At 67.2% G+C, this 113,387-nt stretch carries 103 protein-coding genes and 2 riboswitches (1 of these 105 running past the window's edge); of the genes, 49 read left to right on the top strand and 54 right to left on the bottom strand.

Annotated elements, in window-relative coordinates:
• From metK to M9978_RS05220, 3 genes are all read left to right on the top strand, one after another.
• Positions 1–907 carry the 3' portion of a methionine adenosyltransferase gene (gene metK, locus M9978_RS05230; protein WP_254291924.1) on the top strand. The gene continues 311 nt to the left of window position 1, outside the view, so 907 of the gene's 1,218 nt are visible here — the last part of the coding sequence; the start codon falls outside the window, past its left edge; it ends in the stop codon at positions 905–907.
• Positions 908–1,114: 207 nt separating this feature from the next.
• Complete coding sequence (locus tag M9978_RS05225; protein ID WP_254291923.1) at positions 1,115–2,368, top strand: threonine synthase; 1,254 nt, start codon at positions 1,115–1,117, stop codon at positions 2,366–2,368.
• Positions 2,369–2,435: 67 nt separating this feature from the next.
• The gene (locus M9978_RS05220) at positions 2,436–2,708 is read left to right on the top strand and encodes a DUF4242 domain-containing protein (RefSeq protein ID WP_254291922.1); all 273 of its coding nucleotides are present in this window, start codon (positions 2,436–2,438) and stop codon (positions 2,706–2,708) included.
• 9 nt (positions 2,709–2,717) lie between these two features.
• On the opposite strand, the gene M9978_RS05215 is transcribed toward M9978_RS05220, so the two are convergent.
• Entirely contained in the window at positions 2,718–4,310 is a 1,593-nt protein-coding gene (locus tag M9978_RS05215; RefSeq protein ID WP_254291921.1) for an amidase, read from the bottom strand.
• Between the two features lie 84 nt (positions 4,311–4,394).
• Here M9978_RS05215 and M9978_RS05210 point away from each other — a divergent pair, with 84 nt between their 5' ends.
• Entirely contained in the window at positions 4,395–5,780 is a 1,386-nt protein-coding gene (locus M9978_RS05210) for an RNB domain-containing ribonuclease (RefSeq protein ID WP_254291920.1), read from the top strand.
• Positions 5,781–5,809: 29 nt separating this feature from the next.
• Positions 5,810–6,490 (top strand): tRNA (guanine(46)-N(7))-methyltransferase TrmB, encoded by a 681-nt coding sequence (trmB, locus tag M9978_RS05205; protein WP_254291919.1) that lies wholly within the window; start codon positions 5,810–5,812, stop codon positions 6,488–6,490.
• Positions 6,491–6,537: 47 nt separating this feature from the next.
• Here the strand turns inward: trmB and cobU are convergent, their stop codons facing one another.
• The 18 genes from cobU to M9978_RS05115 all read right to left on the bottom strand — a co-directional run bounded on the left by cobU (position 6,538) and on the right by M9978_RS05115 (position 25,395).
• A complete protein-coding gene (gene cobU / locus M9978_RS05200; RefSeq protein WP_254291918.1) occupies positions 6,538–7,071 on the bottom strand; it encodes a bifunctional adenosylcobinamide kinase/adenosylcobinamide-phosphate guanylyltransferase in 534 nt (177 codons plus the stop codon).
• Positions 7,068–8,537 (bottom strand): cobyric acid synthase, encoded by a 1,470-nt coding sequence (locus M9978_RS05195; protein WP_254291917.1) that lies wholly within the window; start codon positions 8,535–8,537, stop codon positions 7,068–7,070. The genes cobU and M9978_RS05195 overlap by 4 nt, the downstream gene beginning before the upstream one ends.
• A complete protein-coding gene (gene cbiB / locus M9978_RS05190) occupies positions 8,525–9,472 on the bottom strand; it encodes an adenosylcobinamide-phosphate synthase CbiB (protein ID WP_254291916.1) in 948 nt (315 codons plus the stop codon). The genes M9978_RS05195 and cbiB overlap by 13 nt, the downstream gene beginning before the upstream one ends.
• Positions 9,465–10,445, bottom strand: coding sequence for a threonine-phosphate decarboxylase (locus M9978_RS05185; RefSeq protein WP_254291915.1), 981 nt, complete (start codon positions 10,443–10,445; stop codon positions 9,465–9,467). The genes cbiB and M9978_RS05185 overlap by 8 nt, the downstream gene beginning before the upstream one ends.
• Complete coding sequence (locus tag M9978_RS05180) at positions 10,442–11,161, bottom strand: adenosylcobinamide-GDP ribazoletransferase (RefSeq protein WP_254291914.1); 720 nt, start codon at positions 11,159–11,161, stop codon at positions 10,442–10,444. Before M9978_RS05180 ends, M9978_RS05185 begins: the two co-directional genes overlap by 4 nt.
• Entirely contained in the window at positions 11,158–11,727 is a 570-nt protein-coding gene (locus tag M9978_RS05175; RefSeq protein ID WP_254291913.1) for a histidine phosphatase family protein, read from the bottom strand. The genes M9978_RS05180 and M9978_RS05175 overlap by 4 nt, the downstream gene beginning before the upstream one ends.
• Entirely contained in the window at positions 11,724–12,740 is a 1,017-nt protein-coding gene (cobT, locus tag M9978_RS05170; protein ID WP_254291912.1) for a nicotinate-nucleotide--dimethylbenzimidazole phosphoribosyltransferase, read from the bottom strand. Before cobT ends, M9978_RS05175 begins: the two co-directional genes overlap by 4 nt.
• Entirely contained in the window at positions 12,737–13,144 is a 408-nt protein-coding gene (locus tag M9978_RS05165; protein WP_254291911.1) for a DUF1636 domain-containing protein, read from the bottom strand. The genes cobT and M9978_RS05165 overlap by 4 nt, the downstream gene beginning before the upstream one ends.
• Positions 13,144–13,683 carry a hypothetical protein gene (locus M9978_RS05160; protein WP_254291910.1) on the bottom strand — a complete coding sequence of 180 codons (540 nt, stop codon included), beginning with the start codon at positions 13,681–13,683 and terminating at the stop codon, positions 13,144–13,146. The genes M9978_RS05165 and M9978_RS05160 overlap by 1 nt, the downstream gene beginning before the upstream one ends.
• 14 nt (positions 13,684–13,697) lie before the next feature.
• Complete coding sequence (locus M9978_RS05155) at positions 13,698–15,677, bottom strand: TonB-dependent receptor plug domain-containing protein (protein WP_254291909.1); 1,980 nt, start codon at positions 15,675–15,677, stop codon at positions 13,698–13,700.
• A 133-nt stretch (positions 15,678–15,810) separates the two neighbouring features.
• A riboswitch (cobalamin riboswitch) is annotated at positions 15,811–16,000 on the bottom strand.
• A gap of 124 nt (positions 16,001–16,124) precedes the next feature.
• Entirely contained in the window at positions 16,125–16,901 is a 777-nt protein-coding gene (locus tag M9978_RS05150; protein ID WP_254291908.1) for an ABC transporter ATP-binding protein, read from the bottom strand.
• Complete coding sequence (locus M9978_RS05145; RefSeq protein ID WP_254291907.1) at positions 16,895–17,881, bottom strand: FecCD family ABC transporter permease; 987 nt, start codon at positions 17,879–17,881, stop codon at positions 16,895–16,897. The genes M9978_RS05150 and M9978_RS05145 overlap by 7 nt, the downstream gene beginning before the upstream one ends.
• Complete coding sequence (locus tag M9978_RS05140) at positions 17,878–18,666, bottom strand: ABC transporter substrate-binding protein (RefSeq protein ID WP_254291906.1); 789 nt, start codon at positions 18,664–18,666, stop codon at positions 17,878–17,880. The genes M9978_RS05145 and M9978_RS05140 overlap by 4 nt, the downstream gene beginning before the upstream one ends.
• 80 nt (positions 18,667–18,746) lie before the next feature.
• Positions 18,747–19,355, bottom strand: coding sequence for a cob(I)yrinic acid a,c-diamide adenosyltransferase (cobO, locus tag M9978_RS05135; protein ID WP_254291905.1), 609 nt, complete (start codon positions 19,353–19,355; stop codon positions 18,747–18,749).
• A 100-nt stretch (positions 19,356–19,455) separates the two neighbouring features.
• Positions 19,456–19,672: riboswitch (cobalamin riboswitch) on the bottom strand.
• Positions 19,673–19,905: 233 nt separating this feature from the next.
• Positions 19,906–21,216, bottom strand: a complete 1,311-nt coding sequence (locus M9978_RS05130; protein ID WP_254291904.1) for an alginate export family protein — start codon at positions 21,214–21,216, stop codon at positions 19,906–19,908.
• Positions 21,217–21,279: 63 nt separating this feature from the next.
• The gene (locus M9978_RS05125) at positions 21,280–22,962 is read right to left on the bottom strand and encodes an ABC transporter ATP-binding protein (RefSeq protein WP_254291903.1); all 1,683 of its coding nucleotides are present in this window, start codon (positions 22,960–22,962) and stop codon (positions 21,280–21,282) included.
• A 2-nt stretch (positions 22,963–22,964) separates the two neighbouring features.
• Positions 22,965–23,960, bottom strand: a complete 996-nt coding sequence (locus M9978_RS05120; RefSeq protein WP_254291902.1) for an ABC transporter permease — start codon at positions 23,958–23,960, stop codon at positions 22,965–22,967.
• A gap of 10 nt (positions 23,961–23,970) precedes the next feature.
• Positions 23,971–25,395: a CmpA/NrtA family ABC transporter substrate-binding protein gene (locus M9978_RS05115; RefSeq protein WP_254291901.1), complete on the bottom strand. Its 1,425-nt coding sequence runs from the start codon at positions 25,393–25,395 to the stop codon at positions 23,971–23,973.
• Positions 25,396–25,490: 95 nt separating this feature from the next.
• Between M9978_RS05115 and M9978_RS05110 the strand changes: the two genes are divergently transcribed.
• Entirely contained in the window at positions 25,491–25,664 is a 174-nt protein-coding gene (locus tag M9978_RS05110; RefSeq protein WP_254291900.1) for a hypothetical protein, read from the top strand.
• Between the two features lie 101 nt (positions 25,665–25,765).
• Here M9978_RS05110 and M9978_RS05105 read toward each other — a convergent pair whose 3' ends face one another.
• Entirely contained in the window at positions 25,766–26,890 is a 1,125-nt protein-coding gene (locus M9978_RS05105; RefSeq protein WP_254291899.1) for a glycoside hydrolase family 130 protein, read from the bottom strand.
• 56 nt (positions 26,891–26,946) lie between these two features.
• Positions 26,947–28,446, bottom strand: coding sequence for a UxaA family hydrolase (locus M9978_RS05100; protein WP_254291898.1), 1,500 nt, complete (start codon positions 28,444–28,446; stop codon positions 26,947–26,949).
• 66 nt (positions 28,447–28,512) lie between these two features.
• Between M9978_RS05100 and uxaC the strand changes: the two genes are divergently transcribed.
• Both uxaC and M9978_RS05090 read left to right on the top strand, forming a co-directional pair.
• Positions 28,513–29,955: a glucuronate isomerase gene (gene uxaC, locus M9978_RS05095; RefSeq protein WP_254291897.1), complete on the top strand. Its 1,443-nt coding sequence runs from the start codon at positions 28,513–28,515 to the stop codon at positions 29,953–29,955.
• A complete protein-coding gene (locus tag M9978_RS05090; RefSeq protein ID WP_254291896.1) occupies positions 29,952–31,373 on the top strand; it encodes a mannitol dehydrogenase family protein in 1,422 nt (473 codons plus the stop codon). The genes uxaC and M9978_RS05090 overlap by 4 nt, the downstream gene beginning before the upstream one ends.
• Here M9978_RS05090 and M9978_RS05085 read toward each other — a convergent pair.
• The 4 genes from M9978_RS05085 to M9978_RS05070 form a co-directional block, all read right to left on the bottom strand.
• The gene (locus M9978_RS05085; RefSeq protein WP_254291895.1) at positions 31,370–32,380 is read right to left on the bottom strand and encodes a LacI family DNA-binding transcriptional regulator; all 1,011 of its coding nucleotides are present in this window, start codon (positions 32,378–32,380) and stop codon (positions 31,370–31,372) included. The two genes, M9978_RS05090 and M9978_RS05085, sit on opposite strands and share 4 nt — an antisense overlap.
• 47 nt (positions 32,381–32,427) lie before the next feature.
• The gene (locus M9978_RS05080) at positions 32,428–33,351 is read right to left on the bottom strand and encodes an alpha/beta hydrolase (RefSeq protein WP_254291894.1); all 924 of its coding nucleotides are present in this window, start codon (positions 33,349–33,351) and stop codon (positions 32,428–32,430) included.
• 2 nt (positions 33,352–33,353) lie between these two features.
• On the bottom strand, positions 33,354–36,422 hold the full coding sequence (locus tag M9978_RS05075; RefSeq protein WP_254291893.1) for a TonB-dependent receptor domain-containing protein: 3,069 nt from the start codon (positions 36,420–36,422) through the stop codon (positions 33,354–33,356).
• A 67-nt stretch (positions 36,423–36,489) separates the two neighbouring features.
• On the bottom strand, positions 36,490–37,827 hold the full coding sequence (locus tag M9978_RS05070; protein ID WP_254291892.1) for a dicarboxylate/amino acid:cation symporter: 1,338 nt from the start codon (positions 37,825–37,827) through the stop codon (positions 36,490–36,492).
• A gap of 282 nt (positions 37,828–38,109) precedes the next feature.
• Between M9978_RS05070 and M9978_RS05065 the strand changes: the two genes are divergently transcribed.
• The 8 genes from M9978_RS05065 (at position 38,110) to M9978_RS05030 (ending at position 48,794) form a co-directional block, all read left to right on the top strand.
• Entirely contained in the window at positions 38,110–39,837 is a 1,728-nt protein-coding gene (locus M9978_RS05065; protein ID WP_254291891.1) for a sensor histidine kinase, read from the top strand.
• On the top strand, positions 39,830–41,155 hold the full coding sequence (locus M9978_RS05060; RefSeq protein WP_254291890.1) for a sigma-54-dependent transcriptional regulator: 1,326 nt from the start codon (positions 39,830–39,832) through the stop codon (positions 41,153–41,155). Before M9978_RS05065 ends, M9978_RS05060 begins: the two co-directional genes overlap by 8 nt.
• A complete protein-coding gene (locus M9978_RS05055) occupies positions 41,152–42,366 on the top strand; it encodes an FAD-dependent oxidoreductase (RefSeq protein WP_254291889.1) in 1,215 nt (404 codons plus the stop codon). The genes M9978_RS05060 and M9978_RS05055 overlap by 4 nt, the downstream gene beginning before the upstream one ends.
• Positions 42,366–43,943 carry an N-acyl-D-amino-acid deacylase family protein gene (locus M9978_RS05050; RefSeq protein WP_254291888.1) on the top strand — a complete coding sequence of 526 codons (1,578 nt, stop codon included), beginning with the start codon at positions 42,366–42,368 and terminating at the stop codon, positions 43,941–43,943. Before M9978_RS05055 ends, M9978_RS05050 begins: the two co-directional genes overlap by 1 nt.
• Positions 43,940–45,250, top strand: a complete 1,311-nt coding sequence (locus M9978_RS05045) for a dicarboxylate/amino acid:cation symporter (protein WP_254291887.1) — start codon at positions 43,940–43,942, stop codon at positions 45,248–45,250. Before M9978_RS05050 ends, M9978_RS05045 begins: the two co-directional genes overlap by 4 nt.
• 9 nt (positions 45,251–45,259) lie before the next feature.
• On the top strand, positions 45,260–46,996 hold the full coding sequence (locus M9978_RS05040) for a gamma-glutamyltransferase family protein (protein ID WP_254291886.1): 1,737 nt from the start codon (positions 45,260–45,262) through the stop codon (positions 46,994–46,996).
• Positions 46,993–47,415 carry a VOC family protein gene (locus M9978_RS05035; RefSeq protein WP_254291885.1) on the top strand — a complete coding sequence of 141 codons (423 nt, stop codon included), beginning with the start codon at positions 46,993–46,995 and terminating at the stop codon, positions 47,413–47,415. The genes M9978_RS05040 and M9978_RS05035 overlap by 4 nt, the downstream gene beginning before the upstream one ends.
• A gap of 65 nt (positions 47,416–47,480) precedes the next feature.
• On the top strand, positions 47,481–48,794 hold the full coding sequence (locus M9978_RS05030) for a L,D-transpeptidase scaffold domain-containing protein (protein ID WP_254291884.1): 1,314 nt from the start codon (positions 47,481–47,483) through the stop codon (positions 48,792–48,794).
• A 40-nt stretch (positions 48,795–48,834) separates the two neighbouring features.
• Here the strand turns inward: M9978_RS05030 and M9978_RS05025 are convergent, their stop codons facing one another.
• From M9978_RS05025 to M9978_RS05015, 3 genes are all read right to left on the bottom strand, one after another.
• Positions 48,835–49,395: a YMGG-like glycine zipper-containing protein gene (locus tag M9978_RS05025; RefSeq protein ID WP_254291883.1), complete on the bottom strand. Its 561-nt coding sequence runs from the start codon at positions 49,393–49,395 to the stop codon at positions 48,835–48,837.
• Between the two features lie 101 nt (positions 49,396–49,496).
• Positions 49,497–50,237 carry a S8/S53 family peptidase gene (locus M9978_RS05020; protein WP_254291882.1) on the bottom strand — a complete coding sequence of 247 codons (741 nt, stop codon included), beginning with the start codon at positions 50,235–50,237 and terminating at the stop codon, positions 49,497–49,499.
• A 101-nt stretch (positions 50,238–50,338) separates the two neighbouring features.
• Positions 50,339–51,493 (bottom strand): GNAT family N-acetyltransferase, encoded by a 1,155-nt coding sequence (locus M9978_RS05015; protein ID WP_254291881.1) that lies wholly within the window; start codon positions 51,491–51,493, stop codon positions 50,339–50,341.
• 100 nt (positions 51,494–51,593) lie between these two features.
• Between M9978_RS05015 and M9978_RS05010 the strand changes: the two genes are divergently transcribed.
• Positions 51,594–52,079: a DUF2721 domain-containing protein gene (locus M9978_RS05010; RefSeq protein ID WP_254291880.1), complete on the top strand. Its 486-nt coding sequence runs from the start codon at positions 51,594–51,596 to the stop codon at positions 52,077–52,079.
• Positions 52,080–52,227: 148 nt separating this feature from the next.
• Here the strand turns inward: M9978_RS05010 and M9978_RS05005 are convergent, their stop codons facing one another.
• Positions 52,228–52,839 carry a hypothetical protein gene (locus M9978_RS05005; protein ID WP_254291879.1) on the bottom strand — a complete coding sequence of 204 codons (612 nt, stop codon included), beginning with the start codon at positions 52,837–52,839 and terminating at the stop codon, positions 52,228–52,230.
• Positions 52,840–53,148: 309 nt separating this feature from the next.
• Here M9978_RS05005 and M9978_RS05000 point away from each other — a divergent pair, with 309 nt between their 5' ends.
• Positions 53,149–53,499 (top strand): GIY-YIG nuclease family protein, encoded by a 351-nt coding sequence (locus tag M9978_RS05000; protein WP_254291878.1) that lies wholly within the window; start codon positions 53,149–53,151, stop codon positions 53,497–53,499.
• A 22-nt stretch (positions 53,500–53,521) separates the two neighbouring features.
• On the opposite strand, the gene M9978_RS04995 is transcribed toward M9978_RS05000, so the two are convergent.
• The 5 genes from M9978_RS04995 to M9978_RS04975 are packed head-to-tail and all read right to left on the bottom strand — an operon-like array spanning position 53,522 to position 57,559.
• Positions 53,522–54,034: a DUF6680 family protein gene (locus tag M9978_RS04995; RefSeq protein ID WP_254291877.1), complete on the bottom strand. Its 513-nt coding sequence runs from the start codon at positions 54,032–54,034 to the stop codon at positions 53,522–53,524.
• A complete protein-coding gene (locus tag M9978_RS04990; RefSeq protein WP_254291876.1) occupies positions 54,031–55,080 on the bottom strand; it encodes a ribonucleotide-diphosphate reductase subunit beta in 1,050 nt (349 codons plus the stop codon). The genes M9978_RS04995 and M9978_RS04990 overlap by 4 nt, the downstream gene beginning before the upstream one ends.
• A 22-nt stretch (positions 55,081–55,102) precedes the next feature.
• Entirely contained in the window at positions 55,103–55,288 is a 186-nt protein-coding gene (locus M9978_RS04985; RefSeq protein ID WP_254291875.1) for a hypothetical protein, read from the bottom strand.
• A complete protein-coding gene (locus M9978_RS04980) occupies positions 55,285–55,587 on the bottom strand; it encodes a hypothetical protein (protein WP_254291874.1) in 303 nt (100 codons plus the stop codon). Before M9978_RS04980 ends, M9978_RS04985 begins: the two co-directional genes overlap by 4 nt.
• Before the next feature lie 46 nt (positions 55,588–55,633).
• On the bottom strand, positions 55,634–57,559 hold the full coding sequence (locus M9978_RS04975; protein WP_254291873.1) for a ribonucleoside-diphosphate reductase subunit alpha: 1,926 nt from the start codon (positions 57,557–57,559) through the stop codon (positions 55,634–55,636).
• Between the two features lie 584 nt (positions 57,560–58,143).
• Between M9978_RS04975 and M9978_RS04970 the strand changes: the two genes are divergently transcribed.
• A complete protein-coding gene (locus tag M9978_RS04970) occupies positions 58,144–58,482 on the top strand; it encodes a hypothetical protein (protein WP_254291872.1) in 339 nt (112 codons plus the stop codon).
• Between the two features lie 101 nt (positions 58,483–58,583).
• On the opposite strand, the gene M9978_RS04965 is transcribed toward M9978_RS04970, so the two are convergent.
• Positions 58,584–59,159: a thermonuclease family protein gene (locus tag M9978_RS04965; protein WP_254291871.1), complete on the bottom strand. Its 576-nt coding sequence runs from the start codon at positions 59,157–59,159 to the stop codon at positions 58,584–58,586.
• A 241-nt stretch (positions 59,160–59,400) separates the two neighbouring features.
• Here M9978_RS04965 and M9978_RS04960 point away from each other — a divergent pair, with 241 nt between their 5' ends.
• A complete protein-coding gene (locus M9978_RS04960; RefSeq protein ID WP_254291870.1) occupies positions 59,401–59,586 on the top strand; it encodes a hypothetical protein in 186 nt (61 codons plus the stop codon).
• Between the two features lie 116 nt (positions 59,587–59,702).
• Here M9978_RS04960 and clpS read toward each other — a convergent pair whose 3' ends face one another.
• The gene (gene clpS / locus M9978_RS04955; RefSeq protein ID WP_254292164.1) at positions 59,703–60,026 is read right to left on the bottom strand and encodes an ATP-dependent Clp protease adapter ClpS; all 324 of its coding nucleotides are present in this window, start codon (positions 60,024–60,026) and stop codon (positions 59,703–59,705) included.
• Positions 60,027–60,202: 176 nt separating this feature from the next.
• Between clpS and M9978_RS04950 the strand changes: the two genes are divergently transcribed.
• The 3 genes from M9978_RS04950 to arsC are packed head-to-tail and all read left to right on the top strand — an operon-like array spanning position 60,203 to position 61,610.
• Positions 60,203–60,544: an ArsR/SmtB family transcription factor gene (locus M9978_RS04950; protein ID WP_254291869.1), complete on the top strand. Its 342-nt coding sequence runs from the start codon at positions 60,203–60,205 to the stop codon at positions 60,542–60,544.
• Entirely contained in the window at positions 60,541–61,206 is a 666-nt protein-coding gene (locus tag M9978_RS04945; protein ID WP_254291868.1) for an aquaporin, read from the top strand. Before M9978_RS04950 ends, M9978_RS04945 begins: the two co-directional genes overlap by 4 nt.
• Positions 61,203–61,610 carry an arsenate reductase (glutaredoxin) gene (arsC, locus tag M9978_RS04940; protein WP_254291867.1) on the top strand — a complete coding sequence of 136 codons (408 nt, stop codon included), beginning with the start codon at positions 61,203–61,205 and terminating at the stop codon, positions 61,608–61,610. Before M9978_RS04945 ends, arsC begins: the two co-directional genes overlap by 4 nt.
• Positions 61,611–61,682: 72 nt before the next feature.
• On the opposite strand, the gene M9978_RS04935 is transcribed toward arsC, so the two are convergent.
• A complete protein-coding gene (locus M9978_RS04935; protein WP_254291866.1) occupies positions 61,683–62,501 on the bottom strand; it encodes a phasin family protein in 819 nt (272 codons plus the stop codon).
• A gap of 93 nt (positions 62,502–62,594) precedes the next feature.
• Entirely contained in the window at positions 62,595–64,277 is a 1,683-nt protein-coding gene (locus M9978_RS04930) for a PHA/PHB synthase family protein (protein WP_254292163.1), read from the bottom strand.
• A 309-nt stretch (positions 64,278–64,586) separates the two neighbouring features.
• Here M9978_RS04930 and M9978_RS04925 point away from each other — a divergent pair, with 309 nt between their 5' ends.
• Together M9978_RS04925 and M9978_RS04920 are read left to right on the top strand one after the other, a co-directional pair.
• Complete coding sequence (locus M9978_RS04925) at positions 64,587–65,792, top strand: LL-diaminopimelate aminotransferase (RefSeq protein ID WP_254291865.1); 1,206 nt, start codon at positions 64,587–64,589, stop codon at positions 65,790–65,792.
• Positions 65,793–65,852: 60 nt separating this feature from the next.
• Positions 65,853–67,625 (top strand): sensor domain-containing diguanylate cyclase, encoded by a 1,773-nt coding sequence (locus M9978_RS04920; protein ID WP_254291864.1) that lies wholly within the window; start codon positions 65,853–65,855, stop codon positions 67,623–67,625.
• Here the strand turns inward: M9978_RS04920 and M9978_RS04915 are convergent, their stop codons facing one another.
• Positions 67,626–68,120: a winged helix-turn-helix transcriptional regulator gene (locus M9978_RS04915; protein ID WP_254291863.1), complete on the bottom strand. Its 495-nt coding sequence runs from the start codon at positions 68,118–68,120 to the stop codon at positions 67,626–67,628. It abuts the gene before it with no gap.
• 181 nt (positions 68,121–68,301) lie between these two features.
• Between M9978_RS04915 and M9978_RS04910 the strand changes: the two genes are divergently transcribed.
• The 5 genes from M9978_RS04910 to dacB all read left to right on the top strand — a co-directional run bounded on the left by M9978_RS04910 (position 68,302) and on the right by dacB (position 75,436).
• Entirely contained in the window at positions 68,302–68,613 is a 312-nt protein-coding gene (locus M9978_RS04910) for a CC_3452 family protein (RefSeq protein ID WP_254291862.1), read from the top strand.
• Positions 68,614–68,714: 101 nt separating this feature from the next.
• The gene (locus M9978_RS04905) at positions 68,715–70,805 is read left to right on the top strand and encodes a RelA/SpoT family protein (protein ID WP_254291861.1); all 2,091 of its coding nucleotides are present in this window, start codon (positions 68,715–68,717) and stop codon (positions 70,803–70,805) included.
• Between the two features lie 78 nt (positions 70,806–70,883).
• On the top strand, positions 70,884–72,701 hold the full coding sequence (locus M9978_RS04900) for a DUF885 domain-containing protein (protein WP_254291860.1): 1,818 nt from the start codon (positions 70,884–70,886) through the stop codon (positions 72,699–72,701).
• Between the two features lie 243 nt (positions 72,702–72,944).
• Positions 72,945–74,054, top strand: coding sequence for a glycosyltransferase family 2 protein (locus M9978_RS04895; RefSeq protein ID WP_254291859.1), 1,110 nt, complete (start codon positions 72,945–72,947; stop codon positions 74,052–74,054).
• Complete coding sequence (gene dacB / locus M9978_RS04890) at positions 74,051–75,436, top strand: D-alanyl-D-alanine carboxypeptidase/D-alanyl-D-alanine endopeptidase (RefSeq protein WP_254292162.1); 1,386 nt, start codon at positions 74,051–74,053, stop codon at positions 75,434–75,436. The genes M9978_RS04895 and dacB overlap by 4 nt, the downstream gene beginning before the upstream one ends.
• Here the strand turns inward: dacB and M9978_RS04885 are convergent.
• Complete coding sequence (locus tag M9978_RS04885) at positions 75,433–76,164, bottom strand: class I SAM-dependent methyltransferase (RefSeq protein WP_254291858.1); 732 nt, start codon at positions 76,162–76,164, stop codon at positions 75,433–75,435. The two genes, dacB and M9978_RS04885, sit on opposite strands and share 4 nt — an antisense overlap.
• On the bottom strand, positions 76,165–76,590 hold the full coding sequence (locus M9978_RS04880) for a GtrA family protein (RefSeq protein WP_254291857.1): 426 nt from the start codon (positions 76,588–76,590) through the stop codon (positions 76,165–76,167). It lies immediately after the preceding gene.
• A gap of 60 nt (positions 76,591–76,650) precedes the next feature.
• Between M9978_RS04880 and M9978_RS04875 the strand changes: the two genes are divergently transcribed.
• Positions 76,651–78,447, top strand: a complete 1,797-nt coding sequence (locus M9978_RS04875) for an AcrB/AcrD/AcrF family protein (protein WP_254291856.1) — start codon at positions 76,651–76,653, stop codon at positions 78,445–78,447.
• Here the strand turns inward: M9978_RS04875 and M9978_RS04870 are convergent.
• A complete protein-coding gene (locus tag M9978_RS04870) occupies positions 78,444–79,067 on the bottom strand; it encodes a MarC family protein (protein ID WP_254291855.1) in 624 nt (207 codons plus the stop codon). The two genes, M9978_RS04875 and M9978_RS04870, sit on opposite strands and share 4 nt — an antisense overlap.
• Positions 79,064–80,059 (bottom strand): UDP-glucose 4-epimerase GalE, encoded by a 996-nt coding sequence (gene galE, locus M9978_RS04865; RefSeq protein ID WP_254291854.1) that lies wholly within the window; start codon positions 80,057–80,059, stop codon positions 79,064–79,066. The genes M9978_RS04870 and galE overlap by 4 nt, the downstream gene beginning before the upstream one ends.
• Positions 80,060–80,127: 68 nt before the next feature.
• Between galE and msrA the strand changes: the two genes are divergently transcribed.
• Positions 80,128–80,661: a peptide-methionine (S)-S-oxide reductase MsrA gene (gene msrA / locus M9978_RS04860; RefSeq protein WP_254291853.1), complete on the top strand. Its 534-nt coding sequence runs from the start codon at positions 80,128–80,130 to the stop codon at positions 80,659–80,661.
• Positions 80,662–80,760: 99 nt separating this feature from the next.
• Here msrA and M9978_RS04855 read toward each other — a convergent pair whose 3' ends face one another.
• The 6 genes from M9978_RS04855 to M9978_RS04830 all read right to left on the bottom strand — a co-directional run bounded on the left by M9978_RS04855 (position 80,761) and on the right by M9978_RS04830 (position 87,799).
• Complete coding sequence (locus M9978_RS04855; protein WP_254291852.1) at positions 80,761–84,273, bottom strand: autotransporter domain-containing protein; 3,513 nt, start codon at positions 84,271–84,273, stop codon at positions 80,761–80,763.
• 213 nt (positions 84,274–84,486) lie between these two features.
• Positions 84,487–85,029, bottom strand: coding sequence for a 30S ribosomal protein S9 (gene rpsI / locus M9978_RS04850; RefSeq protein ID WP_254291851.1), 543 nt, complete (start codon positions 85,027–85,029; stop codon positions 84,487–84,489).
• A complete protein-coding gene (rplM, locus tag M9978_RS04845; protein WP_254291850.1) occupies positions 85,029–85,508 on the bottom strand; it encodes a 50S ribosomal protein L13 in 480 nt (159 codons plus the stop codon). The genes rpsI and rplM overlap by 1 nt, the downstream gene beginning before the upstream one ends.
• Positions 85,509–85,632: 124 nt before the next feature.
• Positions 85,633–86,466 (bottom strand): hypothetical protein, encoded by an 834-nt coding sequence (locus M9978_RS04840; protein ID WP_254291849.1) that lies wholly within the window; start codon positions 86,464–86,466, stop codon positions 85,633–85,635.
• Positions 86,463–86,777 (bottom strand): divalent-cation tolerance protein CutA, encoded by a 315-nt coding sequence (cutA, locus tag M9978_RS04835; protein WP_254291848.1) that lies wholly within the window; start codon positions 86,775–86,777, stop codon positions 86,463–86,465. Before cutA ends, M9978_RS04840 begins: the two co-directional genes overlap by 4 nt.
• Positions 86,774–87,799: a COX15/CtaA family protein gene (locus M9978_RS04830; protein WP_367305044.1), complete on the bottom strand. Its 1,026-nt coding sequence runs from the start codon at positions 87,797–87,799 to the stop codon at positions 86,774–86,776. The genes cutA and M9978_RS04830 overlap by 4 nt, the downstream gene beginning before the upstream one ends.
• A 93-nt stretch (positions 87,800–87,892) precedes the next feature.
• On the opposite strand from M9978_RS04830, the gene M9978_RS04825 reads away from it, so the two are divergent.
• The 5 genes from M9978_RS04825 to M9978_RS04805 all read left to right on the top strand — a co-directional run bounded on the left by M9978_RS04825 (position 87,893) and on the right by M9978_RS04805 (position 91,950).
• Entirely contained in the window at positions 87,893–88,276 is a 384-nt protein-coding gene (locus M9978_RS04825) for a MerC domain-containing protein (protein ID WP_254291847.1), read from the top strand.
• A gap of 41 nt (positions 88,277–88,317) precedes the next feature.
• Positions 88,318–88,782 carry a Fur family transcriptional regulator gene (locus M9978_RS04820; protein WP_254291846.1) on the top strand — a complete coding sequence of 155 codons (465 nt, stop codon included), beginning with the start codon at positions 88,318–88,320 and terminating at the stop codon, positions 88,780–88,782.
• A gap of 111 nt (positions 88,783–88,893) precedes the next feature.
• Positions 88,894–90,816, top strand: coding sequence for a 1-deoxy-D-xylulose-5-phosphate synthase (dxs, locus tag M9978_RS04815; RefSeq protein ID WP_254291845.1), 1,923 nt, complete (start codon positions 88,894–88,896; stop codon positions 90,814–90,816).
• Positions 90,817–90,911: 95 nt separating this feature from the next.
• Positions 90,912–91,382, top strand: coding sequence for a hypothetical protein (locus tag M9978_RS04810; RefSeq protein ID WP_254291844.1), 471 nt, complete (start codon positions 90,912–90,914; stop codon positions 91,380–91,382).
• Between the two features lie 97 nt (positions 91,383–91,479).
• Entirely contained in the window at positions 91,480–91,950 is a 471-nt protein-coding gene (locus M9978_RS04805) for a hypothetical protein (RefSeq protein WP_254291843.1), read from the top strand.
• A 42-nt stretch (positions 91,951–91,992) separates the two neighbouring features.
• On the opposite strand, the gene M9978_RS04800 is transcribed toward M9978_RS04805, so the two are convergent.
• Positions 91,993–92,661, bottom strand: coding sequence for an RBBP9/YdeN family alpha/beta hydrolase (locus tag M9978_RS04800; protein ID WP_254291842.1), 669 nt, complete (start codon positions 92,659–92,661; stop codon positions 91,993–91,995).
• Between the two features lie 205 nt (positions 92,662–92,866).
• Between M9978_RS04800 and M9978_RS04795 the strand changes: the two genes are divergently transcribed.
• The 3 genes from M9978_RS04795 to M9978_RS04785 are packed head-to-tail and all read left to right on the top strand — an operon-like array spanning position 92,867 to position 95,804.
• Complete coding sequence (locus M9978_RS04795) at positions 92,867–93,676, top strand: alpha/beta fold hydrolase (protein WP_254291841.1); 810 nt, start codon at positions 92,867–92,869, stop codon at positions 93,674–93,676.
• Positions 93,676–94,857: a lipid-transfer protein gene (locus M9978_RS04790; RefSeq protein WP_254291840.1), complete on the top strand. Its 1,182-nt coding sequence runs from the start codon at positions 93,676–93,678 to the stop codon at positions 94,855–94,857. The genes M9978_RS04795 and M9978_RS04790 overlap by 1 nt, the downstream gene beginning before the upstream one ends.
• A complete protein-coding gene (locus tag M9978_RS04785) occupies positions 94,854–95,804 on the top strand; it encodes an alpha/beta hydrolase (RefSeq protein WP_254291839.1) in 951 nt (316 codons plus the stop codon). The genes M9978_RS04790 and M9978_RS04785 overlap by 4 nt, the downstream gene beginning before the upstream one ends.
• A 20-nt stretch (positions 95,805–95,824) precedes the next feature.
• Here the strand turns inward: M9978_RS04785 and M9978_RS04780 are convergent, their stop codons facing one another.
• The 3 genes from M9978_RS04780 to M9978_RS04770 are packed head-to-tail and all read right to left on the bottom strand — an operon-like array spanning position 95,825 to position 98,541.
• On the bottom strand, positions 95,825–97,162 hold the full coding sequence (locus tag M9978_RS04780) for an MFS transporter (RefSeq protein WP_254291838.1): 1,338 nt from the start codon (positions 97,160–97,162) through the stop codon (positions 95,825–95,827).
• A 54-nt stretch (positions 97,163–97,216) separates the two neighbouring features.
• Positions 97,217–98,179 (bottom strand): CE1 family esterase, encoded by a 963-nt coding sequence (locus tag M9978_RS04775; protein ID WP_254291837.1) that lies wholly within the window; start codon positions 98,177–98,179, stop codon positions 97,217–97,219.
• A 23-nt stretch (positions 98,180–98,202) separates the two neighbouring features.
• The gene (locus tag M9978_RS04770; protein WP_254291836.1) at positions 98,203–98,541 is read right to left on the bottom strand and encodes a hypothetical protein; all 339 of its coding nucleotides are present in this window, start codon (positions 98,539–98,541) and stop codon (positions 98,203–98,205) included.
• A 152-nt stretch (positions 98,542–98,693) separates the two neighbouring features.
• On the opposite strand from M9978_RS04770, the gene M9978_RS04765 reads away from it, so the two are divergent.
• The 4 genes from M9978_RS04765 (at position 98,694) to M9978_RS04750 (ending at position 106,071) form a co-directional block, all read left to right on the top strand.
• The gene (locus M9978_RS04765; RefSeq protein WP_254291835.1) at positions 98,694–100,355 is read left to right on the top strand and encodes an AMP-binding protein; all 1,662 of its coding nucleotides are present in this window, start codon (positions 98,694–98,696) and stop codon (positions 100,353–100,355) included.
• 98 nt (positions 100,356–100,453) lie between these two features.
• Positions 100,454–102,700 carry a TonB-dependent receptor gene (locus M9978_RS04760; protein WP_254291834.1) on the top strand — a complete coding sequence of 749 codons (2,247 nt, stop codon included), beginning with the start codon at positions 100,454–100,456 and terminating at the stop codon, positions 102,698–102,700.
• A gap of 156 nt (positions 102,701–102,856) precedes the next feature.
• Positions 102,857–103,561, top strand: coding sequence for a TetR/AcrR family transcriptional regulator (locus tag M9978_RS04755; RefSeq protein ID WP_254291833.1), 705 nt, complete (start codon positions 102,857–102,859; stop codon positions 103,559–103,561).
• Between the two features lie 38 nt (positions 103,562–103,599).
• The gene (locus tag M9978_RS04750; RefSeq protein ID WP_254291832.1) at positions 103,600–106,071 is read left to right on the top strand and encodes a beta-mannosidase; all 2,472 of its coding nucleotides are present in this window, start codon (positions 103,600–103,602) and stop codon (positions 106,069–106,071) included.
• On the opposite strand, the gene M9978_RS04745 is transcribed toward M9978_RS04750, so the two are convergent.
• Entirely contained in the window at positions 106,056–106,586 is a 531-nt protein-coding gene (locus M9978_RS04745) for a dihydrofolate reductase family protein (RefSeq protein ID WP_254291831.1), read from the bottom strand. The genes M9978_RS04750 and M9978_RS04745 overlap by 16 nt on opposite strands.
• Positions 106,587–106,803: 217 nt before the next feature.
• Between M9978_RS04745 and M9978_RS04740 the strand changes: the two genes are divergently transcribed.
• The 5 genes from M9978_RS04740 to M9978_RS04720 all read left to right on the top strand — a co-directional run bounded on the left by M9978_RS04740 (position 106,804) and on the right by M9978_RS04720 (position 112,853).
• On the top strand, positions 106,804–107,937 hold the full coding sequence (locus M9978_RS04740; RefSeq protein WP_254291829.1) for a tyrosine-type recombinase/integrase: 1,134 nt from the start codon (positions 106,804–106,806) through the stop codon (positions 107,935–107,937).
• A 364-nt stretch (positions 107,938–108,301) separates the two neighbouring features.
• Positions 108,302–109,021, top strand: a complete 720-nt coding sequence (locus M9978_RS04735; RefSeq protein ID WP_254291827.1) for a hypothetical protein — start codon at positions 108,302–108,304, stop codon at positions 109,019–109,021.
• A gap of 9 nt (positions 109,022–109,030) precedes the next feature.
• Positions 109,031–109,879, top strand: coding sequence for a hypothetical protein (locus M9978_RS04730; RefSeq protein ID WP_254291825.1), 849 nt, complete (start codon positions 109,031–109,033; stop codon positions 109,877–109,879).
• 67 nt (positions 109,880–109,946) lie between these two features.
• Complete coding sequence (locus tag M9978_RS04725; protein WP_254291823.1) at positions 109,947–110,177, top strand: helix-turn-helix transcriptional regulator; 231 nt, start codon at positions 109,947–109,949, stop codon at positions 110,175–110,177.
• Between the two features lie 21 nt (positions 110,178–110,198).
• Positions 110,199–112,853, top strand: coding sequence for an AICE element replication initiation protein (locus tag M9978_RS04720; RefSeq protein ID WP_254291822.1), 2,655 nt, complete (start codon positions 110,199–110,201; stop codon positions 112,851–112,853).
• The last annotated feature ends 534 nt before the right edge of the window (positions 112,854–113,387 follow it).

Raw genomic sequence — 113,387 nt, 5'->3', positions numbered from 1 at the left:
GAACAATCTGCATCCGCAGTCGGCGCATATCGCGCAGGGCGTGGACGCGAGCGGCAACAAGGACGAGGGCGCGGGCGACCAGGGCATCATGTTCGGCTATGCCGCCAACGATACGCCCGACCTGATGCCGGCGACCTTGTACTACAGCCACAAGATCCTCGAGCAGATGGCGGCCGACCGTCATTCGAAGAAGGCGCCGTTCCTCGAACCCGACACCAAGAGCCAGGTGACGTTGCGCTACGAGGGCAGCGTGCCGGTGGCGTGCACCGCGGTCGTCGTCTCGACCCAGCATGGCAAGGGCTATGACGCGGGCGACAAGGAAGCCGAGCTGCACGCCTATGTGAAGGGCGTGATCGCCGATGTCATCCCGGCGCATCTGCTGAGCGACCAGACCGTCTATCACATCAACCCGACCGGCAGCTTCGAGATCGGCGGCCCCGATGGCGATGCGGGCCTGACCGGGCGCAAGATCATCGTCGACACCTATGGCGGGGCTGCCCCGCATGGCGGCGGCGCGTTCAGCGGCAAGGACCCGACCAAGGTCGACCGCTCGGCGGCGTACATCACGCGCTACCTCGCCAAGAACATCGTCGCGGCGGGCCTTGCGCAGCGCTGCACGATCCAGCTCGCTTATGCGATCGGCGTTTCCAAGCCGCTGTCGCTGTACGTCGACACGCACGGCACCGGCACGGTCGGCGACGACAAGATCGAGGAAGCGATCGGCAAGATCGAGAAGCTCGGCGGGCTGACCCCGCGCGGCATCCGCACGCATCTCGGGCTCAACAAGCCGATCTATGCGCGCACCGCCGCCTATGGCCATTTCGGGCGCAAGGCCGAGGGCGACTTCTTCCCATGGGAGCGCACCGACCTCGTCGACGACCTCAAGGCCGCCATCGCCGCCGCCTGAGGCTTCGGGCACCGAACCGATGAGGGGCTGGAGCGCACGTTCCGGCCCCTTCTTCGTGCGCGGCTGACTGGAAAGTCACAAACGTCCCGACATCCATCGCGAGAGCGGCTGACGTGCGGGCGCAGATTCACCAGTCAAAGAGCCTGCCGATCCAAGCAGGCGAAATCCTACATTTCAAGCGCTTGGCGGTAGCGGTAAGAGGGGTGCATGACCCTGCCATCCAACGCCAACCTCGTCACCGACCGCCCGACCTTCGTCACGCATCTCGAATGCGGGCTGACCGGTGAGCGCCATGAAGCCGACCGGCTGCATGGCCTGTCCGCTGCCGGGCGGCCGCTGCTGGTGCGTTATGATCTTCCGGGTGTCGGCGCGGCGCTGAGCAAGGCGGAAATCGCCGCCCGCCCGCGCGACCTGTGGCGCTGGCGCGAGCTGCTGCCGGTGCGCGACACCGCCAACATCATCAGCCTCGGCGAGATCGACACGCCGGTGGTGACGCTCGACCAGATCGGGCGCACGGCGGGCGCAGGCCCCGGCGAGCTGCTGGTCAAGGACGAAGGCCGGCTGCCAACCGGGTCGTTCAAGGCGCGCGGGCTCGTCATGGCGATCAGCATGGCGAAGGAACTGGGCGTCACCGCCATCGCCATGCCGACCAACGGCAATGCCGGCGCGGCGGCCGCCGCATATGCGGCGCAGGCAGGGATGGAGGCGATCATCTTCTGCCCCGACGACACGCCGGAGATCAACGTCCGCGAGATCGCGGCGCAGGGCGCGCGCGTCTATCGCGTCAACGGCCTGATCGATGATTGCGGGAAACTGGTGCGCGAGGGGTGCGCGGCGCGCGGCTGGTTCGACCTCTCGACGCTCAAGGAACCCTATCGGATCGAGGGCAAGAAGACGATGGGACTGGAGCTGGCCGAGCAGTTCGGCTGGGCGCTGCCCGACGTGATCTTCTATCCGACCGGCGGCGGCACCGGCCTCATCGGCATGTGGAAGGCATTCGCCGAATTGCAGGCGCTCGGCTGGATCGGCGCGAAGCTGCCGCGGATGGTGGCGGTGCAAGCCGAGGGCTGCGCGCCGATGGTGCGCGCATGGGAAAATGGCGAGCGCCACGCGGCGCGCTGGGAAGACGCGCACACCATCGCGGCCGGCATTCGCGTGCCGCAGGCGGTGGGCGACTTCCTGATCCTCGACGCGGTGCGCGAGAGCAATGGCCGCGCAATGGCGGTGAGCGACGCGGCGCTGGCGCTGGCGGTGGACGATGCAGCGACCAGCGACGGCCTGCTGCTGTGCCCCGAGGGCGGCGCGACGCTGGCGGCGTGGCGGCAGGCGCGCGCGGAGGGCTGGGTGAAGGACGGGGAGACATCGCTGCTGTTCAACTGCGCGACGGGGCTGAAATACCCGCTGCCGGACAGGTCGAAGACGCTGGACCGGCATCAGCCAATCGACTGGACGGCGATCTAGCGACCTTACTGGACTCAGCGCCGGCGGAGGCGCATTCTCGATCTTTCATGACGCAAGGAGAGGATTCATGCCTCAGTTTGTGATCGAGCGCGAAATGCCCGGCGCCGGTTCGCTCGGTACGGACGATCTGAAAGGCGCTTCCCAGACATCCTGCTCGGTGCTTCGCGACCTCGGACCCGACATTCAGTGGGTGCACAGCTACGTCACCGACGACAAGATCTACTGTATCTACCGCGCGCCCGATGCGGCGCTGATCCGGCAGCATGCCGAGCAGGCGGGCTTTCCCGCGAACAGCGTCGCGCAGGTTCGCACGGTGATCGATCCGACGACGGCGGAGTAGCGGCGTCGATCAGCGCGCCGGTTCCAGTCCCGCCCCGGCATCCACGCTCGCGCGATAGCCCGGCGCGACGCGCGCCTTGGACGCCTGCTCATAGGCCAGGCCCAGTTCCAGCAGCCGTCCGTCGCGCCATTTGCCGCCGATCCATGAAAGCCCGGCCGGCAATCCCTTCACCAGCCCCATCGGCACGGTGAGGTGCGGATAGCCGGCAACGGCAGGAAGCTGGCTCGCGCTGGGGCCGCTGGACTGATCGCCATGCACCGGGTCGGACAGCCAGGGCAGGCCATAGCTCGGGGTGACGATCGCCTCGGCATTCGCTTTCGCCAGCATCGTGTCGATCGCTTCGCTGGCGAGCTTGACGGACCTGGCGCGGGCCTCGGCATATTTGGGGTCGGCGGTGCCGCCGGTCTTCTCCGCCAGCTCGAAGATACCTTGGCCGAAATAGCCCATTTCGGACGCAGCACTGGCCTTGTTGAACGCGATGGCGTCGGCCAGCGTGCGGATCTTCACCGCTGGCGGGGTGGTCGCGAGATAGGCCGCGAGATCGGTCTTGAGCTCCATCAGCAGCACCTGGAATTCGGCGTCGCCAAGGCCCTCGGTTCTGGGCCGCTCGACCTCGACCAGCACCGCGCCCTGCGCCTTGAGCAGCGCAAGCTGCGCGTCGAACCGCGCAGCGAGCGCGGCGTTCATGTTCGGGCGCATCACCGCGAGGCGGACGCCCTTGAGCGACGCGCGTGACCAGTCCGGCGTCAGTGCTTCGCGCCTGCCATCTGCCGCCATCGTCGCCGCGTCGGCGGGATCGCTGCCGATCATCCCGGCGAACAGCGCCGCCGCATCCTTGACGGTTCGCGCCATCGGGCCGGGCGTGTCCTGGCTGTGGCTGATCGGCACGACATGGGTACGGCTGACCGCGCCGACCGTTGGCTTCAGCCCGACCAGCCCGTTCATCGCACTGGGGCAGATCACCGAGCCGTCGGTCTCTGTGCCGACCGCCGCCGCGGCAAGGCTCGCCGCCACCGCCGCGCCACTGCCGCTCGACGAGCCGCAGGCGGTGCGGTCGAGCGCATAGGGGTTGCGGACGAGACCGCCCACGGCGCTCCACCCGCTCATCGAGTCATTGTCGCGGATGTTGGCCCATTCGCTGAGGTTGGTCTTGCCGAGGATGATCGCCCCGGCCGCACGCAGGCTTGCCACCAGCGGCGCGTCGCGGCGGGTGAAATTGGCCTTCAGCGCGAGGCTGCCGGCGGTGGTGGCGTTTTCGGCGGTGTCGATATTGTCCTTGATCAGCACCGGGATGCCGAACAGCGGCCCGCGCGCGATGCGCAGGCGGCGGTCGCGGTCGGCCTTGCGCGCTTGCTCCAGCGCCTGCGGGTTGAGCGCGATGACGCTGCGCAGCTTCGGCCCGGCGCGGTCGAGCAGGCGGACGCGGTCGAGATAGGCCTGGGTGAGCTGGACGCTGGTCAGCTCGCCGCGTGCGAGCATCAGCTGGAGTTCGTCGATCGACTTTTCGGCGACATCCCGCGCCGCGGGTGGCAGCGTCACGCCATCCTGCGCCATTGCGGGACTTACAAGCGCCAGCAGCATCACCGCCAAGCCGATCCGCATCGCATACTCCCACCGCAACAAGTTGCCGACGATAGCCGAGCGCCGGGCCTGTGCAACGACGCTGCGCGAGTCTAGCGTCGTGCCATGAAGACGCTCCGCGACCCCGCCCACGCGCTCGCCGATGGCCTCGCCGCGATCCGCACCGAGTTTCAGGTTCCCGCCGGCTTCCCGGCCGAGGTGCTGGCGGCGGCGGAGACGGCGGCGCGGCGGGTGCCGGGCGAGCATGATGACTGGACCGCCCGGCGCTTCGTCACGCTCGACCCCGCCAGCGCGACCGATCTCGACCAGGCGTTCAGCATCGAGGCGGCCGGGACCGACCTGATCCTGCACTATGCCATCGCCGATGTGGCGTGGTTCGTCGAGGATGGCGGGGCGATCGATGCCGAAGGCTGGTCGCGTGGCGAGACGCTCTATCTGCCCGATGGCAAGGCCGGGCTCTACCCGCCGGTGCTGGCCGAGGGCGCGGCGAGCCTGTTGCCCGACGGGCCGCGCCCGGCGGTGGTGTTCAGCGTGCGGGTGCGGCCGGACGGCGGGGTCAAGCTCGACGCGGCGACGCGCGCGGTGGTCCGCAGCCGCGCGAAGCTCGCTTATGCGAGCGTGCGTGACACGGACCTGCCCGAGGGCTTTGCCGAACTGTCCGCGCGCATCCAGCGCGCCGAGGCCGAGCGCGGCGCGGCGCGAGTCGATCCGCCCGAGCAGGAGCTGGCGCGCGCGGCGAACGGGTCGCTGACGCTGGCGTTTCGCGCGCGGCATGCCTCGGAGGGACAGAATGCCGCGCTCTCGCTCGCGTGCAACATGGCGGTGGCGGACGCGTTGCAGGCGCATGGCACCGGGCTGTTCCGCGTGATGGAGGAGCCCAACGATGGCGCGGTGCGGCGGCTGCGGCTGACCGCGCGGGCGCTCGGCATCGACTGGCCGCAACAGGCGACGCTGACGCAGTTCGAGCGCACGCTCGACGCCGCGCGGCCGCGTGATGCGGCGCTGATGCTGGCGATCCGGCGCGCGGGCAATGGCGCCGGCTATCGCCCGTTTCGCGCGGGCGAGACGCCGTGGCATGCGGCGGTGGCGGCGCCCTACGCCCATGCCACCGCGCCGCTGCGGCGGCTGGCCGACCGCTATGTCGTACAAGCGGCGCTGGCGGTGGCGAACGGACGCGCCGTGCCGGAGCCGGTCGAGGCGGCGTTCGCGCGGCTGCCCAAGGTGATGGCGCGCGCCGACGCACTGGCGGGACGAATCGACCGTGCGGTGATCGACATGGCCGAGGCGGTGATGCTGACGGGGCGCGAGGGCGAGATGTTCGCCGCCGCCGTCACCGACATCGGCGAGCGGGGCGCGGCGATCCAGCTGCGCGACCTGCCCGTCACCGCGCGCGTCGATGATTCGGGACTGACGCCGGGCGATTCGCTCAACGTGAGACTGGCGCTGGCGGAACCCGCGCGGCGCTCGATCGCGTTCGAGCGGCTGGACTGACCGCGCCGCGTGGCGCTAGGGCGCGCGGCATGGACGAACCCCAGAAATTCCGCCGCCTCTATGGCCGCGCCAAGGGCCACAAGTTGCGCGCCGGGCAGGCCGCTTTGGTCGAGGATATGCTGCCGCGTGTCGCAGTGCCGGAGACCGGCACGCTCACATCCGAAGCGCTGTTCGGCGACGCGCGCCCGCTCGAACTGGAGATCGGCTTCGGCGCGGGCGAGCATCTCGCGGGACAGGCGGCGGCGCGGCCCGGTCACGGCTTTATCGGCTGCGAGCCGTTTCTCAACGGCGTGGTCGGCGCACTCGGGCATATCCGTGACCAGCAACTCGGCAATGTCCGCCTGCATATGGGCGACGCGCTGGAAGTGGTCGAGCGGCTGCCCGACGCCAACCTCGACCGCGTGTACCTGCTCCACCCCGATCCCTGGCGCAAGGCGCGCCACGCCAAGCGGCGGATGGTCAATCACGGCCCGCTCGACCTGATCGCGGCCAAGCTCAAGCCGGGTTGCGAGTTTCGCCTCGGTACCGACGATCCGACCTATTGCCGCTGGTCGATGATGGTGATGAACCAGCGCCGCGATTTCGAATGGCAGGCACAGGAAGCGAAGGACTTCCTGACGCGGCCCGACGACTGGCCCGAGACCCGCTACGAGCGCAAGGCGCGGCGGATGGGGCATGAAGTGTGGTATTTCCAGTACCTGCGGATCTGAGCATTTAATATTTTTCTCAGTGCTTTAATTGCTTTCACTGCCACGCTTCAAGGGCGAACACCCGATTGGCCCTTGAGCAGCAACGGGATGCCGGCGACCACCATCTGAGCCTCGGCCACCGAACTCGCGACATGCTGGTTGAGCCGGCCCGCCACATCCCGAAACCTGCGCGCGAGAGGGTTCTCCGGGACGATGCTGAACCCCACCTCATTCGAGACGAGGACAAGCGCTCCCTCGAAGCGTTGGATCGAAGCGCAAAGCTCGATTGCCGCCAGATCGAGATCCGCCTCGGCAAGCAGCAGGTTCGATGCCCAGAGCGTCAGGCAATCGACCAGCACGACAGCGCCCTGGCCGCTTTGTGCGTCGATCGCTGCGACCAGCTCGCGCGGCGCATCGACGGTTTCCCAACGCAGGTCTCGATCGGCGCGGTGACGGGCGATGCGGTCGCGCATTTCGTCATCAAAGGCCTCGGCGGTCGCGATGAACACGTGGCGGCCGGAAAGTGCTTCGGCACGCTGTTGCGCGTAACGGCTCTTGCCCGAGCGCGCGCCGCCAAGAACGAACAGGCTATGAGGCGTCATCGGGTGCACGGCTCCGTCGATTGCGCAAGATGCAGCAGCCCATCGACGTCAAGATGCTGTTCCAGCGCGCCCGCAATCTCGTCGAGAGCGGCGTCGATGTCGGCGGCATAGTCGCGCCCGCCGCCTGTGGCGCCCATGCGCTTGAGCATCATCCGCCGTGCTTGCGCGGAAGCGAGCAGGCCATGGAGATACGTACCCTGCACCAATCCATCGACGCTGATGGCGCCGTCGCGGCCACCATCGCTCAGGCAAACGAGCGGGCGTTCGGTGTCGATGCCGGTCGTCTCGCCCATATGCATCTCATAGCCTTCGACCGGCGCGTCGAATGCGATGCCGCAGACCTGCCGCAGCACCTTGGCCGGAGAGAGTGTGGTCTCGATGTCGAGGAGGCCCAGGCCCTCCGCACGCGAAGGCTGTCCTTCGATTCCCAGCGGGTCGGCGACGCTGCGCCCCAGCATCTGGTAGCCGCCACACAGGCCCAGGATCATGCCGCCGCGGCGGTGATGCGCATGGATATCGATGTCCCAGCCTTGCGCTCGCAGAAAGGCGAGGTCGGCGATCGTCGCCTTCGAACCTGGCAGGACGATCAGAGCGGCGTCTCCGGGAATCGGCCTGCCGGGTGGAACCATCACGAGCTCGACCGCCGGTTCCAGCTTGAGCGGATCGAGGTCATCGAAATTGGAGATTCGCGGTAGGATCGGGCAGACGACCTTGAGCTTGCCATTGCCGGGCTTCGCTGTGCGGTCGAGCACCACTGCGTCCTCGCTGGGCAGCCGCGCTGTCGCGGCCAGCCACGGAACGACGCCGAAGCCGCGCCAGCCGGCGCGTTCCTCGATCGCGCGATAGCCGTCCTCGAACAGCGCCGGATCGCCGCGGAACTTGTTGATGAGAAAGCCCCGGATCATCGCGGCGTCCTCGGGTTCGATCACCGCGCGAGTGCCGACGATCGCGGCGATCACGCCGCCGCGGTCGATATCGCCGACGAGCACCACCGGCACGCCGGCCGCTCGGGCAAAGCCCATGTTCGCGATATCGCCTGCGCGCAGGTTGATCTCGGCAGGAGACCCCGCGCCTTCCACCACCACCAGATCGCATTGCCCGCGAAGCCGGTCATAGCTCGCCAGCACTTCGCCGAGCAGGCTGCCCCGCGCCTCGCGGAAATTGCCCGAGCCGAGCGTACCGCGGACCTTGCCATGAACGATCAGTTGCGACGTGCGGTCGGCCTGGGGCTTGAGCAGCACGGGATTCATGTCGGTGTGCGGCTCGACTCGGCAAGCCATCGCCTGGAGCGCCTGCGCGCGACCGATCTCGCCCCCGTCAACCGTGACCGCGGCGTTGTTCGACATATTCTGTGGCTTGAAGGGGCGGACGCGCAGACCCCGGTTCACGAAGGCGCGGCACAGTCCCGCGACCAGCACCGACTTGCCGACGTCCGAGCCGGTGCCCTGGAGCATCAGAACACCCATGCACTACCTCCCGCCAGCGCCCAGGGCAGCAGGCAGGCGCCGACGTAAATCGCCAGCGCGCGGCGGATATCGCTTGCGCCCGCATTCTCCCGGCCGTTGCCGATCCAAAGCTTGTCGTGCATCACGCCGTCATAGCCGATCGGACCTGCAAGCTTGAGTCCCAGTGCGCCGGCCATCGCCGCTTCGGGCCAGCCGGCATTGGGCGATGCATGCTTGCCCGCGTCGCGCCACAGCGTGCGCCATCCGCCATTTCCTGCAAGGCAGAGCAGAAGGGCGGAGAGCCGCGCTGGCACCAGGTTGAACAGATCGTCGGTGCGGGCCGCGGCCCAGCCGAAGGCACGCCAGCGTTCCTCGCGATGCCCGATCAGGCTGTCGGCGGTATTGACCGCCTTGTAGACCCAGATGCCGGGCAGGCCGAACAGCAGAAGCCAGAAAAGCGGCGCAACGATCCCGTCGCAAAAGCTCTCCGCCAGGCTCTCGATCGCGGCGCGGGCGACGCCGGCCTCGTCGAGCGCATCGGTGTCGCGGCCGACGATACAGCCTGTCGCCCGGCGCGCTGCCGGGAGATCGCCCGCCTCCAACGCGCGTGCGATCGGCCGGACATGGTCGAACAAGCTGCGTTGCGCGAGCGCCGGCCAGGCGAGGATGGCGACTGCAATCCAGCCGTGCGGTGCCAGCCGGACCAACAGCTCATGCTGGACGATCCAGGCAATACTGCCCACGGCCAGCATCAGAACCGACATTGCCGTAATGCCGCTGATGCGGCGTTTCGCGAAGCTCGCGTTCGGCCGGTTCCAGCGCAGTTCGGCCGCGTTCAGAAAGCGAGCGAAAAGGCCGACCGGGTGACCGATCCAGCGATATAATGATTGCGGCCATCCGAACGCCGCATCGAGCGCAAGCGCGACGAGCGCGACGAGCGTGACGGGCTCAGCCATCGGCCAGCGCCAGTCTGAGCCGCGCCAGCGACGGCGCGTCGGGCGGGAGACCGATGCGCAGCCAATGCGGCTGATCGGTGAACGGCCGGGTGAGGATCGAATGACGCGCGAGCTGCTCGAACAGCGACATGGCGCGCTCGACCTCGATCAAGCGGAACAACGGACAACTGCCGACCGCGCGATGGCCGAGGCTCGCGAGCATCGCGTCGAGCGCCTCGGCGTCGTCAAGCAATCGGGCCTGCGCGGTGCTGATCCAGTCATGGTCGCGATAGGCCGCAGTGCCGATGGCGATCGCGGCGGACGATAGCGGCCACGCGCCGAGCAGCGCGCGCAAGGCTGCAATCATGCCTGCCGGCCCCAGTACGAAGCCAAGGCGCACTCCGGCCAAGCCGAAGAATTTGCCGAACGAGCGGAAGATCACCAGCCGCCGGTCGTCGTCGATATGACTGGCCAGACTTTGCTCGGCCCGGGCATCGGCAAAGGCTTCGTCGACAACTAGCCACGCGCCATCGGCTCTTGTTTCGAGAAGGGTCAGCAGCAGCGCGGGATCAATCGCGCGGCCATCGGGATTGGTGGGATTGGCGAGGATCAGCGTACCGTCCGACTGCGCCAGCGCCGCGAAGCCGAGCGGTTCTGTGCCCTCGATCATCTCGCCATGGGTACGATAGCCAGGCGCGAGATAGCGCGCGGGACCGCCAAGGAGCCGGCCGACGAGACGAAGGCCGATCTCAGTGCCGGGAACCGCGCAGACGTGACGCGCATGAAGGCCGAAGGTGCTCGCCGCGGCGGCTTCGAGCCCGGCAAGCACCTCCGGTTCGGGCAGGCGATGCCAGTCGATCGCCAGCGCGTGCACGCCCGGCCAGGGATGCGGGTTGATACCGGTCGAGAGATCGAGCCAGGGCCGGCCGCTGTCGCCGAACCGGCGCTTTGCCGATTCCATGCCGCCGCCGTGCCAGGTCCAGGGTTGCGTCATGCGAGCCGCGCGGCGATTAGCGCGGCGAGCAGCAGCAGGCTTTCCGTAATTTCGATGCCGGCGCCATGCCCGTCGCCCGAGATTCCACCGAGCTTGCCGCGCAGCCACCAGCCGAAGAGAAACATCGCGACGGGTGCCGCGAGCAGGCCCGGCACGAACCAGCAGGCGGCGAGCCACGCGGCCAGCCATAGCGCCACAGCGAGCGGATGCACCGCGTCACGAAATCTCGATGCCAGGCCTTGGTGGAGGCTGGGCAGCCAGCGCGTCCAGAGCAGCGGGCCGATGCGCGCCGCGAACGGCGTCAGAGCGATGGCTGCAAGAATGTTGGCTTCGATCGCGGCGTGAAGCAGCACGAGCTTGGCGACAAGCTGCAGACCGATCGCCACCGTGCCGAAGCTGCCGATATGCGGATCGGCGAGGACGGCCAGCAACCGCTCGCGATCCTTGTGCGCAGCGCCGGCAGCGTCGGCGACGTCACCCAGTCCGTCGAGATGCAGCGCGCCGGTGACGCCGACCCACAGCAACAACGCCGCCAGCGCGCCGATCCAGAGATCGAGCTGCGTGCCCGCCCATCCGCCGCCGGCGACCAGGCCGCCGATGATGAGGCCGACGGCGGGAAACCAGTGCATCGACGCAGCGAACTCGGCGTCGGACACGGCGATCCGCGGTGCCGGCAGCCGGGTGAGGAACTGGATCGCGATGATCAGCCCCTTCATGGATAAAGTCCGGCGACTTGCGCACTGGGTTGCGCGCCGGGCCAGACGCGCAGCGACAGCAGCGCGGCATAAGGGAGGTCGAATGCCCAGAGCTGGCGCTGGTCGAAGCCGCAAAGCAGGTGCAGCGCCGCGCGCAGCGCCCCGCCATGGGTAACGACGAGCGTCGGCACCGGCGCCAGTTCGCCGATCGCCGCGCCCGTGCGCCTGACCAGCGCCGACCAGCGCTCGCCGCCCGGCGGCGGATTGGCGTCGGGGTCGCTCCAGAAGCGTCCGAGCGCCACCTCTTCGATCCCGGCCGCGGGCAATCCGTCCCATTCGCCGAAATCCAGCTCGCGCCAGCGCGGATCGATCGTCGCCTTCAGCGAAAGCTTGTCGGAGATGGCGTCCGCCGCGCGCGATGCTCGCCGCAGGTCGGAGGCGATCAGGTGCTCGATGCCGAGATCCAGTACCTGATCGACGCAGGCGGCGATGCCTTCGCTGGTGGGTTCGCAATCGGTATGCCCCATCATCCTGCCGGGCTCGGTCGGCGCGCCGTGGCGCAGCAAGTGGAGCGCGAAGCTGGTCACAACGATCCGGACACCTGCGCCTCGGCAAAGGTCGCCATGCCGTCATGCGCGGCGAGCGCGGCACGGATGATGCCGACCGCGACCGCCGCGCCGCTGCCTTCGCCCAGCCGCATGCCGAGCGAGAGCAGGGGTTCCAGGCCCAACCGTGCCAGCAACGCCGCATGCCCCGGCTCGGCCGAGCAATGCCCCGCGATGCAGTGTTCAGCGATCGCGGGATTGACCGCGGCGAGCGGCGCGACCGCCGATCCGCTGATGAAGCCGTCCAACACCACCGGCACACCGAGCTGGCGAGCACGAACGACCGCACCGCTGATCGCGGCGATCTCACGTCCGCCGACACGGCGAAGCGTTTCGAACGCCGTGGCCGGCGCATCTGCGTGGAAGGCAAGCGCGCGCGCCACCACATCCGCCTTGCGGGCGACACCACTCGCATCGACCCCGGTCCCGGGGCCGACCCAATCGGCCGCAGCGCCGCCAAAGCTCCGCGCGCAGAGCGCAGCGGCAGCGGTGGAGTTGCCGATCCCCATCTCGCCGACGACGAGCAGGTCCAGGTCGCCGGTCACCACATCCGCGCCAGCGTTGAGCGCGGCCGGGCATTCGGCTTCGCTCATCGCCGGCGCGACGGTGAAATCGGCGGTCGGCGTGTCGAGCTCCAGTGCGATCACCCGGAGTTCGAGTCCCGCAGCCTCGGAGAGCGCATTGATCGCCGCGCCGCCGGCGTGGAAGTTGGCGACCATCTGCACGGTCACGCTCGCCGGAAAGGTGCTGACGCCGTGCGCCGTGACGCCGTGATTGCCCGCGAATATTGCAGTACGCGCGCGTTCGACTCTCGGCCGCTCGCGGCCCTGCCACCCGGCCATGAAGATCGCGATATCCTCAAGCCGGCCAAGCGAGCCGGGCGGTTTGGTCAGCTGTGCCTGCCGCTCTGCCGCCTTTGCGCGGACAGCCGCATCCGGCGCCCGCAAATTCTCCAGCGCTCGCGCGAAGTCCTCGGGAGTGCCGAAAACGCTCATTCGACGACGAACCCGGCAGGCGGCGTGCGCGTGATGAAATGGCCCTTCACGCCGTCCGGCCAGTCACGATATGGCACTTGACCCATCTCGCTCGCGGCATAGCGCACGGCATAATCCAATATCGCCTGCGCCGCGTCCTGCGTCGGCGCGAACCGCCCGAGAACATAGCCGACCTTGCCGGGCGCGCGCAGATGCACGGTGCAAAAGTCCTGGCACGCGAACAGGCACGGCATCTCCTGCACCGCCACGCCGTCGTAACTGGCGTGCCCGGCCTTGACCGCATGCAAGGCGGCAACGAGGCGTGTCCCGCCGCGTACCCCGTCGCCGTCATCCCGCGCATCGGAGGAATGACGGCAGGTGTTGCACGCGACGATCGCCGGTCCGTCATCGACGCGCGTCAGCATCAGGCGGCGGCAGGATGTTGCCGCAGCGGGGCCGGCACGCCGATCGCCACCAGCAGCCGGTACAGCGCGTACAACCCGATCAGGATCGCCCCGTTGCGCAGGAACTGGTCGAGCGAATAGCCCGGATGCAGCGTGATCGCGACGCCGCCCAGCATCATCGCCCAGCAGAGCGTGACCAGCTTCCCCGCCACGAATGCCGCGACATAGGCGATCGCCAGCCGCGCCGCGACCGATTGGAGCTTCAGCTGCGAGAGCGCGGCACAGGCGCCGATCGCCGATCCCGCCGCCGCCGTGCCCAGTCCGAACGCCCAAGCCAGCGTCTTGGGGTCATGCGAATAACCAAGCACCACAAAGCCCCCGGCCTGGTTCGCCGCCCATGCCGCCACGGCCAGCGCGATGCCGTCGCGCCGGCGCATATGCACCGCGGCCAGCGCGGCCAGCGCCGACACGGGCGCGGTGCACGCAAGCGCCAAGCTTGTCGCCATGCTCGCCAGCGTCAGCAGCATGATCCACAGCACCGAAGCGCGCTGCCGGGTCATCCCTCGCGATCCCATCAGAACCTCCCCCTGAAACCGGCATAGAAGCTTCGCCCGAGCGAGTTGTAACGGAAGGCGGTCGAGTATTGCTCGTCGAAGACATTCTCGACCCGGGCGAAGATGCGCAGTTGGCTGGTGATCGGCACATCGCCGCGCAGATCGACCAGCGTGTAAGGTGCGAAGCGGGTGGTGTTCGCGGCGTTGTCGAACGCCTCACCCGACCAGCGCACCGCCGCGCCGATCGAGCCGCCCTGATCGAACGTATAGTTGATCGAACCGTTCGCGGTGTGGCGCGGACGGCGGGCAAGGAACCGGTTGAAGGTCGCGGCGCCGGGCGTGCGGTCGATCGCTTCGGCCCAGGTGAAGTTGCCATCGATCAGCAGGTTCTTGACCGGGCGCAGGCTCGCCCTGGCTTCGATGCCCTGCGCATAGGCCTTCGACACATTGTAATAAAAGCCCGAACGACGCGTGGTCGTGCTGCCCGGCACGAAGCAGCGCGGGTCGGCCGACGTCGTGGTGCAGCTGTTGAACGCGATCTGGTTGGTGGTGTCGCGCTCGAAATAGGTCGCGCCGACGCTCACCGCGCCGTCCATCAGCTGCTGCTCGGCGCCGGCTTCCCACCCACGCGCCTGCTCGGGGGCCAGCGCTATGTTGCCGTATTCGGAGAACAGCTGGAACAGCGACGGCGCCTTGAATCCCTCGCCGTAATTGGCCCGGAGGATCGTGCCCCAAGGCGCGCGATAGACGCCGCCAGCGGCAAACAGCGTCTTCGAGCCGTAGCGGCTGTGATCGTCGTTGCGGACACCGCCGGTCAGGGTCAGGCCTTCGATCAGGTCGCCGCTCAGCTGACCGTAGAAGCTGGTGATCTCGGCACGGCCCTGGGCCGGCGCGGGGATTGGCATCGCCAGCGAAGCGGCGGGCGATACGCTGCGGAAGCGCGATTTCTCGTTCTCCGCGCCGATCATCAGATCCCAGCCCCTCGCGACCGCGAAGCTGCCCTGATATTCGAACCGGCGGTTGCGGCCGGCGGCATCGAAGGTGATCGCGCGGGCGCGGGCCGGATTGTAGTTCTCGCGATCGGTGTTGGTGTAGCCATAGCCGGCGCGGTTGCGGAAGCGGCCGCCGAGCAGGTCGAAGTTGATACCGGCATAGCCGACGAACTCGCGGTTCAGCGAATATTCCGGGCTGTCGGCGTTGAACGCGTCGATATCGACCCGGCCATCGGCGAAATAGCCGCGCAGGTCGGCGCTGACGCCCGGCGCGATCTCCAGCACCGCCCGCCCGCTGACGCTGCGGTTGGTATAGCCATCAGGTTCGACGCCGCCGAACGCGGGTGCGATCGCCGAAATGCCGTCGGTGGTGAAAGCCTGACCGCCGAGGCGGAAGCTCAGCGGGCCGGTCTTGCCGCCGATCGCGACGCGCGCGCTCACCGTCTCGCGCGATCCGGCCTCGATGTCGAAACTGCCTTCGAGCGGCCCGTCAGGCAACGGCGTGACGATGTTGACGACGCCGCCGATCGCCTGGCTGCCCCACAGGATCGATTGCGGGCCGCGCAGCACCTCGATGCGGGCGGCATCCCCGGTCAGCAGGTTGGCGAAATTGTAGCCGCCGCCCGTGGACGAGGGATCATTGAGTTTGATCCCATCGATCACGACCACGGTCTGCTCGCTTTCCGCGCCGCGGATGCGCAGCGAGGTCGACGTGCCATAGCCGCCATTGCGCGCGATGCTCACGCCCGGCGTGCGCAGCAGCAGCTCGGTGACGCCGATATCCTGGCTGCGGTCGATCGAGTCCTTGTCGAGCACGGTGACCGAAGCGGCGACGCGGTCGATCTCGATCGGCGTGCGCGTTGCCGATACGACGATCGCGCTGTCATCGGTTTTGGCGACGGATGCGGCGACATCGGGCGCGGAGGCATGATCGCGCTCGGCCGCGTCTTGCGCATAAGCGGAAGTCGACGCGAGCAGGCCGACGAGGAACAGAGACGTCTTCAGCATTGTAGAACCCCCAACAGACATTCGGACCCGTGCCGCTTGGGGGCAGAGGCAAGCCTCCACGCCCGCGCGAACGCGAGTTGGCGATGTCGTCGCTCGGGTTTCTACCCGTCCGCTCGGCGCACCCTGGCCGGACGAAGGACGACCGCTAGGGGCAGGTCTCCTGGCTTGCGGGTCAGTGCTGGTCCTCGTCGCCTTCTCGGGATCGCGCCCAATGGCATTTGACGTGGCAGCTCGCCGCTCACAGTTGCAGGGGCAGCCGGGGTCTCGAACCCCGTTCCCATTTTCATCCCCGTCTCCGGGGAACCTCTAGCGGGGGCGCTGTTACGCCGGGCAATTGCCGTCGTCAACGCCGTGGTGCAGCGCGCAATTCCGGGCGGGAATAGGGAGGGCTATGGTGACACGATCGAGGTGCTCGCCGATGTCCCGCACCACCTCGGACCAAGCCGCTCACGCCACCCGCCCGCGCGGCACCACGAACCCGCCATCCTCATTCTGCTCGATCCGCGCAGTGATGCCATAGACTTCGCGCAGGCGATCGGGCGTCAGCACCGCCATCGGCGCGCCATCATCGACCGCCTTGCCATGGTTCAGCAGCACGAGCCGGTCGCAATAGCGCGCGGCGGTGGTCAGATCGTGCAGCACGACGATGACCAGCAGGCCCGCTTCGGTCTCGCGCCTCAGCAGCTCCATGACGTCGATCTGGTGACCGGGATCGAGCGCGGCCAGCGGCTCGTCGACGATCAGGCCGGCGGCTTCTACCGCCAGCGCACGCGCGAGCATCACACGGGCGCGCTCGCCCCCGGACAGCTCGGTGGCGATGCGGTCGCGGAACTGGCTGACATCGGCGCGCGCCATCGCCCGCTCGATCGCGTCGGAATCCGCCTTGGCGATGCGCGACATCGGCGCAAGGTGCGGCAGCCGGCCAAGCGACACCAGCCGCTCGACCGAGATCGGCCAATGCACCGTCTGGCCCTGCGGAAGGTAAGCGATGCGACGGGCGAGATCGCGGCGGGGCACCTGTGCGATGGGTTCGCCGTCGATGGTCACACCACCTGCATCGGGCGGCAGCAGGCCGACCATCGCGCGCAACAGCGTCGATTTGCCCGCGCCGTTGGGGCCGATGATCCCGACCAGCCTGCCGGGCTCGAAGGTCAGGGACAGCCCGTCGAGAACGCGGCGCTGGCCCAGACTGACCGACAGCGCGTCGCACGCGATCGTCACCATAGCCGGCGCTCCCGCAGCAGATAGGCAAGGAAGACGGGAACACCCAGAAAGGCGGTCACCACGCCCAATTTCAGCTCGCTGCTCGTCGCGATCAGCCGCACGGCGATGTCCGCGACGGTCAGCAATGCCGCGCCGCCCAACATGGACGGCAGCATCACCGCAGAGGGTGAGCGGTCGGTCAGCGGACGGATCAGATGCGGCACGATCAGCCCGACGAACCCGATCGATCCCGAGACCGCCACTGCACCGCCGACGCCGATGGCGATGCCGAGCAGCAGCCGAACGCGCAGCAGCTTGAGATTGATGCCCAAAGTGCGCGCGCCGTCCTCGCCCAGCGTCAGCGCGTCGAGCGCGCGGCCATCGACCAGCAGCAGCGCCGCGCCGATGGCGATGCAGGGCAGTGCAACCCAGACATGGGCGGCCGAGCGATTCTCGATCGACCCCATCAGCCAGGTCATGATCTCCATCGCCGCGAAAGGATTGGACGAGAGGTTCAGCGCGAGATTGATTCCGGCGATCGCCAGCGTGGAAACGGCGATGCCGGCGAGGATCAGGGTCAACGGGCTTTCCGATCGTCCGGCGAGCAAGAACAGCAGCGCCAGCGAACCGACCGCGCCCAAAACGGCAAGCGCGGGCAACATCAGCACATGCAGTTCGGACAGGCCGTAGTAAATCGCCAGCACGGCGCCCAACGCAGCGCTGCTCGACGCCCCCAAGACCGACGGATCGGCGAGCGGATTGCGCAGATAGCCTTGCAGCACCGCCCCCGCCACGCCGAGCATCGCGCCGACCGCCAGACCGATCAGGGTCCGCGGCAGCCGCAGGTCGAGAAGGATCTTGCTCGCGATCGGGTCGCCATGCCCGGTGACCACCGCGAACAGGCGCGACAGGCTCACCGGCACCGTACCCAGCAGCAGCGAGCTGATGCCGGCTGCAATCACCAGCAACAGCAGGATGGTGAGAAGCGTCGCGCGGCTCACAACTGCGCTCCCTTGGCCCGCTCGATCGTTTCGATCTGCTCCGCGAGGCTTTCCGCGGCGAAAACATATTCGGGGCTGCCGCACACTGTCCATGATTGCGGTATCCACAGTTTGGGTATGTCGCGTAGCGCCGGATGGTGCAGCATTTCCGTCCCCTGGTCGGTCACCTGAGCGGTGGCGCTTTCCATGATGAGATAGTCGGGCCGAGCGGCGACCATTTCTTCGAGCGTGAGCTGCGAAAGCGCGGGCTTGCCGAGCTTTCCGGCGAGGTTGACGAGGCCCAGCCGCTCCATCAACTCGTCGATCAGCGTGCCGGTGCCGGTCATGAAACCGCGGCGCTGATAATAAGCGGCGACCTTGCCGCGGCCGGGATTGCGCGGCAGCGCGGCCAGCCGGGCGTCCATGTCGGCGATCAGGGCGTCGGCGCGCGCCGGATGACCAACAGCCGTGCCCACCTGACGCAGTTGCTCGACGATCTCGGGATAGGTCTCCGCGCTGGGCGCCGTCACCAGGCGGTAATTCCGGACGCCGAGCATCGCGAGCGCATCGCTGCGTCCCTTGGGTATGGCGACGATGATGTCGGGATCGGTGACGAGCAGCGCTTCCGCCGAATCGCGCATGATGTTGAGACCGCGCGCCTTGGCCGCCGCCGCCGAAAGCGAAGGATCGGCCGCATTGCGGCTCAGCCCGGCAATCTGGCCGCGATCCGCAAGGTGCAGAACCATTTCGTCCGCACACAGGTTCACCGACACGATGCGGTTCGGCGCTAGCTGGGCCTTGCTCACGGGCACGGGCGGAGCGTGCGTAGCGCTGGACGCGAAGACGAGGGCCAACGCGAGCAGCCCGAGCTTGACGACTCCTGCCATCAGAACTCGATCCCCGCCTGGGCCTTGACGCCCTGGTCGCGGAACGGATGCTTGACCTGCATCATCTCGGTGACGAGGTCGGCGGCCTCGATCAGTCCCTCCGGCGCGTTTCGGCCGGTGATGATGACATGGGTCATCCCGGGCTTGCTCGACAGCACCTCCAGCACTTCGCCGAGCGGCAGATAGTCGTAGCGCAGTACGATGTTGAGCTCGTCGGCAACCACCATCTTGTAGCTGGGATCGGCAATCATCCGCTTCACTTCGCTCCACGCCTCGCGCGTTACCGCGATGTCGCGCGCGCGGTCCTGGGTGTCCCAGGTGAAGCCTTCGCCCATCGGCTTGAATTCGACCATGTCGGGAAAGGCGTCCAATACCGCCTTCTCGCCGGTAGTCATCGCACCCTTGATGAATTGCACCACGCCGACCTTCATGCCGTGACCGATCGCGCGGACGACCATGCCGAGCGCGGCGCTGGTCTTGCCCTTGCCCGGCCCGGTATGGACGATCACCAGGCCCTTTTCGATCGTCTTGCTGGCGACCTTCTTCGCCTGAGCCGCCTGGACCTTCTTCATCCGGGCATTGTGCTCGGCGTCGGTGCGTAGCTTCATCGTGTCGCGATCCTGTTCTTCGCGGACCGCGAGAACGGCCCGTTGTTGACGTGTCTGCCGCCTACGGAAGAACCGTGCCGCGGCCTCACCTGGACCGAAGCATGAGCGACCCGCGCCGGCAGGTCTCCTGGCTCGCGGGTCATCGCACGATGCATACCTTCCCAGGCCCTTGCCCAGTGGCTGCCTCAGCCGGTGGCTGAAGCGATGCATCATGCTGGCCGCTCACAGTTGCAGGGACAGCCTCGGATCGGAGCGGATCGGCTCCTACCGCGTTCCCATATTAAGTCGCTAAGGACACCGGCACGATTGAAGGACGACGTTAGGCCGAGCCTGATCCCGAGCCAATCCCATATCGACCTTACCGCTTCCACCAGGTGAAATGTCGTCGCGAAGTTCCGGATGTCTCCGGAAGCGTGAGGCGGCAGGGTGCTTCGCGGCTTCCACGCTCGATCATCGCCGAGCCGGAAGTCGCCAGCCACCCTGCCTTGGTCAGCGAATCCTCTTTCCACCGGCTGGCGGGATCGAGCCAGCCGGCGGGTGCGGGGTCAGGCTAGAAGGCCAGTTCCGCCTGCAGCCAGAACTTCTCGGTATCGACGTCGGTGGCGAAGTCCTGCGTGCCGTGGCGCTTGTAGCTGGCGTATTTCGCCAGCAGCGCGACCTTGCCGATCTTGAAACCGACCGACGCATTCCACTCGTCGCCATAATCGAGGCTGGCGACGTCGCTGTCATAGCTGTGCCAGGTCACCGCCGCGTTGAGCCCGGGCAGCGCCTTGATCCCGTCGAACTTGTACGCCGCGCCGACATAGACGTCCTGCAAGCCCTTGTTCGGCGTGGTCAGGAACACATCGGCCCAGCCGTTGAACTTGTGCAGCGTCGCCATCGGGGTCTGCACCGCGCGGCTGGCGCCCGCCGCGGCCGGCTGATCGCTGCCAAGCTGCTCGTAGCCCGCCATCACGGTCAGCGCCTTGAACGCAAGGCCCGCTTCGGCGGCGATATAGTCGGCCGAATAGTCCACCGGGTTGCTACCGTAGTCGCTCTGCGCGGCATAGCTGGCGGCGAGGTTGAGCTTGACCGTCTTGGACAAGGGCAGCGTCGTCGTCGCACGAAGACCATAGCTTTGCGAGCTGTTGGCGAAGAAGAAGACCGGGTCGTAATCGAGCAGATAGGCGAACGCCTTGAGCTGCACCGGCCCGAGCTTGCCGCCCGCGCCGAGGAACACGAAGTCGCCGTCATAGTCCTGCCGCGGACCCGCATTCACGGCAAAGTCGCGGACATTGCCGGCGTCGATGCCGAAGATCGTGCGCTGGCTGATCGAATAGGTCGCGTCGAGACTGACCGGGCCGACCTTCGCTTCGGCGCGGACCGCGTCATAGGTCTGCTCGTTCTGCCGCCACGCCGCCGCACCGACCCAGCGCTGGTCGTCGAGGTTGATGCGCTGGCGGCCGACCGTCACCGTCACCGCCTTGCCCTTATATTGCAGCTGGAGCCGGTTGAGCTCGATATTCTCGGGGTCCGGAACGACCGAGAATGCCGTGCGGCGCTGGCCGCTCGCGACCGCGAACGGAAAGGCGTTGTAATCGTCGGTCAGCGCCGCGGTGCCCTCGGCCTCGGCCAGCAACGAAAAGCCCGACGAGGACTTCAGCTCGGCGCCGGCGCGCAGGCGCAGCGTCACCGCATCGGCATCGGTCGCCGGCTGGTCGACATGCTCATAACGCAGCCGCGCGTCGATGATCGGATCGAGCGTCAGCCCGTCGCCCACCTTCACCGGATCGCCGAACTTCGGCGCTGCAGGCGCGGCCTGCGCAGGATGTGCGAAAGCGATCGGCGCCGCGAGTGCGGCCGCCGCGAACAGTTTCTTCATATGGTTCCTCCCTGGCTTGAACCCCTTTGCCAGTCAGGCACCCTCTCCGTGTCTCATTCGGCCTCAGGCTGCGTCGGCCTGCGGTCCGTGATCATATTCGGCGAGGAAGTGCAGCACTTCCTGGCGGTAGGCGTAGAATTGCGGATGCTGGAGCAGCGCCTTGCGGTCGCGCGGGCGCGGCAGATCGACCTTGAGAACCTTGCCGATCGTGGCGTTGGGACCATTGGTCATCATCACCACGCGGTCGGCCAGCAGGATCGCCTCGTCGACATCGTGCGTGACCATCACCGCGGTGACCTTGGTGCGGTTCCACACTTCGACCAGCACGTCCTGCAGGTCCCAGCGCGTGAGGCTGTCGAGCATCCCGAACGGCTCGTCGAGCAGCAGCAGCCGCGGCGAGAGCGCGAAGGCGCGGGCGATGCCGACGCGCTGGCGCATGCCGTTCGACATTTCCGCCGCGAGCTTGTCGCGCGCATCGGACAGGCCGACACGGTCGAGATAGTAATCGACGATCTCGCGCCGCTCGGCCCGGCTGGCGTGCGGATAGACGCGCTCGACGCCGAGCGCGACATTCTGCCGCGCGGTCAGCCAGGGCATCAGGCTGGGCGCCTGGAACACCACCGCCTTGTCCGGCCCGGCAATGTCGATCTCGCGATTGTCGAGCACGATCGACCCGCCACTGATCGAATTGAGCCCGGCGGCCATGGTCAGCACGGTCGACTTGCCGCAACCCGAATGGCCGATCAGCGAGATGAACTCGCCCTTGTCCATCAGCAGGTTGAAGTTCTGGACCACGGTGAGCGGCCCGGCGGGCGTCGGATAGACCTTCTTCAGGTTGAAGAATTCGAGATAGCGGTTGGCGACCCCGCGCCCCGCCGCGTCGCGATACGCCTTGGGCGGTGGCGCGAGATCGAGCGGCGCGACATTGGGCAGATTGCCGGCATCGCCGCCGCGGCGCGCCTGCCCCGCCACCAGCGAACCCAGATAGGTGACGATCTCGCGGCGCAACGCCTGGAACTCGGCATCGTCATTGACCGCCTCGCGGTCGCGCGGGCGGGCGATGTCGATCGGGAAGATGCGGCCGATCCGCGCCGCCGGCGCAGGCGTCAGCACCGCGATACGATCGGCGAGCAGCAGCGCCTCGTCGACGTCGTTGGTGACGAGGATGATCGTGCGCCGCTCCTCCTTGCGGATGCGCTCGATCTCGTCCTGCAATTTTGCGCGGGTCAGCGCGTCGAGCGCCGAGAGCGGCTCGTCGAGCAGCAGGATTTCCGGCTCCATCGCGAGCGCCCGGGCGACCGCCACGCGCTGGCGCATCCCGCCCGAAAGCTGGGCGGGCTTGCGGTCCATCGCATGGCCGAGGCCGACCAGCTCGACCTTCTGTTTGACGAGCGCCTTGCGCGCCTCGGCGCTGCGGTCCTTGTGCACGGCATCGACTGCGAGCGCGACGTTGCTCTCGACCGTGAGCCAGGGAAACAGCGAATAGGACTGGAAGACGAGCCCGCGGTCGCGCCCCGGTCCGGAGACCGGCGCGCCGCGCAGCAGGATCTCGCCGCCATCGGGATCGACCAGCCCGGCAACCGCCGAGATCAACGTGGTCTTGCCGGCGCCGGAGAAGCCGAGGATGGCGATGAACTCGCCTTCCTCCACCTCGAGATCGATGCCGCCGAGCACTTCGCTTACGCCACCGCCCTTGCCGGTATAGGCCTTGGTCACGCCCTTCAGTGAAAGGATCGACTGGCTCATGATCACACCGTCCGGTTGCGGCTGGCGACGGCCTGCAGCGCCATCATCACGCGGTCGAGCATCACGCCGATCAGGCCGATCACCACGACGGCGACCATGATCCGCGCCAGCGACTTCTCGCTGCCGTTCTGGAACTCGTCCCACACGAACTTGCCGAGGCCGGGATTCTGCGCGAGCATCTCGGCCGCGATCAGCACCATCCAGCCCACGCCCAGCGACAGCCGCATGCCGGTGAAGATGTAGGGCAGCGACGAGGGCAGCACGAGCCGGGTGAGCTTGGCGAACCAGCCGAGCCGCAGCACGCGGCCGACATTGAGCAGATCCTTGTCGATCGAGGCGGTGCCGACCGCGGTGTTGATCAGCGTCGGCCACATCGAGCACATCATCACCACGATCGCCGAGATGACGAAGCTCTTGGGCAAGGTGGGGTCGTCGCTGGTGATCGAAGCCGACACCACCATCGTCACGATCGGCAGCCAGGCGAGCGGGCTGATCGGGCGCATCACCTGCACCAGCGGGTTGATCGCCGCATTGAACTTCTTCGACATGCCCGCGACGAGGCCGAGCGGCACCGCCACGATCGAGGCGAGGACGAAGCCCATGCCGACGGTCTTGAGCGAGGTCAGGATCTGGTCGACGAAGGTCGGCGGCCCCGAATAGCTCGACCCGGCCGCCTCGGCGATGGCCGCTTCCTCACGCGCCGCGGCGAATTCGACCATCAGCCCCTTGAAGGCATCCCACACGTCGCCCGGCCCGGGCAATGCGCCGAGCGAGGTTTCGACGCGTGGGGCGAGTACCGCCCAGAGCGTGATGAAGGCAAGGATGCCGACCACCGGCGGCCACGCTGCGTCGAACACGTCGCGCACGGCGGGCAGCTTGAGCCTGGCGACCGGCTTGGGATCGGCAGCCGGGCTCCGCTGTGGGCTGGCGTCCGGCTCGACGGCGGGCGGAAGCACCTCCATCGCCTGATCATCCTTTCTGAGCGGTACTACGGTCATGATGCAGTCCTTATTTGACGCCGGCCGGCGTCACGGTCTGGCCGTCCTTCAGGCCGATCGCGAAGCTGGCGGCATAAGCGGCGGGCTTGCGCGGATCGAACGCCATGCGGTCGATCGCCGGCTTGGTGTAGGTGCGGAAGCCGTCGCTCTCCGGGAAGGCCGAGGCGTCAGCCTTGCCGTCCGCGACCAGCGACTTGGCGGCCGCCATGTACAGGTCGGGGCGGTACGCCGCCTTGACCGTGTCGAGATACCAGGCGTCGGCCTTGCTCTCGGCGATCTGACCCCAGCGGCGCATCTGCGTCAGGAACCAGATTCCGTCCGAATAGAAGGGATAGCTGGCCTCCTGGCTGAAGAAGAGGTTGAACTCGGGCGTATCGCGCGTGTCGCCTTCGGCGAAGGTGAACTTGCCCGTCATCGACGCCATCAGCACCTTTTCGTCGGCGCCGACATATTTGGGCGATGCCAGGATCTTGACCGCCTCGGCGCGGTTCTTGCCGTTCTCGGCATCGAGCCACATCGCGGCGCGGATCAGCGCGCGCAGGATCGCCTGGGTAGTCTTGGGGTTCTTCTTCGTGAACTCCTCGGTCAGGCCGAACACCTTGTCGCCGGTCAGGCCGGCGATGTCCGGATCGACGATGATCGGATGGCCGATCTTCTTGGCGACCGACGCCTGGTTCCACGGCTCGCCGACCGAATAGCCCTCGATCGTCCCGGCCTCGAGCGTCGCCGGCATCTGCGGCGGCGGCGTGACCGACAGCTGGACCTCGGCGCTGGTGACGCCTGCCGTGTCGCCGGGCAGATAGAAGCCGGGGTTGAGCCCGCCCGCGGCGAGCCAGTAACGCAGGATGTAATTGTGCGTCGAGACGGGGAACACCATGCCCATCTTGAACGGCTTGCCCTCGGCCTTGAACTTGGCGACCACCGGCTTGAGCGCTGCCGCCGAGACCGGCTGCGCGAATTTGCCGTCGGCGCCCTTGGGCAGGCTCGGCGCGATCATGTCATAGACGCGGTTGGACACGGTCACCGCCTTGCCGTTGATGTCGAGCGACATCGGCGTGACGATCTTGACCTTGGAGCCGATCCCGGCAGCGGAGGCGAGCGGATGCCCGGCGAGCATGTGCGCGCCGTCGAGCTGGCCGCCCGAGACGCCGTCGAGCAGCACCTTCCAGTTCGCCTGCGGCTCCAGCGTGACGTTGAGGCCCTCTTCCGCGAAGAAGCCCTTCTCCTTCGCGATGGCGAGCGGCGCCATGTCGGTCAGCTTGATGAAGCCGAGCTTGAGATTGGACTTTTCGATCCCCTTCTCCGCCGCGAGTTTGGCGAGATCGCCGCCCCCGGCAGGCGCCTCGCCCTTGCCGCACCCGGCCAGCGCCACGCTGGCGATGACGACGGCGGTGACTGCCCGCCGGTTGATTCGAAATCCCGAAATTGCGTCCATCGCGTCTTGACCCCCTGTGCGGCGCAGACGCAAAAAAGCCACCTCGACCTGACCCTGAGCGGGTCATAATCGGGCGGCTTCGTTGCCACGCGCTGTTGCTGATCGACGAGCTCTTTCTCGTTCACCCCACGCTGGGCGGAACCGGCTGCGTCACGCCCATTGATTGCACAAAACGCGATTCGCACAAGAGGTTTTTTGCGACGCAGCAAAAAATGTTACGGGCGATGATCGGGAAGTGCCCGGCTGAGCGCCGCGGTTTCGAGAAATAAATCTTTGTTATTCAATTTGTTCTTGAGCGCACGAAGCTTGTTTTCAAATTGACTGAACAATCCGCCACCCGCGGTGCTTTTGCGCTGCGGCAAAGCACGACTCAGCCCATCGCAAACGTCGATTTGGGAATGTGCGTGATGCGGCAGGCCAGATCGGCCTCGCCCGACGCGACGACATAATGGTCTCCGCCATCGGCGATTCCGGTCGTGAACACGACGTCGCGCAGATATATTTGATGGTCGATCGGCACGGTCAGCGCGGGGTTGGCTTCGAGCAGCGGCGCATGCTCGCTGCGGATGACGCGCGCCGGATCGTCGCGGTCGAGCAGCGACCAATAAGTACGATAGATGCCGACGTCGCCGCCCGGCTCGACCCCGTGCCACAAAGTCAGCCAGCCGTCCGGCGTCAGCACCGGCGGGGCGCCGCCACCCATCCGCGCGGTGGCGATCGTCGCGGCGTGCGGGCGGAGGCCGGGCTGAAGATGCGGCTTCCAGTGCAGCGAATCGGGCGAGGTGGCGAGGTTGATCGACGGCCCGGCGCGCCATTCGCTGCCCGGCGGGTAGGCGAAATAGAGATCGCCGAGCGGCCGCGTCTGCGCCCAATATTGTCCATCGATCAGCCCTTCGAAGATCAGCATGTCCTTGTTCTGGTGATCGAGCACGATGCCCTCGAAGGTGAAGTCGAGGCCGTTGTCCGAGCTGTAGAGCGTGGTCGAATGCCGCTCGGGGCTGACCGAGCAGGTGGTCATCAGCCAGCGCTCGCCGACCCTGGACACGCGTGGATCCTCGATGCCGTAGCATTGCCAGCTGCCCTGCGGCGCGATCGCCTTGTCATAGTGGAAGGCGACGACCTCCAGCCCGTCCGCGGTCAGCTCGACCGGCAGGATCCATGACAGCGAGGTCAGCCCCAGCACCTTCCACCCCTGGCCGTGGACGACGAACTGGCGCGGATCGACGGTATCGACCCGATCGAGCGGCCAGGCGTCGAGGACATAGCCGCCGTCGTGCCAGCGGATCGCATGGACATGGCGATCGCGAACCGGCTGGCGCAGCGCCTCGGCGACGCGCACGAACATCACGAGGTTGCCGCCCGGCAGCCGCGTCAGCGCCGGGTTGAACGCGCCGAGCACATAGGTCTCGGCATCGAGCTGCCCGGCGAGCGGTGAGCGCGACAGGTCGACATCGTCGGGCACCAGCACCAGACGGTCGACGGCGTAATCGGGCATGCGGCGGTCTCCCTCGCGTTACCGCTCCAAACGCGCGGCAACGCCAAGGTTCCGCCTTACAGCGTCACGCCGCGTTTCCAGATACCGATGGCGCGCTCGTCATTGACCTCGTTGCGCGCGGGCTCGCCGCTCGCAACCGCGATGATCCGGTCGAGCAGCGCGTCGGCGGCGGCATCCATCCCGTCGCGCAGCACGGCCCCGGCGTCGAAGTCGATCCAGCCCGGCTTACGGCTGGCCAGATCGCTGTTCGACGCGATCTTCATCGTCGGCACCGGGCTGCCGAGCGGCGTGCCGCGCCCGGTCGAGAACAAGGTCAGCGTCGCCCCCGCGGCGGCGAGCGCGGTGGTCGAGACCGCGTCGTTGCCCGGCGCCTCGAGCACCGTCAGCCCTGCCTTCGTGATGCGCGCGCCATAGTCGATCACGTCGCTAACCGTGGCGACGCCGCCCTTCTGCACCGCGCCGAGCGACTTTTCCTCCAGCGTGGTGATGCCGCCGGCGATGTTGCCGGGCGAGGGGTTCTCCGACACCGGCTCGCCATGGTCGAGGAAGTAGCGCTTGAAGCGGTTGACCACCTCAGTCAGCCGGTCGAACACAGCCTCGCTCTCGGCGCGCGCCAGCAACAGCCCCTCGGCGCCGAACATCTCGGGGATTTCGGTGAGGATCGCGCTGCCGCCCTCGCCAGTCACGGCATCGGCCATGCGCCCGATCAGGGGATTGGCGGTGAGTCCGCTCATCGCATCCGACCCGCCGCATTTGACGCCGAGCCGCAGTGCCGAGAGCGGCACTTCGCTGCGCTGGTCGGTGGCCATGATCGCGACCAAATCCTCGATCGCGGCGATGCCCGCCTCGAACTCGTCGCCTTCGCTCTGCGCGCGGACGGTGCGGATGCGGTCGCGGCGTGCCTCCGGGATGCGCGCCATCAACGCGTCGAGCTGGTTCGATTCGCAGCCGAGGCCCAGCACCAGCACGCCCCCGGCATTGGGGTTCTGCGCGAGCGCGGCGAGAATCGCGGCAGTGCCGTCGAGATCGGCGCCGAGCTGCGAGCAGCCGAACGGGTGGTTGAAGGCATGGACGCCGTCGATGCGGCCTTGCGCGATCGCCTCGGCCTTCATCGCCAGCCGTTCGCCCAGGCGGCCGACACAGCCGACCGTCGGGAGAATCCACAATTCATTGCGCGTGCCGACGCTGCCGTCGGCACGCTGATAGCCGAGGAAGCTGTGGCGCGACTCGACGTCATGCCCCACCTGTGCGCCCTCGAACCGGTACGCCAGCTCGCCCGACAGCGCGGTCTTCACATTGTGGACATGGACATGCTCGCCCGCCGCAATGTCGCGCGTGGCGATGCCGAACGGCGCGCGATAGCGATGCACCTTCGCCCCGGCTGCCACGTCACGCAGCGCGAATTTGTGGCCACGCGGAATCGCATCCGCCAGCCGCACGCTCACGCCCCCGACGTGCACCTCATCGCCCGCTTCCAGCGGCGCAAGCGCGACGGCGACATCGTCTTCATCGGCGATGCGCATCGCCAGCGGCAGGTCTTCGGTGATCATCGACATGGCGCTCCAATACGCTGTTGCCAGCGCTGGCACAAGACGCTAACCGGTCGGCAAAAGGAGAGCGTGATGCACCCCCTGACCCTCGACCCCAACCGCCTGTTTCCTGCCGATCCGACGACTCGCGGCATCGCGCGCGAACTCTACGACACAATCGCGCAGCTGCCGATCGTCAGCCCGCACGGCCATACCGACCCCGAATGGTTCGCGACCGATTCGCCATGGGCCAACGCGACCGAGCTGTTCCTCGCGCCCGATCACTATGTCTTCCGCATGCTCTACAGCCAGGGCATCGACCTCGACGCGCTGCGCGTGCCGCGCCGCAATGGCGTGGTGCCGGACACCGATCCGCGCGCGGCGTGGCGGCTGTTCGCGAGCAACTATCACCTGTTCCGCGGCACGCCGTCGCGCATGTGGCTCGACCATGTCTTCGCCGATGTGTTCGGGATCGACCGGCTGCTCGATGCTTCGACCGCCGATCATTATTACGACACTATCACCGATGCGCTGGCGACGCCGGGTTACCGCCCGCGCGCGCTGTTCGAGCGGTTCAGGATCGACTTCCTCGCCACCACCGAGGGCGCCGACGATCCGCTGACGCACCACGCAGCGATTCGCAAATCGGGCTGGGTTGGCAGGGTCGTGACGACCTATCGCCCGGATTCGGTGATCGATCCCGAGCATGAGGAATTTGCCGCCGCGCTCACCAAATTCGCCGACCTGACCGGCGAGGATGTGCAGAACTGGCAAGGCTATCTGCGCGCGCACCGCAAGCGCCGCGCCGATTTCCGCACCGCCGGGGCGACCGCGACCGACCATGGCTTCGCAACCGCGCGCACCGCCAATCTTTCGACCGCCGACGCCGAGGCACTGTTCGGGCGCGTCATGACCGGCAAGTGGGACGCTGCGGACGCCGAGCTGTTCCGCGCGCAGATGCTCACCGAAATGGCGAAGATGAGCGTCGAGGACGGCATGACGATGCAGATCCATCCGGGCGCATGCCGCAACCATAATGCGAAGCTGTTCGCGAGCCATGGCCGCGACAAGGGCGCCGACGTGCCCTCGCGCACCGAATATGTCGAGGCGCTGCGCCCGATGCTCGACCTGGTCGGCAACGAGCCGGACCTCACCGTCATTCTCTTCACGCTCGATGAATCGACCTATGCGCGCGAGCTCGCCCCGCTCGCCGGTCATTATCCCTGCCTGCGGCTCGGGCCGAGCTGGTGGTTCCACGATTCGCCGGAGGGCATGCGCCGTTTCCGCGAGATGACCACCGAGACGGCGGGCTTCTACAACACGGTCGGCTTCAACGACGACACGCGCGCCTTCTTCTCGATTCCGGCGCGGCACGATGTCGCGCGGCGAGTCGATTGCGGATTCCTTGCGCGGCTCGTCGCCGAAGGGCGGATGCAGGATTGGGAAGCCGCCGAACTGGCTTACGAGCTGACCAATGGGCTGGTGCGCAAGGCGTACAAGCTCGACGCGGCGCTACCGGTGGCGGAGGCGGCATGACCCGCCTCTCCAACGCGACGCTGGACCAGCTGCCGGCATCGGTCACGCGGCCCGGCTATGACCGCGCCTCGGTCAAAGCCGGCGTCGTCCATTTCGGCCCAGGTGCCTTCCACCGCGCGCATCAGGCGGCGGCGTTCGACACGCTGCTGGCAAGCGACCCGCGCTGGGGAATCACCGGGGTCAGCCTCAATTCGACCTCGGTTGCCGAAGCGCTCAATCCGCAGGACGGGCTCTACACGCTCGCGCTGCTCGAAGCGGAGACCGAGTTTCGTGTGATCGGATCGATCCAGCGCGTGCTGACCGGCGGCGAGCGCGAGGCGATCCTCGCCGCGCTGGCTGCGCCGGCGACGCGGATCGTCAGCACGACCGTCACCGAAAAGGGCTATTGCCTCGGCGCGGACGGCGCACTCGATCTCGCGCATCCAGCGATCGTCGCGGACCTCGATATGCCGCAGACGCCCAAGTCGGTGATCGGCTGGCTCGCGCTCGGTCTCGCCGAACGGCGGCGGCAGGGCTTGCCCGGTGTGACCATCCTCTCGTGCGACAACCTGACCGATAATGGCCGCAAGCTCGGTGCGGCGGTGCGTGCGTTCGCGCAGGCGACCGATCCCGACACCGCGAAGTGGATCGAACAGGAAGTCCGCTTCCCCAACGCGATGGTCGATTCGATCACACCCGCGACCGACGACGCTTTGCGCGCGCGCGTCGCGGCGGCGACCGGGCTTGAAGACGCCTGGCCGATCCAGCGCGAGCGCTTCACGCAATGGGTGATCGAGGATGATTTCGCGGGCGAACGGCCCGAGCTGGAACGCGCCGGCGTCACCTTCACGCGCGATGTGCACGGGTTCGAGGCGGCGAAGCTGCGGCTGCTCAACGGGCCGCACTCGACGCTCGCCTATGTCGGGCTGGGGCTTGGCCATGCCAGCGTCGCGCAGGCGATGGCCGACTCGCGCCTTGCCGGGTTCGTCGAGCGGCTGATGCGCGAGGATATCGCGCCATCGGTCGCCGCGCCCGCCGGGTTCGACCTCGGCGGCTATGTCGGCGACATCCTCGCGCGCTTCGCCAACCCGGCGATTGAACACAAATTGGCGCAGATCGCCTGGGATGGCTCGCAGAAGCTGCCCTATCGCATCCTCGACACCACGCGCGACGCGCTGGCGGCGGGGCGGCCGCTCGACCGGCTGGCGGTGCCGGTCGCGGCGTGGCTGCGCTTCATCGAGCGCGCGGCGGCGAGTGGAAGCCCGATCACCGATCCGCTCGCCGGGCGGCTGCTGGCGGCCGGCGGCGCCTGGTGCGCGGTCCTGAGCATGCGCGAGATATTCGGCGAGCTGAGCGAGGATGAACGGTTCACCGGTGCGGTGGCGCGGGCGCACGACGCGCTGGCCGATCCGGCGGGGTACGAACTCCAGCCGGCCTAAGCCGGCGCCGGTCCACTCGATCCACCCTCGATCAACCGCAGTTCGGCCACCAGCTCGACGGTGTTGGGCTCGCTTTCGACGATGTCGATCAGCCGCCGCGTCGCGAGCTCGGCCATGTCGCCGAGCGGGCGGTGCACGCTGGTCAGCGACGGCGTCAGCATCCGTGCGAGCATCGAGCCATCGAAGCCGACCACAGACAACTGCCCCGGCACTGCGATTGCGCGCGCCGCCGCCGCCTTGACGACGGCAGCCGCCATGATGTCGTTCGCGGCGAAGATCGCGGTCGGGCGCGGATCGAGCGCAAGCAGTTTCTCGGCCGCGGCATAGCCGGATTCGAAGTCGTAATCCCCCTCGGCCTCGCCCGCGAGCGACAGTTTCGCCGCCTTGAGCGCAGCGATGAACCCTGCACGCCGCTCCGAGGCGGAGAACACGCCACGCGGGCCGTTGATGATCGCGATGCGGCTGTGGCCATGGCCGATGAAGTGCCGCGCCACCTCCGCCGCAGCCTCGCGCTCGTTGGAGACCAGCAAGGCCGCAAAGCCGCCGATCGGCGCGGCCGACAGCGCCACCGCCGGCACGCCCGCCGCCGCCAGCGCGTCGCCGATGCCCGCGACGCCCGACACCGGCGGCATCACCACCACGCCATCGACGCGCGAGCGGCCGACGAAATCGAGCACATCGGCGACCGAGCCGTCATCGCCGGTCGGCGTCGGGTGGACGACCAGCTCATAACCGCGCGCGGTCGCCTCGGCGACGACGCCGCGCTGGATGGTGTCGAGGACGAGCGCGTTGCGGTCGTTGTGGATGATGCCGATCAGATAGGACCGCCCGGTGGCGAGGCCGCGCGCGCGCGCGCTGGGCGAGAAGCCGAGCCGTGCAATCGTGGCCTCGATCCGCTCGCGCGTCTCGGCATTGACCTTGGTCGAACGGTTGAGCACGCGCGACACGGTGCGGATCGAAACGCCCGCCGCGTCGGCGACGTCGGTGATGGTGGCACCCTTCCCCATTCAGCCGTGCTAGCGGCGTAAAACAGCGCTGGCTAGTCGCGCCGGGGTCAATCCTTCTTCGGTGCCGGCACCCAGTCATGATGACGCGCCCAGGTGAGGAACAGCCGCGGCCACGCCGCGACCTGGCTGCCGCGCCTGCCGAGGCCGAAGCTGTGGCCGCCCTTTTCGAAGACGTGCAGCTCGACCGGGCGCTTGGCGGCGAGCATCGCGGCGTGGAGACGCACGCTGTGCTCGGGTGCGGCGATCGGATCGTCCGAGGCGTGCGCGAGGAAGATCGGCGGCGTCGCGGTGGTGACATGGCTTTCGAGCGAATAGGCGTCGCGGAAATTGGGCAGCTTGCTCAGCTCGCGAAAGGTGCGCGTCGTGTCGATCGGCGCGCGCATCGACACGACCGGATAGATCAATCCGGCAAAGTCCGGCACCGCGCTCAGCCGGTCGACCGCATCGGCCTTGGCATAGAAATCATGCGCGCCGCGCGTCGCCAGCGTGCCGGCGAGATGCCCGCCCGCCGAAAAGCCGATCGCGCCGATCTTGTTCGGATCGATCCCCAGCGTCTTCCAGTTGCCGCGCAGCAGCCGCATCGCGCGCTGCCCGTCCTGGAACGGCGCATCGGCATTCCAGCCGTCACCGGGCAGGCGGTAATAGAGCACGAAGGCGGTGATGCCCTGCTCCGCCAGCCACTGCGCGACCGGCATCGCCGCGCTGCCGATCTGGATGCGGAAATAACCACCGCCACCGATCACCAGCACCGCCGCGCCGTTTGGGTTTTTCGGCCGCACGACCACCATGCGCGGGGTCGTCACGTTGTAAACCGCCCCGGTCGCCGCGCCCTCGCTGCCGACCTTTTCCGGCCCGGTCACCGCCCCGCCGCCCGGCATCTTGCCGGACCACAGCTTGATCACCTCGCCCTGCGCCGCGGCCGGAACCGCGGCGGTGAGGAACAGCAACAGGACGGCGAGCCAGCGCATCATCGTCAGAACTTCTTCCCGATCGAAAAATAGAGGTAGCGGCCATAGGGCACATAGAGCGAGCCCAGATAACCCTCGGCACCGATGCCCGGTTGCGTGTCGAAGATGTTGCGCGCGCCGATGCGGAAGCGCGTATCCTCGAGCGGCCCGCTACGCACGCGATACTGGCCGTAGAGGTTGAAGAAGGCGCGGCCCTCGACGATGTACGGGTTACCGTTGGTATCGAGGAAGGACGTGTCCTCAACCTTGCCGACATAATTGCCGAACGCGCCGATCTGGAAGCCCTTGTGGCTCCAGGTGAGCGAACCGGTGACGCGCCATTTGGGCTTGCCGCGGTCCTCGATCAGGTCGCTCGCGTCGGTCAGCGGCGTCGCGGCGTTGATCCGCCCGGCCGCACGCGCGTCGAACAGCGCCTGCACCGCCGGCGGCGTCTCGCGCGAGAATTTGGTCAGCCGCGCGCCGTTGAGCGCGAACTCGAACCGGCCGATATCGGTGCGGACATTGTAGATCAGCGCCAGGTCGATGCCCTGCACCGTCTGCGGCAGCAAATTGACGAACTGGTCGTTGATCCGCGTCACCGCACCCGCTGGCGCAAGGCCAGTCCCGGCGAACACCGGCGTGTCGTCCACGGTCGGCGCGGCGCGCACCACATTCGGGTTGCTCGACCCGCTCAGCCGCAGCAGATAGTCGAGCACCAGCGCGTTCTGCGCGCCGAACTGGCCGACGATCCCGGTCTGCTGGATCGACCAGAAGTCCGCGGTCAGCGTGAGCTTGCCATATTCGGCCGGGATGAACTTGGGCTCGATCACCGTGCCCACCGTCCAGTTGGTGCTTTCCTCGGGCTTGAGGTCCGGATTGCCGCTGATGAAGATGGCATAGCTGATCCCGCGCTGGCAGCCGCCATAGGTCGCGATCCGCCCGGCTCTCAGGTCCGCCTCGCAGCGATAATAGTCGGTGTTCGAATTGAGTCGCGAATAGGCCACCGTCTTGGTCTGTTCGAGGTTCGGCGCGCGGAAGCCCTGGCTCCACGACCCGCGCACCCGAACGCCATCGACGATATCCCAAGCGCCCGCGATCTTGGGCTTGGCCACCGATCCGAAGTCCGAATATTCCTCGAACCGCCCGGCCAGCTGCAGGTCGAGCCGGTGGATCAGCGGAATATCCATCTCCGGCGAGATCACCGGTACCGCGAGCTCGGCGAACGCCGACAGCACCGTGCGGCTGCCACGCACCGACGGCGTCGGGCTGACCGCGGCGATGTTCGACAAATTGGTCTCGCCGGTGACGCTGTCGGTGAAGGTGATCGTGCCGTTGAGGCGCGGATCGCGGATATCCTCCTGAGTCTCGCGCCGAGCCTCGACCCCGAAGGCGATACCGAGATTGCCGCCGGGCAGCTCGAACAGCCGGTTGTTGGAGAGCTTGAAATCGCCGAGCAGCAGCGAGGTCTTCGACTTGCGCACCAGATTGACCTGGAACGAGTCGATCGTCGCCTGGCTCGCCGGCGAACAGTCGCCGAGCGACGGCGTTGCCGAACAGCCGCCGCTGAACGGGTTGTAGGCGTCCGGCGTCGAGAGCGCGAGGTTGCGCTGAAGCAGCGTCATGTCGATCGCGTTCGAGCTGTCGCGCGCCTGCGCCTCCGAATACAACACCGCCGTGTCGTAATCGAAACCGCCAAACTCGCCGCGCGCACCGAACAGGAAGCGCGACTGCCAGTTCTCGACATTGACGATCTGGTTGCCGGCATCGACGAAGCGGTAGGTCGTCAGTCGCACCGGCAGCCCGGCGGCTGGCACGTTGGTCAGCCCCGCGATGCGGTTGGGGTTGGCCTGGCCGTTGGCGAAGGTCACCGGCCCGAACGGGTTCCAGTAATTGCTCGCCGGGATCACGATCGCGTTGAGGTTGATCGTCGGCGGCTGAATCCGGCGCGTCTCGGCGAGATAATAGCCGAGCTCCGTGTACAGCTCGACCGAATCGCTGACCTCATATTTGCCGGTGAACATGAAATTATAGCGGTTGAACGAGGGCGTGACGGTCGTGCCCGGCTTGGTGTCGAACCGCTCGTTGCGCAGCGTCGTCGCAGTCGCGCGCGTGCCGGTGCCGTAGCAGACATTGGTGTTGACGGTGAACGCGCAGCCGGGGTTGGCGCTGGACTGGGTGTGGAACGCGCCGGCCGCGGTGGTCAGCGCGACATTGCCGGGGTTGCGGCGGATCGTGCCGGGGCCGTTCACAACAGCGAGGTTGGCCCAGGGGCTCTGCGTCGCGCGGCCGTCGGGGACCAAGCTGCTGGCGAAGGCGGCATCGCCCGCGAACAGCGACAGCAGATTGTCGGTCGCCGTGTACGGCTGATCCTCGGCATATTGCGCGGTGCGGCGGACATAGTTGGCGAACAGCGAGAAATTGCCGCGGCCCTCATTGAACGTCTTGCCGACCAGCGCCGTGCCCTCGAACTCCTTGCGGCTGGTCCCCTCGGCATAGCCATAGCGCAGGTTCAACTCGGCGCCGTCATAGTCGGCGCGCGTCACCGTGTTGACCACGCCGGCGACCGCGTCCGAGCCATAGATCGCCGACGCGCCGTCGCGCAGGATCTCGAGCCGCTCGAGTCCCGCGACCGGCAGCGCGTTGGAATTGTATCCCAGCACCGGCACATTGCCGTCGCCTGCCTGGCTGGTCGGGTGATTGACCAGCCGACGGCCGTTGAGCAGCGTCAGCGTATTGCCGACGCCGAGGTTGCGCAGGTTGATCGAATTGACGTCGCCGCGCGCCGCATTGCTGGTCTGCGGGTTGTTGGCTTCGTTGAAGGTGACGTCGCCCGCCTGCGGGATCGAGCGAATCAGATCGTCGCCCGACAGTGCGCCGGTGGCGTCGATCTGGTTGCGGTCGACCACCGATACGGGGAGCGCGGTGATGTCGGTGCCCTTGATCTGGCTGCCGACCACGACGATCTCCTCGGCGGGCGCGGCGCCGTCCTCGCCCTGCGGCATGCCGCCATCCTGCGCGAAGGCGGGGCTCGCCATCGCCAGCGCGAACAACGCGGTGCCGGTACGGAGCAGCTGGCGCTTGCGGGTGTCGGTCATTTCATTTTCTCCCCTGTTGGGTTGAGAGGCCGGATCATTGCGCCCGGTCCTCTGTCTTGGGTCCGTGTCAGTCCGGATCGGTTTCCTCGGCCGGCCGCGCCGGCCCTGCGGGTGGCTCGCCGTTGAGCGCGCGGTTCAGCGCATCGCGGTCGAGCGCATTGTCCCAGCGCGCGACGACGACCGTCGCGACGGCGTTGCCGATGAAGTTGGTGAGGCTGCGGCACTCGCTCATGAAGCGGTCGATGCCGAGGATCAGCGCCATGCCCGCGACCGGCACTGACGGCACGATCGAGAGCGTCGCGGCGAGCGTGATGAAGCCCGCCCCGGTCACGCCCGCCGCGCCCTTGGACGAGATCATCGCGATCGCCAGCAACGCGATCTGGTCGCCGAGCGACAGGTCGACATTGCACGCCTGCGCGATGAACAAGGCCGCCAGCGTCATGTAGATGTTGGTGCCGTCTAGGTTGAACGAATAGCCGGTCGGCACCACCAGCCCGACCACCGACTTCTGGCAGCCGGCGCGCTCCATCTTTTCCATCAGGCTGGGCAGCGCGCTTTCCGACGACGAGGTGCCGAGCACCAGCAGCAGCTCGGCCTTGAGGTAGCGGATGAGCTTGAGAATCGAGAAGCCGGTGAGCCTTGCCATGGTGCCGAGCACCAGCAGCACGAAGATCAGCGAGGTCAGATAGAAGGTCGCGACGAGGCCGGCGAGATTGGCGAGCGAGTCGATGCCATATTTGCCGATGGTGAAGGCCATCGCGCCGAACGCGCCAACCGGGGCCGCGCGCATCAGGATGCCGACCAACTTGAACACGACCAGGCCGACGCGCTCGAGCATGTCGCGCACCGGCGCGGCCGGCTCGCCGACCATCGACAGCGCGATGCCGAACAGGATCGCGACCAGCAGCACCGGCAGCAGTGCGTCCCCGGCCAGCGCCGAAACCAGCGTGGTCGGGATGATCGCCATGAGGAATTCGACGATGCCGCTGTCATGCGCCTTGGCGACATAGGTTTCGACCGCGCCGGTATCGAGACTGGCGGGATCGATATTCATCCCAGCGCCCGGCTGAATCACATTGGCGACGATGAGCCCGACGATCAGCGCGAGGGTCGAGAAGAACAGGAAATAGGCGAAGGCCTTGCCCGCGACGCGGCCGACCGAGCGCAGCTCGCTCATCCCGGCGATGCCGGTGACGAGGGTGAGGAAGATCACCGGCGCGATGATCATCTTGACCAGTTTGATGAAGGCGTCGCCGAGCGGCTTCAACGCCTCGCCGGTGCCCGGCCAGAAATAGCCGATGGTGACGCCCAGCGCGATCGCGATCAGCACCTGGACATAGAGCTGCCCGTACCACGCCGTGCGGCGCGGCTCCGGTTCGGCAGCATAGTTCAACGCGACAGCCATTCGGATCCCCTCTTCACGCTGTTGACCAGCGCTACTCTTGGCCGCGTGCGGCGGCGGAGGGAATATCGCCGGACCCCGGCGTGAAATCCAATTGGCGTCGGAATGACGATCAAGCTATTGATATAAGATGATAATGATCATCGCTCGGCGCTTCTCAAGCCGCGATCATGAGCGAAAAACCACACAGCAAATCGGCAGAATGTGTGATATTCCACACGAATGCTCAGCGCACCGACTCGCCCAGCTCTGCGTATAATCATCCTTGCTGTCGCCAGCCTGTCATTGCTCGCGGCCATCGCGTTCGGCGCGTTTCGCTGGGCCGGCGCGCAAGCGGTGGTGGCGACCGACGCCGTCGCCGCGCAGCTTGCGCGCGACAATGCCGGATTGCTGTCGAGCGAATTGCAGAAGTTCCGGCTGCTCCCGCTGGTGCTGGCCGAATATCCCGAAGTCCGCACCATTCTCGAAACGCCGGGCGACGCGGCGGTCGAGCGCGTCAATGCCCGGCTGGAGTTGCTGGCCAGGCGCACCGATGCCGCCGTCATCTATGTCATCGCCCCGGACGGGCGGACCGTGGCGGCGAGCAATTATCGGCTGACGACCAGCTTCGTCGGCCAGAATTACGGCTTCCGCCCCTATTTCCGCAACGCGTTGCGCGATGGCGGCGCGGAGTTGTTCGCGCTCGGCACGGTCAGCGGGCGGCCCGGACTCTATCTCGCGCGGCGGATCGGCCCGGCGGCACGGCCGCTCGGCGTGATCGTGGTCAAGATCGAATTCGAGCCGCTGCAACGCGCCTGGGCGCGGCAGCAGGGCACGACGCTCGTCACCGACGCGCATGGCGTGGTCATCATCACCAGCCGTCCCGACTGGCGGTTCCGCACGCTCGGCGCGCTGGGACCGCAGGCGCGCGAGGCGATCCGCGCGACACGGCAATATGGCGCGCTGCCGCTCACACCCTTGCCGCTGACGCTCGACGGCAACGCCGCTGCCTGGCCGGGCGCGTCGCGCGGCGGGCGGCTGGCCAGCGTGGCGCTCCCGCTGGACGGCGCGCGGCTGCTCGCCATCGCGCCACTCGCGCCCGCGGTGAACAGCGCCAACGCCAATGCCCGGCTGGTCACGCTCGCCGCGCTCGTCCTGATCGCGGGCGTGCTACTACTGATGTGGCGCGCCCGCGAGCGGCACATGCTTCAGGTCGCCGCGCAGCGCGCACTCGAAGGCCAGGTCGCCGAGCGCACTGCCGAACTGCGCGAGAGCAATGCCCAGCTGCTCGCCGAGAGCGCAGAACGCGCGCGCGCCGACCGCCGTTACCGCGAAGCGCGCGAGGAGCTCGCTCAGGCCGCACGGCTCGGCTCGCTCGGCCAGATCACCGCCGGCGTGGCGCACGAGATCAACCAGCCGGTCGCGGCGATCCGCAGCTTCGCCGAAAATGCGCAGGCGTTCCTGATGCGCGGCGACGGCGCGAAGGCGGAGGGCAATCTCGGGCGGATCGTCGAGCTGACGCAACGCATCGGCACGATCACGTCCGAGCTGCGCGATTTCGCGCGCCGCCGCACGCCGGAGATCGGCGCGGTATCGGTCGATGGCGTGATCGACTCCACCTTGCTGCTGATCGGCGACCGGGTCCGCGCGCTGGGCGTGACGCTGGAGCGTCGCGGCGAAACCGGGTTGCAGGTCACCGCCGACCGCGTGCGGCTCGAACAGATCCTCATCAACCTCGTCCAGAACGCGCTCGATGCGCTGGGCGGGCGCGACGCCGCGACGATCCGCATTGCCGCGGCACGCGAGCAGGACTGCATTGTCATCGATGTCGCCGACAATGGCCCCGGCGTCGATGCCGCGCTGGCCGACCAGCTATTCATGCCGTTCGTCACCGGGCGCGAGGAGGGCCTCGGTCTCGGCCTCGCCATCGCACGCAACATCGCGCGCGACTTCGGCGGCGAGCTGAGCCTGATCCCCTCCCCGCTCGGCGGCGCGGCGTTCCGCATCGCGCTCAGGGACGCTGCCAATGGCTGAGATCCTGTTCGTCGACGATGACGACTCGCTGCGCGAGGCCAATGTCCAGACGCTCGAACTGGCCGGGCTCGCGGTGCGGCCCTTTGCCGGCGCACAGGCGGCGCTGAGCGCGATCACGCCCGGCTTCGCCGGCGCGGTCGTCACCGACATCCGCATGCCGGGGATGGACGGGCTGCAATTCTTCGCCCGCATCCGCGCGATCGACCCCGAAATCCCGGTCATCCTCATCACCGGCCATGGCGACGTGCCGATGGCGGTGCAGGCGTTGCAGGACGGCGCGTTCGACTTCCTTGCCAAGCCCTTCGCCGCGGGTCATCTCGCCGCGTCGGCCGGCAAAGCGCTGAACGCTCGCGCGCTCGTCCTCGACAACCGCCGCCTGCGCATCGAAGCTCGGTCCGAGAGCCCGCTGATCGGCGACAGCCCCGCAATGGTCCGCCTGCGCGAGACGATCGCGCAGGTCGCGCGCGCCGAGATCGACGTGCTGATCGAGGGCGAGACGGGCACCGGCAAGGAGCTAGTCGCGGCAATGCTCCACCGCGGTTCGCCGCGCAGCGCGCGCGCCTTCGTCGCCGTCAACTGCGCCGCGCTGCCCGAGGCCTATGCCGAAGTCGAATTGTTCGGCCACGCCGCCGACGCGGTTCCCAATGGACGTTTCGCCCGCACCGGTCGCATCGAACAGTCGAACCGCGGCACCTTGTTCCTCGACGATGTCGACTCGATGCCGCTAAGCGTCCAATCGCGTTTCTTGCGAGTCCTGGAGGAAAGAGAAGTCCTCCCCATCGGCGGGCAGCGCCCGGTCCCGCTCGACCTGCGGGTCATTGCATCGGCCAAGCCGGGCCTCGAAGCGCTGATCGAGCAGGGCCAGTTCCGCCGCGACCTTTATTTCCGCCTTAACGTCGTCCGCCTGTCGCTGCCGCCGCTGCGCGAGCGGCGCGAGGATATCGCCCCGCTCTTCGCGGCCTTTGTGCGCGAGGCGGCGGCGCAGACCGGGCAGGCCGAGTTCCGCATCACCGACGCCGTGCGCCGCCGCCTGATCGAGCATGACTGGCCGGGCAACGTGCGCGAATTGCGCAACTTCGCGTTCAGCGCGGTGCTCGACATCGCAGGCACCGGCGCATGGGAGGCACCCGAACTCGGACTTGCCGAACGCATCCGCGCCTATGAGGAAATGCTGGTGCGCGAGGCGCTGACCCAGGCGAATGGCAGCGTTGCCCGCGCGATGGAATTGCTCCGCGTGCCGCGCAAGACGCTGTACGACAAGATGAACCGCGCGGGCATTGTGCCCTCGGACTATCGCGTGCAGCGGGGCCGGAAATGAGCGGGCGCGACATCATCGTGATCGGCGCGGGCGTGGTCGGCATGGCCACCGCACTGACGCTCGTCGACCGCGGGCATCGGGTGACCGTGCTGGATTCGGCGCCGGAGCCCGGCCGCGGCACCTCCTTCGCCAACGGCGCGCAGCTGAGTTACGCTTATACCGACGCGCTGGCGAGTCCGGCGGTGCGCCGCCAGCTGCCGCGCCTGTTGCTCGCGCTCGATCCGGCCTTCCGGCTCACGCCGCATTTCGACCCCGACTTCGTGCGATGGGGGCTCGCCTTTCTGCGCAACGCCAATGCGGATGGCTTCACGCGCAACACGCTGGCCGGGCTGACGCTAGCCTTTGAATCGCGCGAGGCGTTGTACGCGCTGATCGCCCGGCACGGCCTGCGCTTCGGCCATGCGATGCCTGGCAAGCTCCATCTCTACCGCACCGAGGCGAGCTTCGCCGCGGCGCGAATACTCGCCGCGCTCAAGGCGCAAGCCGCGCCGATCGTTCAGCACGTGCTGAGCGCCGGTGAGGCGGTCGCGGTCGAGCCGATGCTTGATGCGGTGCGCGGCCGGATCGCCGGCGCGCTGCATACGCCCGAAGAGGAGACGGGCGACCCGCATCTCTTCTGCATGGCAGTGCGCGACGTGCTGGCCGGGCAGGGTCAGCAGGTCGTCTGTGGGGTCGAGATCGTGCGGATCGAGGCAGGGGGCAGTCCGCGTGCCATCGCCCGCGACGGCCGGGTGTGGCGTGCGGACCGCATCATCCTGTGCGCCGGCGTGGACTCGCCCAAGCTGGCGCGCGCGTTCGGCGTGCGGCTGCCGATCCAGCCGGTGAAAGGCTATTCGATTACCGCCCGGCCCGGCCCGTCCGCGCCCGGCGTCAGCATCACCGATGTCGCCAACCGCGTGGTGTTCTGCCGGCTCGGCGAGCGCATGCGCATTGCGGGGCTGGCCGAGCTCGGCAACCGCAGCCGGGATGTCGACCCGGCGCGACTCGCGACGCTGATCGCGAGCGCGCGTGAGGCGCTGCCGGACGCGGCGCACTATGATCAGATCGAGTCGAGCTGGACCGGCCTGCGCCCGACGACGCCGGATTCGCTGCCGGTCACGCGCCCGATCGCGCCAGGGGTGATCGCCAATACCGGGCATGGCGGGCTCGGCTGGACCTATGCGGCGGGCTCGGCGGCGCGCGTCGCGCGTCTGATCGAGGAGAAGCATTGATGCATTTTGCCGCTTCAGCCATCGCCGCGGCCCTCGCGCTGTTCACGGCTGCAGCGCCGACGCAGCGCGAACCCCCGCTCGATCTGTTGATCGCGAACGGGCGTGTGATCGATGGCCAGGGCGGAGCACCGCGCGTCGCGGACATCGGCATCCGCGGCGACCGCATCGTCTTTGTCGGCAAGCGCCCGGCCGGCGCCACCGCGCGCCGCACGATCGACGCGGCGGGCCTGACCGTCACGCCCGGCTTCATCGATCCGCACACACACAGCGGCCCCGACGCACGCGCCGCCGATCCGGCGCGGAGGACGCTTGCCAACCATCTGCTGCAGGGCGTGACCAGCATCGCGATCGGCAATGACGGCGGCGGCGATGTCGATAGCGGGGCCCTGTTCGCCCGCCTCGCCGCACAGCCGCCCGGGGTGAACGTGGCGAGCTTCGTCGGCTTCGGCGAAGTGCGGCTGGCGGTGGTCGGCAACCGCGACCGCGTGCCCACAGCGGACGAGCAGGCGCGGATGGGCCAGCTCGTCGCCAGGGCGATGTGCGGTGGCGCGCTCGGCCTGTCCGCGGGCCTTTATTACGCGCCGCAGAGCTTCGCGAAGACCGCCGAGGTGAGCGCCCTGGCCAAGGTCGCCGGGCGCTATGGCGGGATGTACGAGACGCATCTGCGCGACGAGGGCAGCACCTCGATCGGGCTGATGGCGGCGATCGACGAGGCGATCGGGATCGCACGACAGGGCACGCTGCCGCTGCACATCGCGCACATCAAGGCATTGGGCGTCGACGCGCAGGGCATGGCGCCCAAGGTGATCGCACGGATCAGGCAGGCGCAGGCGAGCGGGGTCGCGATCACCGCCGATCAATATCCGTGGGAAGCATCGAGCACGACGCTCGCTGCGGCGCTGGTGCCGCACCGCACGCAGGACGGCGGCAGTGCGGCGATGGTCGCCCGGCTCGATCGCGCCGACGCCGGGCTGCGCGCCGAGATGACCGAGCAGCTGCGCATCCGGGGCGGCGCCAACGCGATCCTGCTGGTCAGCGGCGCCCACAAGGGCAAGCGGCTCGACGCCATCGCGCGCGGATGGTCTATTGCGCCGCTCGATGCCGCGATCCGGCTGCTGATCGCCGAGCCGGCGGCGATGATCGCGAGCTTCAACATGATCGCACCGGATATCGAGGCGTTCGCGCGCCAGCCCTGGGTGGTCGCCTCGTCCGACGCCACCGCAGGGCATCCGCGCCGCATGGGCAGCTTCGCGCGGCGCTGGCGGCTGTTCGTGCGCGAAAAGCAAGTAATGACGCCTGCGCAGTTCGTCGAGCGCGCCGCGTCGCAAACCGCACGCATCCTCGGCCTGCCCGACCGCGGCGTGCTGGCGCCGGGCAAGTTCGCCGACATCGCGGTCTTCGACGCCGCCGCCTATGGCGAGCGCGCCACCTATGACACGCCGGATCGGCCCTCGTCCGGCGTGCGTTATGTGCTGGTCAACGGCCGCATGGCGGTGGACAAGGGCGGGCTGACCGGTGTGTTCGCCGGCCGCCCGCTGGCCAAGCCGCGCCAACCGCAATGGAGCTGTCCGCGATGACCGAGACGATTGCGCCCGATCCCGTGGAGACGCCCGACCGCCCCGGTCCGCTGCGCCGGACGGTGCGCGGGTGGTTCGGCATCGCGCTGTGGAAGCGCATCCTGGTGGCACTGGTGCTGGGCGCTGTCGCGGGACTCGCCTGGGGTGAGGGCGCGACTTCGATCGCGTGGATCGGCGAGCTGTTCGTGCGGCTGATCCGGATGCTGGTGGTGCCGCTGGTCTTCCTCACCATCGCCTCGGGCGTCGCCGCGCTCGCCGATCCCAAGCGGCTCGGCAGCATCGGCGTCAAGACACTGGCGATGTACGTGTTCACCACCGCGCTCGCGGTCGGCGTCGGTCTCGCCGTCGCGACGCTGATCGGGCCGGGGATCGGCGCGACCTTTGCCGATGCCGTGCCCAAGGCAATGGGCACGCCGCCCGACACCGCGCGCATGTTCATCGAGATCATTCCTGACAATCCGATCGCGGCGATGGCCGAGGGCAAGACGCTGGCAGTGATCTTCTTCGCGGTGCTGGTCGGCGCCGGCGTGATCGCTGCGGGCAAGGGTGCCGAGCCGGTGCGCCAGCTGCTCGCCGGCGGCTCGGAAGTGATGCTCAAGATCGTCGGCTTCGTGATGGAGACCGCGCCGTTCGGCGTGTTCGCATTGGTCGCGGTGGTGATGGGCACCAGTGGCCCGTCGAGCTTCCTCGCGGTGCTCAAGCTGGCGATCTGCGTGGTCATCGGATCGGCGGTCATCACGCTGGTGATCCATGGGCTGATCGTGGTGCGGCTGCTCGCCTGGCTGCCGCCCTTGCCCTTCTTCCGCGGCATTGCCGATGCGATCATGGTCGGCTTCTCGACCTCGTCGAGTTCGGCCACGCTGCCGGTCGCGATCCGGGTGGCCGAGCGCAACCTTGGCGTGTCCAAGCCGGTCGCGTCGACCGTGCTGCCGCTGGGCGCGACGATCGGCATGGACGGCGCAGCGATGTATGTCGCGATGCTGACGCTGTTCTCGGCGCAGGCGTTCGGCGTGGATCTGAGCTGGGCCGATTATCTCATCATCGCCGCGACCACCACGATCGTCGCGATGGGCGTGGCGCCGGTGCCCTCGGGATCGCTGTTCGTGCTCGCCGCTGTGCTGCATGCGATCGGGATCACGCCCGAGCAGACCGCGATCATCGTCGGCTTCATCCTGCCGTTCGACCGAATCCTCGACATGACCCGCACCGTGCCCAACGTCACCGCCGACCTCGCCATCGCCACCGCGGTTGCTCGCTGGGAGAAGGAGATGGACGTGGGCGTCTACAATTCGGCGAACGACGTGTAAGGGGTCGGCATGTTCCCGCGTACCCTCTGCCTCGCCGTTGCGGCATTCGCCGCGCTCGCCGGTTGCGCACCCCGCACCGCACCTCAAACCGCCGCACCTGCGCCGGTTACCGCGCCCGCCACCGCCGCACCCGAGCGGCAGACCTTCGTCGCCGCCGCGCACCCGCTCGCGGCAGAGGCCGGACTCGAGGTGCTGCGCCGCGGGGGCTCGGCGGTTGATGCCGCGGTGGCGATCCAAGCGATGCTGAGCTTGGTCGAGCCGCAGAGTTCGGGTCTCGGCGGCGGCGCGTTCATGGTGCGCTATGACGCGAAGTCCCGGGGAGTGACGGTCTATGACGGCCGCGAGACCGCGCCGGCTGGCGCGACGCCTGGCATGTTCCTCGATGCCGCCGGCAAGCCGCTCCCCTTCCCGGTCGCGGTGCTGTCGGGCCGCGCGACCGGGGTGCCCGGCGTCGTGCGGATGCTGGCGCTTGCTCAGGCGAGGCATGGCAAGCTCGCCTGGCGAGATCTGTTCGGCGAGAGCATCCGTACCGCCGAGCAGGGCTTCACCGTCACCGCGCGGCTCGGACGGTTCGTCAATTCGAACGGGCCGCAGCCCAATGCGCCCGATGCGGTCGCCTATTTCCGCAACGAGCGCGGCGGCAAGATCCAGGCGGGCGAAACGCTGCGCAACCCGGCCTATGCGGCGTTCCTGCGCCGCCTCGCGAGCCAAGGCCCGGACGCGATGTACCAAGGCGAGACCGCACGCCGCATCGTCGCGCGCGTCCACGAAGGTGACCTCGCGAGCACGATGACCGAGGCGGACATCGCCGGCTATCAACCGGTGGTGCGCGAGGCGGTTTGCAACGGCTATCGCGTGTATATCCTGTGCGCGCCGCCGCCGCCCTCATCGGGCGTCGCACTGCTTCAGCTGATGGCGATGATCGAGCGCACCGACATCGCCGCGCGCGGCCCGGCCGATCCCGTCGCCTGGGTCAAATATGCCGAGGCCAGCCGGCTGATGTTCGCCGACCGCGACGCCTATGTCGGCGACGTGCCGGGCGTGCCGGTCAAGGGCCTGATCGACCCGGCCTATGTCGCGGGCCGCGCCGCGCTGATCGCCGACCGCGCAGGCCCCGCCCCCGCCGCCGGCACCCCGCCGGGCACGGTCACTGCGCGGATCGACGCCACCGCCGAGGCCGCCGGCACCTCGCACTTCATCGTGATCGACGGCGACGGCAATGCGGTGTCGATGACCACCACGGTCGAAAGCTATTTCGGCACCGGGCGGATGGTCGACGGCTTCTTCCTCAACAACCAGATGACCGATTTCTCGTTCGTGCCGTCGGGGCCGAATGCGATCGCGCCCGGCAAGCGCCCGCGCTCGTCGATGGTGCCGACCGTGATCCTGCGCCGCGACCGCAGTCTTGCCGGGGCGATCGGCTCGCCCGGCGGCAACGCGATCCTGGGCTATGTGTCGAAGGCGCTGATCGGGATCATCGACTGGAACATGCCCGTCGCCGACGCCATCGCGCTGCCCAACCTCATCGCGCGCGGATCGAGCTTCAACGGCGAGGCGGACAAGTTCGCGCCGTCGCTGCTCGCCGGAATGGCCGAGCGTGGCGTGACCGTGCGTGCCGGATCGGGCGAAGATTCGGGGCTGCATGGCGTGTTCATCCGCGACGGCAAGTTCGACGGCGGCGCCGATCCGCGGCGTGATGGCGTCGCGCGGACGATCGCCTTGCCCGCGAGGACGACCGCGCCATGACCGAACTCACCCCGTTCCACATCGCCTTTCCGGTCCACGATCTCGACGCCGCTCGGCATTTTTACGGGACGGTACTCGGCTGTCCCGAAGGGCGCAGCGATGCCGACTGGATCGACTTCGATCTGTATGGCCACCAGATCGTGGCGCATCGCGTGGACGGCAGGCGCGATACGGCGGGTCACAATCCGGTCGACGGGCATTCGGTGCCGGTGCCCCACTTCGGTGTGGTGCTGAAGCCCGGCCAGTGGCACGCGCTTGCCAAGCGGCTCAAGGATCATGGCGTCACGTTCGTGATCGAGCCGTACACGCGCTTTCCCGGCGAGCCCGGCGAGCAATCGACGATGTTCTTCCTCGACCCGGCGGGCAACGCGCTCGAGTTCAAGGCATTTGCCGATATGGGGCAGTTGTTCGCGACCTGACGCGCGGCATTGAACCACAAGGCTTGTGACGTGTTCCTTCAGCGATGGATCGTGGAAGGAATGAGATGGCGCGTCGGCGACTGGGATGGAATTTATGGGCAGCGGCGCCCGCGGCGCTGCTGATGCTCGCGCCGGTTCAGGTACAGGCGCAGGCCGCCGATCCGGAACTCGCCGCCGCAATTGCCGACACCAGCATGGACCGCGAGCTGCGCGCCTTCTACGCCGCGCGTGGCTTCCGCCCGGTATGGCTCGCCAGCGGCGCCAGCCTTGCCGCGGCGGAGCGGCTGATCGAGATCTTCGAGCAGGCCGAACTCGACGGCCTCGATTCCGGCGATTACCGTCCGCGCCGCCTGCGCGATGCGATCGAGGATGCGCGCGAGGGCGACGCCGAGGATGCCGCGAAGGCCGAGGCGCTGATCTCGCGCAGCTACGTCGAATATGTCCGCGACCTGCACGGCCGCGTGCGCTCGCCGATGGCAGCGACCGACCCGGACTTCCGGCCCGAGCCTCCGAGCGCACGCGACATCCTGCAGCAGATGGCCGCGGCGCCCTCGCTCGCTGCGTTCGTCGATGGCAATGGCTGGATGCATCCCTTCTATGCCGGGTTGCGTCGCGCCCTGATCGACGCACCGGCGGGATCCGAACAGGCCCGGCTGCTCCGGCTCAACCTCGACCGCGCGCGCGGCTTGCCCGGGAACGGACGTCATGTCGTGGTCGATACCGCCGGCGGACGGCTTTACATGTTCGCTGGCGGCAAGGTGGTCGACAGCATGAAGGTGATTGCCGGGCGTCCCGCCACGCCGACGCCGATGATGACCAGCGTGATCCGCTATGCGACACTCAACCCCTATTGGAACGTGCCGACCGACCTGACCCGCAGCCGGCTGGCGCCCGAGGTCGTGGAGAAGGGACCGGTGTTCCTGAAGGCAGGCGGTTACGACGTGCTGTCCGACTGGTCGCCCGATGCTGCGCCGACCGATGCGGCCCTGGTCGACTGGCGGGCGGTTGCCAGCGGCGCACGCGTCGTCCGGGTGCGGCAGCGGCCGGGCTTGAGCAATGGCATGGGGCGGATGAAGTTCATGTTCCCCAATGGCAACGACATCTACCTGCACGACACGCCGGAAAAGGGGCTGTTCAGCAATGCCGGGCGCTATTTCAGCGCGGGCTGCATCCGGCTGGAGGACGCGCCGCGGCTGGGACGGTGGCTGTTCGGCAAGCCGTTGAAGGCGGCGTCGGCCAAGCCGGAACAGCGGGTCGAGCTGGCCGATCCGGTGCCAATCTACATTACTTATTTCACCGCCTTCCCGACCGGCAAGACGGTAGCAATGCGCGCCGATGTCTATGGCCGCGACGGCGCGCGGCAGGTCGGCATGCGGTAAGCGAACGCCCGGCGCAGCGAACCGCGCCGGGCGTCAAAGCTCAGCCGCGTTCGGCGGCGCGCGACCCGGCCTGATAGCCGGACGGTACGCCCTGATAATAGCGGCCGTCACGGCTGTAGCCGTCGACGCAGCCGTCATTGTTGCTGTCGGCCCAGATCGCGCCGGCAATGCCGCCGACCACCGCGCCGGCAATCGCGCCTTCGAGGATGCCGACATCGGTCAGCGCGCCGACACCGACTCCGGCTGCGGCACCGATCCCGGCACCCTTCAGCGCCGAACCGCCGACGCTGGGGCAGCGGCGGGCGCCGGCGACGTAGCCGGCGGGCGGGCCGGCATAGTAGCGGCCGTCGCGGTAATAGCCGTCGGCGCGGCCGTCGCCGTCCTGATCGGCCCAGATCGCGCCGGCGATACCGCCGATCGCTGCGCCGATGAGCGCGCCTTCGATCGGCGCACCGGCGACGATTCCGCCGACCACGGCGCCGCCGACGGCACCGACTGCGGCGCCCGATCCGACTGCGGCGAGATCGCTGTCACCGGTGGTCGCGCACGCACCGAGCGAGAGCGAGCCGGCAAGCAGCACGGCTGTGAGAGACTTTTTCATGGGGGAACTCCTCCTGCTGAGACCTAGGGGAGCGGACCGACAAGGGGGAGGCGGCACCGCTCCCCCCGCAAGCCAAACGAGGAAAGCGCGTGACCGTTCCCTCAGCGCAGAGAAAGCCGCCGGGCGGTTTCGATCGGCGCGGCGAAGGAGGTGCCGGTGGCGGCGACTTCCTGCCCGTCCGCCAGCGCCGTCGGCACCGCGACGCCGAGCTGCCAGCTGTAATTATAGCCAGAAGTTCCAGTGGCTTCGGGGCGGTTGGTGCCAGTCCACACGCTGCCCGCAGCATCGACCGCGCCGACCAGCACGCCCTTGGGGAACGCCGCTTTGGCCAGCCGCAGATTATTCGGGTGGTCGGCGCCGTCATTGCCCGCGGCCATCACCACGGTGATGCCATGCTTCGCGGCGTCGCGCACCGCGTCGGTGATCGCCGGGTGGTCGGCCATGGCGAGCGAGAGGTTGATCGCATCGACCTTGAGCCGGGTCGCCTGCCGGATCGCGGCGGCGACGGTGCGGACGCTGCGGGCGCAGGGCGGCTGCGCGCCGGCCGGGCAGCCGGCGGGATCGTCGATGCGCAGCGAGACGATGTCGACCGGCGCGGTCGCGGCACGGGCGAGGATCGTCGCGACCATCGTGCCGTGGTCGTGCCTGGGCTGAAAGGCGGGACGCGCGGGACTCGCGGCCATGTCATATTCGGCGATGACGCGCGCGCCCAGTTCGGCGGTGCGCGCGACGCCCGAATCGATCACCGCCACCACCGGACGGCGCTCCTCGGCTTCAGCCCCAACCCCGGCCAGCGCCACGCCAATCAGCGCGAGCACCGCCGCCCAAATCGCCTTGTTCAAACCCGGGAGCTCCAGCCCCGGCGGCATGTTTCGGAACCCCCCGGCCCCTCGCCACGCAGCCATGTTTCAAAACAGGCCGGCCCCCCGACCCTTTTCGAACGCTATCGGTCGCCGTCCACCATCGCAAGATCGCCGGCCACGGACTGGCTCGAACGGTTGCCGCTTCGCCGCCAAAGCGGGCGGGCGAGCCGCGCCGCGATGCCGGTCAGGCCGGGGCGGACGAACAGCCAGTCGCGGATCGCCGGACCCGCCGCCGCGCCGATCACGCGCTTGTAACCGCTGTCGCCCGCGCCCCAGTCGACCGTCGTCATGCCGTCGTCGAGCGCGCGCACGAGGTTGCGGTAATAGAGTAATTTCCCCGGCGAGTGCTTCCCGACACGCGGGTCATAGCTGTTGGCGATGGCGTATTTGAGCGCGCCCGCATTCATGTCGAACGAGAAAGCGGTGGGCTCGCCGTCGATGCGCAGCACTGCGGCCCACATCATCCGCGCCACCACCGGGTCCGCCGCGGCGGCGCGCCAGAAGCGGCCGTGGCCCTCGCGCGTGAACTTGGCGTCGCTGCCGTCGGTGCGGTCGGCGATCCAGCTTTTTTGTTCGACCGCGGCGAGATCGTCGAAGGCCTGTTCGCTCCAGCCCTCGCCCGATACGAACGACCAGTCGAGCGCGCCATGTTCCCCGAGATGCTTTTCGTGGAAGCGGTTCTTGCGCAGCGTCGAGTTGCGCGGCCAGGTGCCTTCGTTGCGCAGCGCCGCCATGTCGAGCAGGAAGCTCTCCGCCACGAACCGATCGAGCGCGATCCAGCCGCGCGACGCGGCGGCGGCGCGAAGTCCGGCGAGCGCGGGGTCGTTGTCATAGACCGGGCCGAGGCGGAGCGCGTTGATTTCCTTGCCGAGCCGGTCGAGCGCGACCTCGAACGCTTCGGTGCCGGCGTCCTGCGCGGCCGGGAAGCTGCGGAATGGCCAGTAGCAGCCGGGCACGGCGGCGAGGCGCAGCGCGGCCGGGCCGGTCGGGATGAAGGGCAAGGCCAGCACCGGTGCGCCCTCCCGCAGCACGGTGAGCGTGCGCGCCTTATTGGGGGAGGAGGGGCCGCCATAGGCCGCGAGCGCGGCGGCGAACCAGCCATAGCGCAGGAAACGGTGCGTCGGCGCGGCGTTGCCGGCGACGGTGTCGAGCGCGCTCGCAAGGCCATCGCCGAGATTGGCGGCGAGCAACGGCGGGAGCCGGGTGAATTCGGCGAGCGGCATCGGCTTCGTCATACCACCCCCTTATCGCCGAACCGTTACCAAGCGGTGGCTGTGGACGGGACCGCAACAATCGGCCTTGGCGGCGTGGCCATCGCTGGCATAAGCTTGGGTCATGGCACCCATGCTCCAGACCGTCGCGGCGACGATCCAGGTTTCGATCGCGCCGGTGTTCCTGCTCGCGGGCCTCGCCGGCATCCTCAACGTGCTGGTCGGGCGGATGGCGCGGGTGGTCGATCGCGCGCGGCAGATCGAGAAATTGCACCCGCTCTCGACCGGCAAGGAACATGACCGGCATGTGTGGGAGCTGCGGCTGATCGACCGGCGGCTGTCGGTGATCAACACCTCGATCGCGCTGTGCGTGAGCAGCGCGGTGGCGATCTGTCTGGTGGTGGCGCTGATGTTCGTCGCCGAGCTGGTCCATCTCGACATTGGCGGCTGGGTTGCGGGCGCGTTCATCGTCTCGATGCTGTTGCTCACCGCGGGACTGATCGCGTTCATGTTCGAGATTCGCCTGTCGATGCGCGCGGTGCATGTGCGCGAGGAGCTGCTGGAGCTGGACGAAAAGGCGCGACGCATGGGGTGGCTGCGGCGGGAGTGAGCTGGGCGTGCGGCTCCAGCGCGCTCGCCTGCGCGGCCGCCACGCCAGTAGCCTATGGGTGGCCGGGTGGGGGAGCGGGCTGGAGCCGCCCCGGTTCGGCTGCGCCGAACCGGCAAATCGAGCTGAAAAGTCACAAAGGTCCCGACCTCTATCGCGAGTCACGGGGGCGGTCGTCGCTCGCGGTGGCGAGGAAGGGCGCGGCGAGGGTTTCGCGCCCCTGACCGAGTGGGATCGCGTCATAGGTGTACGGGCTGAGCCGGTCGATCGGCACCTCGCTGTCGCTGAGCGCGGCGAGGCTGGCGTCGAGCGCGGCGCTGGCCGAGGCGCTCCAGCGCATGATGCCGCTCCAGCGGTCGCCCGCCCCGTTCATATCGACCGCGGCGATGCGGCCGAGCAGGTAGATCAGCAATTTGTCGGAGGGCTGGCGGATTTCGCCAACCAGCTCGCCATCCTTCCACATCTCGCGCACGCTGCCCTTGATCGCGCGCTCGTAAGCGGTGGTCATCAGCCGCGCGGCGGCGAGCTGGAGCGCCTTGTCCCACGCCGTCGCAAAGGCGCGGCCCTGCGGGTGGTTGCGCAGACGATAGGCCGAACGCGGGGCGATCTGCGCGGCGTGTGCGGCTTCGGAGATGCAGCCGGTTTCGGCGAGGGCCGAGAGGAAGGTGCGCTGGCGCTCGGCGGTCCAGCCGTCGTGGCGGGCGCGGAGGGTGGCTGGGGTGTAGGTGGCGAGCGGGTCGGTGGTGGGTTGGGCGTGTTTCATGGCGTGGCTCCTTGCGGAATGGAGCCAGCGTATTTAACCTAAATGGTTCGTGTAGGAAAATGGGTTTGTAGGTGTGGGGCCGGAGCCGCAGGCGGCATTGCCTGTTGCAAGGGTGGACGCCGGCACAAGGCCGGGGTGACGAAGGAGGAAGGGCCGCGCTCACCCCACTCCCCATCGTCATCCCGGCCCTCGTGCCGGGATCCACCGGGCCACGCATCATGCCCTATCGATTTAACGCAACCACTTCGGCCCCAATCCCGTCACCCCGGCCTTGTGCCGGGGTCCACCGGGCGGCATTTTCCGTCGCCGATGATCGAGCGGACACCCTGCGTCTACATCCTTGCCAACCGCTACAACGGCGCGATCTATGTCGGCGTGACGTCGAACCTGATCGGCCGCATCATCCAGCATCGCGAAGGCGCGTTCGACGGCCACACCAAGAAGTGGGGCATTCACCGTCTGGTCTATTACGAGGCCGGCGGGACGATGGAGTCCGCGATTGCGCGCGAGAAGCAGCTGAAACGCTATCGCCGGGAATGGAAGCGCAACCTGATCGAGCGCGAGAACCCGATGTGGAACGACCTTGCGGTTGGGTTGGGGCTGGAGCCGCTGGCGGTGGTGACGCGCAGCGCCGTGGACCCCGGCACAAGGCCGGGGTGACGATACTTCACTACCTACGCAATCAAAGGCGCCCCTTTGTCACCTCAATTTTCAGCGACCGCTCGCCACGAAAAATTGCACTGGTTTCTGCTCGAAGTGATTGAATAGCTGCTTGTTCATTCGCCCAGCCTGTTGGGGCATACACACGACCGCGAGGATCAAATCCGTTGAGGTCAATCTTTAAGTCACGCGCTAACTTTTGCACCAATTCTATGAAGGCTGTTTCGGCGCGAGCGTAGGCAGCTGTAAGCTGGTCACCACCTTCTGCGAATCCCCTGTCGCCGAGCTTGTCCAACAACATAGTCAGAGCCGACAGTATCTCCGGGCGTCCCGAAAACTCTACCGGTATCATATTGAGGGCACCGACCCATTCTGGATTCAACCAGTTAGCGCGCCACTGCATCAACGATCGAAAAACCGACAATCGGCGCTGATAGGATTGATCCCGGGATTGATACCAAAGGGTTATAGCGACAGCGACAATCGGACCAACTAACGTGGCAACGATAGTAGCTATCGCTGTTGCGCCGTTCATTCCGCCGCCACCGTCCCATCGAACAGTCCGCCCTCGGCCGCATCCTCATTCGCCGCCGGCCCGGCCTTCGCCTTCTGCCGCTTGTCGAACGAATCCCACACCTCGTTCCAGTTGCCCTTGGTCGCGCCCTTCGAATACTCCGTCGCGCGGGTTTCGAAGAAGTTGGCGTGCTCGACACCGTTGAGCAGCGGGGTTAGCCAGGGGAGCGGGTGTTCGTCGATCATGTAGATCGGCTTCAAACCAAGCTGGTTCAAACGCCAGTCGGCGATGAAACGGATATACTTCTTGATCTCCTTGGGCGTCATGCCGGGGACCGGGCCTTGTTCGAAGGCGAGGTCGATGAACGCGTCCTCGAGCCGGACCGTGGTCTGGCAGACGTCCATGATGTCGTCCTTGACCGCCTTGGTCAGGCAGTCGCGCTCCTTGACGAAGGCGTGGAACAGGCGGGTGATGCCCTCGCAGTGGAGCGATTCATCGCGGACCGACCAGCTGACGATCTGGCCCATGCCCTTCATCTTGTTGAAGCGCGGGAAGTTCATCAGCATCGCGAAGCTGGCGAAGAGCTGAAGCCCCTCGGTAAAGCCGCCGAACATGGCGAGCGTGCGCGCGATATCCTCGTCGGTGTCGACGGTGAACTTCTGAAGATAGTCGTGCTTGTCCTTCATCTCGCTATATTCGAGGAACATGCCGTACTCGCTCTCGGGCATGCCGATCGTGTCGAGCAGGTGGCTGTAGGCGGCGATGTGCACCGTCTCCATGTTGGAGAAGGCGGCGAGCATCATCTTGATCTCGGTCGGCTTGAACACGCGGCCATATTTTTCGTGGTAGCAATCCTGCACTTCCACATCGGCCTGGGTGAAGAAGCGGAAGATCTGCGTGAGCAGGTTGCGCTCGTGATCGGTGAGCTTCTGCGCCCAGTCGCGGCAATCCTCGCCCAGCGGCACCTCTTCGGGCAGCCAGTGGACCTGCTGCTGGCGCTTCCAGAACTCATAGGCCCAGGGATATTCGAAGGGCTTGTAGGTCTTGCGGGCTTCGAGAAGTGGCATGGGTGTCGTCCTTGGGCGTAGATCAGTTGGAAACGGTGAACACCAGCGCGAAGCCGGTGAGGAACAGGCCGAGCGCGACCAGCATCATGCCGGCGATGCGCAACGGGTAAGCGGTTTCGGGCCGCGCCGGGCGGCGGCGCAGCAGGGTGGCGCCGGCGATGCCGCTGGCGACGCCGATTGTGGCCTGGATGGCGAGCGCTCTCGTCATTCGCGGACCTTCACCACTTTCTCGCGCACCACGACCTTCTTGCCGCGCCAGGCACCGCCGCCGAACACGACGATGCCGAGGAAGAAGCCGAAATCATACCAGCCGCCATTGTTGGGCACGGCATAGACCGCGACATCAGGCATGAAGATCGAGAACACCCAGGCGACCGGGAAGATGAAGCCGTGCCACAGGCCATAGAGGAAGCCCGGCGCGGTCGGGGCGACCGCGGTCGACACCTGCTGCGCACAGGCGGCGAGCGCGACGAACGCGCCGAGCGGGAGGAGCCTGAGATAGGTCATGCGACGGTCTCCTTCGGCCCGCTCCCGCCCGGGAGAAGGCATCACCTCACTGGCAGGCGAGGCATTCGTCATAATCGGTGCTCTCACCGAGGTTGAACTGCGGCGCGTCGATCGTGTTGTCGGCTTCCACGCCGCCCGCAAAGCCGGCGCGCTGCACCGACTTGGAGCGGAGATAATAGAGCGACTTGATGCCGAGTTCCCACGCGCGGAAGTGGAGCATCAGCAGGTCCCACTTCTCGACATCGGCCGGGATGAACAGGTTCAGCGACTGTGCCTGGTCGATATAGGGCGCGCGGTCGCCGGCAAGCTCGAGCAGCCAGCGCTGGTCGATCTCGAAGCTGGTCTTGTAGCAGTCCTTTTCCTCGGCCGAGAGGAAGTCGAGATGCTGGACGCTGCCGCCGCGCTCGAGGATCGAGTTCCACACCGTGTCGGCGTTCTTCGACTTCTCGATGAAGATCTTCTCGAGATACGGGTTCTTGACCGAGAAGCTGCCCGAGAGCGTCTTGTGCGTGTAGATGTTGGCCGGGATCGGCTCGATGCACGCCGAGGTGCCGCCGCAGATGATGCTGATCGACGCGGTCGGCGCGATCGCCATCTTGCAGCTGAAGCGCTCCATCACCCCCATGTCGGCGGCGTCGGGGCACGGCCCGCGCTCGATCGCGAGCTGCATCGAGGCTTCGTCGACCTGCGCCTTGATGTGCTTGAAGATGCGCAGATTGTGCGTCTTGGCCATCGCGCCTTCGAACGGCAGCCCGCGCGCCTGCAGGAAGGAGTGGAAGCCCATGACGCCGAGGCCGACGCTGCGCTCGCGCGCGGCGGAATAGGCGGCCTTCTCCATGCCCGGCTCGGCGCGATCGATATAGTCCTGAAGGACGTTGTCGAGGAAGCGCATGACGTCCTCGATAAAGCCCTTCTCGCCCTTCCACTCGTCCCAGGTTTCGAGGTTGAGCGAGGAGAGGCAGCAGACCGCGGTGCGCTCGTTGCCGAGATGGTCCTTGCCCGTGGGCAGCGTGATCTCGCTGCACAGGTTCGAGGTCGAGACCTTGAGGCCCAGATCGCGGTGATGCTTGGGCATGTTGTTGTTCACGTGATCGGCGAACACGATGTACGGCTCGCCGGTCGCAAGGCGGGTCTCGACCAGCTTCTGGAACAGCGCGCGGGCATTGACCTTGCCGCGCTCCGACTGGTCCTTGGGGCTGCGCAGCGTCCATTCCTCGCCGTTGCGCACCGCCTCCATGAAGGCGTCGGGAATCAGCACGCCGTGGTGGAGGTTCAGCGCCTTGCGGTTGAAGTCGCCCGAGGGCTTGCGGATTTCGAGGAACTCCTCGATCTCCGGATGCGAGATGTCGAGATAGCAGGCGGCCGAGCCGCGGCGCAGCGAGCCCTGCGAGATGGCGAGCGTGAGCGAATCCATGACGCGCACGAACGGGATGATACCCGAGGTCTTGCCGTTGAGGCCGACCGGCTCGCCGATGCCGCGGACATTGCCCCAATAGGTGCCGATGCCGCCGCCGCGCGAGGCGAGCCAGACATTCTCGTTCCAGGTGTCGACGATGCCGTTCAAGCTGTCGGGCACCGAGTTGAGGAAGCACGAGATCGGCAGACCCCGGCCGGTGCCGCCGTTCGAGAGCACGGGCGTCGCCGGCATGAACCACAGCCGCGAGATATAGTCGTAGATGCGCTGGGCGTGCGCGGCATCGTCGGCATAGGCCGAGGCGACGCGGACGAACAGATCCTGGAAGGTCTCGCCCGGCAGCAGATAGCGGTCCTTGAGCGTATCCTTGCCGAATTCGGTGAGCAGCGCGTCGCGCGAATGATCGACCTCGACCGGGAAGATGCGCGGCGCGACCGTCTTGGTGTCGAGCTTCACCTTCTTCTTCGCCGCCGCCGGCTCCGGCGCGGGCGTGGTTTCGGCGATCACGGCAGTTTCGGTTTCACTCACGCTTGGTTCCTGCTGTTCTCTGAAGTCCATCGTCGCCCCCTCTGCCCGATCCCGGGCACGTCCTGATCACGACTCGGGGGCGCAGCGCGATCATAGCACCGCACGCATGCTGGCGTGAGAACAAAAGATGTCCATTCACCCCCTCCAGGCAGCAGCGGGCTCACGCCGCGATATGGGATCGCGGCTGGCATTCCACCAGTGCTTGGGTTTGTCCCCCTGTGTGACCACTAGAGATTGTGTCAGAACGGACGACGGCGCAAGACAGTAAATGAAAGTTTGAAGACTCGGTTCGTCGCTGATTTGACTCGGCTCATGGCACGTCAGTCAGCCGGACAAGGCCGCGACGCGCGGACCTTCCTCGCCTTTTCAGAAGGCAAGAGAACGAACGCGGAACTGCAAAAATTTCTATCCCCGGATTCATCCACAGAAATCTGAAGGCCGGTTTGGACGCGGCGCCGCTGCCCCGATCGCGAGCGTTCGCTTTGCCCGGTCGCCGCCACGCTTCGCCGCGCGCCATCGCAGGCGGACGCGCGAATCGGCCCCGGCGACGCGGCAACCGCCTCAGCGTCCCGTCCGTTTGAGCCGCCAGGTTCATGGCAATGAGGAGAAAAACCATGAAGACGATTCTAGCCGCAAAGACCCTGGCGCTCGGGGCCGCTTTCGCCGTGCTCGCCACTCCGGCGCTCGCCCGCGACCGCGGCGATCCGGTGTTCGACGACAGCAACTCGCACTGGCTCGACTACAAGACCGATGTCAGCGAGGCCAAGCGCGAGCTGCGCAAGGATCTGGCCGACGCCAAGGACGAAGCCGACCGAGTCGACGCCTATGCCGAATATGAGGCCGAGCTGGCCGATGCCGAAAAGGACTTCCGCAAGGAAATGGCCGAGAAGGGCATCGTCCTTCCGGCGAAGCTGCGTGGCCGGGTGATCATCGAGGACGCCGAGCCGTCGTAACCCTTGCTCAACCTATCCGGGTCCATGTGGCCCGGGGGGCGGGAGCAGCGCCGCGCGGACAGCTTTTCGCGGCCGCTGCTCCCGCTCTTTTCCCTTGCAGATCACAGTTCACACCATCCCGCCCGGCGTCCGCCTTCATAGGGCCGGGCGAGTCCCTCGGCGATCAGCGTGCCGCCGACGCCGCGGCCATCGACCGCAACGAGGCGCAGCTTGCGGCCATAGCGGTCGGCATCGCGGCCCGCCGATTCGAGCGTGACCGCGCCGCCGTTGAGCAACGCATGCAACCGCCGGGTCGCTGCGGCGCCGAGTTCGGCCTCGCGCGGGCAGCGCGCGGGATGCGTCTCGGGCGTGTCGATATCGGCGATGCGGATTTTCTCGCCGCTCATCCAGAAGGTGTCGCCATCGACGACGCAATTGGCGCCGCCCCCGACATGGCAAAAGCCGAAGCTGGCGCGGACTCGCGGGGCAGGTCCGGCAGCCACAGTGGAGACCGCCGGGACCGCGGCCAGCCGCGCGACGGCGGGTGGCGCCGGCGGCTGCGGCGCCAGCGTCCAGGCGAGGCCGCCGGCCGCTCCGGCGACGAGCCCGACCGCCAGCGCCGCCAGGTCGTGACGGCCGAACCGGCGTGAACGCCGCGCACGAACGGGCCGCAGGTCGATCGGATGGTTCATCGTCATGCCTTCATCGCCGCGAACGGTAGCGGGCCTTCGCCGCCCGATCCCCGAGGGACGGGGCGAGATCGGGGGGGCTTGCCGCCATTATGGAGCGAGCGGCAATTAAATCCAATTCGGATGTAATTGCCGCCAAAATGCGCGGAGCGGAAGGCGCAGCTTCGCGCCGGAATTAACCCCGGTGGAATTACTCCGTTTCGGATGTGTTTTTACCCGAAACGGTGACGAACCGCGCTATGCAGCGCGCATGGGGGAACAGGGGCAGGTCATCTTCGTCTGCGCGAGCTGCGCATCGCCGGGCATCACACGCGAGGCGTGGTCGGCCTGGGATGTCGCGTCGCAGAGCTGGCGGCTGTCGGAGCTTTTCGACTATGCCTTTTGCCATCGCTGCCACCGGCGCACGCAGATCGAGGAGCGGACGGCGGAAGGGTGAGCGCGAGGGCAGTGCGATCGGGGAGGGCCGCGGCGCGCATCTGCCGGTAGCATTCGTTCCTCCCTCGGACGGGGAGGAATGAATTTAGGCGATGGTGCGCACCTGAGCGCGGTGCGTCACGCCTTTTCCAGCGTGCATTGCAGCGGGTGCTGATTCTCGCGTGCGAAGTCGATCACTTGCGCGACCTTGGTCTCGGCGACTTCATAGCTGAACACGCCGCACACCCCGACGCCGCGCTGATGGACGTGGAGCATCACCCGCGTCGCCTCCTCCATGTCCATGCGGAAGAAACGCTGGAGAACGAGCACGACGAATTCCATCGGCGTGTAATCGTCGTTGAGCATCAGCACGCGGTACGGCGTCGGCTTCTTGGTCTTGGCGCGCGTGCGCGTGGCGACGCCGGTGGTGGTGCCGGTGTCGTCGTCGCGATCGTCGGACATGGTGATGTTGTGAAGCGGCGCGGTCATGAGGAAGCCAAAAATATGGCAGGGGGGAGTCGAGGGCAAGGGCGGTAACCGTGAATTTCGCGGTCAATGGCGCAGATTCGAGCAACCGCTTGCCGATTCGATAATTCGAGGATAATCGAAATATAGCATTACGCGATGGAGTTGGACCGATGTTGCTGCCCGAAGCCGTCGAGGCGTTGTCGGCGCTGGCCCATGGCCACCGGCTGGCGGTGTTCCGGCTGCTGGTCCGCGCCGGGCCGGACGGGATGGCGGCGGGTGCGATCGCCCGCGAGACCGGCGTGCCGGCCAGCACGCTGTCGACTCACCTCGCGCTGCTGCACCGCGCGCGGCTGATCCAGGCGCGCCGCGCCGGCCGGTCGATCATCTATGCCGCCGATTTCGACGGGATGCGCAAGCTGATGGGGTTTCTCGCCGCCGACTGTTGCGGCGGGCGGCCCGAGATCTGCGCGCCGTTCGTGGCTGCGGCGCAAGACTGTGGCGAGCCGGCATGACCCAGGCGCGCCGCTTTGCCGCCGAAACTGTGGGCACCGCGCTGCTGCTCGCGGTCGTGGTCGGTTCAGGCATCATGGGCGAACGGCTGGCCGGAGGGAATGTCGCCATCGCGCTGCTCGCCAACAGCATCGCGACCGGCGCCGGGCTGGTCGTACTGATCCACATCTTCGGCCCGGTATCGGGCGCGCATTTCAACCCGGCGGTGACGATGATGGCGGCGATCCGCCGCGAACTGCCGCTAGCGGGTGCGATAGCGTACATCGCCGCGCAGTTGGCCGGCGCGGTGGCGGGCGTGTGGATCGCGCATGCGATGTTCGGCGAGCCGGTGCTGCAACTGTCGGATACGCTGCGCGGCGGCCCGGCGCAGGGTTTTTCGGAATTCGTCGCCACCTTCGGGCTGATCGCGACGATCCTCGGCACCGGGCGGTCGCTGCCCGGCTTCACGCCGGTCGCGGTCGGACTCTATATCACTGCCGCCTATTGGTTCACCGCGTCGACCTCGTTCGCCAACCCGGCGGTGACGCTGGCGCGCAGCCTGACCGACAGTTTCGCCGGCATCGCCCTGGTATCGGTGCCGCTGTTCGTCGCCGCGCAACTGGCTGGCGCAATCGCGGCGGTCGGCTTCTTTTCCTGGCTGTTCAAGGCGGAGGCGGCGCGATGACCCGCGATTTTCTAATCACCCTCTATCACAACTCCGAATGCGGCACGTCGCGCAACGCGCTCGCGATGATCGAGGCGGCGGGTTATCGGCCCGAGGTGATCGATTATCGCGCGGCGGGCTGGACGCGGCCGCAACTTCAGGCGCTGTTCGCAGCGATGAACGTGACGCCGCGCGACCTGCTGCGCGAGAAAGGCACGCCGGCCAGCGAACTGGGGCTGCTCGATGAGGGCGTGTCGCACGCCGCGATCCTCGATGCGATGGTGGCGCATCCGATCCTGGTGAACCGCCCGATCGTGGTCACGCCGGTCGGCGCGGCGTTGTGCCGTCCGTCCGAGCGCGTGCTCGAGCTGCTGGAACGACAGCCCGAACGCTTCACAAAGGAAGACGGCGAGGTCGTTCGCTGACGGCGGGTAACAAAAAGGGGCGGCTGCCGCATGGCAACCGCCCCTCCCTGTTCCGGATAACCGGGCCTGAAATCAGGCCGCGGTCTTCACCTTCTCGACCGCGACCGCAAAGCGGCTCGAGATCGGCTGCGCGGCGTCGCCGGCGAGCTTGAGGAAGGCTTCGGTGTTCTTCGAGGTCTCGGCGACGGCCGAGTCGAACGACGAGCGGACATAGTCGCTCTGCAGCTTGAAGAAGTCGGCCGGCGACTTGACCGCCGACAGGCTCTTCAGCGCGGCGGTCGCGCTCTCGAACGACTTGCGGCCATAATCGGCAGCGTCCTGGCCCAGCGTCTCGAAGCCCTTGGCCGCGATCTTACCGCTCTCGACCAGCGCCTCGACATTGCCCTTGGCGAACTCGGTCGCCTCGGCGACGAGCTTGGTGCTCTTCTCGGCCTGCGCCTTCGCCTTTTCGTTGAACTCGGCGAACAGGGCCTGGGTCTTTTCGATCGTGGTTTCCATGATGTCTTTTCCTTGCGTTACGGGTTCCGCCGCCTGCGGGGCGGTCTGTTCGATGATCTCGGTGACGGGGGGAGCGACCTGCTCGACCGTCTCGGCTACGCTGTCCGCCACTACATCGGCGGTTTGAACTGCTTCCTCGGCCACTTCCGCGACGGTTTCCGCCGCGGCTTCGGCCACCGTTTCGATAACGGGCGCCGCCTCGACGACCGCTTCGACCAAAGGCGCGGTTTCGACCACCGGTGCTTCGGTCACGGCCTCGACCACCGGCGGCACCACCGGCGCGGCAACGGGTTCGGGCTTCTTCTCGGCAAACGGCACCGCCACCTTGGGCTTGGGTGCCGCAACCTTACCCGCCGGCTTCTTCACACCGCGTCCGGGAGTCTTGCTGGCCATCGCTTCGTCCTAACGGATATTGTTGCGATGCAGCATATACGCGGCCGGACCGGCCGTTTCAAGTCTTTTTTGTGCAGTGCAACAAAACCGTCATCAGCGCGTGCGGACGTAGCGCCCGGGGGCATCGCCAAGGTCTTGATCATCCTTGGGAATCCGTGCGTCGGCAGCCTTCACACGGCCGCCGTCACGCGCTTCGATCCAGGCCTGCCAGTCAGGCCACCAGCTGCCCTTGGTCTCCACCGCAGCTGCAACAAAATCGTCAAGCGAGGCGGCGGGCGATTCGTTGGTCCAATACTGATATTTGCCCGATGACGGCGGATTGACGACGCCGGCGATATGGCCCGAGCCGGCCAGCACGAAGCGCAGCGGGCCGGCGAAGTGCTCGGTGATCTTCCACACGCTTTTCGGCGGGGCGATGTGATCCTCGCGGCCGGCCTGGATATAGGCTGGGGTCGCGACCTTCGAGAGATCGACCGGAGTGCCGCCGATTTCCAGCGCGCCGGGATCGACCAGCCGGTTGTCGCGATAGAGGTCCGACAGATAGCTCGCATGCCACTTGGCCGGGAGGTTGGTGACGTCCGAATTCCAGTGCAGCAGATCGAACGGCATATAGTCTTCGCCGAGCAGGTAATTGCTCGTCACGTAATTCCAGATGAGGTCGCGGCCGCGCAGCAGGTTGAAGGTCGCCGCCATGTAGCGGCCATCGAGATAGCCGTCGGTGGTGAGCGACTGGATCAGCGCGAGCTGCTCGTCATCGACGAAGACGTTGAGGTCGCCGGCTTCGGAGAAGTCGACCTGCGCGGTGAAGAAGGTGGCGCTGGCGACCTTGTCCGCCTGCCCGCGCGCGGCGAGCACGGCGAGCGTGGCGGCGAGCGTGGTGCCGGCGACGCAATAGCCGATGGTGTGGACGCTCTCGACGCCGAGCAGGTCGCGCACGCTGTCGATCGCGTCGATCTGGCCGCGCTCGACATAATCGTCCCACACCACGTCGGCCATGGTCGCGTCGGCGGACTTCCACGAGACGACGAACACGGTGTGGCCCTGCTCGACCGCCCAGCGGATGAAGCTCTTCTCGGGGGAAAGGTCGAGGATGTAAAAGCGGTTGATCCAGGGCGGGAAGATGATCAGCGGGGTTGCAAATACCGTATCGGTGGTCGGCGAATACTGGATCAGCTCATATAAGGGCGTGCGCTTGACCACCTTGCCGGGGGTGGTGGCGATGTTGGTGCCGACCTCGAACACGCCCTCGCGCGTCTGCGTCATCTGCCCCTTGCCCAGATCCTTGAGCATGTGCTGCAGGCCCTTGAGCAGATTCTCGCCCTTGGTCTCGATCGTGCGTTCGAGGACGAGCGGATTGGTCGCGGGGAAGTTGGACGGACTCATCGCATCGATGAAGCCCTGCGTCGCGAAGCGCAGCTGCGCCGCCTGCTTGGGCTCGAGTCCCTCGACCGCATCGACGCCCTTGAGCAAATGGTTGGCGAGCGTGAGATAGCTCTGGCGGATGAAGTCGAACACCGGCTGCTCGCGCCATTGCGGCGCCTTGAAGCGCTTGTCGCGCGCCTGTTCGGGGGTTTCCTCGAACGGCTCGGCCTGAGCGGGGTCGAGGAAGCGCTGCCACAGCTTCATCGTGTCGGCCCAGAAATCGGTGCCGACGCGCATCGCCGCGGCGGGATCGAATGTCGCCGGCGCCAGCGCCGGGACCGCCGGCGCGGGCGGAACCATCGCGAGCAGATCGAAGCCTTGCTCCATCAGCATCTGCTGCGCGCGGCCGAGCACCCAGGTCCAGTGCTGGAGTTCGCCGAGCGAGGGCGGTGCGTCGGGTGCGGCTTGCGCGGTCGCGGTTTCAGCGCGCGCAGTCCCTGCTTCGGCTTGCGAAGTTCCCGTTTCGGCATGCGCCGATGGCTCCGCTGCGCGGGGTTTCGTCGCGGGTTTACGCGGTTTCGTGCCACCCGCCGCTGCTTTGGGGGCCGCCGTCTTTTTCTTTTCCGCCACGTTCGGCTCTCCCTCTGGCATGCCCGCCACGCCCCTGTATAACGGCGCCGCGCATCCCGCGCGACCACTAGAGGAGCTCTTTCGAGAAAAACGATGTCCGAGGAATTCTACCGCATGAAGCGCCTGCCGCCCTATGTCATCGCCGAAGTCAATGCGATGCGGGCAGCGGCACGTGCAGGCGGCGAGGACATCATCGATCTCGGCATGGGCAATCCCGACCTGCCGCCGCCGCCGCACGTCATCGAGAAACTGTGCGAAGTGGCGCAGAAACCCTCGGCGCACGGCTATTCGCAGTCCAAGGGCATTCCCGGGCTGCGCCGCGCGCAGGCCAATTATTATGGCCGCCGCTTCGGGGTCGATGTCGATCCCGAGACCGAGGTCGTGGTGACGATGGGGTCGAAGGAGGGGCTCGCCAGCCTCGCCACCGCGATCACCGCGCCGGGCGACGTCGTGCTCGCGCCCAACCCGAGCTACCCGATCCACACGTTCGGCTTCATCCTTGCCGGCGCGACGATCCGCGCGGTGCCGACCACGCCCGACGACCATTATTTCGAGAGCCTCGAGCGCGCGATGGCGTTCACCGTGCCGCGGCCGAGCGTGCTGGTGGTCAACTATCCGTCCAACCCGACGGCGGAGACGGTCGGCATCGACTTTTACGAGCGGCTGGTGGCGTGGGCTAAGGAGAACAAGGTCTGGATCATCTCCGACCTCGCTTATTCCGAGCTCTATTTCGACGGCAAGCCGACCGTGTCGATCCTGCAGGTCAAGGGCGCCAAGGACATCGCGATCGAGTTCACCTCGCTTTCCAAGACCTATTCGATGGCGGGCTGGCGGATCGGCTTCGCGGTCGGCAACAAGACGCTGATCGCGGCGATGACGCGGGTGAAGTCGTATCTCGACTATGGCGCGTTCACCCCGGTGCAGGCCGCAGCCTGCGCCGCACTCAATGGCCCGCAGGACATCGTCGAGAAGAACCGCCAGCTCTATCACAAACGCCGCGACGTGCTGGTCGAGAGCTTCGGCCGCGCGGGCTGGGACATCCCCGCCCCGCCCGCCTCGATGTTCGCCTGGGCGCCGCTGCCGCCGGCGCTGGCGCATCTCGGCAGCCTCGAATTCTCCAAGCAGCTGCTGAGCCACGCCAAGGTCGCGGTCGCCCCGGGCGTGGGCTATGGCGAAAATGGCGAAGGCTATGTGCGGATCGCGATGGTCGAGAACGAGCAAAGGCTGCGCCAGGCAGCGCGCAACGTGAAGCGCTACCTCCAGTCGATGGGCGTCAACACGGGCGCCAAGTCGGCCTGACCGGCCGGAACATAAGTTAATGGAAACCGCGCCTTAACCTTGGCGGGTTAGGGATGCTCCATGCACGCCGCCGCGCTGAATCGAAATGGCCTGGGGCTCGTCCTGGGTGTGGCGATCGCCTATTTCCTGTTCGCCGCGGCGGCGATCGCCTTTACGCGGCTGAGCCACAACGTCGCATTGCTGTGGATCGCCAACGCGCCGCTGCTCGCCGCGCTGCTGACTCGGCCGCCGGTCGAGCGACCCTGGCACGTGATCGCCTGTTTCGCCGCGTCGATCGCCGCGACGGTCAGCGTTTCGCCGTACAGCGCGCTCTCGCCGCTGTTCGCGTTCGCCAATATCGGCGAAGCGCTGCTCGCCTATCTGCTGCTGCGGCGTTTCGGCGGGGCGGAGCGGCCGTTCGACGATCTGCGCTCGCTCGCCATCTTCATCGCCGCCGCTGGCATCGCCGCGCCGCTCGTCACCGGCCTCTTGCCGGGCGTGGCGCTATGGGCGTTCCAGGGCACCTCGCCGCTGGTCAGCGGATCGAACTGGCTGGTCGGGCATGGCCTCGGCACGCTGATCGGTACGCCGGTCGCGCTGCTGGCGATCGGCGGCGCGGCGTATCGCGAGCGCTTCGCGCGGCCGCATCAGCCGCTGCGCGTGCTGTGGGTCGCGGCGCTGCTGCTCGGCATCACCGGGCTGTGCTTTGCGCAGGACGGGCTGCCGCTGCTGTTCCTGCCGCTGCTGCCGCTGGTCATCGCCACGATGATCTTCCGCCTCGCCGGCGCCGCGCTTGGCGTGTTCGCGGTCGCGATGATCGGCGCGGTCTTCACCGTGTCAGGGCACGGACCGATCCAGCTGATCGCCGACGGCGAGGCGTTCCACCTGCAATTCTTCCAATTCTATCTCGCCGTGCTGTTCCTCACCGCGATGCCGTTCGCCACGATGATCGCGGAGAAGAACCGGCTCGCCGCCGCCGTCGCGGAGAGCGAGGCGCGCTATCGCCTGATCGCCGAGCACGCCTCGGACGCGGTGATGGTGCTCGACCGGCGCGGTGACGTGCTGTTCGCCTCGCCCGCGGTTCGCGAGATCGGCGGCTACGATCCCGCCAAGATGATCGGGCAGAGCAGCTTTGCGTTCATCAGCGAACCCGACCGCGAGCGCATGCGCGCCGCCCACGCGCACACGCTGGGCGAGCCCGACCGTGTGCACCGCATCGAATTCCGCGCAGTCACCGCCGCGGGCGTGCCGCGCTGGTTCGAATCGACCGCGCGCGCGGTGACCGACGCGCAGGGCGAGGTCACCACGGTCGTGACGATCGTGCGCGACCTCAGCCATCGCAAGGCGCGCGAGGCGGATTTGGAACGGCAGGCGACCACCGATTCGATGACCGGCGTGCTCAACCGCCGCGCCTTCCAGAAGCGGCTGGCCGAAGTCGCGCGCGAGGAGTCCGTCACCGGTGTGCTGGCGCTGCTCGATCTCGACCATTTCAAGCAGGTCAATGACCGCTTCGGCCATGCCGCGGGCGACGCCGCGCTGCTGACCTTCGCCGATGTGATGCGCGGCAAGCTGCGTCAGGAGGACGCGATCGGGCGGCTCGGCGGCGAGGAATTCGCGGTGCTGTTCCCCGGGCTGACCGCCGACGCCGCGCTGGCGGCGTGCGAACGCGTGCGGCAGACGCTGGAGGACACCGAGATCGTCACGCCGCAGGGCAGTTTCCGGATCACGGTTAGCATCGGCCTTGCCGCACTGTGCCCCGGCATGGCGCCCGAGGCGGTGTTCCGCCAGTCCGACGCGGCGCTGTACCGCGCCAAGGCGCTCGGGCGGAACCGCAGCGAGCTGGCGGCGGTGTAATTACTCCGCGGCTTGCGCCGGTGTCTCGCCCGCTACGTCCTCGGGCAGCGACCAGAGCAGGTCGTGCTTGGTCAGCGGGCGACCGTCATGGCTCATCACCTGGACTGGCGCGATGCGGCGGTGGTCGCGGGCATCCACCAGCACCGGCGTCGCCGGCATGCCAGTCTCCCAGCGCTCGCCCCATTGCCGCAATGCCACCATCGTCGGAAGCAGCGCGAAGCCCTTTTCGGTGAGGCGGTATTCGACCTTGCGGCGATCGTCGTCGCAGGTCTGGCGCGCGAGGATGCCGTGATCGACCAGCCGCGCGAGGCGGTTGGCGAGGATGTTGCGCGCGATGCCGAGTTCCGACTGGAACTCCTCGAAATGATAGAGGCCGTTGAACGATCCGCGCAGGATGAGAAAGGACCACCGCTCGCCCATCGCTTCGAGTGCGGCGGGGAGGCTGCAATTGTTCGCCAGCTGGCGAAGCGGCTCGCGCAGTCCGTTGTGACCCATGACCGTCGAACCTATCCTAAATTTCGTGGCGGACAAACAGCTTAAACCTGTCGCAACGCAGCAGTCATGGGGTTGCCTCATGCCTTGCAGCGCAGCAAAGGTTTTCACTTGCAACTGAAACGCTAGCGAGATAAGTAGCGATTCGCAACCTAATGTTGCGCAGTCCCCAGGGAGATTCGTGATGATCCGCTTTGCTCCGCTCGCCGCCGCCGCGATGTCGCTGGTGGCCCTCGCCCCTGCTGCCGCCGTCGCCCAGTCCAGCGGCTATTATGCAGCGACCGCGCTCGAAGCGCCCAAAAAAGCCAGCTTCGTGACGCAGAATACCATCTGGAAGTGCAAGGACGGCGTGTGCGTCGCGCCCCGGTCGCCGAGCCAGGACAAGGTGATGTGCGAGCGCGCCGTCGATCGCATCGGCACGCTGTCGGCGTTCAGCGTCGGCGGCGCCGCGTTCGACGCGGCGACGCTCGAAGCGTGCAACGCGCGCGCCAGGTAAGTTACCCTGACGCCACAGTGAAGCGGGCATCGGCGCCATCGGTGCCCGTTTTGACGTGAAACTTATTGCAAAGCAGCAGGGTCCGGCACCATCTTGGACCGGTGCTGCGTCAATATGAGCTTGTCGATCGGGTCCTGAGCTACGATCCCGACGCCGATGAGGCGCTGCTCAATCGCGCCTATGTCTTTTCGATGCACGCGCATGGCAGCCAGAAGCGAGCCAGCGGCGACCCCTATTTCAGCCATCCGATCGAGGTGGCGGGCATCCTGACCGACCTGCATCTCGACGACGAGACGATCGCCACCGCGATCCTGCACGACACGATCGAGGACACGGTGGCGACGCCCGAGGAGATCCTCGCCAAGTTCGGGCCGAGCGTGGCGCGGCTGGTCGACGGGGTGACCAAGCTCTCCAAGATCGAGGCGCAGACCGAGAGCGAACGCGCAGCGGAGAATCTGCGCAAGTTCCTGCTGGCGATGTCGGACGACATCCGCGTGCTGCTGGTCAAGCTCGCCGACCGGCTGCACAACATGCGCACGCTGCATCACATCCCCAAGCCCGACAAACGGCGGCGGATCGCGCGCGAGACGATGGACATCTATGCCCCGCTCGCCGAGCGGATCGGCATGTACGAGTTCATGAAGGAGATGCAGACGCTCGCCTTCCAGCAGCTCGAACCCGAGGCGTATGAGTCGATCACCAAGCGGCTCGACCAGCTCAAGGTCGAGGGCGAGGACCGCATCGCCAAGATCGGATCGGGGCTGAAGCTGCTGCTGTCGCGCGGCGGGATCGAGGCGGATGTCTCGGGGCGCGAGAAGCACCCTTATTCGATCTGGAAGAAGATGTCGGAGCGGCATGTCAGCTTCGAGCAGCTGTCGGACATCATGGCGTTCCGCGTGATCGTCGGCACCGAGGAGGAATGCTATCGCGCGCTGGGCGTGGTCCACCGCCGCTGGCCGATGGTGCCGGGGCGGTTCAAGGATTACATCTCGACCCCCAAGCGCAACGGCTATCGCTCGCTGCACACCAGCATCATCCATGCCGGCGACACGCGCGTCGAGATCCAGATCCGCACCCAGGCGATGCACGCGCAAGCCGAGTTCGGGCTCGCCGCGCACTGGGCGTACAAGCAGGATGTGGTGCGCCCCGACACGCAGGTGCGCTGGATTCAGGATCTGGTCGAGATCCTCGAAACCGCGGACACCGCCGAGGAGCTGCTCGAACACACCCGCATGGCGATGTATCAGGATCGGATCTTCGCCTTTTCCCCCAAGGGCGAGCTGATCCAGCTGCCCAAGGGCGCGACGCCGATCGACTTCGCCTATGCGGTGCACTCCAATCTCGGCGATCAGGCGGTGGGCGCGAAGATCAACGGGCGCGTGGTGCCGCTGCGCACCGAGATCGCGCAGGGCGATCAGGTGACCATCCTGCGGTCGAAGGCGCAGCATCCGCAGGACAATTGGCTCAATTTCGCGATCACGGGAAAGGCGCGCGCCGCGATCCGACGCCATCTTCGCCACAAGGAACGCGACGAGACGCTGGCGCTCGGCCGCAAGCTCTATGACGATATCGTCCGCCGCTTGCCCGTCGAGATCGGCAAGGAAGCGCAGGGCGCGGCGCTCAAGCGCCTCAAGCTCGACGATGCCGAGGCGCTGCTCGAAGCGATCGCGCGGCAGAAGCTGACCGACGCGCAGGTCATGGAAGCCCTGATGCCGGGATCGACCACGGGGGACGATGCGGTCGAGCTGACCGGGCCGCGCGAGCCGATCTCGATCAAGGGGCTGACGCCGGGGGTGACCTTCACGCTCTCGCCGTGCTGCCACCCGATCCCGGGCGACCGCATCGTCGGCGTGCGCCACCCCGACGCCCCGATTGAGGTGCACCAGATCAGCTGCCCTAAGCTCGATGCGGTCGAGGACGACGACTGGCTCGACATCGGCTGGGGCGACAAGGCCGAGGGCGGCACGGCGCGGATCGCGGTGACGGTGAAGAACGAGCCCGGCGCGCTGGGCGCGGTCGCGACTCTGCTCGGCCAGCACAAGGCGAACATTCTCAACATCCGCTTCGACACGCGCGACACGACCTTCCACACCAACATGATCGACCTCGAAGTGCGCGACGCGGCGCATCTGATGAAGCTGGTGGCGGCTTTGCGCGCAGCGGACGCGGTGAGTTCGGCCGAGCGGGTTTGACGCTCGATATCATCTGAAACTTTCTTGCGCGACGCGGCGGGTGCGCTAGTCTGACAGCACACCTTGAAAGGACGCTGCATGGACCGCCGCATTTTTCTCGCCTCGGGCGCCGCGACTGCCGCGCTGGCGGGCACGCCTGCCCTCGCGCTTCAGGCCAAGCCCGCCGCCGGGCCGGGCGATGCCGGGCTCAACGCGATCTTCAACGACGTGCTGATGAAAGCGATCGCACGCTCGCCCGAGAGCGCCACGCAAATCGGCTTCGACAAGGGAGCGAACGCGGCGGCCAAGGGCAAGCTCGACGACCGGTCGCCCGCCGCCGAAGCCGCGGCGCATGCCGAGACCAAGGCGGGGTTGGCGCGGATCGAAGCGGTCGATCCGGCGACGCTGTCCGAAGGCTCGAAGCTCGACCGCGAGGTCGTGATCTATTCGACCAAGGCGCAATTGTTGCCGCGCGACCGGTTCAAGCTCGATTCGGTGATGCGGCCGTTCGCGATCTTCCAGCAGGGCGGCGTCTATTTCGCGATGCCCGATTTCCTCAACACGACGCACACGATCGCGACCAGGGACGATACCGAGGCGCTGTTGTCGCGGCTGGCTCAGGTCGGACAGGCGCTCGACCACAACACGCGCGAACAGGCCGAGCTCGGCAAGCGCGGCGTGCTCGCGCCCGGCTTCTCGCTCGACCTGACACTCGAGCAAATGGCCAAGCTCCGTGCACCCGCGGCAATCGACAACAGCATGGCCAAGTCGCTGGCACAGCGCACCGCGGCCAAGGGCATCGCCGGCGACTGGGGCTCGCGCGCGGCGAAGATCATCGAGACGTCGCTCTACCCTGCGCTCGACCGGCAGATCGCACTGATCAAGGCGCAGCGGGCAAACGCGCGCAAGACCGCGGGCGTGTGGGACGTGCCGCAGGGCGATGCGATCTACGCCGCCGCGCTGGCGCAGGCGACCACCACCAACTTCACGCCGGATGAAGTGCACAAGATCGGACTAGAGGAAGTCGCCGCGATCAGCGCGCAGCTCGATACCATCCTCAAGGCGCAGGGGCTGACGCAAGGGTCGGTCGGCGCGCGGCTGACCGCGCTCAACCAGCGGCCCGACCAGCTCTGGCCCGACACCGCCGCGGGGCGGACCGAGCTGATCAAGTCGCTCAACGCCGACAATGCCAAGGTGGCGGCGCTGCTGCCGCGCATGTTCACCGATCCGACCAAGGCGCCGCTCGAAATCCGCGCCGTGCCGGTCGAGATTCAGGACGGCGCGTCGAACGGCTATTATCACCGCGCCGCGCTCGATGGCTCGCGCCCGGCGATCTACTGGATCAACCTCAAGAGCGTCGGCGACTGGCCGAAATACACCCTGCCCTCGTTGACCTATCATGAGGGGCTGCCCGGCCATCACCTTCAGATCAGCGCGGCGCAGGCGGCGGAAGGCCCGATGATCCGCAAGTTCAGCTTCTTCGGCGCGTATAGCGAAGGCTGGGCGCTCTATGCCGAGCAGGTCGCCGACGAACTGGGGGCCTATGCCAGCGATCTCGAACGCGCGGGCTACCTCCAGTCCTTCCTGTTCCGCGCGGCGCGGCTGGTGATCGACACCGGCATTCACGCCAAGCGCTGGAGCCGCGAACAGGCGACCGATTACATGGTCGAGACGGTCGGCTTCGCCCGCCCGCGCTCGCAGCGCGAGGTCGAGCGCTATTGCACCCAGCCGGGGCAGGCGTGCAGCTACAAGATCGGGCATACCAGCTGGGTGCGCGCGCGGAAAAAGGCGCAAGCGATTGCCGGGACCAGGTTCGACCTCAAGCGCTTTCACGAGGTGATCCGGCGTGGCGCGGTGCCGCTGACGATTTTGGAGCGGCTGGTGGAAGAGGACGCGCGGAAGGTGGCTGGCGTTTGAGAACATTAAGCCCCTCCCCTTCAGGGGAGGGGCTAAATACAGATCCAATAAAATCGCCCGCCCCGGGGGCTGAGACCGGGGCGGGCTTAGGCGTCGGCACATGGGGTGCCGGAGGGTCGTGGGAACCGTCGAAACCTTCATCGATGAATTGAGAATGATTTGCAATAGCGTATTTTGCAGCCATGGCTCGTCGTGTGAAAAGCCGCATGACCTTTGCCCGGCGGCACGCTAAGGATTCGGCCCATGCAACGTCCAAAGCTGTCGGTCGTCATCCCGTGCTATAACGAGGAAGCCTGCCTCGAAATGCTGCACGGCCGGGTTTCCGCCGCCGCGCGCGCCACGGTCGGCGACGACTATGAGATCGTGCTGGTCAATGACGGCTCGCGCGACGGCAGCTGGGCCGTGATGCAGCGGCTGTCGGCCAGCGATCCGCGGCTGGTCGCGATCAACCTCTCGCGCAACCATGGCCATCAGCTCGCCCTGACCGCCGGACTCGACCTGTGCGCGGGCGAGGAAATCCTGATCATCGACGCCGATCTTCAGGACCCGCCCGAGCTGCTCAGCGACATGCGCGCGACGCTGCGCGAGCAGGGCGCCGATGTGGTCTATGCGGTGCGGCGCAAGCGCGAGGGCGAGACGTTCTTCAAAAAGGTCACCGCCGCCTTCTTCTACCGCATGCTCGATCGTATCACCGACACGCCGATCCCGCTCGACACCGGCGACTTCCGGCTGATGACGCGGCGCGCGCTCGACGCGTTCCTGTCGCTGCCAGAACAGGCGCGCTTCATCCGCGGCATGGTCGCCTGGGTCGGCTTCCGCCAGGTGCCGTTCGTCTATGACCGGCACGAACGCCATGCCGGCGAGACCAAATATCCGCTCGCCAAGATGATCCGCTTCGCGCTCGACGCGGTGACCGGCTTCTCGACCGCGCCGCTGCGCTTTGCCAGTCACGCGGGACTAGCACTGACGGGGCTGTCGGTGCTGCTGTTCCTCTACATCGTCATCGGCTGGTTGATGGGCAGCGCGGTGCAGGGCTGGACCTCGACCATGCTGGTGGTCGTGTTCCTCGGTGCGGTGCAGATGTTCGTGCTGGGGATGATCGGCGAATATCTCGGCCGGCTCTATGTCGAGTCCAAGCGGCGGCCGCTCTATCTGGTCGCCGATGTGGCGGGGCCGGTGAAGGGCCATGCCTCGCTCGGCTATCGCTATGCCGATTCGGGCGAGGTCACCGTGTCGCCGCATGCGCCCGCGCGTGCCGAGCTCGCCGAACCTGACGCGATCAAGGCAAAGGCGCCGCGCCGCAAGCCCGTCGCGAGCGACGCCGAAACGGCCGAACCGCCGACCCTGCTCTGAAGCGCGCGCTCGCCCTTCTCGCGCTGACGCTGGCCGCGCCGCTTTCGGCGCAGCAAACGAACCTGCAACGCCAGGTCGAGGCGACGCTGGCGCAAGCGCCGGCGGGCACGCGGTTCGGGCTGGTCGTCGCCGATGCCAGCGGGCGCGAGATCGTCGCGGTCAATGCAGACCAGCGCTTCATCCCTGCGTCCAATACCAAGATCGTGACCACCGCGCTGGCCTACGCCACGCTCGCCGAACTCGACGCACCCGATGCCGCAGGCGGCGCGAGCGTGCGGCTCGATGGCCGCGACGTGGTGCTGACCGGGCGTGGTGACGCCCGGCTGTCGAGCGCGCCGGGTTGCGTGACCGACTGCCTCGCGCAGCTCGCCGACGCGATCGCGGCGCAGACCCGGCAGGTGCGCGACGTGACCGGCGATGCAGGCTGGTTCCCCGACGAGCGCTGGCCGCTGGGGATGAGCTGGAACAACATTCCGACCCGGTCCGGCACGGCGGTCGCCGCGCTCAGCCTCGACGACAATGAGCTGGCACTGGAAGTGATGCCGGGCAAGCCGGGCGCGGCGCCGGTGCTGCGGCATCTCGGCTATGTCGAGATCGACAATCGCGCGGTGACGGCCGCGGGTGGCAAGACCGACCTCACCATCGACCGCCTGCCGTTCGAGCGGCGCGTGCGGCTCACCGGCACCATCGCCGCCGATGCGCCGCCGCAGATCGTGCGGATGGGGATCGACGATCCGGCGCATTATGCCGCGTGGCGGTTCGCGGCGCTGCTGCGCGAGCGGCGGGTCAAGGTGACGGGCAAGATCGGCTCGCGCTACGACCCGCCGTCACGCGCGCCGGGTGAGTTGGCGCGGCTCGCGCCACCGCCGCTGGCCGAGGATATCCGCACGATCAACAAGGTCAGCCAGAATTTGCACGCCGAACTGCTGTTGCGGCGTGTGTCGCGCGCCACCGGCACGGGCTCGGCGGCGGACGGGATCCGGCAGGCCGAGGCGATGTTCGCCAAGGCGGGTGTACCGCGCACCGCATGGGATTTGTCCGATGGCTCGGGCATGTCGGCCTATAACCGCGTCGCGCCGCGCGGGATGGTGATGCTGCTGCGCTGGATCGCCGCACAGCCGTGGGGCGCGGCGTGGCGCGAGACGCTGCCGGTGGGCGGCATCGACGGCACGCTGGCGCGGCGGTTCAAGGGGACAAGCCTGGAGGGGCGAATCTTCGCCAAGACCGGATCGCTGACCGGCACCAATGCGCTGGCTGGCTATCTGCTGGGCAAGAGCGGGCGGCCGCTAACCTTTGCCGCCTATGCCAATGACGTGCCGGGCAGCGGCAATGCGACGGCGCAGATGGACGCGGCGCTGCTGGCGGTGGCGGACGCCAATTAGGTTTTCGGCTCAGCCACCACGATTAGCGACAGGCCGGGCGGCAGCGGCACGCGGCCGAGCAGATGGCGCTCAAGGCCGAAGATCTTCTCGAACGCCCAGTTGAGCGGTTTGGCGGGCGGCGAATCGTCGCTGTCGTCCTTGCCGCTGAGCTTGCCCGCGAGCCGCGCGGCGACCGCGGCGGGGAATAGCAGCGAGTTGAACCAGCGCAGCTTCGACCAGCTCAGCCCCGCCTTGCGCAGCGCGCCGGTCAGCGTCGCCTTGGAATAGCGGCGCTTGTGGTGGTTCACGACGTCGTGCGCGCTCCACATCCATTGATGCGCGGGGACGGCGATCAGGATCTTGCCGCCGGGCTTGAGCCGCTTCGCCATCGCCTTCAGCGCGGCGACATCGTCATCGATATGCTCGATCACGTCGAGCACGGCGATCAGGTCATATTGGCCCTCGGCGACGCCGGCGAGCTCGGGCAAGGGCGCGCTGCCGACCGGCTTGCCGAGCCGATGGCTGGCGATGGCGCCGGCGGCAGGATCGATCTCGATCGCATCGACTTCGCCGAACGCGCCGAGCATCGGTAGGTTATGTCCCGTGCCGCAGCCGATCTCCAGGATGCGCGCGTCCTGGGGCGGCTGAACATAGCGGGCGATATAATCGGCGAGGATGTCGCGGCGCGCGACGTACCACCAATGGGTGGAATCATGCTCGGCCATGCGGTCGTAAACGATGCGGTCCATTCAGCCGAATACCCATTGCCGGTTGAGCGCGAAAGTGGCGATCGGCGTGATCGTCACGATCGGGATCAGCGGCACCCAGTCGGGATAGTGCATCAGGTCGGCGAGCACCCAGGTGAAGACCGCGTTGAGCGCGAGGCCGACGCCCTGCACGATCAGGAATTTGAGATGCTGGCGCCCGCTGCTGTCGCGCGTGCCATGGCCCTTGAAGCTCCAGCCGCTGTGCAGGAAGAAGCCGCACGTCACCGCGACGGCGAAGGCGAACGGCACCGCGGCAACGGCGAGGTTCGGAAACACCCAGGTCGCAAGCGGCATGTAGACCGCCGCGTAGATCAGCGTCGAGATCACGCCCGCGATACCGAAGCGCACGAGCTGACCGAGCACGCCGCTGCGCTGTAATTCGCCGAAACGCTGGATAAGTGCCGTCACGCCTGTTGCCCTGAAGCCGCGCGCCGCCCTAATGCCCATCTGTCTGTAGGGGAAGCGGTTTTGGCCAAGCGTATCGGCGGTTTCGATCTGGAGCGCGAGCTCGACCGCCACTGGCTGCGCTGGACGCTGCTGGCGTGGGGCGTGATCGCCGGCTGGTATCTGTGGGATCGCTGGGGATCGGTCCAGAGCCTCGCGCTCGGCGATACCGACGACAATATGCGACTGATGCAGGTGCGCGGACTGCTCGCCGGACAGGGCTGGTACGACCTGCGGCAATATCGCCTCAGCCCGCCCGGCGGGCTCGACATCCACTGGTCGCGGCTGGTCGATCTGCCGATCGCTGCGCTGATCTTGATCTTCAAGCCGTTCGTCGGGACGGCGTTGGCCGAGCGGCTGGCGTGTGGAATCGCACCGCTGCTGCCGTTGAGCGTGACGATGGCGGCGCTGGGAGCGACGGTGCGGCGGCTGGTCGCGCCGACTTCATGGCCGATCGCGGTTATCGTGTTGCTCGGCTGCAGCGCGGCGCTGCTGATGTTCATGCCGCTGCGCATCGATCATCATGGCTGGCAGCTGGCCATGCTGAGCGTGACGGTGGCGGGGCTGACCGACCCGCGGCGCGCGCGTGGCGGGATCACCGTCGGGCTGTCGAGCGCGGCGTCGCTGGCGATCGGGCTGGAGCTCCTGCCCTATTGCGCGATGGCCGGGGCGATCGTGACGCTGCGCTGGGTGTGGGACGGCAGCGAGGTACGGCGACTGCAAGGCTATGCGCTGAGCCTTGCGGGGGGCAGCACCGCGGGGTTCGTGCTGTTCGCGTCGAACGCCAATTATGCGATGCGATGCGATGCGCTGACGCCGGTGTGGCTGTCGGTGACGGTGGCGGCAGGCGTGCTGCTGTTCGCGCTGAGCTGGCTCAACCCGGCGTCGCGCGGGATGCGGCTGGCGGGCGCGGCGGTGGCGGGCGCGGCGATCGCGGGCGGCTTTGCGGCGCTGTTCCCGCACTGCCTGTCGCGGCCCGAGGGTGTGTCGGACGAGCTGGCGGAGATGTGGCTCAACAATGTCCGCGAGGCGCGGCCGATCTATATGCACAGCTTCCGACTGGGCTTCCCGCTGGCGGTGTTGCCGGTGATCGGGGTGATCGGCGCCGGCGTGGCAGCGTGGCGCGCGAAGAATGCCGGCGAGTTCGTTGGGTGGGTCGCGATCGGGCTGTTCACCGCCTTCGCCGGGATGATGCTGCTATGGCAGGTGCGCGCGGGCGGCGCGGCGCAATTGCTGAGCGTGCCGGGATCGGTCGCGCTGGTGTGGATCGTGGTGCCGTGGTTCCTTGAACGCAGCTCGATGGCGGTGCGCGTGCTGGGCGCGGTGGCGGCATTCCTGCTGGTGTCGGGACTGTTCGCCGGCTTTGTCGTCAAATATGTGAAGGTCGACAAGCCGCAGTCCAACCGCGCCGCGGTCTATCGCGCCAATGCGCGCTGCGCGAGCGCGTCGGGCATGTCGCTGCTCGACCGCACTTTACCGCCCTCGGCGCTGTTCACGCATGTCGACCTGGGACCGCGACTGATCGTGATGACGCATCACAAGGGGATTGCCGGGCCGTATCACCGCAACGAGCGCGCGATCCTCGACGTGCACCACGCCTTCACCGGCAAGCCCGAGGCGTTCCGCGGCATCGCGCGGCGCTATGGCGCGCAATATCTGCTGGTGTGCCCGAACATGGCCGAGACGACGGTGTACCGCGCGCGATCGCCCGACGGATTCTACGGTCAGCTGTCGAAGGGTAAGGTGCCGGACTGGCTTACGCCGGTGAAGCTGCCGAAGAATGCACCTTACCGGCTGTGGCGTATCGAATACGGACGTTAGAGCCCGAAGCTGCGCTTCACCCCGTCGATCACGAACTGGATCGCCAGCGCCGCGAGCAGCACGCCGAGCAGGCGGGTGATCACCGATTCGATCTTGGCGCCGAGCAGCCGCATCAGCGGCCCGGCGGCGAGCAGCGCGATCAGCGTGAGGACCAGCACCAGGATCAGCGCGCCGAACACGACCGCGGTCTCGCCCGGCCCCTCGCTGCGCGAGACGAGCAGCATGGTGGTGGCGATCGAACCCGGCCCGGCGATCATCGGCATCGCCATCGGGAAGACCGAGACGTCCTCGACCTCGGGGGTCTGGCGGACCTTTTCGGCGCGGTCCTCACGGCGCTCCTGACGCTTTTCGAACACCATTTCGAGCGCGATCAAGAACAGCATGATGCCGCCGGCGATGCGGAAGGCGTTGAGGCTGATGCCGAGCGTCTTGAGCAGCACCTCCCCAACCAGCGCGAACACCAGCAGGATCGCGCTGGCGATCATCACCGCGCGGATCGCCATGCTGCGCTGCTGAACCGCGTTGGCACCCTTGGTCAGCCCGGCATAGATCGGCGCGCAGCCGGGCGGGTCGATCACCACGAACAAGGTCGCGAAGGCGGCGAGGAACAGCTCGATCATGTGCGTTCGGCCAGCTTGCGTTCCCATGCCAGCGCGTGGGTGACGATGCGGTCGAGATCGTCATGCTGCGGGCGCCACGGGAGCGCGGCGAGGATCGCGCGATTGTCCGAGATCAGTTCGTCGGGGTCGCCGGCGCGGCGGCCCTCCATGCGGCGCTCGATCTTCATGTTGGTCACGCGATCGACCGCGTCGAGCACTTCGAGCACCGAATAGCCACGGCCATAGCCGGCGTTGAGGAAGTGGCTTCTGCCGGAATCGGCGATCAGCAAGTCGAGCGCGTCGACATGCGCGGCGGCGAGGTCGCTGACATGGATATAGTCGCGCACGCCGGTGCCGTCGCGCGTCGCGAAATCGGTGCCGAACACGCTGACATGGCCGCGCTTGCCCGTCGCCGCCTCGGCCGCGATCTTGATGAGGTGCGTGGCGCCGGCGGTCGATTGGCCCGAGCGGCCTGCCGGGTCAGCACCGGCGACGTTGAAGTAGCGCAGCGCGGCGAAGTTGAGCGGATGCGCCACGGCGACGTCGCGCAGCATATGCTCGGTCATCAGCTTCGACATGCCATAGGGGTTGATCGGCAGCTGGGCTGAATCCTCGCGCACCGGCACGACCTCGGGAATGCCATAGGTGGCCGCGGTCGAGGAGAAGATGAAGTGGCGCACGCCAGTCGCCACCGCGCTCTCGATCAGGCTGCGGCTGGCGGCGGTGTTGTTGCGGTAATATTTGAGCGGGTCGCTGACCGATTCGGGCACCACCACCGATCCGGCAAAATGCATGATCGCGGTGACGCCGTGCGCGCGGATCGCTTCGCGCACCCTGTCGTCGTCGGCGACATTGGCGACGACGAGGCTCGCGCGCGGATCGACCGCCCAGTCGAAGCCGGTGACGAGGTTGTCGACCACCACCACGCGCCAGCCCGCGTCGAGCAGCGCCAGCACCGCATGGCTGCCGATATAGCCCGCCCCGCCCGTCACCATCACCGCGCCGTCGCGCATTCGTCTCACCTCTAGTTGCTCGCGATGCTCAACCCTATCTTGGGCGGCGTAGCAAGGAGTTGAGACGAATGACTACCGAAACCGCAATCTTCGCGGGCGGCTGCTTCTGGTGTGTCGAGGCGGTGTTCAAGGACCTGATCGGCGTCGGGTCGGTCGAGAGCGGCTATATCGGCGGGCATGTCGACAATCCGAGCTACAAGGCGGTGTGCAGCGGTACGACCGGCCATGCCGAAGCGATCAAGGTCGTGTTCGATCCGGCGCAGATCAGCTATGGCGACTTGCTCGACATCTTCTTCGCGACGCACGATCCGACCCAGCTCAACCGCCAGGGCAATGACGTCGGCACGCAATATCGCTCGGCGATCTTTCCACAGTCGCCCGAGCAGGAAGCCGCGGCAAAGGCCGGGATCGAGCGCAACCAGACGAGTTGGCCGGCGCCGATCGTCACCACGATCGAGCCCGATGCGCCTTGGTATCCAGCCGAGGACTATCATCAGGATTATTGGGAGGGCGAAGGCCAGCGCAATCCCTATTGCCTTGCGGTGATCCCACCCAAGCTCAACAAGCTGCGCAAGAGCTTTGCCGATCGGCTGAAGGGCTGACGCCGATATCCTCTCCGGCACGGGGAGGATATTTCCGTCTTCCAAACCGAAAAGGCCGCCCGGTGAGGGGCGGCCTTTCCTGTTTCAGCGACCTTCCGATCAGAAGTGGAAGGTGACCGATCCGCGATAGGTCTGCGCCGACAGGTCGTCGCGGAACAGCGTCGTGTCCGCGGCGAGCGACAGATCGACCGTCCCCGTGCGGAAGGTGATGCCGCCGCTGATCTCGGCCCAGTCCTTGTCGTCGCCGTTCAGCGCGAACAGCACGCCATTGCCCGCGCCACCGACCAGATTCGCACGGACGAAGCCCGGCTGGTCGTTGAACTCATGGACATAGGTGCCGGTCACATAGGGACGGAACGCGCCCTTGCCGCCCAGCGTCAGACCGGCGCGGCCCTGGAAGCTGTCGAACGCCTGACGGCGCAGGTCGAGCGCCATCGGACCGCCGCTCTCGAGCGCGCTGCCGAAGCCGATATGCGTCATGCGGACACCGGCGCGCGGGGTCGCTTCGAACGAATCGCCGCCAAAGTCCTGTCCGACGGTCAGCTCGGAACTGACGATCAGCGCCTGATCGTCCCCGCGCAGCGTGTAGGGCGTGCCGAGGAAGTTGACGGTGCGGGTGCTGCGCGTGTCGAGCAGGCCCGCGGTCACCTGACCTTCGACCGTCAGACCGCTGGCGCTGACGTTCTTGACGTAGAGCGTGCCCTGGAAGGCATCGCTCTTGACCGACTGGCCGGCGAAGGACGGCGTGCCGTCGAGGTTGGTGTAGCTGAACGCGAAGCCGATCAGGCCATTGTCGTCGACCTGAGTCTCGATGCCGCCGCCGACATACCAGCCGTCATAATCGTCACGGCCGGCAACCACGCCGGTCATGCCGCGCCCGTCGCCCGTCAGATAGCCGCCCGACACGAAACCGCTCATGGTTTCGGGCAGGGCGCCCTCCTGCAGCATCGTCGGCGCCGCCATGTCGCTGGCGATCGTCGGGCTGCCGACCGGCGAGAAGCCGAGCGCCGCGACCTGCACCGGCTGGCCGTAGCGTGCGAGCGTGCCGCCGAGGTTGGTCGGGTCGAGCTGCTGCAGACGGTTGCGGACGAAGCTCGAATTCGAGTCGACGGTGGCCAGACCGAGCGTCTGGACCGTCGATTCGCTCGCCGGCGCGAGGCTGTTGAGCGTCGCGATGATCGTCGCGGCGTTCTGCAGGTCGAGCGGGCCGTAGAGCGCGTCATAGCTGCTGGCGCGGCCGCGATTGGCGTCGAAGAGCTGGGCATAGGCGAAGGACGACGCGTTCGACGACGGCACCACGCTGGTATAGTTGCCCGCGGTCACGTTGAGGATGACCGAAGTCGGCGTGTAGGTCAGCGTCGGCGTGAGGATCGCGCTGAACGTCGCCGGCGCGTTGAACGTGCCGGTGCGGCTGGTCGCGGTCAGGATCGTGTAGCTGTTGCCGCCACGCAGCGTGGCTGCCGAGAACGAGATTTGCAGATTGCCGCCGAGATTGGCGGTGCTCCCGGTTCCGGCCACCACGATGCGGTCGGACGTGCCGTTCGCGCCGAGATCGACCAAATATTGCGAGCCCGACGACAGCACGAGGCTGCCGTTGAAGGTCAGCGTGCCGGTGGTGCCCACCGTGCCCGGCGCGATGCCGCCCAGCACGCTGGTGGTGAACGGCGCGTTGACCTGGCCGGTACCGGTCAGCAGGCCGGACAAGATGAGATAGTCGCCGGGCGACGCGAGCGTGCCGTTGTTGACGATCGTGCCGGTGTTCTGGCGGATCTCGATCAAGCTATTGAGCGAGGCGCCGCTGGCGATGGTCAGCTGCGAGGTCGCGCCCATGATCGAGAAACGGTCGACCGTCACCGACGAGTTGAGCGTCACCACACCGGTGTTGCGCAGCGTCACGTCATAATAGCGGCCGATCTGTCCGGTGGCGCGGACGCCGTCGACATTGTTCGGCGTGAAGTTGGTCGCGCCGGGCAGGCCGTTGGCGATCGTCGGCAGAGGACGGACCGTATCGGTATAGCCCGGATCGGCCTGCGCGGTTTCGACCGGCAGCGTCATGCCGCTGCTGTCGGTGACGCCCGCCAGCGCCGGGGCGTTCGACTCGCTCGAACCGTTTGGAACATTGTTCCGCGCCGCGCCCGTGGTGATGTTCTCGCACTCGTTGCTGACCGGAGTCGGCGTGTTGCTGGGCGACTGGAAGCACATTTCACCGAACTGCGGGCCATTGCCCGAATTGGCGCCGCCGAGATTGGTCGGCAGGCCGTTGACCAGCTGGCCACCCAGGATGATGTTGTAGTTGGGATCGAGCTCGGTCACCCAGGCGGTGCCATCCTCCCAGTTGCGGTTGCCCGCGACCGCCGTGACATAACGGTAGGGGTTGTTGGCGACGATCCAGTCCCAATAGAGGAACAGCGGCTGGTAGAAGCTCTGCGTGCCGTAGCTGCCACCCGGCTGGCCGGTGAAGAAGGTCGAGCCGCCCGACAGCACGCCGATCACCACCGGCTTCGAGAAGGTGCGGTCGAGGATCAGCGGACCGCCCGAATCACCCGGACCGGTCAACCCCTCGCGGGTCAGCGCGTTGTCGCGGAAGCCGTTGAAGTCCTCGGGATCGGCGCCTGCCTGGCCACGGCGCGGATCGTCGAAATCGAGGAAATAGAGCTGTTGCGGACGCGACGGCGAGCCAGTGGTGCCGAACAGGAACAGGTTTCGCGTGTTGATCGAGACCAGCGCGCCCAGCATGTTCTCGGCCGCGCGGCGGCGGAAGTTGCCGCCGGTGGACGAGCCGGTGGTGCCGTTGCCGAAGCTGCCATAGCCGGTGATGTTGACATGATAGCCGGTGCCGGTCGCGGTGTTGATCGTGCCCGGCGTCGGCAGCGGCGAGAACAGCAGCGCCCAGGTCGGGATGTCACGCGTCGGCGAATCGAGCACGGCGGTTGCGACATCGGCCTCGAGGAAGCACGAGGTCGCGCTGGTGCACGAGGCCGGCGCCAGCGAACGCGGGTCGTAGAACACCTGGCTGATATTGTAGAAGGACTGGGCGCGGTTGGTTTCGAACCGCCCGGCGCCGCCGGTGCCGCCGAGCAGCCAGCGGACGAGCTCGTCGGTCTGGCCGGCCGCGTTGGCGCGCGTGTTGGTCTCGAAGCCGATACCGACGCCGACGCCGCCCGAACCCGCGCCATAGGCGGTGGCCGCGCGCGTGTTCACGCAGTGCGCCGCGAACAGGATCGTGCGCGGATTGATCAGCGATGCGGTGCACAGCCCGATGAAGCCGCCACCGGCATCGGTGATCAGCTGGCCGACGCCATTGACGTTGGTGGGGTCATACGCATCGACCGGCGTGAAGTTGTTGTTGATCGTGATCTGCGGTGTTTCGACCGCCTCGTCCGGCGAGATGAAGCCGCTCTGCGAGGCCGGTGCAGCGCTGATCGTCTGCGCGATGTCGAACGCCTCGGTCGGGCGGCTGTCATGCGCCTCGAGCGATGCGGCGCCGAGATCGAGGCGCGGTGCGTCGCTTTCATCGGCCAGTGCGGGCGTCGCGGCCAGCGTCAGGCCGAGACCGGCGGCGGAGAGAAAGAGCGACGTGCGGATACGGCGCTGGTTGCGTGCGAAATTCATGACAAACCCCCTTGGCGTGACGCGGCCTGTCGTGGCCTGCTGTCGATGAACGGAGGCTATGGCCTTGCGGCGTAACGTCAAGCCCTAGATTGTTACTTTCGTTTCCAATTTCGCGGCCACAGATGCGCTTCGGCAACAGTTTGGCGCAGATTCATGAGAAAAAGGGCGGCCCCTTGCGGGACCGCCCTTTCGATATCCCCGATCCGGGTAGGATCAGCGCTTCGAGAACTGGAAGCTGCGGCGGGCCTTGGCCTTGCCATACTTCTTGCGCTCGACCGCGCGGCTGTCGCGGGTAAGGAACCCGGCAGCCTTGACCGGCGCGCGCAGCACCGGCTCGTACTTGGTCAGCGCCTGGGCGATGCCATGCTTGACCGCGCCGGCCTGGCCCGAAAGCCCGCCGCCCTTGACGGTGCAGATCACGTCATACTGGCCGTCACGCTCGGCGACGCCGAACGGCTGGTTGATGACGAGACGCAGCGTCGGACGCGCGAAATAGATTTCCTGGTCGCGGCCGTTGATCGTGATCTTGCCCGAGCCGGGCTTGATCCACACGCGGGCGACAGCGTCCTTGCGGCGGCCGGTCGCATAGGCGCGGCCGTAAGCATCGAGCTCCTGCTGGCGCAGCGGCGTGGTCGACACGACCGGCGCGCCGGCGAGATAGGCGTCGGCGCTGGCGATCTCGCCAGCAGGCGCGGCTGCGGCTTCACCGGCGGCGAGGTTGCCGAGATCGGAAAGGGACTGGCGGTTGTCGGACATTATGCGCCCACCTTGTTCTTGCGGTTCATGCCCGCGATATCGAGGACCTCGGGGTTCTGTGCGGCATGCGGATGCTCGGCGCCCTTGAAGATGCGCAGGTTGCGCATCTGCTGACGGCCCAGCGGGCCGCGCGGGATCATGCGCTCGACGGCCTTTTCCAGCACGCGCTCGGGGAAGCGGCCCTCGAGCACCTTGGCGGCGGTGATTTCCTTGATGCCGCCGGCATAGCCAGTGTGCTTGTAATAGACCTTGTCGGCCAGCTTCTTGCCGGTGAACTTCACCTTGTCGGCGTTGATGACGATGACATTGTCACCGCAATCCACATGCGGGGTGAAGCTCGTCTTGTGCTTGCCGCGCAGCACATTGGCGATCACGACCGCGGCGCGGCCGACGACCAGACCTTCGGCATCGACGATATGCCACTTCTTCTCCACCTCGGCCGGCTTCACCGACTTGGTGGTCTTCATCAGCGCCTTCATGGGGCCAGACCTTTTTGAACGAGTGACGCCGCCCCATGCGGAGCGGCGTGAACGGCGGCCAATTGGCGAAAAGCGAGTCGAAAGTCAAGCAAATGGCGGCTTTGCTGACGGGTATCATGATACCCTAACGCGCCACGCGCGTCACCGTCACCCGTTCCGATGCCAGCGATCCGTCGGGCAATACGGTGCGCACGGCCTCTTCACTCGAGATCAGCAGCCCGGTGCGCGGATCAACGCGGCGGAGGGTTTCGAGCGTCATTGTGCCCGCGGCCACGCCAGCCGGCCCCTTGACCGAGACCGGACCGGTCGCGCTGACCGACACTTCCAGCAGGCCGCGATCGTCGCGCACCGCGCGCAGGCCGTCGAGCTGCGCCGTGCCGAAGGCCGAGGCCGCGGGCACGCGCACCGCGCGCGGCGGCCCCGCCCCTTCCGCGGCGATGTCGGCAGCGATCAGCGGCACCAGCATCGAGGCGAGCATCGCGCGCTGGCGCTCGGGTGGAAGCTGGGCGAACATATCCACCACGGCGCGCGCGCGGGCTGCCCGAACCCGATCCGCAGCCTCGCCCGGCGGGGAGAGCGCGGCGAGGCCGTCGAGCATCGCCTGCCACGCCGCGGCCTGATCGGTCATGCCGGTGACACGGCCCTGCGCATCGAGCTGGAAGACGAGCGTGCGCGCGGCGAGCCGCGCCATGCCAGCAATGAACATCGCGGCGGGATCGTCGTCAGAGCCGCTCGGCGCGCTCGGCTCGACCGTCACCTCCGCGCGGAACCCGGCGCCGTCACGGCGGAAGACGACGCGCTTGGCGCTGACGAAGCGGCGCGTGACGCCGCTGTCGGTGCGCACCGCTTCGGCAACGACGCGTATCGGCGTGTCGAGCGGCGGAGCGAAGCTGGCGGCCAGCGCCTGCGCGGCGAGTGTGATAGCGGCTGACGCCGCAGGGACGAATGCGGCGATCAACGCGTCGAATCGTCCACCCAGGCCGCGATCGCATCGCCACCGGCGACGGGCCAGATCTCGATCGCAGGCAGCTCATAGCTGTGCAATGCCGCGACGCGGTCGGCCAGCTCGCGGGCGAGCTCGGGCGTGGTCTTGAACAGCGCGCGATGCTCGGTGGCGGTCTCGACCTTGTCCTGCCAGCGGTAGATCGAGCTGCACGGCCCCAGCAGGTTGACGCAGGCGGCAAGCCGTTCCTCGACCATCGTCCGCCCGATCCGCTCGGCTTCGGCGGCGTCGGCGAAGGTGACGTGGAGCAGCGCGATATCGCTCATTTGCGGCGGCCTATCGAATGAGCGCCCCATGCCGTCGCGGCGACGACGAGCGCGCCGACGGTCTGGTGGAGCACGGCGGTGTGGATCTCGACCCCGCTCATGACGGTGGCGATGCCGAGCAGGATCTGGATGCCGAACGCACTGTGGATCGCGATCGAAGCGCGGCGGTCGCCTGCTGCTTTCGCCCGGCGCGCGAGCACGACCAGCGCCGCGACGGCGACCCACGCCCACCAGCGATGGATCCAGTGGATCATCGCCGGATCGTTGAGCACCGCATCGAGCAGCGGACGGACGGCGAGCACTTCGGAAGGGAAGAACTTGCCGTTCATCAACGGCCATTGATCGGTGACGAGACCGGCGTTGAGCCCCGCGGTGAACGCGCCGAATACCAGCTGGACGAACAGGATCGCGCCGGCCAGCGCGCCGACCCCGGTCAGCCACGCCGGACGACAGGCCGGATCGCGGGCGAGCGCGCGCAGATCGAGCGCGGTCCACACCAGCGCCGCGAGGATGAACAGCGCCAGCAGCAGATGCGCGGCGAGCCTGAAATGGCTGACGTCGGTGCGCTGGGCGAGTCCCGAGGTGACCATCCACCAGCCGATCACGCCCTGCAGCCCGCCGAGCACGAGCAGCGCGGTCAGCCGCCATCCATAGCCCTTGGGAATCGCGCGGCGAACCGCGAACCACAACAAGGGCAGCGCGAAAGCGACGCCGATCAGCCGCCCGATCAGACGGTGTAGGTACTCCCAGAAATAGATGCCCTTGAACGCTTCGAGCGTCATGCCCTGGTTCAGCTGCTGATATTCGGGAATCCGCTTGTACTTCTCGAACTCGGCGAGCCACGCGGCTTCGCCGAGCGGCGGCAGCGTGCCGGTGACCAGCTTCCACTCGGTGATCGACAGACCGGATTCGGTGAGGCGGGTGATGCCGCCGACCATCACCATCAGAACGATCAGCGCGGCGACGGCGAACAGCCAGTTGGCGATGGCGCGCGGGCGCACGGGATTGCGAAACTCGGACACGGGCGCGGTTTATGCGCTGGAAACCGCAAATGCCAGCGGGGTTATCCTCAATGTTATATTGTAACTTAACGCCCAGCGGGCTATATCGCGGGCATGGCCACCGCCTTCGCCCCCCGATTCTGGGAACAGGTCGATTCGCGCTTCGATCGCTTTGCGATCGGGCTGTCGAGCCTGTGCCTTGCGCATTGCGTGGCGAGCACCGTGTTGCTGGCGCTGATGAGCGCGGCGGGCGCGCTGCTGCATCCGCTGATCCATGAGGTCGGGCTGGCGCTGGCGATCGTGTTCGGCATCATCGCGCTGGGCCGCGGCATCTTCATGCACGGATACATGATGCCCGCCGCGGTCGGCGCATTCGGCCTCGGCATGATGGCCGGTGCGCTGACGCTGCCGCATGGCGGACAGGAGATCGTCTGGACGCTGATCGGCGTGTCGGTGCTGGCGTTGGGACATGATCTGAACCGCAGAGCCACCTACTGACTTCACTTGCTGCGAACCCCTCGCAAGCCTACATCTGGGCTATGCACGCGCACGACCATCATGAGCATCACGGCAACGACCTGACCCACGCCGCGCAGGCGACGCTGGAGAAGGCGGGCGAACAGTGGACGACGATGCGCGCGTCGATCTTCGAGGCACTGGCCGGGTTCGACAAGCCGGCCTCGGCCTATGACATCGCCGAGGCGGTGTCGAAGCGCGAAGGGCGCCGCGTCGCCGCCAACAGCGTCTATCGCATCCTCGACCTGTTCGTGGCGTCGAACCTCGCGCGGCGGGTCGAAAGCGCCAACGCTTATGTCGCCAACGCGCATCCCGACTGCCTGCACGACTGCATCTTCCTCGTCTGCGACTCGTGCGGCAACACGACGCATCTCGATGACGATTCGATCACGAAGACGGTGCGGTCGGCGGCGAAGGGCGCGGGCTTTTCGCCGGTGCGGCCAGTGATCGAGGTGCGCGGCAAATGCGCCGATTGCGACGAGGCGTAGCGCCGCTTTTCACCGAAATCTCATCGCTTTCTCATGACCCGCGGCACTCGCCGTGGCACAGCGGCGTTGTAGCAATCGACACTAAGAAGGTGCTGGAGTAAGTGCGGACCGATGGCTGATCTTCCGAACACGCCGCTGCTCGACACCGTCGACACGCCTCACGACCTGCGCAAGCTCCAGCCCGGCCAGCTCCGCCAGCTGGCCGACGAACTGCGCGCCGAGACGATCAGTGCGGTCGGCACCACCGGCGGGCATCTCGGTTCCGGGCTCGGCGTGGTCGAGCTGACCGTCGCGATCCACTTTGTGTTCAACACCCCGGAGGACCGGCTGGTGTGGGACGTCGGGCACCAATGCTATCCGCACAAGATCCTGACCGGGCGCCGCAATCGCATCCGCACGCTGCGCCAAGGCGGTGGCCTGTCTGGCTTCACCAAGCGCAGCGAGAGCGAATATGACCCGTTCGGCGCGGCGCATAGTTCAACCTCGATCTCGGCCGCTTTGGGCTTTGCGGTCGCCAACAAGCTTGCCGGCAAGCCGGGCCGCGGCATCGCAGTGATCGGCGACGGATCGATGAGCGCCGGCATGGCCTATGAGGCGATGAACAATGCCGAGCAGGCCGGCAACCGCCTGATCGTCATCCTCAACGACAATGACATGTCGATCGCGCCGCCGGTCGGCGGGCTGTCGGCCTATCTCGCGCGCGTCGTCTCCTCATCCGAATATATGGGGCTGCGCAGCCTCGCCAGCAAAGTGGTGCGCAAGCTCTCGCGCCGGGTGCACAGCGCGGCCTCGAAGACCGAGGAATATGCCCGCGGCCTCGTGACCGGCGGGACACTGTTCGAGGAACTCGGCTTCTATTATGTCGGCCCGATCGACGGGCACAATCTCGATCACCTGATACCGGTGCTCGAAAATGTGCGCGACGCGCGCGAAGGCCCGGTGCTGGTCCATGTCGTGACCAAGAAGGGCAAGGGCTATGCCCCGGCCGAGAACAGCGCCGACAAATATCATGGCGTGCAGAAGTTCGACGTGATCACTGGCGCGCAGGTCAAGGCGCCGCCGGGGCCGCCATCCTACCAGAATGTGTTCGGCGAAACGCTGGCGAAACTTGCAGACACCGATCAGCGGATCGTCGCGATCACCGCGGCGATGCCGTCGGGAACCGGTGTCGACAAGTTCGCCAAGGCGCATCCCGAGCGCGCCTTCGATGTCGGCATCGCCGAGCAGCATGCGGTGACCTTCGCGGCCGGGCTGGCCGCGCAGGGGATGCGGCCATTCTGCGCGATCTATTCGACCTTCCTGCAGCGCGCTTACGACCAGGTCGTCCATGACGTGGCGATCCAGAATCTGCCGGTGCGCTTCGCGATCGACCGCGCCGGGCTGGTTGGTGCGGACGGCGCGACGCATGCCGGGAGCTTCGACGTCACTTACCTCGCGACGTTGCCCAATTTCGTGGTGATGGCGCCCGCCGACGAGGCCGAACTGGTGCACATGACGCGCACCGCCGCCGAGCATGACAGCGGCCCGATCGCGCTGCGCTATCCGCGCGGTAACGGCACCGGCGTCGTCCTGCCCGAGCCGGAATTGCTGGAGATCGGCAAGGGCCGCGTGGTGCGCGAGGGCAAGAAGGTGGCGATCCTGTCGCTCGGCACACGGCTGGCCGAGGCGATGAAGGCGGCCGACACGCTGGATGCGCGCGGGCTGTCGACCACCGTCGCCGATCTGCGCTTCGTCAAGCCGCTCGACGAGGCGCTGATCCGCCGCCTGCTGACGACTCACGAGGTCGCGGTGACGATCGAGGAGAATTCGGTCGGCGGGCTCGGCGCGCATGTGCTGACGCTGGCGAGCGACGAGGGGCTGATCGATGCGGGCCTCAAGCTGCGCACGATGCGGCTGCCCGACATGTTCCAGGACCAGGACAAGCCCGAACTGCAATATGACGAGGCGCGGCTCAACGCCGAGCATATCGTCGAGACGGTGCTGAAAGCGCTGCGCTGGAACGAGCACGAAGCAGCCGGCGGCGCGCGCGCCTGATCTTAACCGTCTAAACCGGTGTTTGGCCTGATCGGCGGTTGCGCCGGAGGGCTGCCATTGCCGATCATGCGCGCGTTCCGACAAGGGGAAACCGCATGATGTTGAGACTTTCGCTCGCGCTGCTGGCGCTGACCGGCGCCGCCACCGCGCAGAGCCGCTATCCCGACCCGGTGCCCGCACCGGCCGGATCGTCCAACCCCGCCTTCGAGATGTTCCGCCTCGCGCCGGGCAAGACCGAGGACTTCATCCGCAGCGTGGCGATCTGGGATCAGGTCAACGCCGCCGGCGGCCAGCCCAAGACGCATCTCTATCTGCACGAGGACGGCGAGGGCTGGGATGTGATGCTCTACAAGCCGCCGCGCACCCCGCCGACGCCCGCGCAGCAGGCGGCGATGGAAGCAAAGATGAAGGAGCTGGGGCTGGCCGGCGGGCCGCTGTTCTTCGTGACGATGCGGCAATGGGTCGCCGATCACGCGCATCTGGTGGTGACCGGACCGGTGCTTGCCGAAAGCTGGGTCGCCGAACTCGACAAGCAGCGCGCCGACCTGAAGAAGGCGCGCAAGTAGAAGTTACCCATCTAAGGCCCTGTCCTGCCCATTACCCGGGTTGCCTGACGGCGGCCCGGGGCAAATCATGCGCATGTCGACAATGAGGGAGGGCCGCATGATCCTGAGACTTTCGTTCGCACTGCTCGCGCTGACCAGCGCCGCCACCGCGCAGAGCCGTTACCCCGATCCGGTGCCGACGCCCGAGGGCTATTCGACCCCGGCCTTCGAGATGTTCAAGCTGGCGCCAGGCAAGACCGAGGAGTTCATCCGCGGCGTCGCGATCTGGGATCAGGTCAATGCCGCGGGCGGTCAGCCCAAGACGCACCTCTACCTCCACGATGACGGCGAAGGCTGGGACGTGATGCTCTACAAGCCGCCGCGCGCCAAGCCGACGCCCGAGCAGATCGCGGCGATGACCAAAAAGCGCATCGAGCTGGGTCTGCCGACCGGGCCGATGTACTTCATCGCGCTGCGCGAGAAGGTCGCCGATCACGCGCATGTCGTGATGAAAGGGCCGATGCTGGCCGAGAGCTGGGTGGCCGAACTCGACAAGCAGCGCGCCGATCTGAAGGCCGGCAAGAAATAAGGCCGCTATTCCGGGCGGCGCAGGAGCCGCCCGGAAACCATGTCAGCTCGCGCCGAGATAATGGCGCTGCGCCGCGTCGGTGGCGTTGATCGCGAGCACGCGGTGCGCCTCGACGGGGGTATGGCGGCCGCGGCGGTCGGACGCCGCGTCGAGTACGCGGTCGAGCAGCACCTGCCCATCCTGCCACCAGCCGAGATCGCTGTCGGCGTTAAGATGCCCCTGCGGCCCGGCATCGACGAACACGCTGCCCCAATTTGCCGCCAGATTGCGCGCATGATCGATCCCGACCCACGGATCGTCGCTACTCGCCACCAGGATCGACGGGAAGGGCAGCGGCTTGGCCGGCGAGGGCGAGAAGGCGCGCAATGCCTCGTGCGAGCCGCCATCGACATCCGCCGGCGCGACCAGCAGCGCGCCGGCGACCGGCGTGCCATAGGTCTGCCCCGCCAGCTCCGACCACCACGCGACGGCAAGGCAGCCGAGGCTGTGCGCGGCCAGCACCACCGGCCCTTCGGCCTCGCGGATCGCCTGGTCGAGCTTGGTCACCCAGCTGTTGCGGTGCGGCGTGTGCCACATGCCGAGCTCGACCCGGCGCGTATCGGGCCGCGCGCTTTCCCACAGGCTCTGCCAGTGCGACGGCCCCGAGCCGCCCAGCCCGGGAACGGTGAGGACGATCGGCGAATTCACGTCATGGCTCGAGAAGATGGACATGCCATTGTTCCTTTGTCTGACGACTCCATGCGACCGAACATATTCCCATCGATTAGATAGGCAATAAACATTGCGTTGGGCGGAAGCATGGCTGCGATTGGCCGTTTCGCGATAGTAATTAATTGAGTTGTGAATGAAGATTGACACGGACGGACGATCGGTGGATCAATCCGGCCATCAACAAACCTCTGGGGAGAGGACCGTCATGCCATTCGTCGAGAGCAACGGCGCGCGCATTCACTGGCAGGCCGAAGGCTCGGGCACACCGGTGCTGCTGATCATGGGCCATCTGTACAGCTCGGCCATGTGGTATCCGCTTGTCCCCGCGCTAGCCAAGCGGCACCGCGTGATCCGCTTCGACAATCGCGGCACCGGGCAGAGCGACACCACCCGCGGCGTCACCGTCGAACAGATGGCCGCGGATGCGCTGGCGGTGCTCGAAGCGGCGGGCGAGACCTCGGCGCATGTCTATGGCGTGTCGATGGGCGGCGGCATCGCGGCGGAGTTCGCGATGGCTTACCCCGAGCGGACGCGGTCGGTGACGCTCGGCTGCACGCTGCTGAAGACCGAGAAGACCGATCCCGCCGCCGCGCGGCGTGCCTTGGTCTATAAATTCCCGCGCTGGCTGGTGAAGCTGATCTTCCGGCTGACGGTGAAGCCGGAAGGCTATGGCAGCAATGCCCCGCGCGATGCGGCCGAGCGCGACATCGCGGTGCTGCGCAAGGACCGTTTCACCATGGCCGGGGTGCGCGAACAGGCGATGGCGATCGCCAACTATGCCACGACACGCCAACGCGCGCGGGCGAAGATCACCATGCCGGCACTGGCGCTGCACGGCGACGAGGACAAGGCCGTGCCGGTCGAAAAGGGCCGTGAATGGGCGGAGATCCTGCCCCACGCCAAATATGTCGAGTATCCGGGCGCCGGGCATAATTATCTGGTCGCGTACAACGCGGAATCGAACCGGGAATTCATCGATTTTATCGAGGACGTCGACGCGAAGGGAACGCGGTGATGGTCAAGGCGCGCATCGCCGGGGTTGGCATGATCCCGTTCGCCAAGCCCGGCCAGAGCGAAGACTGGGACGTGATGGCCGAGAAGGCGATCTGGCTCGCGCTCGCCGATGCCGGGGTGAGCTACGACCAGATCCAGCAAGCCTATGCCGGCTATGTCTATGCCGATTCGACCGCGGGCCAGTCAGCCGCCTATCGCGTCGGCTGCACCGGCATCCCGATCGTCAACGTCAACAACAACTGCTCGACCGGCTCGACCGCGCTGTACCTCGCGCGGCAGATGATCGAGGCGGGCGCGGCCGATTGCGTGCTCGCATTCGGGTTCGAGCAGATGCTGCCCGGCGCGCTCGGCGCGGTGTTCAACGATCGCAAGCGCACGCTCGATCATCATCTGACGCGGCAGGAAGCGATCCTCGGACAGGATGACGCCTCGCCCCTGGTCGCGCAGCAGTTCGGCGGCGCGGGGCTGGACTATCAGCAGCGCTACGGGACTTCGGACGAGGTCTTCGGGATGATCTCGGTCAAGGCGCGGCGGCATGCGGCGAACAACCCGCTTGCGCTGCTGCGTGCGCCGATCACGCTCGACGAGGTGATGGAGTCGAAACATCTCTACGGCCCCCTCACCCGCTTTCAGGCATGCCCGCCGACCTGCGGCGCGGCAGCGGCGGTGTTGGTATCCCCAGGCTTCGCCGCGAAGCATGGCTTGCGCGCGGACGTCGAGATCGCCGCGCAGGCGATGACCACCGACTATGCCGCGACCTTCGACGGCGGATCGATGATGAGCGTGGTCGGCTATGAGATGACGCGCGAGGCGGCGCGATCGGTGTACGCGCAGGCCGGGGTCGGTCCGGACGACATTCAGGCGGTCGAGCTGCACGACTGCTTCACCGCCAACGAGCTGATCAGTTACGAAGCGCTCGGCCTATGCCCCGAGGGCGGCGCGGAAGCCTATATCCGCGACGGCCGCAACAGCTATGGCGGCGATCACGTCACCAATCCGTCGGGCGGGCTGCTGTCCAAGGGGCATCCGCTCGGCGCGACCGGCCTCGCGCAATGCTATGAGCTGACGAACCAGCTGCGCGGCACGGCCGACGCGCGCCAGGTCGAAGGCATGAAGTTCAGCCTGCAGCACAATCTCGGGCTGGGCGGCGCGTGCGTGGTGACGCTATACGGCAAGGCATGACCGGTACGCGCCATCTCGTCGATCCTGAACTGCTCGACCTGCTCGACCAGTGGCCGCAAGTCACGCTGACCGACGAGCTGCTGCCGCTGGTGCGCGCGCCGGGGCGCCTGCCGCTGGGTGAGATCGTGAACCCCGAGCGCGTCGAGAAGCGCGAGGTGCTCGTGCCCGGACGCGACGGCGCGCCGGACGTGCCGCTGACGATCTATCGCCCGGCCGACCGCGCAGGCGAGGTGCTGCCGTGCCTCTATCACATTCATGGCGGCGGCTATGTCGGCGGCGCGGCGGCGTCGATGGAGCCGCTGCACCGGCCGCTGGCCGAGGCGCTGGGCTGCGTGCTCGCCAGCGTCGACTATCGCCTCGCGCCCGAGACGCCATTCCCCGGGCCGCTCGAGGATTGCTATGCCGGGCTCGGCTGGCTTCATGCCAACGCCGACGAGCTCGGCATCGATTCGGCACGGATCGGCGTGCGCGGCGAGAGCGCGGGTGGCGGACTCGCCGCCGCGCTGGCGCTGCTGGCGCGCGACCGCGGTGAATATCCGCTGGCCTTTCAGCAGCTGATCTATCCGATGATCGACGACCGGACCTGCACCGGCGAGCCGCATCCGAATGCCGGGGAATTCATCTGGAACGCCGGCAGCAACGCGTTCGGCTGGCGCTGCTATCTCGGCGCGGAGCCTGGTGGCGCGGAGGTGTCGCCCTATGCCGCGGCGGCGCGCGCGGAGGACCTTACCGGCCTGCCTCCCGCCTTCGTCTCGACCGGCACGCTCGACCTCTTCGTCGACGAGGACATCGCTTATGCCGGGCGGCTGATCCGCGCCGGCGTAGCAACCGAGCTGCACGTCTATCCGGGCGCGTTCCACGGCTTCAACGTGCATCCGACCGCGGGCGTGTCGCTGCGCTCGAACCGCGATGCCGAGAACTGGCTGAAGCGGCACCTGCACCCCTGAAGGCGCAGGCGCCGCGCGGTTCACGCCGCGGCGGGGATCACCTTGGCATCGGGATCGAACGCAACCGGCTGCGGCGCGCCGCGCATTGCCAGCCAGAAGCCGATCAGCGAGACAAATCCTGTCACCACGCCGAGCACCGCGATCGCCTCGCCGAGCGCGCGCGGACTGCTGTTGAAGCTGGTCATCCAGCCGATCAGCGGCGGCGCCACTCCCGCGACGACAACGGTGCTGACGATCTTCATCCCCGCCAACGTCAACGCGCGATCCTCATTGGGGATCAGCGTCGCGATCGCCGCCGAGCAGACGAGATTGATGATCGTGCCGCCGGTCAGCAGCGCGAACAGTACCCAGGCGAAGCCGGTGACGGTCGGCATGATCGAGAAGGCGCCCGCCGGAATAGTCAGTGCCGTGGCGATCAGCGCAGGCAGCAGGATGCCGCCGCGCAGCTTGAGCCTGGTCCCCGCATCCGCCGCGAAGCCGCCGATCACCGAGCCGACGATCCCCGAGCCGAGAATGACCAGCCCGACCCACGCCCCGAAATCGCCCGGGGACTGGCCGTACTGGCGGATCAGCACGGCGCCCATCCACACCGCCGCCGCGCCCTCGGCAAGGCCGCCGGTGAGCTGAGCGAACATCAGCGGGCCGAGAAACGCCTTACGCCGCCAGATCGCATCGAGTGCGGCGCGGACCGACACACCGGTGCGCTCGACTTCGTATCGCGCCGGCTCGCGCAGCAGGAACAGCGGCAGGACCAGCAGCGCCGCGCCGATGCCGACGAGCAAATGGACTTCGCGCCACGGCGCAAGCCCCAGCAGGCCAGCGCCGGGATGCTTGGCGATATAGCCGAACAGCGATCCGCCGATCGCGAACGCCGCGGCGACGCCGCCCCATGCGCCGATCGACACGAGCAGCATGGTGCGCCCGCGGCGCTGCGGCATGCAGCTGTCGGAGAGAATCGAGATCAGCACGGGGAACACGCAGCCGCTGCCGATGCCCGCGATCAGCCGCGCGGCGAACAGCCCGGTAAAGTCGTTGACGAAGGCGGTCGCGATGGTGCCGATCGCCCAGAGCGAGGCGAGCACCTTGAGCAGGCGCACACGCGTGCCGTGATCGACATACCAGGCGAGCGGGATCGACAGCAACGCCGTTGGGATCAGCGTCGCCATGCCCGCGAGCAGCCCAAGATCCCAGTCGCTGAGCTTGAGATCGGCCTTTACCGCCTCGAGCAGCGGGCTGAGCAGACCACCGACGGTGAGCGCCGAGAACAGCGTCAGCGTCAGCAGCCAGATCACGCCCCAGCGCGTCGGCCGATCGATGGCCGATGGCGCGGGCAGGTCGGCGTCAGGGGGTACAAGCACGGTCATTCCTTTGCTTGCCGCTGCCGGACGGTGACCCGCCCGGCAGCGCGCGGGTCACATGGTGAAGAAACGGTCCCAAATGAATGGGGCAACGTCGATCGGCGCCTTGTCGGGATCGCTGCCAAGCTCGGTATAGCCGTTGTAGAGCACATGCTCGCCATTCACGATCGTGACGAGGCCGGTGCGGACGCCGCCGCAGCCGCGATATTCCTCGAACCGCGATCCCGCATAGCGCGTGCCGTCGGGCAGCTGCTCGCGATGCAGCGTATCGCTGCAGCCGAGGATGCGCTTCCACGCCGCCAGGCTCTCGCGCGCACCCTGCACGCCGAGCGGGACGCCGAGCAGGTTATTGGGCAGCAACGGCAGCGGCGGCGTGCCGCCATAATAGCCGATCGTCTCGTCGGCGGTGCCGGCGATCTCCCACACGCTGATCGGCTTGGCCGGGGTGCAGTTCTCGCGGTTGAGCGGATAGGACACCGACACCGCGGCGCGGACCACATCGGCCGCCTCGCACGCCATGCGCTGCGCCATCCCGCCGCCATTCGAGATGCCGGTGACGAACACGCGGTTCGCGTCGATGTTCGCGCGGCCTTTCATCGCAGCGATCACCGCGCGCGAGAAGGACACGTCGTCGATGTTGAGCGCATTGTCGAGGAAGCAGCAGCCATAGGCATTCCACGACAGAACGAGCCCGTTGGGCCACACCGCGATGAAGCCGCGCTTGTCGGATTCGGCGAGCTGCCCCGACCATTGCCGCTCGTTCGCCGCGTCCTTGCTGAAGCCGTGATAGTCGAGCAGCAGCGGCACCGCGCGCGACCCGTCATAGCTGGCGGGGACATGCACCAGATAGTTGCGCAGCAGACCGCCATGCAGCGTGGTGATCGAATAGTCGCCGGGGGTGAGGCAATTGATCTGGCAGGGCGCCGCCGCAGCGGGAGCGCTCCAGAACAGGAAGCCGAGCATGGCGGGCAGCAGCGCTGCCAGGCCTCGAGCGAACCGCGAAAGACGTGCCTTCATTTCAGTTTCTCCTCTCTCCGTTGTTATTTCCTTGGCGGCGGTGGCAGCGGCATCAGGCCGCCATCATCCTGAAGCTCGGGCGGCAGCGGCGGGTCGGCGAAGGCCTTGCGTGGGCGCATCGTCGCGGCTGGGGTGGGATTGGCAGGGGGCGGCTGGATGACGACTCGCTCGATCCGGTCGGCGCCGATCGTGTTGCCGGGCGCGGCGCGAAGGGGAGCGGGCGCTGCCGCCGGGGTCGCGGCGGGCGCGACGATCGTGCCGTTGGCGCCGCTGTCGCCCGAGTCGCACCCGGCGATCGCCAGCGCGAAAAGCATCGCAAAGCCGCCGCTGCCCGTGCCCTTGGATGGCTGGTCCGCCCGCATCCGCACTCTCCTGCCCGCGCCGTGTTTTCCGGCGTCGTGGCGGCTGCATAACAAGCCTCAAACAATTTCACTAGAAAATAAATTAATATTGACAGCGATGCCGGGCGAGTGTCTTTTCAGGGCATAAATCAGCCACATCGGAGCGTATGGGCATGCAGGAGGGGCAGGTACGAGTGGACGCGATGCGCGAGGCTGCGCCGCCGCTCGGGCACGGCGCGCGCGCCTTGCAGCCCTATGAGCTGACGCTCGACAAGTTCATCGACCATGCCGCGAAATGGCATCCGACGGGCGAAGTCGTGACTGGCGGCGGCGCGGGCGTGGCGGTGCAGCGGATCGGCTATCCCGCGTTGCGCGAGCGCGCCAATCGCCTGTCGGGCGCACTGCTCGCACTCGGTATCGGCCCAAGCGACCGGGTCGCGACGCTGGCGTGGAACAGCCAGAGCCATATGGAGATGTGGTATGCCGCGTTCGGCATCGGGGTGAGCTGCCACACGCTCAACCCGCGGCTGGACGTGCGGCAGGTCGCCGAGATGGTGCGGCAGGCGAACGACCGGCTGATCGCGGTGAGCCCGGATCAGGCGGCAGCTGCAGAGCAACTCGTCGAGCTTTGCTCGTGCATCGAGCATGTCGTGATTCTCGACGAGCCGGGCGCCGACGCGCCGCATCCCGATTGCGGTAAGGTGCCGGTGTGGACGCTGGCGCAGTTGCTCGCACAACATGGGCGGCCGACCGAATGGGGCGGCTTTGCCGAAGCGGCCGAGGCGGCCTTGTGCTTCACCTCCGGCACCACCGGCGCACCCAAGGGCGTGCCGTACACCCACCGCTGCAATTATCTCGTCACGCTCAACCTGCTGCAGAGCGACGTGATGGGGATCAATGCGCGCGACGTGATCCTGGCGGCGGTACCGATGTTCCACGCTAATGGCTGGGGGCTGCCGCTTGCCGCCCCTGCGGCGGGCGCGAAATTGGTGTTCACCGGCCATCACAGCGACGGCGCGAGCCTTGCCGAGATCATCCGTAGCGAAGGCGTGACGCTGGCGGTCGGCGTGCCGACGGTATGGCTCGGGCTGATCGAGCATCTCGAAGCCACCGGCGAGACCTTGCCCTCGTTGCAGCGCGTGCTGCTCGGTGGATCGGGCGTGCCGCAGGCGCTGATCGACCGGATCGAGGCGCGGCTCGGCGTGCGCGCGCAGACCAGCTGGGGGATGACCGAATTGTCGCCGCTCGGCACCGTGACCCCGCCGGGCTCGGCAGGCCGCGCCAGCACGGCAGGCCGCCCGCCGGTCGGCGTCGACCTGCGGCTGGTCGATGCGCAAGGCCACGAGCTCGGGGAGCAGCGCGGCGTCGAAGGGCATCTGCAAGTGCGCGGGTCGAGCACGGTGCACCGCTATTTCGGGCAGGAGGAACCCGCGACCGACGCACAGGGCTGGTTCGATACCGGCGACCTCGCCGTGATCGACGACGCCGGCAACCTCGCCATCACCGGCCGCGCCAAGGATCTGATCAAGTCGGGCGGCGAGTGGATCAACCCGGGCGAGATCGAAGCGCTTATCGGCGCGCTGCCCGGCGTGGCGCTAGTCGCGGTGATCGGCCGCGCGCATCCCAAATGGCACGAGCGGCCGGTGGTCGTGATCGAGACAGGCGCCGGTGCGTCGGTGTCCGACGACGCCATCCGCGCCGCGCTCAACGGCCGGATTCCGCGCTGGTGGATGCCGGAGTCGATCGAGCGAGTCGAAGCCATGCCGCTCGCGACGACCGGCAAGATCGACAAGCCGGCGCTGCGCAAGCGCTTCGGGAACGAGATCGCACAATAATCTTGATTTACGTGTGAATGAATGTTGACGTTGATTTAAGAATCAGTATCTTTCGTGCACGCATCCAAGAGAGTGCGGCAGATCATGGAGAGGGTTTGATGAGGGCGATTTTCTGGGCTTCGATTTCGGCTGCCGCACTGATGGCGCCGCTGGCCGCCACCGCGCAGACCACCGACCCGACCGATGCCGCGCGCGACGCGAAGCCGTCCGAAGCCGCGCCGGGCAGCGACGAGATCGTCGTCACCGCCGAGCGCCGCTCGACCAGCCTGCAGCGCACCGGCGTCGCCGCCACCGTGCTCAACGGCGAGGATCTGGTGCGCAAGAGCGTCAACGGCGTCGAGCAGCTGCAGTTCGCCAGCCCGTCGCTGACGGTCAACACCACCGGCCAGGGCAACGCCTTCAACATTCGCGGCATCGGCAAGACCGAGCAAACCAGCGCGATCGGCGTCGGCGTCGTCACCTATCGCGACGGCGTCGCCACCCTGCCCGGCTATTTCCAGACCGAGCCCTATTACGACATCGCCAGCGTCGAAGTGCTGCGCGGGCCGCAGGGCACGTTCGCCGGCGGCAACGCGACCGGCGGCGCGATCTTCATCACCGAGAAGAACCCCGATGTCGGCAGCGTCAACGGCTATGCCCTGGCGCAATATGGCAATTACGAGCACCTCAAGCTGCAGGGCGCAGTCAACCTGCCGATCAGCAGCACGCTGGCGGTGCGCTTCGCCGGCAACATGGAGCGCCGCGACACGTTCTACACCGTGACCGGCCCCTGGACCGGCAACCCCGGCAACCGCCGCGACTATAGCGGCCGCGTCAGCCTGTTGTGGGAGCCGAGCGCCAATTTCCGCGTGCTGCTCAAGGGCGACTATAACAATATCGAATATGGCGGCATCCCGGCCAGCGCCTCGAACATCGGCACCGCCGCCGCGCCGATCCCGAACACCAGCGATCCGCTGGTCGTCGCCAACAACACCTTCCTCAACGGTCGTGACGAATTCGGCCGCATCGTCCTCAACATGGCCTACACCACTGGCGGCGGCGTGGTCTTCCGCTCGATCAGCGGCTTCCAGCGCGGCACGACGCAGGTCAATTTCGACGGCGACGGCACCGCCAACACGGGCACCGCGGCCGCACCCGCCAATTATTTCCGCGACAATATCAGCGAGGAAATCTGGTCGCAGGAATTCAACATCGTCTCGCCCGACACCGGCCCGTTCACCTGGGTGCTCGGCGGCTATTACCAGCATGACAAGATCTTCATCCCGGCCAATGGCGGCTATTTCTCCGACCTGTCGCCCAACGTCATTCCGACGGTGCTGGACATCGAGATCGTCGGCACCAACCCCAAGAGCGCGACCGCGGTGTTCGGCCAGATCGGCTATGAGCTGACCGACGGCCTGCAGGTCACCGCCGGCGCGCGCTGGTCGCGCACCACCTCCGCCAACGACGCGGTCGCCCGCGCCTATATCACCGGCCTCGCGACGCCGCTCGTCTCGCTGGTCCAGAAGGACAAGGCCGTCGACGAGAAGATCAACGGCAAGGTCGCGGTGAACTGGACGCTCGACGCCAGCAACTTCATCTATGCCTTCGTCGCGACCGGCTCGAAGGCGGGCGGTCTCAACGGCCCGAACCTCGCCGGGCTCGCGCCGCTGGCGTTCGGGGCGGAGGACGTCACCGACTTCGAACTGGGCTGGAAGGGCACATTCATGGGCGGCCGCCTGCGCACGCAGATCGGCGGCTATTACAATCTGTACAAGAACTTCCAGGTCAACATCATCGACCCGCGCTCGCCCGGCCTCTCGTCGCTCTACAACGTGCCCGGCGAGACCAAGCTCTATGGCCTCGAAGCGTCGGCGCAGGGCAATTTCGACGCCCTGTCGTTCGATATGTCGATGTCGGTGTCGGATTCCGAGCTCGCGACCTTCTACGCCATCGATCCACGCCCGGGCCCGCCGCCTGCGGCCTGCAATGCGGCGACCGGTCCCGCGACGGCGCGCTGCATCAATCTGGGCGGGCGCGAGCAGAATTATGCGCCCAAATTCACCTTCAGCGGCGGCGTGCAATATGCCATCCCGCTCGGCGGCGACATGACGCTGACGCCGCGGGTCGATTATGCGCATATCGGCGCGGTGTGGGCGACCTTGTTCCAGGATGCGGCGCGCGGCGATCGTATCCAAGCGCGCGATATCCTCAATGCCCAGCTGACGCTGACCGCCGGCGACTGGTCGATCGCGGCCTATGGTACCAACCTGACCGACCAGCATTATGTCGGCGCGATCAACGGCGCACGCCGGCTGGCCGGGGCGCCGCGCCAGTACGGCCTGCGCGTCAGCCGCTCGTTCTAAAAGGGGGACCCCGGCAATGGGCGCGAGCCCGTCCCCGTGGAACCGATCGAGCATAACTGTTGGCATCGGCAGCGAAGATCGACAAAAGTCATGGATCATGCGGGGTATATTCCGTCCGCAACGGTTGACGACACCCGGGCGGCCGATGGAGCGACGATGACGACTGACGCCAAACCAAAACGGCGCACCAAGGCGCAACAGCGCGCCGAGACGCTCGAGATCATCCTCGACGCGGCGGAATATCTCTTCTCGCTGCACGGCCTGTACGGCGTGACGCTCAAGGACGTCGGCAAGCAGGCCAATGTCCACACCTCGCTGCTGCACTATTATTTCGACGACAAGAAGGCGCTGTTCGACGCGGTGTTCGCACGCCGCGCGGAGGTGACCGCGCAGCTGCGCATGGCGGCGCTCGATCGCTATGACGAGGCATGCGGCGGCAAGCCGACGGTCGAGGGGGCGTTGCGCGCGTTCCTCGACACCGATCTCGACCTCTACATCCAGGGCGGCGAGGGCTGGCGCAATTTCGCGACGCTGGGCGCGCAGGTGGCGATGGCGCCGAAATGGGGCGCCGAAATGTTCGACAAGCATTTCGACCCGGTCGTGCTGCGGCTGATCGATCTGCTCAAACAGGCGCTGCCCGATTGCCCCGAGGAGGATATCTTCTGGGGCTATCACTTCGGCACCGGCGCGCTGATCATGACGCTGGCGCGCACCGGGCGGATCGACCAGCTCTCCGGCGGGCTGTGCAAGTCCGAGGATTTCGAGGCGGTGAAGGCCCGCATGGCGCGCTTCCTGGCGTTCGGCTTCGAGGGCATTTGCCGCGACCGCGCCGCGGGCCGGGCGGCCGGCGATCCGGGCTGACCCCCGACTGATCTGACGTTTTCATCAAGGCTGGAACCATGACCGAGATCATTACTGATTGGCGGATACGGGACTTTGCGCCCGGAGAAGATGCGGCGGAGGCAATGTCGGGCGCGGGCGACGGCTGGATCGCGGCGAGCGCACCGGGCGACACCTATCTCGCGCTGATCGCCGTGGGACGGCTGGCACACCCCTATGCGTCGCGCAACGAGGCGGCGGCTGCGTGGGTGCGCGAACGGGAATGGTGGTGGCATGCGGTGGTCGAACTGGCGCCCGCGCAACCGGGCGAGACGGTCGAGCTGGTGTTCGACGGGCTCGACACCTTCGCCGACATCTTTATCGACGGCGAGCTGATCGGCAGCGCGGACAACATGTTTCGCAGCTGGCGGTTCGATCTGGGCGGGGTCGCGGCGGGACGGCACGACATCGCGGTCCGCTTCCACCCGACAGCGCTGATGACCGGCGACGCGCCGTTGCCGACCTGGCCCGTCTTCGCCGACCGCGTCAGCCGCTCGCGCCGCACCGCGATGCGCAAAGCGCAGTTCGGCTGGGGCTGGGACTGGGGACCCGACCTGCCGACCGTGGGCATCTGGCAACCGGTGCGGGTGGAGCGGCGGACCGGTGCGGTTGTGCGCAGCGTCAACTTCTCGACGCTGGCGATCGCGCCGGACGCGGCCCGGGTGCGGGTCGATGTCGAGCTGTCCGAACCGGCCGATGCATCGATCGAGCTGCTCGATCCTGAAGGCGTGACCGTGGCACGGGGCGTGTTGGTAGGCCGCACCATCGAGCTGACTGTCCCCGATCCGCAACTCTGGTGGACCGCCGATCTTGGCGCGCAGCCGCTCTACACGCTCGTCGTGCAAGTCACGGGTGCACCCGATTATAGCCGCCGGGTCGGCATCCGCACGATCGCGATCGACCAGTCGCCCGATCCGGACGAGCCGGGCACGACCTTCTTCCGCTTCATGCTCAACGGCGTGCCGATCTTCGCCAAGGGCGCGTGCTGGGTACCGGCGAGCTCGTTCGTCGGCGCGATCCCCGACGCAAGCTATCTCGACCTGCTCGAGCTTGCGGTGGGCGCGAACATGAACATGATCCGCGTGTGGGGCGGCGGCCTCTACGAGCCCGACATCTTCTATGACGAGTGCGACCGGCTCGGCCTGCTGGTGTGGCAGGACTTCATGTTCGCCTGCGCACCCTATCCCGACGACGATCCCGCCTTTGTCGAGAACATCCGCGCCGAGGTTACCGAGCAGGTGACGCGGCTGCGGCATCATGCGTGCCTCGCGCTCTGGTGCGGCAACAACGAAAATCAGGCGATGCAGTTCTTCACCGATTTGAAGGACGGCAAGGCGACGCCGCTCGCGGGCCTCGCTTATTATGACGAGCTGATCCCCGACGTGTTGGCGCGGCTCGATCCCGAAACGCCCTATTGGCCGGGCAGCCCGTGGGGTGGTCCCTCGCCCAACAGCATGCGCGGGGGCGACGTGCACAATTGGACGGTGTGGCACGGCATCCCGCTGGTGCCCGACAAGGATGCCGTCGGCGCGTTCGAGACCGCGCCGGAGGGCGTCACCTTCACCCGCTATGCCGAGGACATGGCGCGCTTCGTCAGCGAGTTCGGACTTCAGGGCGCGGCCGATATCGGCACGCTGCGGCGCTGGATGGCGGCGGAGGATTTGACGCTGGGCAACACAGGCTTTGTCGAGCGGATCAAGGACGAGGCCGACAAGGCGACAGCGATGATGATCCCCGTCACCGGTCTGCCCGCGAGCCTCGAGCAATGGGTCGATTTCACCCAGCTCGCGCAGGCCGAGGGACTGAAGTTCGGCATCGAACATTACCGCCGCCGCAAGCCGCATTGTTCGGGCGCACTGATCTGGCAGCACAATGATTGCTGGCCGTGCGTGAGCTGGAGCCTGGTCGACTATGACGGCGTCGCCAAGCCGAGCTGGCATGCGACCGCACGCGCCTTCGCGCCGGTGCTGGCGTCGTTCCGGCGCGAGGGTGACGCCGTGGAATTGTGGATCACCAATGACACGCTCGCCCCGCTGCGCGACGTCGCGACGGTCGAGCTGGCGCGGCTGGCGGGCGGCGCGGAATGGCGCGAGCGGGTGACGCTGGACGTCGCTGCCAACCGCAGCGAATGCGTATGGCGCGGCACGGTCGCCGACGCCGCCGACTGCATACTGACCGTGCGCAGCGCGGCGGGCGGCTTCCCGGCCAACCGGCTGCTGCTGGCGGCAGTCAAGGATCTGGCGCTCGATCCCGATCCCGCATTGAGCGTGAGCTTTGCCGAGGCGGACGATGGGCAGCACGTCACGGTCACCGCGGAACGCTACGCGCTGGCCGTGCGGCTGCGCTCGGACGATCCGGCGCTGCGCTTCAGCGACAGCCATTTCGACCTGGCAGGCGGCGAACGGCGCACGGCGATCGTCACGCACCGCGAGGGCAAGGCGATCGACCGCGACGCGATCGAGGTCAGCTGCTGGAATCAGGCCGGGACGTAGCTCAACCGGATCACGTCCTCGCCGATCCGGTCGTGGCTCGCCAGCCGCAGCGGCGGCTGCGGTCCGGCGAAATAGGGCGTGCCGTCGCCGAGCACGACCGGGTGCAGATAGATGCGGTACTCGTCGATCAGGCCGCGCTCGGTCAGGCTGCGCGCCAGATCAGGGCCGGCCACTTCGATCTCGCCATCACGCGTAGCCTTCAACTCGCGGATCGCCGCCTCGAGATCGCCCTCGAGCAGCGTGGCGTTGGGACCAACCGGACTCGCCGATCGCGACACGACCCATTTCGGCTGACGCCGCCACGCCGTGGCGAAGGCGCGCTCGTCGGCACCCCATTCGGACTGATCCTCGTCCCAATAGCGCATGATCTCATAGATTTTTCGGCCATAAAGGCTGCCCGTCTGCCCCTGCGCTTCCGCGACGAAGTGCCGGAACAGCGTCGCGTCGGGCGCGAACTTCATATGATCGACATAGCCGTCGAGCGACTGGTTCATCCCGAATACGAGCCTGGCCATATGCACCCCCGTCGGCGGTATCTGGCGCGCCCGGTTGGATTCGAACCAACGACCACAGGCTTAGAAGCACCCTGCGTATAATCGACCGACTCGCCAGGCGTCAATATGCAACGCTAAATTTTTTGGTTTGCGTCACTGGTCCACACCGCCAGGTGCCAGTAAGTTTCCGTAAGCGTCAAGGGAGCGCACGCCCGCGTTACCCCAGAAGTTACCCGAGATGGCCAGGCTTAAATTCACCGATAAATGGGTCAGCAATTGCGCACCGCCGCGACGCGGTCGAGCCGAGCATTCCGATTGTATCTGCCCAGGGCTGTACCTGCGCGTGACGTGCAACGGCGTGAAGACGTTCTCAGTGCTTATTCGGTCACACCGACTGATGCGGCATACGCTGGGTCGCTATCCAATAATCGGCCTGGCCGACGCCCGGCGTGAAGCGATGGACCTGCTGCGCAAGGCCGCCGAGCTGGGTGGGCAGGCGCTGGAGCCCGTCACGCTGAGCGAGATCGTCAGCCAATATGAAGAGCTGCATCTCAAGCCGAACGTGAGCACATGGAAAAGCGTGGCGTCGTCGCTCAAGCAAGCGGCGATGCAGCCGCTGCTGCGCAAGCAGGCCGCCAAAGTCAAAGCGCCCGACGTGGTGGCGGTGCTGGATACGTTGGTTGCCGCCGGCAAGCCGCACGCCGCGGTCAATTTGTTGAAGGCGCTGCGCGCCATGTACAACTTCGCTGTGGACCGTGGCGTGCTAACGGCAAACCCGTGCGCCAATGTGCGGCCCCCGGTGCGCACGACGCAACGCGATCGCATTCTCAACGACGGCGAGATAGCCGCCGTGCTGCAAGCTTGCGACAAGGTGCCGGCGCCATTCGGCGATATTGTGCGCATGCTGTTGATGACCGGTGCTCGCCGCAACGAGGTGGCGCAGATGCGCTGGATCGAGCTGTCAGGCAATATATGGACGCTGCCCGCCGCGCGGTCGAAGAGCAACCGCGCCAACGTGCTGCCGCTGCCACCCGCCGCAATGGCGCTACTCGCTCAACTGCCCCGCCGCGACGATGACGACGGGTATGTCTTCACAACAACGGGCGGCGCCAAGCCCTTTTCCGGGTTCAGCAAGGCCAAGGCGCTGCTGGACCAAGCGAGCGGCGTGCAGGGGTTCACGATCCACGATCTGAGACGGACCACGCGTTCGAAGCTGTCGGAGCTGGGCGTGCCGTGGGAGGTGGCGCGGCGCATCGTCGGTCACAGCGTAGACCAGCTGGACGCCGTGTACGACCGGTTCAACTATCTCGATGCGAAGGGCGAGGCGCTGGCGCGGCTTGCGGACCATTATGCTGGCCTGGGGAAGGTATAGTTTATTCCGATTATTCCTGGCTATGGATTGCCGTTTTCAGCCCTTCTATGTCGGCGATGTCGCAGATGACGAAGGCGTCAAGCGCGGAACCTGACCAGCCGGGGATTCAGTCAATCCGGTCGGTGAGTCCGCGTGATCCTCCTGACTGAGAGGGGGGACGCTGGAGACAGAAGCGGCAGCGGCACCGGAACGCCCGGGCGTACATTGCAGCTGACGGCAAGTCGGCAAGCCTAACAAAGACAATGGCAAGGCTGCCCCCCCGCGGTCGCGCCATCACTTCAATCAATGACCGGCACCGTCAGGCGAAGCGTCGCCCGGTGAGCGGTCGCGCGCGGCTGCGCGCAAATCAGCAAAGGATAATATCGTGACTAAGAAAGCAAAGCTGCGCATTCGCTGCAGCGCTGAGTCGTTGAACGCCGCCGCGGAAATTGCGCCCCATTTCGACTTGTACGTCTCTGACGTTGGCGAGCTCATCGAAACCCTGCGGCCGGGTGCGCCTGCGAGCGAAGGGACGGACAGCGCCTTTTTCGAAGACGCTGAGGAATGGCGGCAAGTTATTTCGATGTTCCAGGGCCCCGGCCATAGCGTTGCGGTGTTTAATTTCCGCAGGTCGATCGCGGGTGGTGAAATTGCGTTGTCGCTACCATTGCTGGCCAGCCTGCTGCCCGATGCAACGCTTGAGCATTTGCGTGCAGCCAAAAAGGTGCTGACGGCCGCGATGAACATTCATTGGTACGCAAAGGTCCGCGATCATGCGGTGGAGCCTCGCAAGCCGCTGATCGTTGCCATGATGGCGAGCGCCGCCCAATTTTGGAGCGAGTGCTTTGACGAGTATCCCGATGGCGAATTCGTGCAAACGGACGAGGGCTTTTGGCCTGAGCCTGGCACCGGGATGGACTTCGTAACGCGCGTCGTGATGGCGGCTGCCGGTACGGTAGAAGTCGAGGACATCCATGCCAATGTTAAGGGCATGCAGGACGTCATCGGTATGACCGCGTATCTGGAATATAGCCGCGCGCATGTAGAAGCTGAAGCCGAAGCTGAGCACGCAGCCAAGCGCGCGCACCTGCGCGTGATCAAGTAGGGGCGACGGGTGCGGAAATATTTCATCTTTCAGCGCGGCCGCGTTCGTACAAAACACCACCTCAACAAGACGAGGCCGGTCGCTGATGCAATCACAGCTGCCTGGCTGGCGCTTTTGCGCTGGGCTCAGCCTGAGCCAGCGATAGGACCATTGTCGCTGAAGGAAAGGGTGGAACGTGCCATTGCGTCAGCCCGGGCGCAGCTGGGCGTAGACGAAAGCCTCGACGACGTGACCGGGCCGAAAGGGGGCCTGACCTACGTCGAGGACGAGGAAACCGCGGCCGAGCAGCTGCGGATCATGCACAACGCTGCGATAAAGCTGCGTAAGTTGCGCCGGCAGCCGCCCTATGCCGATCCGGTTGAGGCGGCGGCCGCGCGGACCTTTGTCGTGCCACAGGACCTAGCGCCCGATGCGTTTCTTGACCAAGCGCTCGCCCCCGTCGACCATTTTGCTCGACTGGTCGCCACTAAGGCGCCCGTTGAGGCGAAACGCGGCAGGGGGCGTCCCGCAACCCGGAACCCGGTGCTCCGCGCAGCGGTGCGCGCGGCGATGCACCAGCTATGGATCGACGGCCAACCTATTTCTGGCGGATGGCGTGTGCAACGTCCGCAGCGCAAGACCGGCGAGGCCAGTCGCACTAAAGATGACGAGTTCCACGTGTCTGGCGCAGCTGAATATGTCGTCAAAGCAACCAAGAACGCGGGGGTTCAGGGTACCCTTGCTGAAATCAAGGGTCACATGACGGAATACGTTACCTTCATAAATGAGCGTGACGGCGAGCCACGCGAAGAAGATTATATCGTGCCGGACGATTTATTAAAATACCATTTTCCCAACGGACCATCTGCACCTTTATAGGTGACTATAGCCATGCGATATTACTCCTAGGGCCGCCCCGGAGCGGCGAAGTACTAGGAGCAACACGATGGCTATTCATAATCCGCCGCAGCCCGGCACCGACGCGGTGATCGACCTCAAGGAGGTGCAGGCGCTGACCAGCATCAGTAAAGCCTCGATTTACAGACTCATGAAATCCGGCCGCTTTCCGGCGGCAAAGACGCTGATGCCGGGCGGCCGCCGCGTGGGCTGGCTCAAGTCCGACGTGCTGGAATGGGTGGCCGAGCCGCTCGGCTGGGGCGACGAGATCGCGTTCTAAGCGGAAGGATAGAGGCCAGCGATGCCCGCCACCGACCAGCCCGAGCAAGCGCCGCGCCAGGTCAGCGAGGAAGCCCGCCGCTTCCTCGCCGGCATCGGCCGCCAGGAGCCGTTCCTGTTCCGCGCGTTGATCGACGCCAAGGACAAGAAGAAGAACCCGAAGTTCGGCCCGCAGGAGCTGACCGGGTCGTTCGCCGACAACGCGCAGCAGCTGCGCCGCCTTAACGACGCCGGCTATGGCATCTTCGTCCAGATCAACGTGGCTGACGGCAGCGGCTGGAAGGCGGACAACATCGTCGCGGCCACCTGCCTGTTCGCCGACTTTGACGGGGTACCGCTCGAGAACGTGGAGCGGCTGGCGCTGCCGCCGCACGTGGTGGTGGAGACCTCGCCCGGCAAGCGGCACTATTACTGGCGCGTGGACGGCCTGCCGATTAACCTGCACCCGTTGCTGCAGCAGCAGCTGATCGAGCTGTTCGGCTCCGACAAGTCGGTCCACGATAAGCCCCGCATCATGCGGCTGCCGGGGTTCTTGCACCAGAAGAACCCGGACGCGCCGTTCCTGGCGCGCGTGGTCGAGGTGCGGGACGCCGCGCCCTACACCCTGGACGAGTTCGACGTAGCCTTGAAGGCAGCGCGCAAGCTGCACGTGCCGGCCAAGGCGGAGTCGAAGAAGCTGCCCGCGTCCATCACCGCGCCCGGCGACGCCAAGGCTGGCGCTGCCAAGGCCAGCAGCGACGTGCGCGACACCGAGTCGATGTTGCGCCACCTGATCGGCCTCAACCTGCTGGACCTGGGCGACCGCTCCGAATGGGTCCGCGCTGGCATCGCCATCAAGGCGTCGCATGGCGACGCGGGCTTCCCGCTGTGGCTGCAGCTATCCAGTGAAGCAGACGGGTTCGACGGCGACGACGACTGCGCCAAGGAATGGCGCACCTTCAAGGACGACCGGCCGCCCGAAAAGCAACTGACCGTCGCCTCGTTCTTCGCCATCGCGCGCGAACATGGCTGGAAGCGGCCGCCCGGCAGCGGCGGGGGCGGGAGCGGCAGCACGAACGACGACGCGGGGGCGGGCGAGGGCGGCACCAGCAAAGGGTCCAAAGCGGACCCCGCCATCACCATCGTCAAGCAAGCGCAGGACGCCGGCGACGAGCATTTCGTCGGCACCGACGACCTGACCTACGTCAGCTATGCCGCAAAGCGCGCCGACGGCAGCTCGCGCAGCGTGACGGCGCGGCTGGACAGCAGCGGGTACCGCAACCTGCTGGCGCTGCGCTTTCACGAGGAAGCTGTGAACAAGGTCGCGCCCAAGGAACAGCTGAACGCAGCCGTCGCGCTGATGGAAGCGCGCGCGCACGCGTCCGGCGCGCGCCACCCGGTGTACCTCCGCTATGCGCGCCATGGCGGCAAAGTGTACGTCAACCTGGACCCGCAGGACGGGCGGGTCGTGGAGATCGACGACACGAGCGAGGGCTGGCGCATGGTTGACGCGGCGCCGGTACGCTTTGTGGAAGGTAGCCGCGGTGCGCTGCCGGTGCCGGCACGCGGCGGCTCGCTTGCACTATTCGGCAAGCACTTCAACGTGTCGGCGGACGACCTGACGCGCGCCATCGCGTTCATGCTCAGCCCCTATCAGCGCGTGGATACTTTCCCGATCCTAATCGCCACCGGCGAGCCTGGCGCGGCAAAGTCGAACTTCGGCGACAAGATCATGGCGCTGACCGATCCGCCCAAGCGCAGCCGCAAGGCCGCACGGTTCGGCGAGGCGTCCGAAGAGCGCAACATGCACGTGCTGGCAGCCCGCGCCAGCGTGCTGTTCATGGACAACATCTCGCATTTTAGTGCCGAAGTGGCCGATCAGCTATGCCGCATGTCCACCGGCAGCGCATCGTCGTACCGCAAGCACAACACGATGGACGAGGAGCAGCAGTTCTACGTCGTGCGGCCCATCGTCGTGACCTGCATCTCCACCCCAAGCTCGCGCAGCGATCTGCTCAGCCGCTCCATGCTCGTCACGGTCGAGCGGGCCGAGCGCCGGCGGACCGAGCAGGCGGTGTGGCGCGAGTTCGACGTGGACGCCGGCAAGATGCTGGGGTTCTTGTTCTTGTGCGTGTCCACCGCGCTGCGCAACGAGGCCGCGGTGGAGGCGCGCGTCGAGTCCGGCGCGCTGGAGCTGCCGCGCATGGCCGACTTTGCGCAGTGGATCGAGGCGGCCGGCGCACAGCTTGGCCTTGGGCCTGGCGACTTTGCCAAGCTGCTGCGCGACGAGCAGGCCGCGACCCAGGCCGAGGCCGCCCAGCGCGACCCGTTGGTGGCCGGGCTGGTCAAGTATTTTGCGCGGCCCGGCGCCCAGCCGATCGACGCGTCAGCCAGCGCGCTGCGCGACATGCTGGGCGCGCTGGGCGGCACTGGCGAGCTGCCGCATGCCAACCAGGTCAAGGACCGCCTGACCCGCCAGAAGGACGGTCTGCGGGCGCTGGGCATCGGGGTCGAGGAACGGCGCGATAGCCACTCCAAGATGTGGAAGTTCGCCATCAGCTGCACGGCCGTGCCCGACGCCGCGGGCGAGATGGCGGCGGCGAACGCTGGGCTGACACCAGCGCGCGGCACACCGGCGTCGCCAAACGGCACGCCGGATCAAGCCGGTGACGAGCCGCCGGAAGAATACCCGTTCTGACCTTGGTCTGCGGGTACCCGCACCATTTGCGGGTACTGCCCAGCCTGAGTACCCGCACCGCAAACCCGCGGAAAACCTCGGTTTGCGGGTACTGCGGGTACTGCGGGTACTGATTTCTATATTAGATAATAGAGATAAAGGGCGGTGCCGCCGCAGGTGCCGCTTGCCGCGCCGGCCGGCCGCCACCTCCTATTTGCGGTTTTAGTACCCGCAGTACCCGCAGTACCCGCAAATGGCGGATTTGCGTGGGTTTTGGCGCGGTGGCAGGGCGCGGGTACCCGAAGTTGCGGGTACTGATGCAGGGGTTTACCCGGCCGCGGCTGATGGGACGGGAATTTTCGATACTGGCGGGCATCGTTTTGGCAGTGCGGGCGCGGCAGATCGTTTATTCATCGCGTGTCCTCCAGGCTTAGAGACCGTTTGAGAATGGGTTGAAGCGGCGGCGGTGGCGTGATTCAAGCTCGGGATGTGGACCCGAGCGAGCCGTGGCCGGATGGCTGGATTTGAGCAGCGAGCGAAACGCTACCCGACTGA

It is taken from the genome of Sphingomonas tagetis, from assembly GCF_024211275.1.
Lineage (GTDB): Bacteria > Pseudomonadota > Alphaproteobacteria > Sphingomonadales > Sphingomonadaceae > Sphingomonas > Sphingomonas tagetis.
The sequence above is the reverse complement of the archived record's forward strand: the minus strand, read 5'-3'. Positions and strand labels throughout refer to the sequence as shown.

What these genes read in the sequence shown, in the direction of transcription:
- M9978_RS04770 (WP_254291836.1), bottom strand. Translation starts at nt 98,541, where the DNA reads ATGCGGGCGGACCAGCCATCCAAGGGCACGGGCAGCGGCGGCTTTGCG.
- M9978_RS04790 (WP_254291840.1), top strand. Translation starts at nt 93,676, where the DNA reads ATGGTCAAGGCGCGCATCGCCGGGGTTGGCATGATCCCGTTCGCCAAG.
- M9978_RS04805 (WP_254291843.1), top strand. Translation starts at nt 91,480, where the DNA reads ATGATCCTGAGACTTTCGTTCGCACTGCTCGCGCTGACCAGCGCCGCC.
- M9978_RS04965 (WP_254291871.1), bottom strand. Translation starts at nt 59,159, where the DNA reads ATGACGATGAACCATCCGATCGACCTGCGGCCCGTTCGTGCGCGGCGT.
- M9978_RS05075 (WP_254291893.1), bottom strand. Translation starts at nt 36,422, where the DNA reads ATGACCGACACCCGCAAGCGCCAGCTGCTCCGTACCGGCACCGCGTTG.
- M9978_RS04920 (WP_254291864.1), top strand. Translation starts at nt 65,853, where the DNA reads ATGCACGCCGCCGCGCTGAATCGAAATGGCCTGGGGCTCGTCCTGGGT.
- M9978_RS05040 (WP_254291886.1), top strand. Translation starts at nt 45,260, where the DNA reads ATGTTCCCGCGTACCCTCTGCCTCGCCGTTGCGGCATTCGCCGCGCTC.
- M9978_RS04980 (WP_254291874.1), bottom strand. Translation starts at nt 55,587, where the DNA reads ATGACCTATCTCAGGCTCCTCCCGCTCGGCGCGTTCGTCGCGCTCGCC.
- M9978_RS04870 (WP_254291855.1), bottom strand. Translation starts at nt 79,067, where the DNA reads ATGATCGAGCTGTTCCTCGCCGCCTTCGCGACCTTGTTCGTGGTGATC.
- M9978_RS05155 (WP_254291909.1), bottom strand. Translation starts at nt 15,677, where the DNA reads ATGCTGAAGACGTCTCTGTTCCTCGTCGGCCTGCTCGCGTCGACTTCC.
- M9978_RS05005 (WP_254291879.1), bottom strand. Translation starts at nt 52,839, where the DNA reads ATGAAACACGCCCAACCCACCACCGACCCGCTCGCCACCTACACCCCA.
- M9978_RS05225 (WP_254291923.1), top strand. Translation starts at nt 1,115, where the DNA reads ATGACCCTGCCATCCAACGCCAACCTCGTCACCGACCGCCCGACCTTC.
- M9978_RS05125 (WP_254291903.1), bottom strand. Translation starts at nt 22,962, where the DNA reads ATGAGCCAGTCGATCCTTTCACTGAAGGGCGTGACCAAGGCCTATACC.
- M9978_RS04720 (WP_254291822.1), top strand. Translation starts at nt 110,199, where the DNA reads ATGCCCGCCACCGACCAGCCCGAGCAAGCGCCGCGCCAGGTCAGCGAG.
- M9978_RS05090 (WP_254291896.1), top strand. Translation starts at nt 29,952, where the DNA reads ATGACCCGCCTCTCCAACGCGACGCTGGACCAGCTGCCGGCATCGGTC.
- M9978_RS05085 (WP_254291895.1), bottom strand. Translation starts at nt 32,380, where the DNA reads ATGGGGAAGGGTGCCACCATCACCGACGTCGCCGACGCGGCGGGCGTT.
- M9978_RS04960 (WP_254291870.1), top strand. Translation starts at nt 59,401, where the DNA reads ATGGGGGAACAGGGGCAGGTCATCTTCGTCTGCGCGAGCTGCGCATCG.
- M9978_RS04950 (WP_254291869.1), top strand. Translation starts at nt 60,203, where the DNA reads ATGTTGCTGCCCGAAGCCGTCGAGGCGTTGTCGGCGCTGGCCCATGGC.
- msrA (WP_254291853.1), top strand. Translation starts at nt 80,128, where the DNA reads ATGACTACCGAAACCGCAATCTTCGCGGGCGGCTGCTTCTGGTGTGTC.
- M9978_RS05100 (WP_254291898.1), bottom strand. Translation starts at nt 28,446, where the DNA reads ATGTCGATGATCACCGAAGACCTGCCGCTGGCGATGCGCATCGCCGAT.
- M9978_RS04910 (WP_254291862.1), top strand. Translation starts at nt 68,302, where the DNA reads ATGATCCGCTTTGCTCCGCTCGCCGCCGCCGCGATGTCGCTGGTGGCC.
- M9978_RS05215 (WP_254291921.1), bottom strand. Translation starts at nt 4,310, where the DNA reads ATGCGGATCGGCTTGGCGGTGATGCTGCTGGCGCTTGTAAGTCCCGCA.
- cobO (WP_254291905.1), bottom strand. Translation starts at nt 19,355, where the DNA reads ATGAAGCTACGCACCGACGCCGAGCACAATGCCCGGATGAAGAAGGTC.
- M9978_RS04900 (WP_254291860.1), top strand. Translation starts at nt 70,884, where the DNA reads ATGGACCGCCGCATTTTTCTCGCCTCGGGCGCCGCGACTGCCGCGCTG.
- M9978_RS05030 (WP_254291884.1), top strand. Translation starts at nt 47,481, where the DNA reads ATGGCGCGTCGGCGACTGGGATGGAATTTATGGGCAGCGGCGCCCGCG.
- cobT (WP_254291912.1), bottom strand. Translation starts at nt 12,740, where the DNA reads ATGAGCGTTTTCGGCACTCCCGAGGACTTCGCGCGAGCGCTGGAGAAT.
- M9978_RS05060 (WP_254291890.1), top strand. Translation starts at nt 39,830, where the DNA reads ATGGCTGAGATCCTGTTCGTCGACGATGACGACTCGCTGCGCGAGGCC.
- M9978_RS05025 (WP_254291883.1), bottom strand. Translation starts at nt 49,395, where the DNA reads ATGAAAAAGTCTCTCACAGCCGTGCTGCTTGCCGGCTCGCTCTCGCTC.
- M9978_RS04825 (WP_254291847.1), top strand. Translation starts at nt 87,893, where the DNA reads ATGGCCACCGCCTTCGCCCCCCGATTCTGGGAACAGGTCGATTCGCGC.
- M9978_RS05150 (WP_254291908.1), bottom strand. Translation starts at nt 16,901, where the DNA reads ATGGTGACGATCGCGTGCGACGCGCTGTCGGTCAGTCTGGGCCAGCGC.
- M9978_RS04760 (WP_254291834.1), top strand. Translation starts at nt 100,454, where the DNA reads ATGAGGGCGATTTTCTGGGCTTCGATTTCGGCTGCCGCACTGATGGCG.
- M9978_RS04745 (WP_254291831.1), bottom strand. Translation starts at nt 106,586, where the DNA reads ATGGCCAGGCTCGTATTCGGGATGAACCAGTCGCTCGACGGCTATGTC.
- M9978_RS04775 (WP_254291837.1), bottom strand. Translation starts at nt 98,179, where the DNA reads ATGAAGGCACGTCTTTCGCGGTTCGCTCGAGGCCTGGCAGCGCTGCTG.
- M9978_RS05210 (WP_254291920.1), top strand. Translation starts at nt 4,395, where the DNA reads ATGAAGACGCTCCGCGACCCCGCCCACGCGCTCGCCGATGGCCTCGCC.
- M9978_RS04855 (WP_254291852.1), bottom strand. Translation starts at nt 84,273, where the DNA reads ATGAATTTCGCACGCAACCAGCGCCGTATCCGCACGTCGCTCTTTCTC.
- M9978_RS04915 (WP_254291863.1), bottom strand. Translation starts at nt 68,120, where the DNA reads ATGGGTCACAACGGACTGCGCGAGCCGCTTCGCCAGCTGGCGAACAAT.
- M9978_RS05105 (WP_254291899.1), bottom strand. Translation starts at nt 26,890, where the DNA reads ATGCCCGATTACGCCGTCGACCGTCTGGTGCTGGTGCCCGACGATGTC.
- M9978_RS04995 (WP_254291877.1), bottom strand. Translation starts at nt 54,034, where the DNA reads ATGAACGGCGCAACAGCGATAGCTACTATCGTTGCCACGTTAGTTGGT.
- M9978_RS05185 (WP_254291915.1), bottom strand. Translation starts at nt 10,445, where the DNA reads ATGACGCAACCCTGGACCTGGCACGGCGGCGGCATGGAATCGGCAAAG.
- M9978_RS04810 (WP_254291844.1), top strand. Translation starts at nt 90,912, where the DNA reads ATGATGTTGAGACTTTCGCTCGCGCTGCTGGCGCTGACCGGCGCCGCC.
- M9978_RS04795 (WP_254291841.1), top strand. Translation starts at nt 92,867, where the DNA reads ATGCCATTCGTCGAGAGCAACGGCGCGCGCATTCACTGGCAGGCCGAA.
- M9978_RS05165 (WP_254291911.1), bottom strand. Translation starts at nt 13,144, where the DNA reads ATGCTGACGCGCGTCGATGACGGACCGGCGATCGTCGCGTGCAACACC.
- M9978_RS04755 (WP_254291833.1), top strand. Translation starts at nt 102,857, where the DNA reads ATGACGACTGACGCCAAACCAAAACGGCGCACCAAGGCGCAACAGCGC.
- M9978_RS05115 (WP_254291901.1), bottom strand. Translation starts at nt 25,395, where the DNA reads ATGGACGCAATTTCGGGATTTCGAATCAACCGGCGGGCAGTCACCGCC.
- M9978_RS05010 (WP_254291880.1), top strand. Translation starts at nt 51,594, where the DNA reads ATGGCACCCATGCTCCAGACCGTCGCGGCGACGATCCAGGTTTCGATC.
- M9978_RS04925 (WP_254291865.1), top strand. Translation starts at nt 64,587, where the DNA reads ATGTCCGAGGAATTCTACCGCATGAAGCGCCTGCCGCCCTATGTCATC.
- M9978_RS05050 (WP_254291888.1), top strand. Translation starts at nt 42,366, where the DNA reads ATGCATTTTGCCGCTTCAGCCATCGCCGCGGCCCTCGCGCTGTTCACG.
- M9978_RS05120 (WP_254291902.1), bottom strand. Translation starts at nt 23,960, where the DNA reads ATGACCGTAGTACCGCTCAGAAAGGATGATCAGGCGATGGAGGTGCTT.
- M9978_RS05080 (WP_254291894.1), bottom strand. Translation starts at nt 33,351, where the DNA reads ATGATGCGCTGGCTCGCCGTCCTGTTGCTGTTCCTCACCGCCGCGGTT.
- M9978_RS04725 (WP_254291823.1), top strand. Translation starts at nt 109,947, where the DNA reads ATGGCTATTCATAATCCGCCGCAGCCCGGCACCGACGCGGTGATCGAC.
- cobU (WP_254291918.1), bottom strand. Translation starts at nt 7,071, where the DNA reads ATGACGCCTCATAGCCTGTTCGTTCTTGGCGGCGCGCGCTCGGGCAAG.
- rpsI (WP_254291851.1), bottom strand. Translation starts at nt 85,029, where the DNA reads ATGTCCGACAACCGCCAGTCCCTTTCCGATCTCGGCAACCTCGCCGCC.
- M9978_RS05045 (WP_254291887.1), top strand. Translation starts at nt 43,940, where the DNA reads ATGACCGAGACGATTGCGCCCGATCCCGTGGAGACGCCCGACCGCCCC.
- M9978_RS04935 (WP_254291866.1), bottom strand. Translation starts at nt 62,501, where the DNA reads ATGGCCAGCAAGACTCCCGGACGCGGTGTGAAGAAGCCGGCGGGTAAG.
- M9978_RS04785 (WP_254291839.1), top strand. Translation starts at nt 94,854, where the DNA reads ATGACCGGTACGCGCCATCTCGTCGATCCTGAACTGCTCGACCTGCTC.
- M9978_RS04765 (WP_254291835.1), top strand. Translation starts at nt 98,694, where the DNA reads ATGCAGGAGGGGCAGGTACGAGTGGACGCGATGCGCGAGGCTGCGCCG.
- M9978_RS05130 (WP_254291904.1), bottom strand. Translation starts at nt 21,216, where the DNA reads ATGAAGAAACTGTTCGCGGCGGCCGCACTCGCGGCGCCGATCGCTTTC.
- dxs (WP_254291845.1), top strand. Translation starts at nt 88,894, where the DNA reads ATGGCTGATCTTCCGAACACGCCGCTGCTCGACACCGTCGACACGCCT.
- M9978_RS04740 (WP_254291829.1), top strand. Translation starts at nt 106,804, where the DNA reads ATGGCCAGGCTTAAATTCACCGATAAATGGGTCAGCAATTGCGCACCG.
- M9978_RS05220 (WP_254291922.1), top strand. Translation starts at nt 2,436, where the DNA reads ATGCCTCAGTTTGTGATCGAGCGCGAAATGCCCGGCGCCGGTTCGCTC.
- M9978_RS04750 (WP_254291832.1), top strand. Translation starts at nt 103,600, where the DNA reads ATGACCGAGATCATTACTGATTGGCGGATACGGGACTTTGCGCCCGGA.
- M9978_RS05070 (WP_254291892.1), bottom strand. Translation starts at nt 37,827, where the DNA reads ATGGCTGTCGCGTTGAACTATGCTGCCGAACCGGAGCCGCGCCGCACG.
- rplM (WP_254291850.1), bottom strand. Translation starts at nt 85,508, where the DNA reads ATGAAGGCGCTGATGAAGACCACCAAGTCGGTGAAGCCGGCCGAGGTG.
- cutA (WP_254291848.1), bottom strand. Translation starts at nt 86,777, where the DNA reads ATGAGCGATATCGCGCTGCTCCACGTCACCTTCGCCGACGCCGCCGAA.
- M9978_RS04945 (WP_254291868.1), top strand. Translation starts at nt 60,541, where the DNA reads ATGACCCAGGCGCGCCGCTTTGCCGCCGAAACTGTGGGCACCGCGCTG.
- uxaC (WP_254291897.1), top strand. Translation starts at nt 28,513, where the DNA reads ATGCACCCCCTGACCCTCGACCCCAACCGCCTGTTTCCTGCCGATCCG.
- M9978_RS05180 (WP_254291914.1), bottom strand. Translation starts at nt 11,161, where the DNA reads ATGAAGGGGCTGATCATCGCGATCCAGTTCCTCACCCGGCTGCCGGCA.
- cbiB (WP_254291916.1), bottom strand. Translation starts at nt 9,472, where the DNA reads ATGGCTGAGCCCGTCACGCTCGTCGCGCTCGTCGCGCTTGCGCTCGAT.
- M9978_RS05055 (WP_254291889.1), top strand. Translation starts at nt 41,152, where the DNA reads ATGAGCGGGCGCGACATCATCGTGATCGGCGCGGGCGTGGTCGGCATG.
- M9978_RS04885 (WP_254291858.1), bottom strand. Translation starts at nt 76,164, where the DNA reads ATGGACCGCATCGTTTACGACCGCATGGCCGAGCATGATTCCACCCAT.
- M9978_RS05015 (WP_254291881.1), bottom strand. Translation starts at nt 51,493, where the DNA reads ATGACGAAGCCGATGCCGCTCGCCGAATTCACCCGGCTCCCGCCGTTG.
- M9978_RS04800 (WP_254291842.1), bottom strand. Translation starts at nt 92,661, where the DNA reads ATGTCCATCTTCTCGAGCCATGACGTGAATTCGCCGATCGTCCTCACC.
- trmB (WP_254291919.1), top strand. Translation starts at nt 5,810, where the DNA reads ATGGACGAACCCCAGAAATTCCGCCGCCTCTATGGCCGCGCCAAGGGC.
- arsC (WP_254291867.1), top strand. Translation starts at nt 61,203, where the DNA reads ATGACCCGCGATTTTCTAATCACCCTCTATCACAACTCCGAATGCGGC.
- M9978_RS05195 (WP_254291917.1), bottom strand. Translation starts at nt 8,537, where the DNA reads ATGGGTGTTCTGATGCTCCAGGGCACCGGCTCGGACGTCGGCAAGTCG.
- galE (WP_254291854.1), bottom strand. Translation starts at nt 80,059, where the DNA reads ATGCGCGACGGCGCGGTGATGGTGACGGGCGGGGCGGGCTATATCGGC.
- M9978_RS05160 (WP_254291910.1), bottom strand. Translation starts at nt 13,683, where the DNA reads ATGACCCGGCAGCGCGCTTCGGTGCTGTGGATCATGCTGCTGACGCTG.
- M9978_RS04895 (WP_254291859.1), top strand. Translation starts at nt 72,945, where the DNA reads ATGCAACGTCCAAAGCTGTCGGTCGTCATCCCGTGCTATAACGAGGAA.
- clpS (WP_254292164.1), bottom strand. Translation starts at nt 60,026, where the DNA reads ATGTCCGACGATCGCGACGACGACACCGGCACCACCACCGGCGTCGCC.
- M9978_RS04985 (WP_254291875.1), bottom strand. Translation starts at nt 55,288, where the DNA reads ATGACGAGAGCGCTCGCCATCCAGGCCACAATCGGCGTCGCCAGCGGC.
- M9978_RS05035 (WP_254291885.1), top strand. Translation starts at nt 46,993, where the DNA reads ATGACCGAACTCACCCCGTTCCACATCGCCTTTCCGGTCCACGATCTC.
- M9978_RS04820 (WP_254291846.1), top strand. Translation starts at nt 88,318, where the DNA reads ATGCACGCGCACGACCATCATGAGCATCACGGCAACGACCTGACCCAC.
- M9978_RS04970 (WP_254291872.1), top strand. Translation starts at nt 58,144, where the DNA reads ATGAAGACGATTCTAGCCGCAAAGACCCTGGCGCTCGGGGCCGCTTTC.
- M9978_RS05000 (WP_254291878.1), top strand. Translation starts at nt 53,149, where the DNA reads ATGATCGAGCGGACACCCTGCGTCTACATCCTTGCCAACCGCTACAAC.
- M9978_RS04975 (WP_254291873.1), bottom strand. Translation starts at nt 57,559, where the DNA reads ATGGACTTCAGAGAACAGCAGGAACCAAGCGTGAGTGAAACCGAAACT.
- M9978_RS04990 (WP_254291876.1), bottom strand. Translation starts at nt 55,080, where the DNA reads ATGCCACTTCTCGAAGCCCGCAAGACCTACAAGCCCTTCGAATATCCC.